Origin of the sequence: uncultured Bradyrhizobium sp., assembly GCF_936928535.1 — a bacterium.
Taxonomy (GTDB): Bacteria; Pseudomonadota; Alphaproteobacteria; order Rhizobiales; family Xanthobacteraceae; genus Bradyrhizobium.
Map to the genome: position 1 here is coordinate 1 of NZ_CAKZHY010000166.1, position 103,755 is coordinate 103,755.

A 103,755-nucleotide genomic window follows, 5' to 3' on the forward strand; every position below is an offset into this window, starting at 1 on the left:
GATGTCCATGCAGAGCTCGACGCACTCGTCGCAGATGAAGACCGTGGGACCCGCGGTCAGTTTGCGGAGTGTAGTCTCGGCGACTGACTGAATTGCCATGGCGGCCTCAAACCACATCGACGCGGTGGCAAGTGGGAAAATGATCATCTGCGGCCCCTCGCGGATTGTCGTGGGTCAGATAACAGGCAGGTTCAGCCGCCGCATTTCGGCGCTGCGAGATTATTGAAAATATTCATCACGGAATCGAGCGTAGCTAACACCCGCGCGCCATCGACACCATCAGCAACGGCTTGCCGCAGCATTATGGACTCATAGAATGAGGTCACGCGAACGCGGCACGTTTTCTCTGTCTCCGCCGTATTAGCGGCTTTGCTGTGGACAGACGTGACCGTAGGAGCAGCGTGGATATCCCTGTCTAAGGTGGACCCCACCGCGAGCCCCGAATTAGCAAACGAACTGATTAGAGCAGAGGCGACGAGAACTGTGGTTCTTCGCATGATCAGACTCCAGAATGGCAGGGCTCGTGAGAGAAATAGTTTCTGGCAGACGATGAGGCATTCAAGTCTCCTTTGATCGGTGTGAATTTCTAGTGCGTCAAAACTAATGGGATTGTCCCGAGCGTCTCAATTGAGCACGGGTTGAGCTGGGGCACCCAAAAGGGAGCAGGACGGTGATCCGAAAGCTTAGGGCACTCGAAAAAAGGCTAGCGTTCGTCCGCTGCGACCATACGATTGCACCCGTCTCGCAGCGCCACACGAAGCGGGGGAGACGGTTAGTTGCAGATCCTCGCTCAGTGCGGTTGATGGACCCGTCGCATATCGCCTTGCAGTTGCCGGTGGTCGTCAGCCGGAGCGGTTGGCATGCCTTCCGAGCCGCTAGAGTGCGGCCCGCGTTCAGCAACATTGGCTTTACGGAACTCTCGGTTCCAAATAGCCTCCTTCTCCGTTTTGGCGCCTGACTCTGCGTTATGCGGCCGCCGCAGTGGCGTCAAAGGCCGGACAAATCCCTCTTTGTTGCTAAAATGAACAAGGACCGGCGTTCCCTCTACTTGGCAAGACCAACGGCGGATGGCATTTCACGGCCGACGGAGTACGATTTCTCTATTTCTGAGAGACGCCCCGCGTGTGGAGCGCGAAAAGCTTGATCAGTGAACTCAAGCCGATGCCCCACGCTGGGGTCTGAAGATGGTGAGGCAGTGAACGTCACCCGCTTGGACGGTAGCTCTCAGGTGTTGTGGGAGGACGGCGAGCGCGTGTTCAGCCGAGGCTGGCGACTGGACGAGAATGGCAACCGGACCGCCGTCCTGCTTGTTACCTCTGCCGCAGACCACCCGTCCCCCTCGACACTCGATCGCCTGGCACACGAATACGAATTGAAAGATGAACTCGAGGGGGCATGGGCGGCGCAGCCGCTCGCCCTGATGCGCGGCGCCGGTCGGACCGTGCTGGTGCTCGATGATGTGGGTGGCGAGCCGCTCGGCCATTTGCTGGGTGAGCCCTTAGAGGTAGAACGGTTCTTGCGCTTGGCAATCGCCGTTACGTCTGCTCTGGGGAAGCTTCATCAGCGCGGGCTCGTTCACAAAGACATCAAGCCGGCCAACCTGCTGCTCAACGAAGCGACCCGCGAGGTGCGGCTCACCGGGTTCGGCATCGCTTCCCGGTTTGCGCGGGAACGTCAGTCGCCTTCTCCTCCCGAGACGATCGCGGGTACGCTCGCCTACATGGCGCCGGAGCAGACCGGACGGATGAATCGATCGATTGACTCTCGCAGCGATCTCTACGCCCTCGGCGTCACCCTTTACCAGATGGTCACGGGGGTTCTGCCCTTAACAGCCACCGATCCGATGGAGTGGGTGCACTGCCATATCGCCAGAAAGCCGGTTCCACCAAGGGAGCGGTTAAAGAGTGTCCCGATTCCTGTCTCGGCGATCATCATGAAGCTTCTCGCCAAGACACCCGAGGATCGTTACCAGACTGCCGGCGGGGCCGAACGAGATCTGCGACGCTGTTTGGCGGAATGGGAAGCGCACCACCGCTGCGATGAATTCCCGCTCGGCCTGCAGGATGCGCCGAACCAGCTGCTGATACCCGAGAAGCTGTATGGACGAGATCGTGATATCTCGGTGTTACTTTCCTGCTTCAGTCGGATCATAAAGACTGGCATGCCGGAGTTGGTGCTGGTCTCCGGATACTCGGGCATAGGCAAATCCTCAGTCGTTGATGAACTCCACAAGGTGCTGGTGCCGCCGCGCGGCCTTTTCGCATCTGGCAAGTTCGAGCAGTACAAGCGAGACGTCCCCTACGCGACACTGGTGCAGGCTTTTCAAGGTCTCGTCCGGCCTCTCCTCAGCAAAAGCGATACCGAGTTGGCGAGCTGGCGTCAGGACCTCCTAGAGGCGCTGGGTTCGAACGGGCGCCTCATGATCGACCTCATACCCGAGCTCAAATTAGTCGTAGGAGACCAACCGGCGGTTCCTGAGTTACCGCCAAAACAGTCACAAAGTCGTTTTCAGCTCGTGTTTCGGCGCTTCATTGGCGTATTTGCGCGCCCCGACCATCTATTGACGCTCTTCCTCGACGACCTGCAGTGGCTCGATGAGGCAACCCTGGATCTTCTTGAGGACTTACTGACGCGTTCAGATTTGCGGCACCTCATGCTGATTGGTGCCTATCGCGATAACGAAGTTGCCGCGACCCACCCGCTAATGAGAAAGCTCCGCGACATCAAGGCGGCCGGCGGAAACGTCGTGGAGATCAAGCTGGCGCCGCTCAGCCTAGAGGATGTCGAGGAGTTGGTTGCGGACGCTCTTCGCTGCGAATTCGAGCGCGCTGCGCCGATTGCGAAGCTGGTGCACTTGAAGACGGGTGGCAATCCGTTTTTCACCATCCAATTCCTGATTTCGCTCGTCGAGGAAGGATTACTCACATTCGACCACGACGGCGCGCGCTGGTCCTGGGATATCGACCGCATATACGCCAAGGGCTATACCGATAACGTCGTCGATCTTATGGTTGGGAAGCTCACGCGCCTGCCGACTGAGACGCAGAATTCATTGAAGCAGCTCGCTTGTCTTGGAAGCACTGCCGAAAGCCAAACACTTTCGATCGTCCTCGGGATGTCGGAGGAGCGGATCGATACGTGTCTGTGGCCGGCCCGCCAGCAGGAACTGGTCGAGCTTGTGGCAGGCACTTACAGGTTCGTCCACGATCGCGTCCAGGAGGCTGCTTATGAGCTGATCCCCAAGGGACTGCGCGGCGAGGAGCACCTTCGAATCGGAAGACTGCTTGCGGCAAACATGCCCTCCGAAACGCCCGAAGCAATCTTTGATATCGTCAACCAGCTCAATCGCGGGTCAAGCTTAATGACCTCGATGCAGGAGCGCGAGCGGCTCGCCGCACTCAATCTGCTCGCGGGCGAGCGCGCCAAAGCCTCTACTGCGTACGTCTCGGCGCTCAACTATCTGCTCTCCGGCGCTGCACTGCTGCCGGGGGACGCTTGGGAGCGCAAGCGCGACCTGATCTTTGAGCTGGAACTGCATCGGGCCGAATGTGAGTTCCTCACTGGCGCGCTAGTGGAAGCTGAGCGGCGATTGGCGGTGCTGTCGGCCCGTGCCGAAACGACGCTCGAACGAGCCCGGGTCACTTGCCTGCAGGTTGATCTTTACACGACCCTGGATCAGGGCAGCCGCGCGATCACAGTTGGTCTCGACTATCTTCGCCACCTAGGCATCGACTGGTCGCCGCACCCGACGGAGAACGAAGCCCTGCAGGAGTACGAGCGGATCTGGTCCCAACTTGGCTCACGCACGATAGAAGCCCTCGTCGATCTACCATTGATGAGCAATGCTACATCACTCGCGACCCTCGATGTCCTGACGAAGCTGGGACCGCCCGCACACTATACGGATGCGAAACTACGTTCGATGGTGATCTGTCGAGCGGTCAATCTCAGCCTCGAGGGCGGCAATTGTGACGGCTCGTGCTATGCCTATGCAGTGCTTGGCAGGCTTGCCGGACCGGAATTTGGCGATTACGAGACGGGACTTCGATTCGGCCGTCTCGGTTATGAACTGGTCGAACAGCGCGGGCTAAAGCGCTTTCAAGCGAGGACCTATCTGAATTTTGGATATTTGCTCATGTTCTGGACGAAACATGTCCAGGAAGGCCATAATGTGCTCAAGCGTGCGTTTGAGACCGCAAACCAAATTGGTGACCTCACTTTTGCGGCCTACTACTACACCCACCTGAACACGTACCTTCTCAAATCGGGCGATCCTCTCGATAAGGTGCAAGTCGACGTCGAGCATGGACTTGCTTTCGCTCAGAACATACAGTTCGGCTTTGCGGTCGACTCCATCGCCGGCCAGCTTGGGTTAATTCGGACCCTTCGCGGCTTAACGCCGACCTTCGGTTGTTTCGACGATGGACAGTTTGACGAACTGCTACTGGAGTCGCGCTTCTGCAGAAACCGAGACTTGGCATTGGCCGCAGGCTCGTATTGGACCCGCAAGCTGCAGGCACGCTTCTTTGCTGGCGACTATTCAAGTGCCCTCGAGGCGTCATTGCACGCGCGACAGCTGCAGCCGACATCGGCGTCTTTCTTCGAATGCGCGGAATATCACTTTTACAGCGCGCTCTCCAGAGCTGCATCCTGCGCGTCCGCGGCGGCTAGCCAATGGCGAGAGCATGTCAGCGCACTGGCGGCGCACCACCGACAGCTCGAGGTCTGGGCGACGGCCTGCCCGGAAAACTTCGAGGACCGCGCTGCGTTGGTTGGTGCGGAGATTGCCCGGATTGATGGCCGTCAGTTCGATGCCATGAACCTTTACGAAAAAGCGATCCGTTCTGCGCAGACAAACACCTTTGTTCATAACGAAGCGCTCGCAAACGAGTTGGCGGCGCGCTTTTACACCGCCTGCGGCTTTGAGAAAATCGCGCACCTATACCTGCGAAACGCCAGGGATTGCTACCAGCGTTGGGGCGCGAATGGCAAGGTGCGCCAACTCGATGCGATGTATCCACGCCCCAGAATGGAAGAGCCCGCCCCGGCTCCGACGAGCACAATCGCGGCGTCTGTCGAGCAACTCGACCTCGCAACAGTGATCAAGGTATCGCAAGCCATATCGGGCGAGATAGTGCTGGAGAAATTGCTCGAAATGCTTATGCGCACGGCGCTTGAACAGGCTGGCGCCGAACGAGGCTTGTTGACTTTTTTGCGCGGGACCGAGCAGCGGATCGCCGCCAAAGCTATGACCGACGCCAATTTTGTAACCGTGCATCTGTGCGACGAGGGCGTGGCTTCGACAGTGCTGCCGCAGTCGGTGCTCCAATATGTTCTGCGAACGCGGCAAAGCGCTATTGTAGACGATGCGTCATCTCACCATTTATTTTCTGCTGATCCCTACATCGTTGAAAGTCATCTCCGCTCCATTCTCTGTTTGCCGCTGATTAACCAGGGAAAGCTGGTTGGTATTCTCTACCTGGAGAATAATCTGACTACCGGTGCGTTTACGCCCGATCGAGTCGCTTTGTTGACCGTGCTCGCGTCGCAGGCGGCGATCTCGCTCGAAAATTCGCGACTCTATTACGACCTGGCAGATCGGGAAGAGAAGATTCGACGTTTGGTCGACGCAAACATCATCGGCATCTTCATCGCCGACCGCGAGGGTCGGATACTCGAGGCCAATGACGCGTTTCTACGTCTTATAAGATACAGCCGTGACGACTTGATTTCAGGTCGGGTACGCTGGACCGAGTTGACTCCGCCTGAATGGCGCGAGCGGGACGCACTCACTCAAGCTGAACTAAACTCGACGGGCATCGCGCAGCCATTCGAGAAGGAGTATGTTCGGAAAGACGGCAGCCGCATTCCCGTGCTTGTTGGCGCCGCGCTCTTTAAGGACGGCGGCGATCGCCTTGCGTTCGTTCTGGATCTGACAGAGCGGAAGCGCGTCGAGGAAGCGCTTAGCCAAGCACAAAGACTAAGCCGAACCGGCAATTGGATCTACGACGCGACAACGACGCGATACCTCTATTGGTCAGACGAGAGCTACAGGATCTGGGGGTTTGATCCCACACAGGGGCTCCCAAGTCGACAAAGTATGTGGGAACGCATTCACCCAGAGGACCGCGATAGAGTGTGGGCAGCGGTTCAGGAGGCTGTGCTGCAGAAGAGAGATTTTATTTCCGAGTTCAGGCTTCTTCTACCTGATGATACAATCAAATGGGTTGAAGGAACCAGTTATCATGTGTTTTCTCCGAGCGGTACGCTGGCTGAGGTTATTACGACAACAGTCGACGTGACGGAACGAAGGCGAGCGCAGGACGAGCGTGAAAAGCTACGCCAGCTCGAGTTGGATTTCGCCCACATGAATCGCGTGAGCCTGATGGGAGAATTGGCGGCCTCGCTCTCTCACGAAATTCTTCATCCGATTGCAACCGCTCGCAACAACGCTCGTGCCGGAATGCGCTTTTTGGAAATGAACCCGCCAAATCTAGGTGAAGTCAGGGAAGCGCTAAGTTGCGTTGTCCGGGACGCGGACCGCGCCAGAGACATCGTCGGACGCATGCGTGATCATATCAAAAAGGCCCCCCCACGAAAAGAACGCTTTGACCTGAATGCTGCGATCAACGAAGTGCTCCTATTGGCACAAAGCGTGACTCAAAGGAACGAAGTTTCAGTTCAAACGCATCTTACTCGCGGATCTCTCCCGATTCGAGGGGATCGCATTCAGCTGCAACAAGTCCTGCTGAATTTGATTGTCAACGCGACTGAAGCAATGAGCTCTGTCGAAGATGAAGCAAGAGAGCTGTTCATCAGCACTCAGAAACATGAAATAGGCATCGTGGTAGCCGTACGCGATGTTGGCCCTGGTATTGATACGCAGCATCTTGATCGAGTTTTCGACGCCTTTTTCACTACTAAGTCCACCGGAACAGGAATGGGATTGTCGATCTGCCGCTCGATTATCCATGCTCATGGGGGCAAGTTGTGGGCGGAAGCTAACAAACCTCACGGCGCGGTGTTTCAGTTCACACTGCCTGCGGACAATGGGTCATGAATTGTCTCCAGTCGACGTCCCCGGCTGTAGCGCCCAATGCAGGCATTGCTCAAGGTGGTGGTCGTCCACCGGCTTAGCGAGGTAGCAAGCAACGCCGTCCTTTAGAGCCCGGTCCCTAATGACCTCGTCGGGGTAAGCGGTAACAAGGATTGTTGGGATCGCGTAGCCGCTATCGACCAAATGTTTGTGCAGCTGCACTCCACTCATTCCCGGCATGTGAACGTCCGCGATCAAGCAGCCTGTTAGCGGCAAAATGCCTGACGCCAGGAAATCCGCTGCTGACGGAAACGACTCAACAGTGTAGCCCATTGAAGTCACGAGCTTTTGCATCGACTCACGATAGAGCTGATCGTCGTCGACGACTGCTATCAGCGTTTCGTTCAACATTGCCGGTTCCAGGCACTTTCCGCGCTCCAACCACACTGGCGGCATACTCGCGCCTGCATGCAATTGTAGTGTCGGAGACATTTCCCGACAATGCAATAACCCCGTCCCTAAGCCATGGCTTAGGTTTCTGGCTATCCGTTTAGACAAAAGATGCCTGTTCAGGCCGCCTACTTGAGCTTAGAATGATACCACAACCAGAAAGACTTCGGGCCCGCACAGGAAGCCGAGAATGGGTGAGGCAAATCCCAGCGTCTTGGTTATTGATGACGATCTCGAGTTTCGCGACTCTGTCGTGCGGCTGTTGCGGACGGTCGGCTTACCGGCCCTACAATTTTCATCTGTTCCCGACTTTCTCAAAGCCGATCCGCCGGATGGCCCGACTTGCCTAGTGCTTGACGTGAGAATGCCGGGGCGAAGCGGTCTTGAGCTTCAGCGCGACCTCGCCGCCGCGAACAGGCAAGTGCCGATCATCTTCATCACAGCGCACGCTGACGTGCCGATGACCGTCCAAGCGATGAAGGGCGGCGCAATAGAGTTCCTTACAAAGCCATTCCGTGATCAAGACCTGCTTGACGCGGTTGAGGCTGGCCTCTCTCGCGATCGTGCTCGTCGGGAGAGTGAGAGGACATTGGCTGCGCTCAGGGAGCGGTTCGACACGCTCAGCTCCCGCGAGCGTGACATCATGCTATATGTCGTAGCCGGTCGCCTTAACAAGCAGATCGCGAGCGAGATCGGAATCGCTGAATCCACGGTGAAGGTGCATCGTACCAATCTGATGCGGAAGATGAAGGCGCGTTCGCTTCCGGAGCTCAGCCGGATGGCCGATACCCTTAATGTGAGCCGACCGCAGCAGTAGAGCCGCTCAACTCAAGCCATGTTCTCGAGGTTACGCCACACCGCGCGGACTCGATCTGGCTATTTCCCTACACCGGCAATCCGTTCTCTACGGTGTCCCTCGGCTGCGGAGGGCGTGCTTCGCCGGTTTGCATCTAAGCGATGGTTCAGCAAAGCCAACTCCAAGCCGGCTGCCCAATACCTCCTGCGGAGTCGACCGCCTCGTCTCAAGCAGCCAAGTTGCACGTTATAACCGCTCTTTTCGAGATACCGCAATGTACCGAGCACGCGAGGTTATGAATGAGCGCATTCATCAGACGCTTGCCGCATACCGAACAGGAACTCGGCGCAAAGCATTGCGCCCGACATTTGGATTCGTACAAGTCGTACTTCCCGCTAACGAAGATCTCTTTTGTACCGTTTCGCTTTGTACTGGTTCAGCTTCCGCCGGAAGGAGGGCCCTTGTCTGCCCTGTCGCTTCCGACGAGCGCGAGGTGCTCGGGACCGTCACCGTCAGCGCTTCGGAATCGGTGGCTGCCGCCCCCTCAGACCTCAATCACCACTCGGTGATCATGGGTCCGGCGCACTCATCGTCGACTGTCTGCTTGCGCGAAGACGGCCGTGTCACCTCAGTGCGCGTTGCAAGTCAGCACGCGATCACGATCAGCGAAGGAGCCACAGCAAGCGCCGTCGCTGGGGGATTGCGGCGTCGAGCGAGAGCAGTGTGCAGGCAGAGCTCGCGGCCGGGCGGCTCGTGCCGGGTCCTGCCTGAGTGGGATTTCGCCTCGATGGAAGTCAATGCCCGCTTTATCGGCGGAGAGACCACGAAGCCTGCCGCACGGGCATTTGCCGATTTCCTGGCCAGGGAGCTGCCCACCTCGCGGATCATCAGTTCGACCCTCAGGGCTCCAGAAAGCGTGTCCGTGCGTCCAAACCAATAGACCAGGCTGTTCTAACGTGTGCATGCAGATGGCATCTGTATGCCGTGATTTTGGCGGCCCGTGACGTCGTCAAGTGCATAGACAGGAGAAACTCATCGGAGAATCCATGGAGCTTCATCAAGTTCGCTATTTCCTCGCGGTTGCATCCACGCTCAACTTCACGCGCGCGGCCGAGCAATGCAATGTTACGCAGCCCGCTTTGACTAAGGGGATTCAGAAGCTGGAGCAGGAACTCGGGGGCCAGTTGATTTACCGTGAGCGCCAGCTGACGCAACTCACCGACCTCGGGAAGGAAGTTCTTCCGATGCTGGCGCGAACGCTGGCCTCGGCAGAGACGGCGCGTCGCAGAGCTAAGGAATTCCAACGCAAGGAGATCGCACCACTCAAGATCGGTCTCGCCCCTTCCATCTCGGCTTCGCTCTTCCTTGACCTGATAGCTGAGATCGCAAAGATCGTGCCAGGGCTTACTGTTGAGCTGCGCGAAGGAGCGGCGGAAAAGCTGATCGACCTGCTGCTCGGGGGAGAGATCAACGCCGCAATCGTCGGGGACGTTCAGGACATCCCCCCTCGCATCGACGACTGGTTGCTCTTTGAAGAGCGCTACGTCGCGGTTCTAGCGCAGACACACCAACTCGCAAATCGCCACTCGATCGGGATTGACGATCTCCGCGAGACAGTCTTGCTGGAGCGCGTAGGATGCGATGTCGCTCCGAAGATCCAACGGTCGTACTTCCCCAAGGAACCTCCCCATCTGGGCCACTGTAGCGGTCACGACTTGCACCTTCAGTACATGGCCGCAGCCGGCTTCGGCGTGATACTCGCGCCCGAGCACATGCCACGCCTTCCGACGCTAAAGACCATTCCCCTCGAGGGAGACCCGATTTCGCGCGAGGTGCGGCTGCTGGCTGTGCAGGGGCGCCGCTACTCGCCGGCACAGGACGCTTTCATCAAGGTCGCGCGGCTTCGAGACTGGTCGATCGAAGTCCGCCAGAGAGACGTCCCCCCCGGAAGGCTCCCGGAGATGGCAACCTCTTCCGCGCTGACACGCACGTCGACAACGAACCGATCCCCGCGCATCGATCCCATCGCTTGAGGCCTCACCCGTTCCAAACAGGCCCTATGAGATGCGGCCCTTCGCCGCTCGGAAGGCGCGAGCGGAAGCGATGGATGGTGAGCCGGGATTGTTCGCTAATAGACTGATCCAATCGCTCCGCTCTATTCCGCAGCAACGGCGTGGTTGGCCCGCACTTCCGCGGTCAGCCACATCAGCGATTTGGTTGTCACGATAACGGCAAGATAGACCATCAGCTCCATCTGCGTCGGCTGATCGGTATAGCCGATCAGCGTGTGCAAGGCGCGTCCGAGAATGCTGCTCTCTGGCAAAAGCCAGCTTGAATCCCACACGACTGTGTCGAGCGATGTTAGCCAGTTGGCGCGCTCCAGAAAAGCAACGGCCTGTGCAGCCATACCCGCCGTAAGGAGGGTGATGAGAACTGTCGTTGTTGCAAACAGCGGGCGCGGCGGAATCCGCACCAGGCCCAAATAGGTCACAAGGCAAACTGCTGCGCCGAGCAAGAGGCCAAGGCAGCCGCCAACGATCAAATCCAAGCCCGAACCGCCGTCGGAGGCCACGACGCCATAGAGAAACAGCGCGACCTCGCTGCCTTCGCGCAGCACGGCAACGCCGACCACGACCGCCAGAGCCAATAGAGGCTTGCTGCCTTCGGCCACCGCCTGGCTAATCGCGCGCATCTCGACGGCAATGTCCCGCCCGTGGCGCGCCATCCAGACATTGTGCCAGGTCAGCATTACAACCGCAATCCCGAGAATAGCGGCGTTGAACAGCTCCTGTCCCATGCCTTCGAACAGCTGCGACAGGCCACTGGCAGATGCCGCGACGAAACACGCCCCGGCCACTCCTGCCAGCATGCCGCCCGCAACCCAGCGATTGCGGCGCGCGACCCCGCGCGTAACTGCGAGCACAATTCCGACGATCAGGCCTGCCTCGAAGACCTCGCGGAACACGATGATGAGCGCGGCGAGCACGGGACAGACGCCCTATTCGACCACGAGGGTGCCGCGCGCTTTTTCATTGAAATCATCATAGAACTCATAACGCCCGGCCTTGAGAGCGCGGACGTTGATCACACCCTGGCTCTTTGCGGTCACGACCTTTTCCACCCTGAGCGAAGTGCTTTCGAACTCCATCGCCTTCCCGTCGAGATTCCTGATCCGGAAGACAACCGGCTTGTCCGCCGGCGCACGTACCTCGTGCGGCTGAAACTGCCCGTTGGAGTAGCTGATCTGAATTTCCGTTGCTTGCTGCGCCGACGCGGTCGACAGCGGCAGAGTCGCCGTACAGAGCGCTGCGAGAGCGAGCTTTCTGGGCGTGGTCCAAACGTACATCTGTAGGCCTTCGTCTTTGAGGGATGTCAGAACTCGACGGCGAATTTGACTTTGGCGCGGTTGCGCTGGAACTCAGCAAGATTGAGCGAAAACGGGGCTCCAACCTCGCGACCCCATATCTGAGTGTTCCAGGCCGCTGTCATAAACATCTTCGGCGTGAACCGGACATAGAGTGTCGGACCGAGCATCACAGTGTCGCCGGTAAAGGCCGAGAGTGCGAAGTCGTCATAATGGCGCAGATACCAAACTTCGCCTCCGATCACGACATTGGGCATGATGCGGAGCGACAGCGCGGCGGAGGCGCCGAGTTTAGTTTCCCGGATGGTCTCATCCAACAATGTGTGGGTATATTCGGGCTCATATAGTAGGTTGAAGCCTGCAAACAGCCGGTTTCGAACGAGTTCGAGGTCGGCATTGAGTGTCGTCTCGAATTCATAGTTGTGAACCCGCTCGCCGCTTGTCTCATCGGTGAGCCGCACCGTGGGCTCGAAAGCCAGCGTGACAGACAGTGGATTGTTCGACGTCCGTTCGAGAGCGAGGTAGCGGAATTCACCAAACCCGCCGCTGAACGCCACCTGGCGACGGTCGTCGAGGTCGGCTACGTTCCGGATGTCGTGGGTTGACCCGAGCGCCCCAAACTCGATTTGCACAAATTGAGACGGGGTGAATTCGAACTCATACTTGGTCTCGGTCGCGGTGTAGTGTCCATCTCGTTTGCCAAATCGGCCGATCGTGTCGGTCGTGAATTCCTTTTCGCCTTCGATGCCGATACCCGAACCGGTCGTGAAGCCGAAAATGTATTTCGTTTCGATATCTCGCCAAGTATTCGAGTCGTCGGCGCGGGCCAGGCCGCCAAGGCAGAGAAATGCGGATACACCGAAGACGACGGCGTAACGCCACCCAAAGGCATTTCCCGCTGGCATCGCTTGCCTCTCCGTCATTGATGGAGCTTGACGCCTGTAATCGATGATCGCCCGACCTGCAAAAAGACTCCCTCTAAACTAGAGCGATTCTAAATTGTAAGTCCGAAGGCGCATGCGCCGCCGCTTCGATGTCGCGCCCGCCGCGGCCTGCACCATGAAACAATGCAATCAATTTGAGGGAGCTGTCTCCGGGCTCGTTGCTTCCGCCTGTGGGCCTTTAGCGATGTCGCAAGGCATCCGCCTTATCGCCGTTTAGGGTTGAGCGGACATCAGGCGGCCGGCCGCTCAATGAGCACCTAGCCTAGTCCGACAGCATCCGCGTGTTTTCGCAATCGCCACGCCCGGCACGCGGACCTTACCGCGCGGGAAAGCTAAGCCAGCGGTCTGGCATGCCCTTTGCGGCCTTGCCCGCCAGACCACTGCTCGGGCCTTGTATCTTCCTACACGGCCCCGCACCTCCTGGGTTGTCGCCAGACGTCAGGACGCCGCTTAGCTCACGCCGGATCCCGGGAGGAAACTGAGCAGATCGAGCTCAGATGTCACCGCCAGGGGAACTTATATCGCCGGCAGCCGTGCCAACGCGCTTGCAGAACGGACGAGGGCGAACGCCCCTTCGGCGTTCGCCCGCCCGATACGCACAGCGCTCTCACGCGGCGTCGGATTGCTCGATCGCATCTTCGGCCGGAGCGGCCCTTGATAACCGTTCGCTCTGCGCATTGGAGCGGTATTCTGACGGGTCGCTCCCGTAGTATCTACGAAAGATGCGCGTAAAGCTGCTCCGACTCTGGTAGCCGACATTTAGGGCGACTTGGTCGATCGATAGCGCGTTGGCCGCGAGCAGATCAGCAGCGTGGCGCATCCTAAGGCGGCGCAGCAGTGACATGGGTGCCTCTCCGAAGGCAGCGGAGAATCGGGCCATGAAAGCTGAGCGGCTCAGACCGACGGCATGCGACAGACTTTGCACGGTGTGCGGAAGGGAGGGACGCGAGGCCATTTCAGCGAAAGCTCGTGCGATTGGGGGGTCACTTAACATCGCGAAGCGCTCCACCCAGGCTTTCGTCGAGACCAGGCAACGTCGAAGCAGGGCGAGCAATACGACCTTCAGTAGCGCTGCCGACATTGGCCCCGCACCGACATCCTGGGCCGCGAGCTCGGCTAATGCGCAAGCGATCACCTGGTCGAGCTGGTCATGTACGTCGAATGTCTCAACAATCGGCGCTGCGAGGGATGCGAACAAGTCAAGCGCTGGGCCGTAGGTCGCTCGAAAAGTGCCGCACGCAAGTACGAGTGTCGGTTGGTCATCTCCGACAATGTGCCGGTACGACGAGCCGGGCACGAAAAGGCCTACGCTGCCCTTGCCGACATTTCGTAGTGCGGTCGGGCGATCCGTGGCGACAATCCTCATTGCGCGTCCGGGTGGAACGATTACCAATGTATGCGGCGTCAGACGGATGGGGCTTTCCCCGTCCATCAGGATGAAACCGACGCCTCGAAGGCAGTAGTGGATGGTGCACGCGTCCACGCGCGCAACGGCCAAGGGGGCACCCGCCGCAAGCAAGCATTGCGACAGCCTAACAAAGGTAATGTCCAATGTGGTCATCAACTTGTCGAGGTCTTTTCGCGATATACGCCAGAACGGCTCGCCCGCCACGTCCAAAAACCTTTTGTTGCTTAGATTCATATGAACTCAGCTCCGGACGGCTAGACAACGCCATCTCACGCGAGCAGCCAGCCTCAAAATCGAGCGAGCGGTCCTTCCGCGCTCTGACTTGATCTAGGATTTTGATTGGTTCGGTCTCGTTGCGTTCGACTGAACACGCGGAGGAAATAGCCAGTTGCGGCTCACGGAGTAGTGGTTGCAGCCGAATTAGATATATTCAGCTACGACATGAATAATCCGGCTGAGCGTCGGAGCTATCATTCGCGCGAACGCGCACCAACGCGCGTCAACCCGGACCAATTGCAGCGGCTCGAGACCAACCAACCTCGGATGTACAGCGTCGAGCAAGCAGGTAGTCCTGTCACTCTCGACTGCTTGTTCTGCGCCGCGATACTTATGCGAGCAACCGTAAGACCCCAAACTTCCCTTTTCATCTCCTGATATGGCGACCGACACCTCGACGACCGCACAGTCTTTAACCGCTAATCGCAACAAGGCCAGAGGCTGACGCGCACAGCGCAATGACGATACCCCTACCTATCGAATGCATATCTAAAAGGAATTTTCAATTTCCCCCGCTGTATCCGATCTTAGGCCTCGATGGCCCGGCCACCGGATGCCAACGACCTAAAGCGACTGCAGGAATCGCGTCAATTCGCGCAGCGCGCGAGCGAAGGAGTCCCGATGAAATTACCAGCTATCGGCCCGCGGTTCCCCGTATCAAGTCAGCTAGCACTTCTCATGCTTTAACTCGACGACGATTCAACTTCGGTTGCGCGGCTGCGCTAACTTTGAGCTAGGTAAAAAAGGATGTTCGCAATGAACAACGCAGGAACGGTTGGAGCGTTTTTCGCGACGCTCCTGTTTGCGGTAGCAGCTGCCGATCCGAGCTACGCGCAGAACGCTGAGCACGGAAAACTCGTCTTCCAAGCCTGCGCTACGTGCCACACTACGGATCAGACCAACCGTGTTGGACCCGGCTTGGGAGGACTCATTGGCAGGAAGGCAGGTACGGCCCCGGGATTTCACTACAGTGACGCGATGAAGAAGTCCGACATTGTTTGGGATACCAAAATTCTCGATGCGTATCTTGAAGCGCCCCAGAAAGTTGTTCCCGGAAACAAGATGCCCTACGCGGGGATGACGAACCCAGCCGATCGGGCCGACCTCGTCGGTTATCTTGCAACACTGAAATAAGGGCTCGTTAGGCGAGACCTCAGCAAGGTACCGCCCAATTTGACGTGAAACGTCCTTACTGCCGAGCGCATGTGCAGGCCTCCGAATTGCGGTCTTATATAGATCCGGTGATGACGAAGGGACCCGACACGTGGAAAGCCAACTCCGGGGGATGAGCCGATTTGAAATGTGCCTCGGCGACGGCTTTCTCGCAGTCGCGTACTACAACGCGGAGGACGGGCGCATCGTCCTGCTTCAATACACCCCAGCAATCGCCTGCGGGGTGGCGATTAGTCGTGGTTCGGCACACAGACAAGCGAATTAAGACGATCTCTACCGACCAGCACACATTGCTAGGAGGCTCATGTCCCCGCCGAGGCCAACGAATTTACGTGAGCGGACCTCCTGTCGTCATACGCGCTCTCTTCTTGCTGGTGCTTTACGCTGGGCAATATCGGCGCCAAAACACAGATGAAGCCATTATGGCCACTCGTTTCGATCATCGATCTACGGGTTCCGCACTTACGTTCAGGGTGAAAAGGAGCGTTAAGAGGTCAGAATGTCATTCTCGGTCTATGAAATCACAGTTCCTGTCATGATACATGGACTGAACGTGATGGATAAATATCTCGACGACGCTGAGGCGCTCGAACGCTTCAAAGGATTTGAGGCTGGGGCGATTCTTGGCGAAAGGCTCGCGCCAGACATGCTCACCTTCGGAGAACAATTCTCCGTGATTTGCAATAAGGTCGAGGCACACATGGCAAAATTAATGCAAGAGGCCCCGCCGGAACCACACGGCCTTGCGATATCGTACCCGGCGTTGAACAACAGACTTATCGAAACTCGCAGCTTTCTGAAAAATGTGCAGCCAGACGAGATTGCCGGTGCGCAGTCTCACACATACGAACTTACGCCGCCTATCGTTCGTGGGTGGTTCGGCGGCAACGACTACATCCGACACCTAGTACTACCGGATTTCTTTTTCCATATCTCAGTTGCTCACGCGATCCTCCGACAGCTCGGGGCTAAACTCGGAAAGCGCGACTACCTCGGCAATCTTGCTCAGCAGAGTGGTGGTGACTACTCGTGAGAGGCGGCGATGCGCACTATCCGGGCCTAACAAGTAAGGCAAGCTTGGCGGATGCCGTAGTTAGCTCCGAGACGACATCCGTACGGCATGGTTTGGCGGTGACACAACTAACTTCCTCGCCTCGAGGACGAGCAGCAGGTTCGATCACTTGAGACCGTGCTCGCGGCCGCCGTTTTCCGGCAGCAACTGTCTTTGGCAGCCACGGGGTTGGCCGCCGCACAGCTGACGGAGTAGTTCTGGTGGGCAGTCAGGCTTGTTTCTGAGCATTCTGCGTTTCAGGCGCTCTCTTTTAGCGGTTAGATCCTGCAAGGTGTGCGCTGACACTCAGTGTACCTCGCGACCACTCGGTCTCGGTTTCATTATCGTTGCGCACATGAGGCACTCGGGATTACTGGCAGGCGCTAAGATGACGATTTCAGCGACTCCGTATCTATCGGCAATCTGCGCACTCGCTTACCGGTCGCGTCGAAGATCGCATTGGTCACTGCAGCGCTAACGATGGCTGTCGGCGCTTCGCCAACGCCACCGGGCGACTCCGCATTTTTAATCAAGTGCGTCTCCACAAGCGGCACCGCGTCGATACGCATCGGTAGATAGTTGTCGAAATTACTCTGTTCGACGCGTCCATCCTTAAAAGTGATCGAGCCATTGAGTGCAGCGGTCAGCCCAAAGAGCGTTCCACCCTCAACCTGTGCTTCGACCGTATCAGGGTTGATGTACATGCCGCAATCAATCGCACAGACGATCCTCTTAACTTTAACGGAGCCGTTGGCCCCCACCTCGACCTCAGCAACCTGCGATATGTAACTCCCGTATGCGTATTGTACTGAAATTCCGCGGCCATGCCGCGCGGCAAGGGGGGATCCCCACCCAGCTTTTTCCGCCGCAAGCGACAGAACAGCGAGCGCTCGCGGATTGTGGCCAAGCAATCCCTTGCGATAAACTACGGGATCCTGCTTCGCGGCGTGAGCGAGCTCGTCTATGAAGCTTTCGACTACAAAAACATTGTGAGTCGGTCCAACGCCGCGCCACCAAGACGTCCGAACACCAGGAGGCTCGACCCGGACAAAGTCAACGTGGATATTGGGCAGCGCATATGGCGGCACGGCCGCCGCTTCTACGGCATCGGGGTCCAATCCATCCTTAAAGTAGGGAGGATAATAGCGAGCCATGACTGAGGAGCCGGCGATCCGATGCGTCCAGGCAACAGGCTTGCCGGCCGCGTCAAGTCCCGCCGACAGCCGATCGAAATAGTACGGCCGATACATATCGTGCTGGATGTCTTCCTCCCGGCTCCAGATCACCTTCACCGGACCATCGATGTGCTTGGCGATCTTGACGGCGAGCACCGTACCATCAGCCTCCAGCCTTCGGCCGAAGCCGCCGCCAATCAGATGATTGTGAATTTTGACAGCATCCTTTGACAAGCCGGTGAGTTCGATCACCAGAGACTGGGTGATCGTAGGCGCTTGGGTCCCGACCCAAATGTCGCAACGATCCTTCTGCAGATGAACAGTGCAGTTCATCGGCTCCATCGCTGCATGGGCAAGGAAAGGTACCTGATAGATGGCGTCAAGCCGTTGCGCCGCCTTCGCAAGAGCCTTTCCTGCATCGCCATCATTGCGGGCTACCGCGCCCGTTTTTTGGGATTCCTCCTCCAATTGCTTGACGATGTCGGCGATTCTGACTTTGCCGTTCGGACCGTCATCCCAGGTGATGGCGGCCGCCTCGAGCCCCTTCTTCGCTGCACCCGTGTGATCCGCTACCACGGCAACAGCCTCATCGATATTGACCACCTGCCGGACGCCCTTCACCGCCAGCGCGGCCTTCTCATCGACCGTTTTCGCTTTGCCACCGAGCACGGGCGAAATAGCAACCACAGCAATCTTCATACCCGGCAGTCGGGTATCGATCCCGTAGAGGGCGCGCCCATCGACCTTTATCGCTGAATCCACGCGCTTAGCAGGCGTGCCGATCAGAGTAAAATCCTTCGGATCCTTCAATTTTACGTTTGCCGCTGGCGGCACAGGCAATCTCGCCGCAGCGTTCGCAAGTTCGCCGTAGCTCAGCTGCTTCGAACCTGATGCATCGAACACGACGCCATCCTTGGCGCGGCAGGTCGCTGAATCGACATTCCAGTCCTTTGCGGCCGCCGCGATCAGCAGATTGCGACCAACTGCCCCTGCCTGACGCAGCGGTGTCCAGAAGGCACGGACAGATGCGGAGCCTCCTGTATTTTGAATGCCTATGATTGAATTGACATAAAGCGCATCATTTGGCGGTGCATGCTGAACCTGAATCTGATCAAGCCTCACTTCAAGTTCTTCAGCGAGAAGCATGGAGAGCGACGTGTAGACACCCTGCCCCATCTCGATCATCGGAACGACCAGGGTCACGGCGCCGGTTGTATCGATCCGTACAAATCCGTTCGGCGCGAAAGTGCCCGTAATCTCGCTTTCGATCACCTGCGAGGCTGGTGCCGCGAAGACGGACTCCGTGCTTCCACTTGTCAGCGCAAAACCGAGCAGCAAACCTGCGCCCTGAAGGAAGGCGCGCCGCGAGATCGCTGTTTCATCGACAATCTGCTCGTTCAAAACAAGCTCATCCATGGTCTTAAACTCCTGCAGCACGCTTGATCGCGGCGCGGATGCGCTGATAGGTGCCGCATCGGCAGACGTTGCCCGACATGTTCGCGTCAATGTCACCATCCGTCGGCTTCGGCCTGTCTTTCAGCAGTGCCGCCGCCGACATGATCTGGCCGGACTGGCAGTAGCCGCACTGAACCACTTCAAGCTCCAGCCATGCCTTCTGCAACGCCGCGCCCTCTGGCGCCCGGCCGATAGCCTCGATGGTCGTGATCGAGCTATCGACGACGCTATCGACTGGGGTCTGGCAGGAGCGGATCGGCTGACTGCCGACATGGACCGTGCAGGCGCCGCACAGGCCTTGCCCGCACCCGAACTTGGTCCCCGTCATACCGAGCACATCGCGGAGCACCCACAGCAGTGGGGTGTCGCCGTCGACATCGACATCATGGAGCGTGCCATTGATCTTTAACTTGAAAGCCATGGTTGCCTCGTTGTGGCTAGGCTGATAAGGGCGCAGGCAGTCGATCCGGACCGCGGCGGCCGACTGCTTGCATCAATGTGCACGGATCCCTACGGACAAACGCGGATGATTGTCTTCCCGTTGCGCCGTTCGGGCCGGTTGAAAGTGGCGACGGCATCCTTGAGGGTCGAGATGGTGCCGACGTTCGCCCGCAATCGTCCGTCCCGCACCCGCTGGACGATCTCACGCAGTTGGGCACGATCGGACTCGACGACGAAATCCACCGCCAAGCCGTCAGCGGGCCGTGCCTCGGTCGGTCCGGCGATGGTCACCAACGTTCCTCCAGTTCGGATCAGGGCCGCGGACCGCTTCCCGATGTCGCCGCCGAAGACATCGAAGACCAGATCGACTGGGCCGACGTCTTCCAAAATATCGTTCTCGAGATCGACGAACTCTTGCGCGCCGAACTCGAGGGCCTTCTGACGGTCGACAGCGCGTCCGGTGCCGATGACGTAGCTGCCGGCCTCACGTGCGAGCTGGACTACCATCGAACCGACTACGCCAGCCGCGCCGTGCGCGAGGACGCTCTGCCCCGCCTTAAGGCGACCGTGCTGGAACAATCCCTGCCATGCGGTCAAGCCTGGCATTGGAAGGCTTGCGCCCACCGCAAAATCGACATCGCCCGGCAGCGGCGCGAGGTTGCGGGCCTCGACAGCCACATACTCAGCTAGGGTGCCGTCGCGATACCAGTCGGTGAGACCAAACACTCGTTGCCCGACCGACAACCCCGTCGTGCCGTAGCCGAGCGCCGTAACTACTCCAGCCAGCTCGTGCCCTGGGATCGAAGGTGTTCGGTCGCGATCGAGGCGATCGGTGCAACTCGGGGGCCAGGTCAGCTCATCCCAGGTAAACCCTGACGCATGAACCTTAACTACGACGTCGTTTATTGCTGCCTCTGGCCGCTGCCGCTCCACGAGCTTCATCCCGGCCGTTCCGACAGCCTGATTGGTCACAATGATCGCCTTCATGGGAATTACCTCTTCGCTAGCTCTCGTCCGTTTAGGCGTCGTGTTCCTAAACTCATCGCGCAACCTCACTCCGCCGCGGCTGCTATCGGCTGGTTCGGCATGCCCTCGTTCTTGCCTTCCGCGAGGTTGCGCACCACCATGTAGAAGATCGGCGTGAAAATCAGGCCGAACAGCGTGACGCCGAGCATGCCAAAGAACACGGCGACGCCGACCGCCTCGCGCATTTCCGATCCCGACCCGGTGGAGAAGACGAGCGGCACCACGCCAAGGACGAAAGCGAACGAGGTCATCAGGATTGGTCGCAGTCTCAACCGGCAAGCCTCGATAACGGCCTCCAGGCGCGGTTTGCCTCTAAGCTCGATGTCCCGCGCAAACTCGACGATCAGGATAGCGTTCTTGGCCGCAAGTCCCACCAGCACCACGAAGCCGATCTGCGTCAGGATGTTAATATCCTGGCCCATAAGGCGCACGCCGATCGTGGCCGCGAACAGGCACATAGGCACGATCAGGATCACCGAGAGTGGCAGGGTCCAGCTCCCGTACTGTGCCGCGAGGACCAGATAGACGAACAGCACGCAGATCGGAAACACGTACAGTCCGGCATTGCCGCCCGTCACCTGTTGATAGGATAGATCGGTCCATTCAAAAGAAAAGCCGCTCGGTAATGTTTTGACGGCGAGTTGCTTGATGGTGTTAAGCGCCGTCTTCGAGCTCACGCCCGGTGCCGGCTCGCCCTGCAGCTCGGATGCTGAGTAGAGATTGTAGCGCGCGACACGATCGGGCCCGGACACATCCTTGAAGTCCACTACGCTGCCGAGCATGACCATGTCACCGGCCGCGTTTCGGGTGCGCAGCCGCGCCAAATCGGAGGCCTCTCTTCGGAATGGCAGATCGGCCTGCGCAGTGACGTGATAGGTACGCCCAAACAGGTTGAAATCATTGACGTAGGTCGAGCCGAAATAGGTTTGAATCGCATCGTTAATGCTGGCAATAGGTACACCGAGTTTCTGCGCCTTCACGCGATCAATCTCGACGAATTGTTGCGGCGTATTCGCCGTAAACGGCGAGAACACCGACGTTAAGTTTGGCGACTTTCGTGCGGCGGCCACGAGCTCGTCCGTGGCAGCTCCCAGCAGCTCGGGACCGCGCCCTTGTCGATCCTGGATGCGGATGGCGAAGCCGCCGCCGGTGCCGATGCCTGGCACGGCAGGCGGTGGAATAACGACAATGAAGGCGCCCTCGATCGCCGACAGTCGCTTTCTCAGATTCGCGGTGATCACGCTGGCAGTCAGACCCCTCCTAACCCGCGCCTCGGGATCGTCGAAGACCGGAAACAGAGCTGCGGCGTTGCCCGCCTGCGTGCGCGTCGCGCCCGAGAACCCGGCAAACGCTGCCACACGGATGATCCCTGGCGTATCCAGCGCAATTCGCTCGATTTCCCGAACCACCGCGGTGGTTCGTACCAGCGACGCGGCGCCCGGCAATTGCACCGAGATGATCAGGTAACCACGATCCTGTGCTGGGATGAAGCCCTGAGGTGAGGTCACGAGTAGCCAGCCGGCGCCGCCGATAAGCGCGAGGTAGATTGCAAGCATAATTGCCGTATGCCGGATCACGAAGGTGGCCGCGGCCGCGTAGCCATCCGCCAGGTGATCGAAGATACAATTGAAAACCGCGGAGAATCCGTCCCAGCCACGCGCAACGATGTTCCATCGCGCCGCCGGCCGTTTCTGCTCATGCGGAGTAAGAATCTGGGAGGCCAAGGCTGGCGACAGCGTTAGCGAACAGAAGCAAGAGATCGCGGTCGCGACCGCGATCGTGACGGCGAATTGCTGGAAGAACCGCCCGGAGATGCCGCCGAGGAATGCAGTCGGCACGAACACCGCGCAGAGAACGAGTGCAATCGAAACAAGCGCACCGCCGACCTCCTCCATCGTCTTGAGAGCCGCCTCGCGCCGGCTCATACCGACCTGGAGATGGCGCTCGACATTCTCCACAACAACGATGGCGTCGTCGACTACAATGCCGACCGCAAGCACGAGGCCGAACAGCGTGAGGTTATTGATGCCAAAGCCAAGCGCCGCCATCGCCGCAAATGTGCCGACCAGCGACACCGGGATCGCGACAATTGGGATGATCGCGGGCCGCCAGCCTTGAAGGAATGCCAGCACCACGATGATCACGAGCGCCATCGCCTCGTAGATCGTCTTGATCAACTCATGAACCGACTGAGCGATGAATTCGGTCGGATTGTAGCCGATGTTGTAATCGAGTCCATTTGGGAAGCTCTGCTTCAGCGTCACCATGGTCTCGGAAATATGCTTCGCGGTTGCCAACGCATTCGATCCGGGCCGTTGCGTCACCACCATCGCAACGGCTGACTTTCGTAGTATGAAGCTGTTGGTGGTGTAGGCCAGCGCGCCAAGCTCGATCCGCGCAACGTCGCGTAGCCGTACGGTACGCCCCTCGAAACCAGCCTTCACGACGATGTCCCCGAATTGTCTGATATCCTTGAGGCGGCCGGTGAAGACGAGGTTCGGCTGAAAAGCGCGATCTGCAATCGGCGGCTCCGCGATCTGGCCGCCGGCGATCTGCAGATTCTGAGCGCGGACGGCAGCAATGACGTCGCCCGATGTCATGCCAAGACTGGCGATCTTGTCGGGGTCGAGCCATAGTCGCATCGAGTAGTCGCGCGCACCAAACATCTGGATGTCGCCGACGCCGTCGATCCGCAGCAGCTGGTCACGCACCTGCAAGAGTGTATAATTTGAGATATAGAGCTGGTCGAAGCTATCGTCGGGCGACAGCATGAATACGACCATCAGGATATCGGGCGAGTTTTTTCGGGTGACTACTCCGTTTCGCTGAACCTCCTCCGGCAGCCGCGGCTGCGCGATCGCGACGCGATTCTGTACTAGGACTTGGGCCTTGTCGAGATCGGTGCCAAGCTTGAAGGTGACGGTTATGGTGAGCTGGCCATTGGAGGTCGCCTGGCTGTACAAGTACAACATGTCCTCGACACCATTGATCTCCTGCTCGATGGGAGCTGCGACCGTGTCGGACACAGTCTGTGCTGAGGCGCCGGGATATTGCGTGGTGACCGTAACCGTAGGCGGCACTACCTGCGGATATTCAGAGACGGGCAGCGTCTGGTACGCGATCGCGCCTACAATCAAGAGCACGATCGACAGCACCATCGCCAGAATGGGCTGATTGACGGAAAGACGTCCGAGATTCATGATTTACGGCCGCTGATCTCGACGCCGCGCGGGCTCACCTTAGCGCCAAGGCGGGCGCGCTGGAGGCCGTCGATTATGACGCGATCCTCCGGTTGCAGGCCTGTACGAACCACGCGCAATCCTTGATCCAACGGACCGAGTTCGACCGCACGGGCTTCCACAGTGCTGTCATCTTTGACTACGAACACGATTTTACGCGACTGATCGGTCGCGATGGCTGCATCTGGCAAAAGAAGCGCCTCATAGGGCGAAGATCCAATCAGCCCGACGCGGCCGAACTGGCCAGGCAGGATGGACAAATCGTGGTTCGGGATGATCGCGCGGCTCCGCAGCGTGCCGGTGGAGACATCGAGGCGGTTGTCGATGAAATCCATATGGCCTTCGTGCGATGGCTTGGCCTCGCCGGTCAGCGCCACCTGCACTGGATTAGGCGTATCGCGTGAGCTCGGCCGCTTACCCTCGAACCACAGCTTGTTGTTCTTGAGATAAGTCGCCTCGTCTACGTCAAAATATATGTAAATTGGGTCCATTGACACGATGGTGGTAAGTAGCGTCGAGCCGCCATTGTCGTTCCCCTGCACGAGGTTACCGACGCTCACGAAATGACGGCTGACGCGGCCGGTGATCGGCGCCACCACATGCGTGAACTCGACATTGAGCTGGGCGGCCTTCAGCGCGCCTTCGGCGATAGTTTCGGCGGCGTGAGCGGCCTCCAAGGCCTCGCGACGCTGATCGACGACTTGCTCGGAAACAGCACTGGTCTTTACGAGGGTGAGCCCGCGCTCAAGCTCGCGCTTGGCCAGCTCGGTCTTGGCGCGCGCATCCGCGAGCTGACCGTCGGCCTGGGTCGCCACCGCCTCGAACGGGCGAGGATCGATGATGTAGAGCAGATCGCCGGCGTGCACCATGTCGCCGTCTTTGAACTCGACACTGGTTACAAAGCCGCCGACGCGGGCGCGGACTTGCACCTCCTGGATCGCCTCGAACCGGCCGGTGAACTCGTCCCAGTCGGTGACGGTCCGTTTGACCGGTCGTGCCACCGTCACCGACGGCGGAGGCGCGGCCGCTTGCGACTGTGCCTTCTCGTTGCACCCCGTCAATACAAGCGAAAGCAGCAAACAGATCGATGCGTCGACGCATCGGCGAGAGCGACGGAACCGAGGTCGGATGAATCGGATCGACACGAACATTCCTTTAGCCGCACTCACTTCTGGCTCTCCCAAATAGGCTAGAACGCTCGACTGACTGAGACGGGTCGACAGTGTCATTTTGCGGCAACGTGACGTTTGCTGTCATTTCTGATCGATCCAAAGGCAAACACTGCAGGAAAAGGCGCAATATTCTGGAGGCAGATACTTTGACTGATGGCACCACCATGAGACGCGACAGCCTCAATTGCGCCGCTGCGCTGCACGTCGAGTCTCCGATAGCAACCTGCACCGCGTGTCAGTTCAGCATTGACAGTTGCGGTACGACAAAGTGACCTTGCAGCGCGGCGATGGGAAATTACAATTCGCCATGGAGTTGATGAATTATTGTTATTGGTGTTTTCCGAGATGATCTTGTAGTCGGAAATGCACGACCACCACATCGCACATCGAGCCCGGCGTATCCTGTAAGCAGAGAGCTCCGAGTTACGCTGAGTCACCGACTTCGCAATGAGCGCCGTCATGACACCCCACAATGTCGACGCTACTTAGGTCGCGAGCCCGGAGAGACGCTCATTCGGACTCTGCGCGAGCAAACGCACTAAGAACTCTAAAGTCAGCCATTCATGATGCGCATGAATATCTCAAATACATCTCGACCGGCTAGCGTGTTTGGCGTCTTGCGTGGTAACTGCGCCGTTCTATCTCGGCAATACTTGCCTTCTGCGGGAAACTATGAACTACCTGCCTGCCTCGGAAATCGTCTGGCACTCGGTTCCTCAGCCGTGACTCTGTAGGGTTGATGATGGACGCAAGTGTTGGCGAGCAAAATCGCAGGACGCATCTCGAGAAGCGATACAGCTATCTCACTCTTGCACCGGCGGCGGCGGCGATTTGTTATCCATTTCTGCTCGATGCTTTCCATGCTATCGTCGGCACGCAAGTCGTAAGCCTGCCACCCTTCGCAGTTGCCCGCGCGACCTTTGTTTTGGTCCTTGCGTTCGTGGTGCCGTTTCTCGGAATCGCCCTGGCTTGTCGACCGACTTCCGGTCCCGGTCCAAGACGCCTCGCCTATGCGAGCGTAATGTCGCCGACGCTCTATGTGTTTCTCGGGGTTGTGCAAGCTCTAATCAAGAGCCCTATTCCCGATGAGGTCATTTGGTGCGCGATCTGGTTCACAATCGCGAAATGGTCGCAATCTGCGCGAGATCCAGTTAGATCAGCTGACCCTGCGGTCGGCGGTTGGCGGAGTGTTCACGGAGTATCGGCCCTGGTCCTCAGCCTATATGTGGTGTTTCATCTCGCCAACCATCTGTTCGGCTTGATAGGTCCTGACGCGCACGCCGCAGTAATGAAAATCGGACGCATAGTTTATCGCTCTACGGTGGGTGAGCCGTTGTTAGTTGCAACGATGCTTTTCCAGATCAGCACCGGCCTCCTTCTGGCGTGGCGCTGGAGCGCTTCGGCACATAACTTCCAGAGGACCTATCAGGTCGCTTCGGGAGCCTATCTTTCAGTCTTTGTTCTCGGCCACATGAATTCAGTCTTCGTCTACGCTCGACGTTTTCTCGGCATACCCACGGATTGGAATTTCGCAATCGGAGCTCCGACTGGACTCATTCATGACGCTTGGAACATCCGTCTACTGCCTCACTACGCGCTCGGCGTCTTCTTTGTCCTGAGCCATCTCGCTTCAGGATTAAGGGTTGTGCTGATCGCACACGGTGTCGATGAACGTGTTGCGGGTCGTCTTTGGGGAACCTGCCTCGCTATGAGCGCGGTCGTAGCGTCAGGAATCATCGCGGGAATGTCCGGAATAAGAATCGGTGCGTTCGCCTCGTGAGTTTTGGCGGATCTGGCATACGCCCTTTGGACAAGGCATTGCTCTCCTGCCGATGCTTCCAAGCGATCCATTCTAATGTGGTGCCAAGCGATGACTACGATCCGCCGACCTCTGATGGGGTTTAGACCTGCAGCCTTCCCGAAGCAGCAAAGATCACTTGCGATACCTGACGCGTGTGCAATCCGACGGTCTCACCTCAGAGACCCCTCGGCAAAGAGCCCATATGGCTCAGGTATCTGGCCCTTAGCGAGCCATATAGGTGGATTGGCCACACGGGGCTGTGAGGTCTCGGCACCATCGCGCAATGACTTGGTCGAGGCGTCGTTTTGTCCGATCGTCTTGCCAAGACCGTCGCAAGCTGTTTCGAATAAGGACACGAATGTCGCGGAGAATTTCGGTATATTGTGCGCAGTTTGGGGCAAAACAACTGATCGACATCAAGTTTCGATCCAAGGAGTCCGCTGCTGAGAGTGCGCGCAAAGCCGGCTGTCCAAACGTCTTGCAGGAGATTGCTTCCTGATGGGCGGAGCGGAGGTTTTAACACTATCAAAACGACGCAGGACAATGTTCTGCATCTTGCTTGGACTTGGTCTAAGCTCCCTCGGAAGCGCAATCGTGAATATTGCCCTTCCGAATATCTCACGTTCATTTGCAGGTAACGACGCAGCGGCCGTTTGGGTCGTAAATGCCTATCAGCTTTCGGCAACAGTCTGCTTGCTGCCTGTCTCAAGTATAGTCGAGTCGCTCGGCCTAAAACGAACCTATGCCGGCGGTCTTACCATTTTTGCCCTCGCGTCTTTGGCCTGCGCGTTCGCTCCAACATTGCCTGTGCTGGTCGGTGCCCGCTTGATTCAGGGCGCCGGCGCGGCTGGGCTTTCTGTCGCTGGCGTTGCCCTCGTACGCGTGGTCTATCCACGCGGCATGGTCAGTAAAGGCCTTGCACTGGTCGCGTTGGCGGTGGCGATACCAGGTGCATTGGGGCCCACCATCGCCGCTGCAATACTCGCCGTTGCAAAATGGCCGTGGTTGTTTCTGGTGAATTTGCCATTCGGCCTCGCCGTGCCGCTCTTCATCAACGCCGCACCACCAGACGTTCGATTCCCTCGCGCCCTCGATCTGACCGGGACCGCTCTAAACGCGTTTGGATTCGGCCTTTTCGTCATCGGTGTTGGCACGCTAGGTAGCAGCGACGCGCGCATTGGGGTCGGAGAGATCGTCGCAGGCATTTTCTGTTTTGGTCTCTTCATCCGACAACAACAGAAGCATCCCATGCCAATGCTGCCGTTCGATCTTTATCGCATACCGCTATTTAGCTTATCGGTGTTGACATCTGTCTGCTCATATGCGGCACAAATCCTGGCCTACGTCTCTTTACCTTTTCTACTTGAAACGCGGATGCATCTTTCTGCCGTAGAAACAGGTTTGCTCTTGACGCCTTGGCCGTTTATGACCGCCGTCACGGCCCCTATCGCCGGTCGCCTGACAAGCCGCTTCCCAACGTCATTGATATGCGGCCTCGGTCTGACCTTGTTGGCGGCCGGCTTGCTTCTGATGGTCTTCTTGCCAACAAATCCGGCAAAGTCGGATATCGCGTGGCGATTAGCCCTTTGTGGTATCGGTTTCGGTCTTTTCCAGACCCCGAACAACACTGCGATGATGACGGCTGGACCGATCGGACGTAGCGGGGCCGCAAGTGGGATGAATGCTGCGGCTCGCTACGTCGGATGGTCACTGGGTTCCGCCTTGATTTCGCTGATCTTCGGCGTAAGCGGAGATCATAGCGCGATCTTTTGTTTGGTTGCGGGGATGACGTTCGCTCTGATGGGAGCTGCTACCAGCAGCGTTCGCCAACTCAGATAGTCAAACGCGGAATGTCGCACTTCCTCGAAAGTTGTGTTGCGGTTATCTAGGTTAGGTGAGCCGCCCTAGCCTGCGTGGTGGAACCCTAGCCGAACACGCAGAAGACCCGCGACTCATGCCCTTGGCCGGGCATCATCCGGACACCTGCGTGATTCATTTATCTCCCAGCTAAACCTCGCCTTTCAATTCTTTGCTAGAGATTTGAGGTGGTGGACAAAACCGAGCACATCGTCGGGCATCAGACGGCCGATCGCGCGGGTCGAATAGACGGCCGTCACTACCCGACCTTCGGGGTTCAGGATGAAACCGGTTGCCTGGAGACACACAGGATCGTCATTGACGAAGGCGCCCGTCACAGCAGAAACCGCTCGCGCGTCAGCACCGTACGCGACCGGGAAACCAATTTCGTGCTTTTCGACGAGCATCTCCGACTTTTCCCGGTCGTCTACCGATACTGAGACAACCTTGATACCTTCACCGGCGAATCTGTCCGCCGCTCGCGCGAAAGCGGCGAGTTGAGCGTTGCAGTAGGGGCACCAGGAGCCACGGTGGAATATAACCACGCCGAACCAACCTGCCAGATCGGCAGGCAAGTTGATTTTGCCGCCCCCGACGCGAGCAAAGGTAAGAGAGGGAAAAACGTCGCCGTTCTGTAGCATCACTATTGTCCCACTGTTTGAACCGCATGGCGCTCGAACGACCCGCAGCTTCGTCAAGAACGGCCCGCGCATCCAAGGACCAAAACGCTTTGATGAAGTCGTTGTCTGGCATATCGAGCCGCCTTCTAGATTCTTAGGGCCCACACTGCCTGTCGGCCGTAGGATCGGTTTCTACGACGTTGGCTTGGAGAGTGATCCCAGAACGCAGGCGGCACCAAATCGCTTATTGCCATAAAGTCAATAAACGATTGTTATTGCCGCTGGCCGCGCGACCCGAGCTTGATGCGATCGGTCCCGTCTGCAGAAACTCACCGCCTCGGCAGTCGATCACCTTCCCAGCCTGCAAGAAAAGCAGCCCATCCATTCCAGAACTGACATCACAGCACGTCGATGATGTCATGAGCGGCGTCGACGGGATAGACCTCATCGACAGGTGCGTGCGGCACGTGGTCTCTCCCGCCGAACGATCATAAAGGAGCCGCCTCTCCGAACGCCGCCGACCTCGTAAGCACCAGTTGCGCGTCGGAATAGAAACTATAACAGTCAGACATTTTCCTGTGAGAAGCCCTCAGCTTAGCATCGCCCGAGCCAAACGAGCCATCTCGAGGCGCGCAAATCAAGGATTAACCTCATGAAGATCCACACCATCATCCTCATCAGCGCCGCCCTGGCCTTCTCGATGACTGGTCCTATTTGCGCCCATGATAGTCGGGCGGAGACTGTCACGAAGAACTTCGAGGCGCTTATTCCCAATATTTCCGGTAAGTCGCTGATCGCTGTGGAAGTCAATTACGCGCCGGGTGCAGCCTCTCCGCCCCATACCCATGCAAAATCGGCTTTTATTTATGCCTATGTGATCTCAGGCGCGATCGAGTCGAAGGTGAATGATAGCGAGACGCGCATCTATCGGGCCGGCGAGAGCTGGTCTGAATCTCCGGGTGCACTCCACTCGATCAGCCGCAATGCAAGCAAGACCGAACCCGCGAAGCTGCTCGCTGTGTTCGTCCTTGACACCAATGACAGCCCGCTCACCACCCCTAGCAACTGAGCTTCAGACGCAGTAGAGAACAACGGACCGCAAGGGACAAACCATAGAGAGTGCAAGAGCCCACTCGGTTCACCCGCCTGCATCGCTCGCTTGTACAATCGCGATAGGCCAACTGCCCGCGCCGCCGAGGCTCTTTGCGGAAATATTGATAACCCCAACGCCGATCTCCATGAGTGGCGGTTGCTCATCGTACGTCGCCACATCAAAACCTGGCCCGTTTCGACTCGAGACCATGACCGAGCTGACCTGTGACGACGGCGGTGCGGGATAAATTGAAGAACGCGCCTTCGGGCGGTACGCCAGTCGATGCCTTGCCGGAACGAAATGAACTGGCGCAACACGTTCGGCGAGCAGATCAGGGGCATTCGAGAGCGGTTCTTCAACCGGATCAAATAATGTCATGGGGTGACGACGCGCTACGGCAGGCTGTCTGCCAACCACCTTGGCTTCGTTCAATTCGCGCTAATCAGGTTGTGGCTGCGTCTTTATGAGTACGCGTCCTTATCATTCATGCGCCCGGAATCATCGACTGAAGCACTTCATCACGCAGATAAAAGTAGTGGAAGAGAGCCGCGGCTGAATGCACGCAAGCGACCCAGAGTATGGCATAACCCAGCGCGGTATGTATCTCCATGATCAGATGACCCAAAATACGCGCCTGCGTAATCTGGGGAGCGATGTCAAATCCGGGAAGGGTGACGGGAATCCCCTCAAGCCACGTACCAAGCACGGCCGTCGTAGGAATCGCAATGAGCAACACATAAAGCGCGAAGTGGACGAGCTGCGCGGTTAGGGTCATCAATCGCGGCATCGCTTGCTTCGCTGGCGCGCCGCCGACCAGGCGCCAAATCAACCGCAATACGACGACACCGAAGACAAGAACCCCGATCGCCTCATGAATCCTTCGGAGCCCGTCCGCGGAGGCCGAATAGAGCGAGTAGCCATCGCCACTGCTCAGCGAATAAGCCACAAGAACTAGCATGACCGTCAGCCAATGGAACAACCGGACGGGGGCGCCGTAGCGAGAAGAACTGCTGCACAAAGCGATTACCTAACTTTAAGGGCGCTGCGGCATCTGATGAACTGTTGCGGCGCGTTGCGAGAGATGTGAACGCAGATTAACTTTGGTTCAGCATGCGGGCAAACAACACCTCGGTTAGCCCATTCTTTTCCCACTCCGTTCAATGGACTACCGCGGCTTCGCTCTCTCGCTCCGAGCAATGTCTCCTTGCAGGTGACTTTTAAGAGCTGTTCAGGAAAGGCCGTCTCGCCATTCCAATTGGCTTGCTGGCACATCGAGGCGTGCGGCAGGGCTTTGTGCACCTCGATAAACAGACGCCATCACGAAGCCATTTTTGCGCCGCCTGACCCGGCCAGAGACACGGGATCGCACCATCGACCTCAAACTTCCGCCTTCCATAGCGACCCTCGCTGCCTTCCGCCTGGTCGCGTACCGTTGGCAGCATTTAGCATTTGAACGACGTTGGTTGAAGAATGACCCAGCAACTGGGGCGCAGTAAAATCACCTTTAGCCATAGATTCGATAGGCGATCGTTATTGTCGCCTCTCCGACGTGGCGACGCCATAACGTGGAATGCCTGCAGGCCAAGAGACCAGCGCTCGCACTTTCGGACAACTCGACTTGGCTGGTTCCATGGCGCCGCTCGCTTACCCATGTCGCCAACAAGGCGATCGACATTGGGGAAACCTGGATCTCTGGAGATTCAACGGATGGCATTCCTCGCCGCAACGCCGTCAGCTGGGCAATAACGGACGTCTATCGACTCTATGTCGAAAGGTGATTTCCCTCGGAGGTCTTGCAAGGTCAAGCTTCAACGCATCGTCGTACCGCAGCTTTCAAAGAGCGTCAGCAAGACGCGATCAGATTCGAGAAGCCTGGAGGCCCGACATGCAAAGCGACGGCCTAACACCGATCTCAGTAGGTAGTCAGGTCGCCTGTTTCAGTAGGTCCGTGGAAATATTACTGCCGGTGCCTAATGGCGATCAGGATTGGCGTGACGCTCCATGTCTTCGCCCAGCTCAGCCACAAACAAAAGTGTACAAGTTGAACACGCTGGATCCTCTAGATAAAGCAGGCTCGGTTGCGGCGCCCGCGGGCGTCGCGCTTTTGATGCCCCTCAGGACAACGCTGAACAACGTCGTGGAGGAGACGGATGATGTCAGATAGCGCTGCAGCAATTCCACTTCGCGCGCTCCCTTCAGATGACCACGTTTTGGCGCGGGTGCTCGCGGCGTACGTGGCATCGGCCACAATCTGGCTTTTATTCGCCACGGCCGTGGGACTTCTCGTCAGCTTTAAATTCGCCTACCCTGATTTCGCGACCACGCCGGCGCTGTCGTTCGGTCGGCTGCGCGCGATACACACCAGCGGAACATTTTATGCCTGGGCGAGTCAGGCACTGATTGGGCTTGCGCTGTTCGTCGCGGCTCGCAGCTCTGGCACAAGACTCTACAGCGAGCGCCTCGCATGGATCAGTCTTGCGCTCCTCAATCTTGCCGCGGTACTGGGCACTGTCACGCTCGATTTGGGGTTCACCTACGGCCAGGAGTATCGCGAATGGCTATGGTGGATTCGCGTAATCCTTGGACTCGGCTTGATCACCGCGGCCTGGAATTTGATCGCCACCGTCGAGCGCCGCGATGGCGAGCATATCTATATTTCTAACTGGTATACTATCGGGGGTACGCTGTGGACGATCGTTATGGTCCTGGTGTCAATGTTGCCCTGGTATCAGTACGGCCTGGGTCAAGTCGCGGTCCAGGGATTCTTCATGCATAACGCTGTCGGACTATGGTTCACGCCTCTATCGCTCGGTGTGTCATACTATGCGCTGCCGAAGCTCCTAAACCGGCCGATCTATTCATATTCTCTCGGTGTCTTCGCATTCTGGACCAATCTCATCTTTTATCCGATCATCGGCGCTCATCATTTTGAATTCAGTCCACTACCATGGTGGCTGCAGACTACGGCCATTGTCTTCAGTGTGGCCATGCTCGTTCCAGTGTTGAGCGGCTCGGCAAACTTCCTTCTCACCTTCCGGGGGACTCACGAATGGGTATATCGTTCGCCCGCGGTTTTCATCCTCGTTGGCGTCTACGGCTATTTACTGGGATCCGCGCAAGGCACATTCGAGGCGTTTCGCTCGCTGCAGCAGCTTTGGCATCTGACGAATTACACGGTAGGGCACTCGCACCTCACGATGTATGGCTTCGTCACCTTCGCGATCTGGGGCGGCATCTATGCACTGTTGCCGCGCGCAACCGGAAAGTGTCCCTATAATCTAGCGATGGGCATTCATTTTTGGCTGTCTGCCGTCGGTGTAGTCATCTATGTTGCGGCGCTGTCGGCCGCCGGCACCATTCAGGGGCTCGACTGGTTCCGAGGTCTCACCTTCATCCAGTCGGTCGAAGATGCCGCGCCATACTGGATGTGGCGCTCCGTCGGCGGCTCCTTGATGTTTGCCGGCCATCTAGTCTTCGCTTTCAACGTCTGGACGATGACCTACGGTAGGTCCCGCGCCGAGATTGCCACAGCCAAGACAGTGCCAGCATGAACAAGACATTTGTTATTTCTGGCGGATCAACGCTGATCTACACTGGATTAGCGGTTCTTATGGGCGTGCTGCCGGGGATCTGGCTGTCGAAGGTGCCGCCAACGCCTGGCCTTAAGCCACTAAGCCCGATTGAGGCGCGGGGGCGAGATGTTTATGTCTCAGAGGGCTGCTTCTATTGCCATACCCAGCAAGTACGCCCGCTCTCCGGAGATAAGCCGTTTGGCCGCCCGTCTGCGCCCGGCGATTACGCCTACCAGACTACGGAATTGCTAGGTTCGGAGCGCACTGGTCCAGACTTGAGCAATATCGGCGCGCGGCAATCGAGTAACATATGGCAGTACATCCATCTCTATCAACCACGTGCAGTTGTACCACAATCAATCATGCCGGCCTTCCCCTGGCTGTTTAGGACCGTGCGCAAACTGCCACCAGGAGAGAAAGCGGTGCCATTGCCGCCCCAGTTCGCGCCAGGCGATATCGTCATCCCCAACGACGACGGCAAGGCGCTAGTTGCCTATCTGCTATCACTGAAACAGCCCCCACTCGCTCCGGCACAGACCCCCGCCGCGACTAAGAGCCCTTCGACCGGGTCCCTAAGGTTTGACGCCACCAAGGGCGCTGCATTGTTTGCCGACAACTGTGCATCCTGCCACGGCGCGGAAGGAATGGGTGTGCCGGGAACGTTTCCGCCGCTTGCTGGAGATGCGGTGGTGAACGACGCCAATCCCACTGCACACATTGGCACCGTGCTGCACGGACTTAGCGGGCGCGTAATCAACGGTCAGAGCTATGAAGCGCAAATGCCCGGGTTTTCCGATCAACTGTCTGATCAGCAGATTGCTGACATCATCGATCACGAGCGATCCTCGTGGGGCAACCGCGGTGCCCTAATCAGTGCGGCTGATGTCGTCGCGGCCCGTGCCAATGAACCATTGCAGAAGCAAGCAGCGACCCCGAAAGAGGCGTCCCCAGTAACGGCCCCAGCATCGACGTTCGATGCTGCGGAAGGATCGAAGCTCTTCGCCGACAACTGCGGCGTCTGTCACGGTGCAGAGGGAAAAGGCGTTCCTGGCACATTTCCGCCACTTGCGGGCGATCCGGTCGTTAATGCCACTGATCCTGCCGAACACATCGCCACCATGCTGCGCGGCCTCAGTGGCAAGGTAATCGACGGCCAGAAGTACGAAGTGGAGATGCCGCCGTTCGCTGACCGACTCTCTAATCAGCAGATCGCCGATATCATTAATCACGAGCGCACGTCCTGGGGTAACCACGGGGCGTTGGTCACGCCTGCCGAGATCACGAAGCTCCGCAGCAAAAAATAGGAGGTGACGATGATCGATACGATTAACGCCTGGATTCTCTCAGCGCTTGGCTACCTCTGCACCTCGTCTGCGACAGCTGGTGGTGCTGGCGGTCCTAACCTTTCCGGACCACTGCTCGGCAACGTGCTAGTGGCGGGGGGAGCCGGGCTCGTGACAGTCAGTTGCATCGTGGCAGCGGTGTGGATGCTTATCGCCCCGGGCGAACGAGACCCCGATCATCCAAAATATCGCGTCCTGCATGTCGACCGTTAAAGGAATGCAGCACGTGCCCGATCCGCGCATCCGAATCTATCTCGACGAAGCGACCGATCCAGTGACCGATCAGAGGCCGCCGGCGCAGATAGCGCTCGACACAAAGAGCCTCGCCGACGGCGAACACGCCCTGCGCATCGAAGCCCAGGACGCCACCGGCCAGGTCGGCATCCGACGCCTCCAATTCCAAGTTCGCAACGGCCCTGGGATCACAGTTAGCGGGCTTGGTGATGGGGCCCTCGTTCACGGTACGCTCCGCTTCATAGTCAACGCGTTTGGAGCCGAAGAGCCATTTGAGCCGCACCGGGCGGAATCGCCCTCGCCGATCCCTGTTTGGGTGTGGGTGCTGAGCCTCCTCATCGTTGCTTGGACCGCCTGGTATATTGCAACGCTTTGGGACGTTCCGACGGACTACGCCAAAACCCCAACCTACTCCACGTCAATGAATCCCTTCAAATAGCGAGCTCGAGGCAACTGGCGATGAGGGCCTCAGCCGGGATCAAATTCACATGCCACGCATCATAGTCAACAAACACGGCTTCCCCGGCGTCAGGAAGCGCTCGGACCATGCTAGGCGGCGAAAGCCCTACTATGCCCGCATCAGCACTGGTTGCGAAACCTTCATTTATAGCAAGAATTTCGCGACAGCCGAAGAAGCCGCTTCGGAATATCAACGAATGAAAGCTGAAAAATCATCGCCATATCGTCCAGGGACCACCGGTCAGCATCCTGCGACGAGCTACCCAACAAGTAAGAGGTTTGATCATGGAGATTCGCCTCGGCACCAGGCGAAGTGACCTGGCCCGCTGGCAAGCCAGTCACGTCGCCAATCTTATTCGCGGCGTCGAGCCGGCCGCTGAGGTAAGGATTGTTTTCACAAGTTCGGTTGGCGATAGAGATCGAAGGTCGTCTTTTCATCAGTTTGGGGGCGTCGGAGCATTCACGAAGGAGGGCGAAGACACGCTTATGCGAAAGGAAGTTGACCTGGTCGTTCATTCTCTCAAGGATCTTCCGACTAGATTGCGGCAAGGCTTGGTATTAGCGGCTGTTCCCAAGAGAGAGGATGCTCGTGACGCCATTTGTGGCGTTACACTAGATCAGCTACGACCGGGGCTACGCGTCGGCACCGGATCAATTCGCCGCAAAGCGCAACTTCTCGCTCTATGCAGTGGTCTCGATGTTCGACCCATCCGCGGGAACGTTTCTCCAAGGCTTCGTAAGGCAAAGATCCGGGACGGAATAGACGCTACTCTATTGGCCGCGGCAGGACTGTCCCGGCTAGGGTTGCTACATGAGGCCTCACAGGTTCTAGACGCGAATGTCTTTCCGTATGCAGCCGGCCAAGGCGCTCTCGCGGCCGAAGCTCGCGAAGAAGATACGGAACTCATAGCATTGCTTCAAAAGATAGAAGATCGGAAATCGCGCACTGAAGTAGATGCAGAGCGCGCCCTGATGAGAAGTCTCGATGCGGGTTGCAGCCTACCCATCGGCGTTTCCGCCACGTGGGTCGCCGGGACACTAACGCTTCGAGGACAGGTGACTCATCCAGATGGTAAATCGAAGATTGCTGATGAATGCGTTGGTCCGGCCGACCAGGCCGAGGCAATCGGTAGACGTCTCGGGCACAAGCTTCTTCAGCAAGGTGCAGGCGAGATACTGGAGGCCGTGCATCGTATGATGGAAGTACAGGGAGTGCTTCCATAGTGGTTTACGAGCCAAGAAAGTTGCTTCTGCGTGCGCTTGCCGGCGAGCGTACGGAACGACCGCCAATCTGGCTTATGAGACAAGCTGGCCGGTACCTGCCGGAGTATCTTGTAACGCGGGCCGCAGCCGGCGGAATGCTGGAGCTGTGCAACTCGCCGGACCACGCGGTAGAAGTCACGCTTCAGCCGATCCGGCGATTTGGATTCGATGCGGCCATTCTATTCGCGGACCTTCCGCAGATTGCCGCAGCGCTTGGCCAAGTGCTCGAATACAAGGACGGCGATGGGCCGGTTCTGTCGCCCCCGATCCGTACGGCTGCGGATGTGGCGCGCCTTAAACGTACTTGGTTGCACAAGAAATTGGCGCCGATCTATGAGACGGTGCGACGACTCACCGTCGCCCTCCCTCCAAACGTGGCCTTGATTGGCTACGCGGGGGCGCCCTGGACAGTGGCTACTTACATGGTTGAGGGTCGCGGCGGCGGTGCCACCGACCATGCTACTATCAAGCGATGGGCGTTGAGCGACCCAGAGGAGTTTCAGCCGCTGATAGACCTGTTGACCGAAACCATCACTCAGTTCCTAGGACGACAGATCGAGTCGGGCGCAGAAGCCATCCAGCTATTTGAGAGCTCGGCGGGTATCCTCCCTGAACCTTTCTTCCAGCGCTGGTGCGTGCAGCCCGTAGCCGCGATCGTCAGCGCCCTTCGCGCCAAATATCCCAATACCCCGATCATAGCCTTTCCGCGCGGCGCCGGTCTGCTTTACGTTGGCTACGCCGAAGCGACCGGGGTCAATTGTGTAGGCCTGGACAGCACCGTCCCGCTCGCTTGGGCTGCCGACAGAATACAGCGCGCCCTTGGGTGCTGCGTGCAGGGCGGCCTGGACAACCAACTACTGGTGGCGGGAGGCGCAGCGATGTACGCAGAAACCGACCGCATCCTGGCGGCCTTGGGCCGGGGACCGTTCATTTTCAATCTCGGTCATGGCATTCTGAAGACCACACGCCCCGAGCATGTCCAATCCTTGGTGCGTCACATAAAGTCGCAAAAGCTCGATGGCAGAGGTCGAGCTACCTGAATCCTAATCGAAATCAAATCAGCGCCGTATCCGTATCGCTGCAACAATGCAAGCGCAAGCACATCGTACTTGGCCCTTAATGTCCGCATGTATCAGCAGCACCACCGCTCGGCATCTATCAAGCGCGACGAGCAAACAACTGAACGCGATTCCCGGCGTCGGGCCACGCTGGCAACAGCTTGTGGTCGCCGGCATTGCTGATGCCAAGGCCTTCGCAGCTTTCGTCGCATCACGTCGCTGAGTGGGTACGCCGCCTAAACCTCAAAGCCGTCGACCGCGTTTGTTGCCCAGCGCGCGCGAGAACTCCTCATTTTGTGTCGGCGGTTAAATCAAATCTTGATCTAGCTGCGCTGACGCTGAAGTTAACCTTGTCAGGTTCCAGCTGCTTGCATTGTAAGTGGCCCGGAACACGGGGACCTTAATTCGGCTCGCCGAGCACGAACGTGAAGGGCACAACGAAGAGTTCATCGCCCTGATCATCACTGACATGCAAAATCCAATCACGCCAATCCTCGAGGCTGCGCTCTCTAGTGAGAGATTGTACGATACGGTTCGCATGATCCCGCGCATCAGCAATATCTTCCACCACTGCGCCGCGGCGATCGACGAAAACCTTCTTGGTGTTCGAACAGTGGAAATATACGTGCGTCATTTCGGCTCCTTCAAACGCAACAGTTTGCCAACTTCAGCATTGCTGGTTTCCTTGATGATGGGATGCCAGGAGATTTCGGTTAGGTGCACCCCAGGATTTCACGCGTGGTTGTGCATCGGGGGACTGCCTCGCGCCACTGGTGGGCAGGAAGACCCATATCCTTTCCATTGTCCGGCTTGCTATTATGATTTCATGCCGAGGCTCCGCGACGCGTCTCCGATAAGCTCCCGGTGCGAAGTTCCCCAGAGCAGGACAGTCCCAAGGGCGGCAGAGAGAATCGAGGCGGCGAACACAGCTATTTTTGCGGCCGAGAAGTCAGTGGCGTTTGGAAATGCCTGACCGGCGATGAAGAGAGACATCGTGAAGCCAATCCCAGCGAGGGCTCCTGCCCCGCCCAACTGCCGCCACGAGTACTCGTCCGGCTTGACGGCTAGGCCTGTGCGTACAGCCGCGGCGGCCGCGAGGAAGACGCCGAGCGGCTTTCCTAAAGCGAGACCAGCGACGATCGCGGCCATGAGCCTGCCATGGCCGACGAAGACGCCTGGGTTGATCATCATTCCCGCATTCGCCAATGCGAAGATTGGGAGGATAGCGTAGCTCGATCGCGCGCCGGCATGTCGCAGCAGCCGATCGGCGGGCGACTCAAGTCTCTCGTAGATTGCCTCGAGCGCGTGCAGAGCCGAAGTAGAGGGGCCGTTCCTAAGAACTTCACCCTCGCGCCGAGCCTCGGACGCGATGATGGTGCTCGCCTGCGTCATCAGGGCTTCTAAGTTGGCGGGCGGTCGCGTCGGAATAAACAACGCAAGTACCACCCCGGCCAACGTAGGGTGCAGGCCGCCAGCGTATACGGACGCCCAAAGCGCAACGCCCAACAGGATGTAGGGCGACAGAAAGTAGACTCCAGATCGGCTCAGAAGCACCAGCGCAACTACAACTGTGGCGGCCGCAGCAAGGTAAGCCAGATGGATCTCACCAGAGTAAAACAGAGCGACGACGACGATCGCGCCGATGTCGTCAACGATGGCCGCCGCAGTGAGGAAGATACGCAGCTCCACAGGGACGCGGGAGCCCATCACCGCGATCAAAGCAACCGCGAACGCGGTGTCGGTCGCCATCGGGACACCCCATCCGCGCGACCACGGCCCCGCTGGGATGATCAGCGCATACAGAAGCGCCGGTCCGACCATGCCGCCGAGCGCGGCCACGATCGGAAGCGCGGCCGAACGACGGCTTGCGAGATGGCCCACCGTCATCTCGCGCTTGACTTCCAATCCAACGACCAGGAAGAACACTGTTAACAGCCCGTCATTGACCCAATCGAAGATAGGCTTCCGAAAGGCTATGTTGCCCAAGCTCACGCCGAACTCGCGGCGCCAGAGCGCCTCGAAGTGCGGCCCGATGGGCGAGTTCGTCAAGATGATCGCCGCCACGGCCGCGAGGACGAGCAGAATGCCGGCTGACGGCCCCCAGCTCGCAAAGTCCAAGGCAGCCGTACGAACGCGGTGACCGAGTGTGCCAAGCATCGCATCGACGAAAGAACTCTCGTCCCACGGCCCGTCGTAGCGCCGACGGTTGATGTAGAAACTTGGCGTGAATCTCACTCCGCTCGCGCGCGCGCTTGCGATGTCCGACTCCACTCTCGACCTCGCCCGCCGTACGGCTTCGCTCTCGCCAAGCGAGAGGTCCGCGTTCACACCGAGGTCTGCGGCCACCGCGAAGAGATCGTCTTCCGTGAGCTGCGCCGATCTCGTCATAAGCTTGATGTGCGCGGACCAGAACGCTTCGGGCGTCCGAGCGAGCTCAACGATCTGTGCAGCCCAGAATGAAAGACTGTTGTTCGCGAGCGGCTTGTGACGGAACGCATAGCAGATGCGGTCGCCGAGTTGATCGCGCGCCTGCGCGATGCGATCGTTGGCAGCCCTGCAGTGCGGACACGCGTAGCTGCCGTACTCGACCAGCGAGATCTCGGCGTCGGGAGGGCCGAGCACATGTTCCGTATCGTGATCGACCGGTCGATCAAGTCGGCCTGACGGAAATATGAGCTTCATCGCTGCGCGGTTCCGAGTGTTCGCGCCTGGCTACGACCTTGGCGCGGTCGTCGCGGTGTTGAAGATTTGGAATACGCCACCACCGGTTGTCGGCGTGTATGAAGTCCTTGTTTCGACGACGCTGCAGGAGAGCCCAGTAGGCTGCACGCGCGGCAGGAAGAGGCGCACCACCGTTCCGGCACCGGGCTCGCTCTCTATCCAGACCGCGCCACCTTGTCTCTCAGCGAAGTGCCGGACCTGGGGGAGTCCGAGTCCGGTCCCGCTACCTTTGAGCTTTGTCGTGAAGTATGGGTTGAAGGCCTGCGAAAGGACATTCTCGGGCATGCCCTCTCCACGGTCGGCGACGACAATCTCGACAAACTCTCCCGCAGTTACGGTGGAAGCCTCGATGTTCCGCGCCACGATAGTAATCACGCCGCCGGTTGGCATTGCATCGGCCGAGTTTCGGCAGAGATTGAGCAAGGCGAAGTACAGCTCTTCCGCGTCGGCATTGAAGGTCCATAAGGCAGGGACGATTTCCGTGCGGACGGAAACGTCTGGACGCAGCACCCCGTCAAGCGTTCCCGCTATCAATGCGAGCTGACTGCCTGTTATACCATTGGACTTGGGGCGCGGCCTCGCTGCGTCAAGGAGCTGCCGGCTAAGCGACGCGCTTCGTGTGATCGCATGCTGCATTTTATCAACGATGGCCCTCCGGTACGCAGCATCGCTCTGACGCTCGATTTCCCGCAAACCGCTCCCGATGACGGTGAGAAGGTTATTGATGTCGTGAACGAACTGCCTCACGTCCGCTATCGTCTCCGCCATTGTCCCCCCGACCGCGTCTCGCGCCTCGCACTGCGGACCGGTATGGCGCAAAATCCCCGAAACCTCGCCGTCGGACCCGACGACTTGGATCTCCACACATTTAAACGAGCGGCCGCCACCATCATCGTGCACGCAGCTCATCCTTCTCACCGCACGCTCCACTCCAACCGCAGCACCGTTCCCGTCCACGAGCACGACCACGTCCTCCAACGGCGGGCCCTCGACGCGGCCGGGGATTGTCTCGCCGATATGCATTTCGGGATCTCCTGGCATCGGATCGTTCGAGGTAACGTCGGCAACTCCAGCCGCCGCCGCGGACGGGCGACGATGCATCTACATTGGGCCAACCATGGTCGAAACCAAAATCACCTCTCGCCATAAAGTCGATAGCCGACTGTTATCGGAATAGCTCAGAAGTGTGCGGCGTGCTGCGGGCGCCAGTTACACCTAGTCGCCTCGGTCCAGTAGAACCCTTCGCGACTAAGAACGGGTGTTCACGCGACGATCCTCTGCCCTGGTTCCAAGCCTCAGCAATAGCAATGGTGCCGTGGGCGTCCCGTTAGCCAAAAAGCGCCCGCCCGTTCCGCTGCGGTCGGAAGCGCGATTGCCAGTGCGGCAGAGCATTTGCGGCGAGCTGCCCTTACTTTGCGGCTCCCCACTCGCACGGATATCCGGACGCCGATGACATCGGGCGAAGCAGCAGTCTGACCGCGTTCAGGCACCAATGCCAATGCGCGCGACAATTTTCCTCAACTAGCGGCACCATCGCGCTGCGCTCCCTTGGGCCCTAGCGGTCCGCCAATAATGGTCGTCTATCGACTTCATGGCGAGAGGTGATTTCACTGGCCACCGCTGCAATGTCATTATCTCGCAGAGTTCCACTCTTATAGGATCTGCCATGAACGCTCGACTTCGCATTTGCGCGTCTGCGCTCGCACTTGTGATTCCGATCGCAATTGCCGCGTCGTCCAAATCATCAGCCGCCCCAATTGTTAGTACGTCCATCAAGGCGGCCATACCACCGTTGACGACAGATGTCCGCTCAAGGGTGCGGCCTGGTCATCCTCTTGAACCGGCAGCATACGGTCGTTCGGCCTACGATGGCTCTTGGGACCTCGTCTTCGTGACGCAACGAGGAACCTGCGATTCCAGCTACAGTTTTACTGTCGATGTAACCAACGGCATTGTTACGCATCCAAATCTCGTGAAGTTTCGGGGTTACGTCGCAAGGTCGGGCGCAGTTCGCGCCTCCGTGGAGGTCCACGACAAATATGCCGCGGGTACTGGCAAACTGTTCGCGACCACCGGTCGAGGGACCTGGAGCGGCCACTCAGGATCAGCGCGCTGCTCAGGCTACTGGTCTGCACAACGTAATTGAAGACGCAATGTCGCCACGCACCCTACTAGACTCTGGCCGGAACGCTATTGCCGATATGCCATCTTACCGGAGGGTAGTGAGCCGGAAACCATAATGGAATGAGATCTCCCAAACTAGCTAGCGTTGCCGTCCTGCTTAGCTTGCTCTCAGCTGCTTCCGACGGGGCAATGCGGCCGCAGACGCCTCGTTCCATGAGCGAGTCCATCCAGCCGGACGACGTCGCGCCCCTTGATGCTGGTCGACTGGCGTTGGTGATTGGCAATTCAGCCTATCCCGATGCGGACTTTCCTCTTCCTCAAATAACACGCGATACGGAAGCCTTGACAAATGCTCTTCGCGAGGACGGCTTTTTCGTCGATGCACTTGAGAATACGACGCGTCTCGGAATGACCCGTGCAATCGATCATCTAAAAGAACGACTGCGTTCGAACTCAACTGTGTTGGTTTATTTCGGAGGTTACGGCATCCAATCTGACGGACAGAATTACCTAATCCCCATCGATGCGACGATTTGGAGTGAAGAGGACGTTCGTCGACAAGGTGTAAGCATCGACCACCTCCTTTCGCAACTACGCAATTCCGGAGCACGCGTTAGGCTCGCAGTGATTGAGGCCTCACGCCGCAATCCGTACGAGCGACGCTTTAGGACTTATTCACATGGGTTGGCCCCCATTCTACCGGCCGAGAACGCACTTGTCCTGAGCTCAGCCGGGCCTGGTGAAGTAGTCGAAGATCCTGAAGGACTGCATAGTCAGCTGATTAGCGCTCTGCTTGCGCAGATGGAACCCTCAAGGGAGATCAAGGAAGTCTTCAATAATACTCGAAACGCGGTGGTGGCTGCTACTCGGGGCCAACAGATTCCAATTGTGTTATCTACGCTGACGGAGAGTTTCCATCTTTCGCCGGCGCAGATCGACGCTCCCGCCTACTCCGTCGGCTCTGCGGTTAGTGGTCATCGGTGACGGCGCCTCTTCGAGAACCTGACGATGGACGAGGAGAACCTTATCGCTTCCCTCGAGACGCAGCTTGATTTGATCAAGCGCGTTGGTCTCGCACTTTACACCCAAGCTCCGGACCGGGGAGTACTAAGCTTTGGCATCATACCGCAAGTGCTCGTACACGCTCTCGCCGAGAGACGTCGTCGAGAGCGCCGTTCCAAACTCAGCTATATTCCAGCAATGTGGGACCGCTCTCCTGAAGCAGGAGCCTCAGCTCGGCAGACTGCCTCCCCAGCGCCAATCCTACAGGCATAGTCTCGATAGCCTAAGGTGATTGGACGGTCCGGGACCGGGCGTCTAGCTTTCTACAACAAAATTGTACTGCCAATTGCCTGCGCTGCTGAGCACCTGCGTCGTGCTCCCCGCGAGGGCCGGCGCTGGCGCTGCATTTGCGGCTATCGATGCAGCGTCACGGAGAACGTTACCAGCTACATCGAGCGACAGCGGGTGGAGATACTGAATTGACTCCGCCTTCTTTCGCTCCATCCGCCGCAGCTAAGTGGACGCGACCGCAACAGCCAAAGCTCTTTGCAAAGGAGGAGACCCTACCATGGCAGGGACTACAGAACGCACAATACTGGCGGGGGGTTGCTTCTGGGGAATGCAGCAACTGCTAAGACGATTGCCTGGTGTCATCTCAACGCGGGCGGGCTACTCGGGCGGCGCCGTCAAGAACGCCACGTACCGCGATCACGGCACGCACGCCGAAGCGCTTGAGATCGTGTTCGACCCGCGTCAGGCGACCTTCCGAGAGTTGCTCGAGTTCTTCTTCCAGATCCACGACCCAACGACCATGGACCGGCAAGGAAACGACCGAGGTACAAGCTACAGGTCGGCGATTTTCTACACGAGCGACGAACAGCTTCGCGTAGCCCAAGAAACCATCTCCGACGTTGAAGTCTCGGGGCTGTGGCCAGGCAAGGTCGTAACGGAGCTTTCGCCCGCTGGCGAGTTTTGGGAGGCCGAGCCTGAGCACCAAGATTACCTGGAACGCCATCCGAACGGCTACACCTGCCATTTCGTCCGGCCCCAGTGGAAGTTGCCACGCAAGACCACTGCCTGAGCAATCGCGCTTTCGGCGGCTGACGAAACGCACGTGCGTGGCGAAGGCGCGTTCCGAACTCATCTCGTGATGACTAGCGATGGCCTGGGGGGCCTGGTCGCCAGGCGGCGCTCGCGCGAGCTTGAGTGGTTGTACGGCGAGGTCCGAAAAACGAGCAAGAGGCTGGACCACCCTCTTTCCCCGGCGCGAACGTGCATGCAGCCGATGTGAGAAATGCGAGCCCTCGCGGACCCCGCTTACTGAGCGATCCTGAAGGGCTACAGCTTTTCGATGAGCCGTACACCTTCCTATCCGGTCCTTCTTTTAGACATTCTCGGGCGCGGTCCATAGCGCGATCGGCATCACGAGGCGAGATACAGTCGGAACAAGGTCGACACGATCGACAGGTCGCATTGGGGCCTGCGGCGCGATAAGGATCACGCTTGCGGCATGTGGCGGTAAAACTGCTCTTAATCATCACCCCGCGGTCTTTCGTTACAGAGAGGAGGCCAGAGCGGCTGCGCTAGCCGCGTCGCCCCCCGACTGCCGACCGACCCGCTACGTCCGTTGGTATCCAGCAGCTAACGCTTATGCCCAGCTATGCCCGGACTGCGGTCGACAGCCCCCGTCTTTCTGTCGAGCCACAAGGCACGAGGCGCGCCAGAGCATCGACCCTGCGGTATGGCGTGGGGCCTTAGCCTGAAGTAAAGCCCCAGTCCACGAATAGACGTTGCGCTCCCCGGCTCCGCAGCCCGCAATTATGCAGTCGGGGGCTATTCATTGGTAAAGCCCACAACCGGACAATTGACTAGATTGCCCGTCGTCTTCACCGGCCCTCCCGCAGGGCTCACCAGTAAGCCCGCCGCGCTTTTGGCTTCAAGATCGTCGCCGTCAGTGATGAGTTTCCTTTGATCCTTCACGATAGCTTCTTTGGTCCACTCGGCTATCCGCACGTCCCACATTGGAGAGTATCCGGCACTAATCTCCGTGAAGTGTGCGAGGATGTCGAGCGAAGGCCCCTCTCCCTTGATAGCACTGTTGAGTCCCTGGCGATTTGGATCCTCCACACCCATGCTGCCATTCAAAATCGTGTAGATCACCTCAATCGCGCCGCTCTGTAGAATGTCGCTTTCCGCAGGTGCAAAGGTAGACGACTCAAGGGTCGCCGATTCCTCGGAATTTGCGTCAAAACTAAGATAACGCAGGTGTTTTCCGTTCGCGAATCCAAAACGAAGTTTCAAGTCGACAGTGCCCTTATCAGGACAAATACTTGATACGGAGTCCGTCACGAGGGAGTAATCGGGGCTGCCGTTGCAAAATGCAATTTTGTCCGGCCCGACATCGAACGCGATGATCGGCGCATTGAAAACAATATTCATACGATTAGCTACCCGCACCAGTGGACTGTAGTGCGCATCCCCAATAGAACCGGCTCGGGCTGTCTTAGGAGGAAAAAACTTGGGCGCGTCCCCACCGACCAACTTCTGCGAAGGCGAGAAATCGACCCGCCCCGATTCAAACGTGAAGTTACCCGTGTCGTCCATTTCAGCAACCCGTGTGCTCTTCAGGTCCTTGGCATCAGCGAGACTCGGCGCCCACGTAAGCCCCATCTCTTTTGAAGTAGCGTAATCGCTTACGTCGGTGAGCACGAACCAAACGGTCTCTCCCGACGCAAGACGGCCGCGATGGAGCGGTAGCGTCACCACCTCTCGTACTAGGTCCACCTGGCCCGACGTAAGAAATTGTTTTGTGAGCTTTTTGCCAGCGATTGGGTCGGCCGCGAGACTTACATGAGGTATCGAAAACGACACCACAAGCATCACCATCGACCCGCAAACGCATCTGACGAGCTTCCCGCTAGGCTTCATGACGCTACTTTCCTTGCATCACGTCTGGTTTTGCACAGGTGATATTGCAGCTAGTTCGCCGACGGCCTGTCACTTTTTGAGTCCAGGATAGCCTTGAACATAGATCCAGTCGGTCGCTTTCGCAGGGATGTGGCAACCTAGACAATCTGAGCGGAAGTTCGTTGAGGTCGTTTTCATCGGATCACCCGCATCAAACCAGGACCAGCCCCAACCATTGCCCCACAACTTGTTACCGGGGTGGCTGTCCTTGCCGTCCTTCACCATCATGAACCATCCTTTTAGGCTTTGCTGATGGCTAACGGTCCCAGTCGTCATTTCCGAAGTGGCCGCGGCGTACACCTCTTTCACCAAGATCGAACCCTCCGGAAATTTGCCAGTCGCCCGATAGGCCGCCGCAGTGCCGGGCGACGCGTAGACCACGTGCATCTCCTTAGCGCCTTTGTCACCTGCAACAGACCAGCTCCCAAGGAATTCGTAAGCCGTTCGGTAGTCCTTCGGGATATGCATGTTGCCTGCCCCGTCGACGAGTTGCTCCTGCGCAGGCGCGGCCTGGCTCGGTCCGAGCTGCGATACGAGGCACCCGACGGTCACGGCAATGAATGAAGCGGACACAACGGCCGCACTTCCGAGAAATTTCATCACGGTTCTCCCTACTTCTTGATAGACGGATTCTCGTTGGGCGGCATTTTCTTGGAGTGATTCTGGCCGGGCGGTAGCGGCACTTCGTCAAGCAACGCGTAGAACTGCGTCCATACGTCGTCCCGCTTCGCGTTTGCGATGTGACAATAGCCGCATTCCTCGACAGGCCGGACTTTCGCAGAGGCGGCCTTTGGTTCAAAATGGTTGAAGTTGAAATAGCCCCAGCCGTGACTTGCCTTATATCTTTCGGAGTCCTTGACAGTCACATCCGCACCGTTGAAGGGACCCGGGAAGAACCCTTTACCCGATGGCTCAGTTCTCGAACCGTCCGGATTGGTGGCGGGCTGCAAGAGCTGCAGTTCCTTCACAAAAATCGTTCCTTCAGGAAAGACTCCCGTTTTTTTGTAGATCTCGTAAGAGCCAGGCTCGATATATACGTTGTGAAATTCCGGGAAATTAGCCTGGGGCGGGTTTAAGAAATTGGGTGTTGTTGGGGATCCAACGTAAACCCATTCGTGAAAATTCTTCGGCAGAATGAGGTCGCCGTCTTTCGTGTATTCAGGAAGATAGCGGCCGGTCGCGTGCCAATCGTCGGGTGGTGGTAGTTGCGGTTGCTGCGCGAAAACTGCGGTTGCTAGAGCGCCAACGCCAAGGACGGTGGAAAGTGCCAATACGGTGCGTCTCATAGTCTCTCTCCTTTGACAGCTCGATATTGCCGATGAGGCAATGACTGCATCTTTGCGAGGGTGGTCTCATCAACAACTCGCAAATCAAACTAGGCATGGTTGCCACAGGGCGAAAGCAACAAAGGGGCATGAAATCAATGCCCGATGGAAATGACGCGCTTTCGAACTATCGAAGGTTGATCGTCGACTCCTCTGTTTCCTAGCAACGCGACGCACCGAGTTGCCGACTAATCGCCATGTCCCGGCCTCGCTGATGAGCTCGACACTTTGCTCATCTGCAGATTTGACCATTGAGCGTCCAATCTTGTCGGTCCACATATCGCACGCAATTCCGCGGAAGGGGCCAGTGCAGTCTGCCGGCCAATAGCAAGCCCTGCTCGGTCAACCTAATTTGCATCTCGTCCATTCGCTCGCGATTTGCCCCCCTTCCGAGCGATTGTCGTGTCAGCGCAGCTTACGAGCTAATGTTCATCGTGTTTGATGAAGTCACTTCTCTTTCAGAAGGCATAGTCTGTCGAACGTCGACACCTGCACCGCGCCAGCGTTGAAGAGGTCTCCTACGTCACACTTTGGGTGCATGACACTACGATCGAGAGGCGAGCCTCGGCTCGGCTTTGTTCACTTCGACCCCTGCCGGTCCGGATCACCCAGCTCTTCACTGGTGAACAGCCATCGAGCATCTTGGACTATGATCTGGGCGGCAACTTCGGGTCCGGTGAGCGACGAACTATCTCGCCGATCTGACTGATCCCGTCGTACAGTTGACTTAGCTTCCGGAACTAAGCCGCGACCGGCGCAATTTTGCATCAGAGCGGCGTACGCACGATGCAAAAAAGGACGGCGGCTTGGGTTAGGTCTGAGCTGCCTCAGGTGGCGTCGCTCGATCATAACCGGAGGGTTTTAAAACCATAACTGAGACGAGTGCGAAGTGCGCTGCGTGATAGGCTATGGTCGACCTATGCTCGAGCGACGGATAGGGAAAGTTGACATGGACGATCTGGACGTATCGGCTGAGCCTCAAGCGAAGCATTCAGCGCACGGAAGCTCCGATAATGGACATTCGTGTACGGACACACACTCGTGCTCGGACATATCGTGCATGAAACGCGCGTTGACGACGCCTCCAGCGAGCTTCGTCTGGGGTTCCGTCAATTGTGCGAACGAAATATACGAGCGCTATTTCAACGACTCTCTTGAGCGCCTGCGTGGGGAACAACGCTATCGCGTCTTCGCTAACATCGAACGCGTCTGCGGCCGCTTCCCAACCGCCAAATGGCGCAGTCCTGACGGGGCCGTTACTGATATCACGGTTTGGTGCTCGAATGATTACCTGGGCATGGGACAACATCCGGAGGTCGTGAGCGCGCTGACGGCCGCGGCGCACCGCTGCGGTGCAGGAGCAGGTGGAACTCGCAACATCGCAGGGAATAGTTCGCCCTTAGTTGATTTAGAGGAAGAACTTGCTGATCTGCATGGCAAGGAGGCAAGTCTCGTCTTCACCTCCGGCTATGTATCGAATCAGGCCAGCATATCCACAATCGGTAAGCTGATCCCAGGGTGCGTAATCTTTTCTGATGCATTCAACCACAATTCGATTATCGAAGGCATTCGTCAATCAGGTTGCGAAAAGCGGATTTTCCGCCACAACGACCTTGGTCACCTTGAGGGCTTGCTGCGCGAGGCAGGAAGCGGCCCCAAGCTCGTCGTGTTCGAATCCGTCTACTCAATGGACGGCGATGTGGCGCCGATTGGCGCAATCTGCGACCTTGCCGAGCGGTATGGGGCAATGACCTACCTTGATGAGGTTCACGCCGTCGGCCTCTATGGCGCTCGGGGCGGCGGAATCAGCGAGCGCGAAGGCGTGATGCACCGCTTGACGGTGATCGAGGGTACTCTCGCTAAGGGATTTGGCTGCATTGGCGGCTATATCTCGGCATCGCGATCTATTTGCGATGCGGTGCGCAGCTTCGCGCCCGGATTCATCTTCACGACCGCCCTCCCTCCACCGATTGCCGCCGCAGCGCGTGCGTCTGTTCGCCACTTGAAACACTCGTCTGCCGAGCGCGAAGCACAACAACGACAGGCAGCCGCAACGAAAGAGGCACTCAAAGCCGCCGGGCTTCCGGTTCTACCGACCGAAACCCACATCGTGCCTGTGATTGTCGGCGATGCGGAGTTGTGCAAGGCGGCAGCCGATCGCCTTCTACAGCGCCACGCCATCTATATCCAGCCGATCAACTATCCGACGGTCCCGCGCGGGACGGAGCGGCTGCGGATCACGCCGTCGCCTTATCACGCAGATACCCACATAGCGGAACTCGCAGCTGCGCTGGCTGAGACCTGGGGCGCCCTTTCTCTTTCCTGAGAGACGTAATCGGTAGCGCTCCTTTCGCGACCGCTTACCCGGCTTCATCACCGGGCCGTCGGCTTACCGGCGGCGCAGAGTACACTCTGAGGGCGTCGGGAGTCCCGGTGGTGCAGCCGAGGCAGCAAGTTGGGGCAATGGAACATCCCTTTCAAGTTTGTATGGGCGCTCCCGTGGCACATCTTGCCGTCGGCGTTCACAATCGGGCTCGCATCCGTTTAATGGGCGGCCCCGAAGAGCGAACCTCCTCGGCCTCTGGACCGTTCTTCCCCCGAAACCGCTCGAACACGTTTGTCCAAAATCGCCAGTCATTTCGATAAGCCTCCACACGACCGTTCGTTGAAAACGAACTCAGAGAAGCATCGGATAACGAGAACTGAAAATGGATAAAATACAGCGCTCCCATCTGCTGATCGAAGATCTGTCTGTGGCGCGCGGCGAGCGCATCCTGCTCGGCGGGATATCTTTGCAACTAAGCTCGGGCCAAATCGCCGAAGTGACGGGTCCCAACGGAGTGGGCAAATCTACACTCTTGCGCGCGATCGCCGGTTTTTTTCCACTGAGATCCGGCCGCATGTCGTGGGTGGAATCCGAAGCTGCGGATTCTGTGCCCCTGGCAGAACGCCTCCACTACGTGGGCCATCTCGACGGGCTGAAATCGGCGTTGACCGCCCGCGAAAACCTCGAGGTCGGCCTGGGATTTTTGGGGCGGGACCGGCGAACCGCCTTACAGGCGCTGGACTGCATGGAATTGGCTCATGTTCTCGATCTGCCAGTCGGTTATCTCTCCGCGGGGCAGCGTCGCCGCGTCGCATTGGCCCGGCTCTTGATCGTCGATCGACCTCTATGGCTGCTCGACGAACCGCTGACTGCACTCGACCGGCACGCGCGCGCCTTACTGAAGGCTATCGTCGCGGGCCATCTCGGAAGCGGAGGATTGACGCTGACCGCGACCCACGAACCTCTTGGTCTGGCAGGGACAATCCAAGTCAGGCTTGGAACCAGGTAATGGCCATTTCGCTGAAGGGCGGTCGCAGCCCAGGTAGCTGTCTGTCTCGAGGTCGGGCAAGAAGAGATCACGCTGCTCTTCCGATTTCAGTGGAGCGGTGTCAACCCAATAGCGATACCGGACGGGAATCATGACCCGTATTCTCCTCGTCGTTTTTGTTCGCGACCTCATGCTGGCCCGCCGCATCGGGGGCGGCGGGATTCTCGGTCTGGTCTTTTTCCTCAGTCTCGTAACGGTCGTACCATTCGCAATCGGGCCTGACCTGCGTTTGCTGTCGCGGATCGGCCCGGCAATTCTATGGATAGCGGCACTTCTCGCGAGTCTATTGGGCCTCGACCGTCTGTTTCAGGCGGATCAAGAGGACGGTTCGCTCGACCAAATGTTGCTGTCGCCGGCGCCCTTAGAACTCATTGTTCTTGTGAAGTGCATGGCTCACTGGTTTATGACAGGGCTGCCGCTCGTTATGCTCTCGCCCCTCTTTGGCCTGATGTTTAATTTGGATGGCCCGGCCCTCCGATCGGTAGCAGCAACGTTGTTGGTTGGTACGCCGACGTTCACCTTTCTAGGGGCGATCGGGGCGGCCCTTACTGTCACCCTGCGGCGCGGCGGTCTGTTGCTATCGATCCTCGTCGTGCCACTAGCCGTACCGGTGCTGATCTTCGGTGTCTCCGCGGCGCAAAGTGCCACAATTCCCTTTTTGACACCGTTCCTGGTCCTCTGCGCGCTCGGGCTCGCGTCCATCGCGCTCGCTCCGATAGCTGCGGCCTCAGCTCTTCGTAGCGCAGGAGAATAATGAGGCATGCAACGATTGAGTTTTCTTTCGGGGCACTGTTGTGGAACGATTTCGGCATTGCCCGAACTTGACCTCAGGAGGAGCCTAAAGCGGGCTATCGGAGTCAAACAAAACGGCAAGCTGATCCCGCTCGGCTTGGCTCAATGGTGCCGCTGGCGTGGACTGCTGGCGGCGCAATCCGAACAGGAGAGCGATGGCGCCCGCTCCGAGCACCAAAGCCGGCATTCCCCAAAGGAGAGCGGTTTCCAAGTCGATTGGCGGTTTCAGCAGGATAAAGTTTCCGTAGCGCTTTACCAGAAAAGCGCGGACCTGCTCATCACTCTCTCCTAGCTTAAGGCGCTCGCGCACTAGCAGGCGAAGGTCCCGCGCGAGTTCTGCCTTGGAATCGTCGATAGACTCATTTTGACAGACCAGACAACGCAGTCCGGCGGAAATAGCGCGCGCGCGTACCTCGAGTTTCGGGTTGGTCAGGACTTCATCCGGCTGAACCGCCCTCGCCAAGCTAGGAGCGACGCTTGCGAGTACGATCGAAAGCAGAAGAATGCGACGAAGCCGCGTCATTCGGCGGGCTCCGGCGCTGCAGGGCCGTCGGCGACGCGAAGGCGAGCCGCGCGGCGCGCGAAGCCAATTCGGAGGCGTCTGTCGGACAAGGATACCATCCCTCCGAACGCCATAATGACCGCACCGATCCAGATGCTCGTCACGAGCGGCTTCCAGAACAGGCGCGCATCAACCGAACCATCCGCGTGGCGGTCCCCAAGCGAAATGTAGATCTGCCCAAAACTCAGCGTTACGATGCCTGCCTCGGTGACGGTTGTCTGTCGTGTGGGAAAGCTGCGCTTGGCTGGCTCGACGGCTGTCACGTATGCACCGCCCTTGCTGATAATCGTATGGCCGACGAGCTCTGTGTAGTTCGGGCCCTGCCGCGATTGAAATTTCTCTATGGTCGCTTGATAAGGGCCAAGATCGATCCTCTGACCTAACTTGACGGTCGCGATCCGCTCCACACCCCAACCCGTCGCCGCCAAGCCCATGAGTGTAAGGCCCAGGCCCGCGTGAGCGATCGCCCCACCCCACGCGGAGCGCGGCAGCCCGATCGCGCGGGCTAGCATAACCCGGCCGCCTTGCCCTCGTGCCCAGATACGCGACGCCACATCGGTGAACGAACCGACGATGAGGTAGACGGCGAGACCGAGACCGGCTGCGGAGAAGACGGAGCCGCCCCGGATGACGGCAACAAGCACAATTGAGACTACAAGACCACCCAAGGCTGCGAACGTTACCCGTTGCGCTGCGCCGAGCAGGTCGCCGCGTTTCCAGGCGATCGACTGACCGAGCGGCATCAGCAGAACGATAGGCGCTACGAGCGGGCCGAGCGCTAAATTAAAAAACGGCGCGCCGACCGAGATCTTGTCTCCGGTCAGCGCCTCAAGCGCGAGCGGATAGAGCGTGCCGGTCAGAACCGTGACGCAGCAGGTAGTCAGCAGCAGGTTGTTGACTGCCAGCGCACTCTCGCGTGAAACGGGTGCGAACACGCTACGCTCGCTCAGGGGGGGCGCACGCCACGCGTAGAGCGCGAGTGGTCCGCCGATGAATACGGTCAGTATGACCAAGATGAAGACCCCGCGAGCTGGGTCACTGGCGAACGAATGGACGGAGGTAAGTACTCCGGAGCGCACGAGGAACGTACCCAGCAGCGACAGCGAGAACGTAAGTATCGCCAGGAACAGTGTCCAAATCTTGAGGGCTTCACGCTTTTCCATGACAGCAGCCGAATGGAGGAGCGCGGTGCCCGCAAGCCAGGGCATTAGTGACGCGTTTTCGACCGGATCCCAGAACCAGAATCCGCCCCAGCCTAGGGTGTAATAGGCCCAGTACGACCCCATGGCGATGCCAAGCGTCAAAAATATCCAGGCAATCAGTATCCAGGGCCGCACGTAGCGGGCCCAAGCAGCGTCTAGCCGGCCGCTGATCAGCGCGGCTACCGCGAAGGAGAACACGATCGAAGAACCGACATAGCCGACGTAAAGCAGCGGCGGGTGTATGGCGAGGCCCGGGTCTTGAAGCAGCGGATTAAGGTCCTGGCCCTCAAACGGCGCCGGAAATCGTCGCAAGAAGGGATCGGAGGTGAACAGAATGAAACTGAGGAAGGCAAGCGAGATCCAGCCTTGCACGGCCAGCGTATTCGCGCGTAGCTCGTTTGCCATGGCGTGTTCGAAAATCGCTACAGCCGCTCCAAAAGCCGCGAGAATCAGAACCCAAAGCAGCATGGATCCTTCGTGATTGCCCCAGACGCCCGCGATTTTGTATATAAGTGGTTTGGTGGTGAGTGAGTTCTCGGCGACTGTCACGAGACTGAAGTCAGACGCCACATGGGCGTAAGTCAGTGCTGCGAAGGCATAACCTAGGAGCAGGAACTGGGTGATTGCGGCAGGGACCGCGATTGAAGTAAGTGCCGTATCTCCAGTACGGGTTCCCCAGAGTGGCAGAATTGATTGAAGCAGCGCGACGGCGAGAGCCAAAGCGAGCGCGTAATGTCCGGTTTCGATGATCATCTGGTGGTCCCATCAGCTGGGATGTTTCGTGGGAGCGGCGCTAATTGCGCTCGCGCAGATCTTTCGTTGCGCCAAGTACCTTCTTGCTTGAGCTTGTCAGCTACCTCCTTGGGCATATATCGCTCGTCGTGTTTTGCTAGCACGGTGTCCGCATGAAAACGGCTCGGTCCTTCCACGGTGCCCTCGGCGACGACGCCCTGTCCTTCCCGGAAGAGATCCGGCAACAATCCGGTGTAGCTGACTTCGACGTCGTGTTTTAAGTCTGTCACCGCGAAGATGACAGTCGACGAACCCTCGTGAGTAAGAGAGCCACTTTTAACTAGGCCGCCGATGCGCAGCCGGGTGCCAGGCGGCGGCGCCTTTGCGGCCAGTTCGCTTGGCCCATAAAAAAATACAATACTGTCCCGCAACGCGAACAGGATGAGCCCTATCGCGATCGTCAAAGTGACGCCAGCTGCGCTGATGATAGCAAGGCGCCTGCTCTTTCGCGTCAAGATCTACTCCTCTAAACGAAGCTGTCTGACGAGTTCATCGACGCGAGCCGACGCTTGCGCGTCGTCTGCTAGCTGAGCACGTGCGCTTGCGACGGCCGCCTCAGCTTTCTTGTGCTCACCCAATGCCGCGTAAGACCTAATAAGTTGTAGCCATCCTTGAAGGTGATGTCCGTCCTTCGATAGCTTCTCGGCGAGCTCCGCTACCATTCCTCGGATCGCGTTGCTCCGTTGCTCTGGACGGAGCCTTTCAATGTCAGCTCCCGCTTGGCCGGCGTGGATGTCAGGAACTGCGGCAGCGAGGTTAAAATCTGCATTGGACTGCCTCGATGCGATCGGCATGTCAGGTTGGCTGGGAGCGCCGACTTTGAGGTACGACGCGAATGCGACGAGCGGCAGGACTAAGACGATCGCCAAAGCTGCGGCGCGTCGCTGACCTCCGCGGCGCGACGTATGCGACCAGCCCTCGGGCGCCGAGTTGAGTGAAGCGAGCAGCCGGCGCTCGATTTCGGCGCGAGTCGTCACAGAGTCCTCAGGTGCTAGCATTCCGCTGCGCACGTCCTCATCCGTTTCGGTCAGAAGATCGCGATAGAACGTCACATCGGAATCGCGAGCGTGAAAAGCTTCGCGCCGCTCAGAGAGCGACCGGGCCAGCGCCAGCACGACTGACGACGTCATCATTCCAAAAATGGCCCACACCACGTTTTCAAAGACCTCCGTTCGTCCTCGCCACCGCACCATCCGCCGGCATGCGCCGCCAGTAAGGGTCGGTCCACCTCACTGTTCCGCTTTCATTGCCAACTCGGAATTCCCGAACAATGCAGCGGACGGGGCACTACAACGCTGGGGCAAGAAACGATCCTTCTTGCATTCAATTCCAGAGGGATGGAGAGCGTGCAATGCAACCGTCATGGGCCCTCAGCCTCGGCAATGGCGTCCATCAAACCAGGCAGGCTTACATCCGAGATGCCACCAACCAGCTTGTATACAATTGTGCCATCGCCCTTGATCACATATGTCTCGGGAACGCCATAGACGCCGAAATCAATCCCCGTTCGGCCCGATGGATCAGTGCCGACCTGTGCGAACGGGTTGCCGTGAGCGGCAAGATAGGCCAGCGCAGTTTTGGGATCGTCTTTGTAGACAATCCCGGAGAGTTTCACGCCATGTCGCTGCAGCGTGGGGTCCCTTGCCAATGCCATCAGGGCCCCTTCTTCTTGCCTACATTCAACGCACCATGACGCGAACACGTTTAAGATCGTCACGTGCCCTCTCCGCAAATCTGCGCTCGACAAGCCAGGTGGAGCGGATGTTGAAAGCCCTTCGAGCGGCATCAGCGCAAATTGCGGTACTGACCTGCCGATCAGAGCTGAGGGCACGAGTGAGGGGTCACCGGCCCCGAGCCGCACCAGAAGCAATGTTGCAATTCCGCAGAAGACCAATAATGGGATCACCACCCCCAAGCGGGCCAGTGCGCGTCGGCGCGTCGAGGCGCGCAATGAAACGTGAGTTGAGGCCTGGATGTTACTCATGCGCGACCGCGCCGTTCCGAGTGCTCAAGAAGGCGCGCCAACGTACGGTGCTGAAGGCCATAGTCGATAAACACCGCCACGATCATTCCCGCCAGGACGGTCCCCGTCACCAGAAATGCCGCCATTATGAATCCGTCATGTCGCAACATATGCTCAGGAACCTCTTTCGGCAGTCAGCATGCGAGCCATCGCCGCTTCGCCATTAGCGGCCCGCGTGATCGCGAGGCGTCGGGCTCGGCGTCGCATGATCTCGTTACGAACTGACATGACGTGGAGCGTCACGAACAAGAGCGAGTATGCAAAGGCCATAACGATCAGCGGCCATAGCATCGAGCCAGCAATCGCCGAGCCCTCCATTCGGAACACCGACGCGGGTTGGTGAAGCGTGTTCCACCAATCAACCGAGAACTTCACAATCGGAATATCGATAAGACCTACCAGGGTCATAATCGAAACTGCCCGTCCCGCCCTACTCGGGTCCTCGATTGTCTGCCAGAGCGCGATGAGACCGAGATAAATGAGAAGCAGAACCAGCATGGAGGTCAGCCGTGCATCCCAGACCCAATAAGTGCCCCACATTGGTTTGCCCCATAGCGAACCCGTGACGAGGCAAATGAAAGTGAAAGCTGCGCCGAGGGGCGCTGCCGCCTTTTGAGCCGCATCGGCGAGTGGATGACGCCATACCAAGGATCCGAACGCAGACACCGCCATGAATGCATAGGCAAGCATTGCGGTCCAGGCGGCGGGGACGTGGATGTACATAATTCGCGCAGTTTCACCTTGCTGGTAGTCGGGGGGCGCGTCGAACGTTCCAAATAGACCAATCGCGAAGGCGACTGCTGTCGACCCCCAAAGCAAAGGCAGCAGCTTTGCGGCGACGCGCACGAAATTGCCTGGGTTGCTGTAGGCACTAAAGCTCAGCTTCAACTTTCGATCTCCTCGAAGCCAACCAGCAGGCGGAGACTCGCTCCCTTCCTAACGCGGCTCGCGTAGGGACTCTGCTCTCATTTCGCCTGCAAAGCCGATGAGTATTGCATCACACGAGGCGCGGGTTCGCAAATTACCCTCGGTTATCATTTCGATGCCCGAAGATCGGAGATTAGACATTTCTATCGGGAGATCCACTTAGTCCATCACGCGGATTTCGCACGAAATTTATTTAGCCACGCTCTGAGCCTCGGTGTTATGTGGTCACTTAGCTGCCAAGGAGGAGGTGGACAGCCGGTGGGATGCGCGATCACCTGGAGAAACTGCCTCGCGTCTGACGCATGCTTATCGTGATAACGATTGAAGCATGCAATAGCTATCCGCACTCCTCGCTCGCGGCAGTCGACCCTGAGGGGCAGTTATCGCCAGGCGGATAGTCGAGTGCGGTAAAGCCTCGCGCTTATGTCTGCAGAAGCGGTTCGTCGTGTGCAGCGAGCGCCTTAAGCTTTCGTATAGGACCATTGCTCCATTTGGATGACTGGTCTGTACTGGCGTTCAATTGAGCCGCCGATCGCGATCATCGTATGTATCAAGCCGCGATGGTCCTCCCCCCCCCCGCCATCGCTGCCCATCTTGGGCTCCTCCCTAGACTTGGGCCGCTTGTGGCAACGCAGGCGGCCTTCCTTTTGCGTACGCCATTCCGATTAGACCGGCGTTTTATTTAACCAATACCTCTGTACTGTTACTTGATACCTGCGCCCAATGGTCTCAATCACGCGCTCCGTGCTAGCCGTTGATACGGAATGAAACGCAACGGAACCGGCCCGCGAGCAGGCAGTTGCAGGATAAGGTCGGCGGCGTAGCGCCCGACCGACCTTTCCCCTGACCGAAACGTGCGTCGCCGATCCCGCAAGCCCTTAGTTCGACGGTTCGCTGCGGAGAGCCGGCCATGAAAAACATCGTGCATCTCCTAATCTGGTTTTGGCGAGGGAGCTCGCCGACGCCCAACACACAACTTGGGCCTGTGGCGGAAAATCGGGATCAATCCAGCATGGCCGACTTTGTCCGCATCCTGCAGGCCTACGATCATGACCAGTACGGCGGGAGTTAGGGATATCGCAATTGGCTGACCAAAGTCTCATGGGCCCAGTAGAAAATACGCGGTCACGGGGTCGGCATCATCGGTACCTTTCCAAATGGCCATCGCGGTCAAGTGCACCGGTAAACAATCGGCCACGCGTCTTCGAAGCCTGACTCCCTGATCGAACTCGTGAGAGCGATCTCGCGCCAGCAATAAGTGGTCGATATTGTTCTGACCGCGAGAAGATTAGGCGCGCAACTTGGTTGCACTCGACAGAAGGTCGCAGGCCAACGCGCCGCGATGCTACCACCTTAGACTTGACTTGTTTCAGGTCGGACTAATCGGCACGGCTAAGTAGAGCTGCACCAAAATTGGGGCCACGGCTACAATAGGCACTGGAACAACAGCCGTTGCCAGGCAAGGACCCGCCGCCCTGCCTCTCTGGTATTGTGTTTCTTCGTAGCATGCGCCCCGACCTTGAGAGACATCTAGCAGAATCGGGGGCGCGCACGATGGTTCAGAATTCCGCCTTGGTGATTCAGGCCCCGCACAAGTCGAAGCTTGGATATGCCAAAGTCGCAGTCCGGCTCCGAAAAGGTTTATCCCGGTTTCGCCCTTCCTATCAGACGGGCAAATGCGAGTGCAATTGAGGACCGGGCTGCCGCACGGCAAGCTCACCTCGAGCCATTCGCCGGGCATTTCGGGCGAAGAAAGCCGGCGCTCGAACCGCTGCCCGCACGGTCACCGCCACCATGACAAACGAGCGGATGAACAAGGTCTGAATGGGAACCCGGAGGTAGAACCCATGCGTTTAGCCGAAAGAAGGCAGCTGACAGCACGAAGCCAACTTAAGCGAACAGGAGAAGCGATGTCAGACGGCCACCTACGTCTTCCGACGTCCACATTGGGAGTCAAACTGCACCAGGTTCGTTTACGCGGCACCTCGGAGACGCTTCGCGATTCCTCGCGGGACCGTGATGATCGGCAACAGGTACCAAGTTCGCAAGTATTGCTCCCGATAACCCGGTCCCGAAACATTGAAGACGACCACGCCTCCTCCGTTTTTGATACAGCTCGCCGATTGGACAGTCACCTCGCAACGGGCGCGGCCCATCCTGTCGTCGAAATCTCCCCCTCCCAAGCCGTGGCACGCGTCAAGATAAATGGGCACGGAATGGCGGCCGAATCTGTGCGATTTACCGGACGAGGCAAAATCCAAAACCATTTCCGGGCTCCAATGCATATGCTCGTTATGTACGAGACGGGAGAGCGCCGGGACGGAGAGTCATTCGTGGAGGGTCTGCCGCGATCTGCGCTCCGAAAACTCGAGCGGAAACTGGCATTCGTACCGGCGGGCCTCGAATTTTCTGACTGGCACGAGCTGCGCGGGTCGCAGATGCGGCTCATGTACTTCTACTTCGAGCCGGACAAGCTTTCGGGCCTTTCTAATCCAGGTCTCGCTGGATCCTCGATAGCTCCACGTCTGTTATTCGAGGACGACACACTCTGCCACACCGCAATCAAGCTGAAGACGCTTGTGGATGGCCCTGCAGCAGACCCACTCTACTTCAACAGTCTCGGCACTCTGCTCATACACGAACTCGTACGCTTCACTTCCGGGCTGCCCAGCATTAAACCTCAGCTCCAAGGCGGCCTGGCCCCGTGGCAACAACGGCTTGTCACCGCCTACATTCGCGAGCATGTCAATGAGCGGATTCCTATCCGCATACTAGCACAGCTGGTGCGTCTCAGTCCGCATCATTTCTGCCGCGTCTTCAAGCAATCTCTCGGAGTGCCGCCACATCGCTACCAGACCAACCAGCGTGTTGAGCAGGCGAAGTTACTGCTGGCGGGCCGGCCGTGTTCGATGACGGAGATCGGGCGGGCGTTAGGCTTCAATAGTCGTAACGCGTTCGCGACGGCGTTCCGGAAGGCGACAGGAATTGCACCTGCCGATTACCGCCGAAGCCTGGATTCTCGTATGACAGAAGAATAACCGAAGACTTCGCGACCACCTTCACTAATCGAGAGGTGAAGGCACCTCGCGCAACATTGCGATGAGAACGATCGAGCTTTCGCGGCCCGTTAGCAGTTCGCACCCCCGGATGAGGAGATGCCTCCAGGAGGGACAGCCGAGGACGTTGCCGCAACGGCAGCTTCGAGCGCTTAAATCCCACTAAATCCTCAGACCGCAATATCCGTCAACACACGCCGAGTCGGAGATCTGGGCCTGCGATGCCCCCATAGTCGCCAGTAGCTGTGAGGTCGATTTTATCATCCTGGGGCTACACGCAGGAAGAAAGGAAGCACAAAGCACGGATGCCGTCGTTCCGGCCCTACGGGCGCTCCGCAATTCTCGGGCGCTGGCGACGATTGACCAGGCGAACTTCCTGCGGCCAATAATTCGGCGTTCCGCCATGGAACTCGCGTGGCATCGTGCATTGAATGACCATCGCGAAGGTGATATTTTTCATAGTGCGTGTCAGGAGAAAAGCACCAGTGGCGCAGCATTCTATTCGAACGCTTGCGGTAGCGGAGGAGCCAATTATTGTCGTTGTGGACGACGACAAGGACTTCCGCGACTCACTCGGAGCTCTCTTCAGCTCGGTCGGGTTCAAGGTCAAGCTGTTTGGGTCGGCCGCGGAATTGCTCCAAACCGGCTTGTTCCCCGACGTGGTGAGCTGCCTAGTACTTGATGTCAGATTGCCGGGTTTGGGCGGCCTCGATTTGCAAACGGAGCTGTCGAAAAAGAGCGCCTCGATTCCTATCATCTTCATGACTGGCCACGGCGACATCCCGATGTCAGTCAAGGCGATGAAGGCCGGGGCTGTGGACTTTCTGACCAAGCCGTTCCGAGAGCAAGACATGCTGGATGCAGTGTCGATCGCGCTAGATCGGGATCGAACGCGGCGGAAGACTGAGCAGCGGCTCACAGACCTTAGGTCGCGTTACGAGCGATTGAGCCCGCGCGAGCGAGAAGTATTGGCTCTCGTGACCACTGGTTTAAAAAACAAGCAGATCGCTTTCGAACTAGATGTCGCTGAGATTACCGTAAAGGCGCACCGTGCCCATGTGATGCAAAAGATGGGTACTCAATCGCTGGCCGAGCTTGTCAAAATGGCGGAGACGCTCGGTATAAAGTCCCCCGGGTCCTGATCGCTTTCAGGCTTCAGGCGAGCCAGAAACTGGCTTGGACTATTCAGAAGCTCTGCAGCAATTATTCCAAAATATAGCACCCATTGTCCCGAAGTGTGGTGTTCCCCGTCCACCGTATAATCGCCAATCCAGAGCCCTGTCGTTATGTTATGCTGAGTGCATAGTCACCGTGCGCTCCTGGAAATGGACACAGACGAGAGATGCGGCGCACCGCATCCCCCAACAATCAGGGTGGGGACATGTCTAACGAGATTCGCATTTCGATCATCGATGATGATGACCAATCTCGCGCGGCATTGACGGGCCTCATGCAGGCAATGGGATTTGATGTTGCGTCCTTCCCCTCCGCAGCGGATTTTTTGGCGACTCCTAACTTCTGCCATGCGTCCTGTTTGATCGTTGATGTCCATATGCCGCAAATGACAGGGGTGGAGCTGCATAGCTTCTTGACCGGATCTGGCTACGACCTTCCAACGATTCTGATCACAGCCTACCCGGATGACAGCGCGCGAGTTCAGGCTCTGCGTCAGGGCGTCGTTTGCTACCTGGCCAAACCCATCTACGACGAGGATTTGCTCGGATGCGTCCAATCTGCTCTGCAGCGCTCGAAACCGGTAAACATTTGAATGACCGCTCAATGGGCTGCCGTCGTTCAACGAGAAGTTCGGTTATTGCGCCGTTAACGTTCGGCCTGACTATCGTGAAGTATGGACTAAGAAATCGCTGCCCTTACTCGTCCGTCCGGAGGTCCGAATTTCCACTACACCGCGCGCGCGGAGCCGCTGCTCAACACCTCGAATGATTTCTCCGGCTCGGACGAAGGCCTAGCCACACGCGGCCACAATTTAGAAGGAGACGTGATGACTCGCGCCTCTTCAGCCCCTGAGCGCGATCTTCCCAAAAATTAGTGGAAGCTTTCCCTGATCGACTGGCTCGGGTCCGCGGTGGTCTATCGACGTAAATCTCCTGTCGTTAGACCAAGTTCACGCCCCCAGGTGAGGGGCTAACATCGGGTTCGGATGCTCAGCTCGAAGATCGTTGCTCTTTGAACGGGTCACCGTAAAGGTGATAGCCATTAAATTCCCATAGACCCGGCGACTCGCGATCCAAGAACTGGATCGCGCGCACCCACTTCACGCTCTTATACGCATAGAGGTTTGGCACCACGAGCCGCAGCGGGTGGCCGTGCTCGGCCGCAAGGGGTTCGCCGTCATGCCGCAGGGCTAATATTGTAGTCGGGCGCAGAAAATCCGCGATTGGTAGGTTTGCCGTGTATTTGTTCTCGCCATGGACCATTACATGCCGCGCTTCTGGCCGCAACTTCACGCGCTTCATCAATTCTGTGACGAGCAATCCTCCCCAATTGTTATCGAAGCGGCTCCAGCCATTGACGCAGTGCATGTCCGCAGATAGCTCTGTCTGCGGCAGATTAGAAAACTCTTCCCACGAAAGCCGCAGCTGCATTTCTACTAGCCCGAATACACGGAAATCCCACGACCCCGGACGAAAGATCGGCACCGAACCCACATGTATCACCGGCGACTTCAGCGTCAGCGACTGTCCGGGGGGAAGCCGCCCGGCGGCACACATCTCGCGCTCCCATTCGCCTCGACGCTTTGATCCCACATTTACCTCCACCTCGAGCGATAAAGCGTCTAGTCAGCGCACTTCATTTGGGCACCGGCGAGCCGGGCTGCGGCAGACAAGCCAAACATCGGATTTCCAAGCAGCAACCCGTCAAGATCCAGGCCCGCCTCTAGACAGCGAAGGGGATCTTCACTGCTCCTCTCCATCGGCCTTGGAATCAGAACCACTTCCGGATTCGGAGACAAGGCCAGGAACAGTCTTGCTGGTGTTGTGACGGAAAATATTGACTGCTCCGATCACTTCGTCCTCGTTGTCTCGAATAGGGAAGACATTCACGAGAGCTAGAAGACGATTACCATTCGGTTGCTCGCAAATTACGTCCGCGTTTCGAACAGTGCCGCCGTTATTGATCACCACGGAAGGTGGCGCATGTTCGTGCGGCATCACTTCGCCCGAGGGGTAACGAAGAAGGTGTGACCCACAAAACTTCTCCGAAGTTCCAAGAGACGGCGTGCGCCCCCAACCTGCAATCGCAGCTTTGTTGCACTTGACGACGGTCGCATCCTTTTCGAGAACGTATATTCCTACTGGGATGGAATCCATTGCCGCCTGATCTGCGAGAATGCCTTTTGCGACGAGGTGCCCGTCCACGATTTCTCCTCTGAAGTCGATTCTATCGAAGTCACCTTCTACAATCATCGTGTTCGTTGCGTTGGTTGTCATTTTCAACCTCCTTTGCATACCCATACTCTTCATAGATCTATTCGGCCTTACACTCGAATTTGAGCAAGCATAGCCTCCCAGGTCGTTACCGTCGTCTCACCGTGCGCCGCACGACGTCTCATTTTGCGCCGATCGCCATGCGGTCCTTGTTCCGTTAAGGCCGCGGAGAGGCGGGTGCAGCGATCAGTTCGCGCGCTGGAATCGAGACGCAAAGGAACTCTCCACGTCCTCAAAAAGTGGCAGCCCCCGAACCTGGCGCCCTCGCTTTGCCCATGTGACCGGTCTAAGATTAGGTTCCAAGGCATTTGGTCGGCCCAAGGGATGGTCATGCAAGTCCATTTTTCCACGGACCACATTGCACCGCACGACCGCGTGAGGTTCTGGTGCGACTATTTCGCGAAGCTGGCCCATAGCATCACGCCGGGCGAGATTCCGGATCCCGCTGCCTTTCGCGCGGAAGCGAGCGGATCGATCGCAGGTGAATTTGCGCTGCTGGAGATAAGTTCGGGACTTAAGAGGGTCCAACGGACGGCGGCCGACGTTGCCAAGGACAAGACCGAAGCGTTCTTCGTCCGCCGATTTCGCGCGCCGGTCATCTGGAGGGCCGCGGCACGCAGCACGCCAGTCGACCTGATTCATGAGCCCGGTGATTTCTGCATAAGCTCGACCGAATGGCAATTCGACGCAGAATGGAAAGGCCCAGCGTCGTTCGATCTGCTAATCATCCCGCGGGCTGCACTCTCGCCGATTATAACCGGGGGCCGACTGGAACGCCCGTATCGGTTGGCCGGTGCCTCGCCGCTCGGCTCGCTGCTCGGCGCAGCTTTTGATGCGGCGAAGGCGCAGGCCCCGCTGCTCCCCAACGAACATGGTGAAGCCGTGCTGCGCAATCTTTGCGGTCTCGTGGCACTGAACTGTAACATCTCCGCTGAAGGCATCAATCGGGGGCGGGATTCGCTACATTCGGCGCGGCTCGCGGCCGTCAAGCGTTACGTCGACCTGCATCTCGCCGATCCTTCCCTGACCCCCGCCAGCGCCGCGGCCGCACTCGACATCTCGGCGCGCCAGCTGCATCGGTTGTTCGAGGCTAACAATATCAGTTTCGCCCGATACGTTTCGCGCGAGAGACTGCTTCGGTGCCGCGACGCCGTCGCCGACGCGGCGGGAGCCGACCGATCGGTGATCGATATAGCTCTTGGCTGGGGGTTCAACAGTATGGCGACGTTTTATCGCGCGTTCGCAAGCGAGTTCGGTAGCCCGCCCACGATGCTGCGTGCGACATCGCAAGAACGAATAAATAGCCAGCGCACGACAGGGAACGACACATCGTGAATGTTCGGGGCGATCTCCCGCTTGGCGCTAAGTGAGACGTTGCTCGGCGCTAAATGAGACGACTTCGCAACTGCTTCCGTGCGAATGATTTAGTGACCCACGAAAATTGAGTGCTAATCAGATGCGTCAGATTGCACGACGTTTCTATGCGCCTGAGGGGTCGCATCCGATTGCTATATGTGTCGCACGCAGCCCCTTGAGCCGCGCCCGCACGCAAAGGAAATGACATCGTGGATGCTGTGCAGCAGGAGCTTGTCCAGACTACCTTCGCCAAGCTGGCAGTGATGCCAGAGGTCACCGCGGCGTTGTTCTACGAGCGGCTATTCGCCACCAATCCGAATCTTCGGTCGCTGTTCAGAAACGACTTGCGTATTCAGGGCGTCAAGCTAATGACCATGCTCGCTATGGTCGTCTACAATCTACCGGCGCCGGATCAACTTTCGCCCGCGATCCATGACCTTGCCGTCCGCCATGTCGAGTACGGGGTTAAGCTCGCCGACTACGATGCGCTGCGGGGAGCGCTGCTCTGGACCCTCGAACAGGCGCTTGGAGAGGATCTCACGCCCGCCGTTCGTGAGGCGTGGATGGTCTGCTACGATGAACTCGCGGGTGAAATGAAGGCGGCCGCCGGCGTCTGATTTACAATCTCCCGCCTGGTACTAAGCGCCTTTTTTCTTCTCTGGAAGCAGTGATCCCGATATGTCCGTTCAGGGTCTTGGTTGCGTGCAAACGGATGGAATCGGGGCGGCCGTTGTCGGCCGACGTTTATGACCTCGTGCGTAACAATCAGATGGTTTCGCGGTGCCCACCGCGCCCAGGATATTATAGCCGACGACGCCCAATCCGCGTCCGCTGGTGGCCATCTAACGGGCATCCGGATCGTCAGCGATATCTATTGATCCGGGCGTGTTGCGCATCGTACGCATGCGACGAAGACCGCCTGATTGACACATGCGCGCGAGAGCCGGGCAGCGCTATGATGGCGCTGCGTGAAGGTTAGGCAGCTTGCTGATCGGTCGTCGGCTTGGCGCGGGCGTCGAGCCCGAGCCGACGACGAGGTTGAACACGCCGGCCGGAACGCTGGAGCGGGTGATGATTTCAAGCAGTTCGGCTGCGGAAGCCAACGCTTTAACCTTTTCCGAGCCGACCGAACGGAACAAGCTGCTGAGTGACCCGCGAGTGAAGGGATCATCATCGATCACAAAAACGATCGGGGCCTTCTGAGTCTGGAATGCTAAGCCCGCGAAATGATGGTAGGTAAATTATGGTGCGATAGGCTGGCTCAGGTTTACTTGCATTACGTCGAGGAATATCTTTGCGGCGCCGCGATCGCCACTCGGAGAATGCGCATGACCACGCCACGCGCGTCATGCGCACGCCCTTTTGTGGCGAATTACCAAAGGGATTTGCGCGGCGGCGCGCCTGCAGGGAGATGTTGTCTGCGTCGAGACCTTGTCGCGGCGCTCCAATGCCGTCAAGAGAACAATGATCCCAAGAAGACAACTCCCAGAGCACTGGGGGCCGTCGCCATCCTCGTTGGCTCTCCCTGGAAAGTCTCACTTCGTTAGAACGATCGAACCAAGTCTGCGCTCGGCCATTGATACTTCGTTCCTGTGAGCATCCTATCCAAATGAATACTCTGAAGTGGTGATGCTGTGGCGACAAGAATGTCACCTATCCCAGGGCTCTCGGGATACGTCCTCCTGCCCCTGCGCGAGAGCGCGGACTTCACGCTCTACCGCGGCCGAAAGCACGACGACTCCTCGCCGGTCCTAGCTATTGCACTTGTTGAGCCCCCACCGCCTCAGAGCATGAGGCGGCTCATGCACGAATACTCGCTGGCAGCCGAACTCGATCCCGCTTGGGCTGCCAAGCCTCTGGCCATTACTCGTCACGACGGTCGGACGATCCTTTTGCTCAAGGACCCTGGCGGGCAGCCGCTCGATCTGATTCTCAAGCGTGACCAAGGGCGACCGCTCGACCTGACTTGCTTCCTCAGTACCGCCATCGGGTTGGCACGAACACTTGGTCAAGTCCATCAGCAGGGCCTCATACATAAGGATATCAAGCCTGCGAACGCTTTCGTCGACAACGCCTACAACGCCTGGCTAACCGGATTCGGAATCGCGTCCCAGATTCCGCGCGAGCGCCAGTCGCCCGAAGCTCCTGAGCTTATCGCGGGAACTCTCGCATACATGGCGCCCGAGCAGACGGGACGAATGAATCGATCGATCGATTCTCGGAGCGATCTCTACTCGCTTGGAGTGACGTTCTACGAAATGCTTACCGGGAGCCTTCCATTCCTGGCCTCGGACCCGATGGAATGGGTGCACTGCCACATCGCCCAACAACCCCCCGCGCCCAGCGAGCGCGTTGGCACCGTGCCGGTCTCAGTATCTGCGATCACGATGAAGTTGCTCTCCAAGACGGCGGAGGAACGGTATCAGACAGCGGCCGGAGTCGAGAGCGATCTTCGGCACTGCCTGACACAATGGCAGTCCCAGCGACGGATCGATGACTTCACTCCTGGCGCTCGAGACGTCCCGGATCGCCTTAGGGTTCCGGAAAAGCTGTATGGGAGAGACCGGGAGGTTGACCGCCTGCTTAACGCCTTCGACCGCATCGTGGGCGGTGGCCGGGCGGAACTGGTGCTGGTCTCTGGACATTCTGGCATCGGCAAATCCGCGGTCGTCAACGAGCTCCACAAATCGCTCGTACCGCCGCGCGGCTTGTTTGCATCGGGCAAATCCGAACGTGACAAGCGCGACATTCCGCATGCCCCGTTAGCCCAGGCGCTTCAGGGCCTGGTCCAGGGGCTCCTCTGCCAAAGTGAGGAAGACCTTCGCAAATGGCGGAACATACTCCGCGAGGCGCTGGATGCGAACGGACTTCTCCTTGTCGATCTCGTTCCTGAATTGACGCATGTCATTGGCGAGCAGCCGCCAGTGCCTGAATTGCCGCCGCAGGAGGCGCAAAAACGTTTTCAAACTGTACTTCGACGCTTCATCAGCGTGTTCGCGCGGACTGAGCATCCCCTCGCCCTGTTCCTAGATGACATGCAATGGCTCGATGTCGCAACACTTGACCTCCTCCAAGATCTGTTGACGCACATCGATTTGCGGCACTTGCTGGTTATTGGTGCGTATCGCGACAACGAGGTCAATGCCACCCATCCTTTGGTACGGAAGCTAGACGCGATCCGTCAGGCCGGAGCGGCGGTGCAGGACGTCGTTCTCACGCCACTCAGTCGCGGCGATCTAGGTAGACTGCTAGCAGACACGCTTCAATGCCAACTGGAGCGTGCCGCGCCGCTGGCGGATTTGATTCACGAGAAGACCACTGGGAATCCGTACTTCGCGATCCAGTTCATTTCTACTCTGGTGGATGAACGGCTCCTGACGTTTGATTACAGCGCGCGGCGTTGGGTATGGGATTTGCGTCGCATCCGTGCCAAAGGCTTCACGGATAATGTCGCAGAGCTGATGATTGAGAAGTTGAAGCGCCTTCAGCCCGCAACGCAGAAGGTACTCCAGGAGCTCGCCTGCCTGGGCAACACCGCGGATTTCGAGATGCTCCGGATAGGCTATCAAGGCTCGCTCGAGAGCATGCACGACCGTCTCTTGGAGGCCGTGCGATTAGGCCTCATTTTTCGTGCGGATAATTCCTATGGATTCACGCACGATCGCGTCCAGGAAGCAGCCTATTCGCTTATACCGACGGATCTGCGTGGCGAGGCTCATCTTCGGATGGGAATGCTCCTCGCCAAGCACACGCCCACTGAAAAACGTGAAGAAGCGATTTTTGAGATCGTCAACCAACTCAATCGGGGCTCTCATCTCATCACCTCTTTAGATGACCGGGAACGCATCGCAGAACTCAATTTGATCGCCGGCCGGCGTGCGAAGCTCTCGACGGCCTACGACTCAGCACTCAAATATCTGAGAGCCGGCAGATCCCTTCTTTCAGATGAGACTTGGGAACGAAATCACCGGCTGATTTACTCAATCGAGTATCTTACAGCCGAGTGCGAGCTGCTGGCCGTCACCGTTGGCCTCGCAGCTGGGGATCCGCTCGAGGAAGTGCAAAAGGAGTGCGAGAACGGCTTGGCATTTGCCAGGCGGGTGCGTTTTGGCCTGGTCGTAGAACGCTGCGGAGCTCAACTCGGTCTGATCCTCACCTTGCGCGGGTTGACTGCACAGTTCGGACGTCTGGATCATGAGGGATACAGCGAAGTGGATACTGAGCACCGCTTGGCTAGCAGCCCCGATCTACTGCTCGCTGAGTTCCATTATTGGACGCGAAAGCTGCAGGCACATTTTTTTTCCGGAGACCTTGCAGCGGCGGTCGACGCCTCGCTGCACGCGGAGCCTCTCCTTTGGACGTCGGCGGCGACTTTCGAGTTAGCGGAGTATCGATTCTATGGTGCGTTGGTGCACGCGGCGGTCTGCGGTCACGCTACACTGGAGCAGAGATCGTTGCATTTCGATTCTGTTCTGGACCATCACCGACAGCTCCAAGCGTGGGCGGAGGTCGACCCCGACACTTTTGAAGACCGCGCTGCCTTGGTCGCCGCCGAAATCGCCCGCATCGAAGGCCGGTTGCTGAACGCTCAGGAGCTGTACGACCAGGCCATCCGCGAGGCTCAAAAATACGGGTTCGTACACAACCAGGCAATTACCAACGAGATTGCTGCGCGCTTCTACGCAGAGCGCGGCCAAGAGGAGATTGCGACCACCTATCTGCGGGCGGCGCGGGCCTGCTATCTCCGCTGGGGCGCCGACGGAAAAGTTCGCCAACTCGAGGAGCTTCATCCACATCTCAAAGTGGACAAGTCAATCTCGGGTTTCACGGCGACGATGGTAACACCCAACGAGCAGCTTGATTTAGCTACCGTTATCAGAGTCTCGGAAGCGGTGTCCGGGGAGATTGTTTTCGAAAAACTAATCGACACGCTCTTAAGTCTGGCAATCGAACATGCGGGAGCCGATCGAGGTGTCTTAATTCTGCCGCGAGCCGGCAACTTTGAAATTGAAGCAGAGGCTACAACGAGCAACGGCACCGTAAACGTTACCCTGAAACGGGCACGCGTCACGGCCGCGGATCTGCCGACGTCTGTGTTTCACTACGTCCTTCGGACTAAAGAAAGTGTTCTCCTGCACGATGCTTCAGGTCAGAGCTCGTTTTCGACTGATGTTTATGTTCGCGACCGCTGCTCACGTTCGGTGCTCTGTCTTCCGATACTGAAGCAGACCAGGTTAGTCGGCATACTGTATCTGGAGAACAACCTCGCGACTGGCGCGTTTACTCCTGCCCGAATGGTGGTCCTCACACTACTTGCTTCCCAAGCCGCTATCTCAATTGAGAACGCAGGCCTCTACCGCGAGCTAGCAGAGCGGGAAGCCAGGATTCGACGACTGGTGGACGCCAATATCATCGGTATTTTCGTTTGGGATCTTGAGGGCAGAATCATCGATGCAAATGACGCCTTTCTCCGCATTGTCGGATATGACCGCAACGATCTCATCTCCGGTCGACTGCGCTGGCGGGATATGACGCCCACCGAATGGCGTGATGCCGACGACCGACGAGTGGCGGAGCTGGAAGCGACCGGAACCGCCCCCCCCTATGAGAAGGAGTACCTCCAGAAGAGTGGCGGTCGGGTGCCAGTACTGGTCGGGGCAGCGACGCTCGGTGAGCCACATGATCAGGGCGTTGCCTTCGTGATCGACTTAACCGAGCGCAAGCGCGCAGAGGAGGAAATGCGCGAGAGCGAGCGACGTTACACTGAGATGCAGATGGAGCTTGTGCACGCGAATCGTGTCGCAACAATGGGCCACCTGTCCGCCTCGATTGCCCATGAAGTTAACCAGCCAATCGGGGCGACACTAAACAATGCTTCCGCCGCGTTGCGCTGGTTGAGTAAAGAACCAGCGGACCTGGAGAACGCTCGGCAGGCCCTCAACCGGATCTTTGAAAATGGCAACCGTCTCGGCGAAGTTGTCGGCCGCATGCGCGCTCTCTTCAAGAAAGCGCCTCTCCGGTGCGAAGCCGTGGACATCAACGCGGCAATCTTGGAGGTCATCGCTCTGACCCATGGTGAAGCCAAGAAGAATGGCATTTCAGTGCAGTCACACCTGGCGAACGGCTTGCCGCTCGTTCAAGGGGATCGGGTGCAGGTGCAACAGGTGATCATGAACCTGATCATCAACGCGATCGAAGCCATGAGCTCGGTCTGTGAGGAGATGCGAGGACTGGTGATCACCACTAGTAAAAGTGAACCGGATGGCGTGCTTGTCGAGGTCCAGGACTCGGGTCCGGGTCTGAGTTCTGTGGACCTTGAGCGCGTCTTCGAGGCGTTCAATTCGACCAAGCCCAGTGGCTTAGGGATGGGACTATCGATCTGCCGCACCATCGTCGAAGCGCACGGGGGACGACTGTGGGCCGCCGCCGCCGATCCTCGGGGAGCAGTTTTTCGATTTACGCTGCCCTCAAAGTCAGATCGAGCGGCGTGAACCGGCAACAAGAGGCCTGTCTCGTTGATGTGATCTCGTTTCGAGCGCTCTCCGTCGCCCCGGCGACAGAGTCGCACCAACTATCAACCTCGCCCGCTCAGCAAGCTTGGTGCAATAGCGGATTTTGCCTTTACAAGCCTGCCTTGCACTAAAGCTCAAAATCGCTCCGCCCTCGACTACCGACCTGACTTCCAAAAGACCGCGGATTGTTTGAGCAATTGGATGAGCCCTGGTTGGTGACGCTATTGCGGGAGTGGGTACGCCAGGACGCGAGCACCATGGAATAGAAACTCGACAAACCCGCAAGAATGATAACGCTGTAGCAAGAACTGCGCTTAACGCCGCGACCAAGCCGCTCTATCTATTGCTAGCAAGAACACCCAACACCGCGATGGTACGGACAACCTCGATGTGCACCATGTTAACATCTCAAACTCGTCTGCGGTCGCCGTTGTGACCGTCCAGAACGCCAAGTGCTATGACCACCCCACTAGCCTGCTGCGCTTTAAATCAGCAGGAACGACGCTCGGGCCGCCACACTAAAGCTAGAGAAATGAAATGCGCGACTGCGGAGTTTCCAGGCGAAAATGACGTTTGATCCTGCCCTATCCAGTGTTGCCGAACGACCCCGCTGCTTGGCATCGCTCAAAGAGTCCGCCGGGAAGCGTACTATAGAAATCACAAACGTCCCCGGCCACTGGCGCGTCGCGGATTCCACGCGACGCACTGACGTCAACTAACCAAGCATTCGATGGGTTTAAAGAGGCGCGATCTAAGGTCGCCATCGACACATCTAGATTGGATCGAGGCATGCACAGTCTGTACGATCGAACGCGTTTTTCGGACTCGCGGATTAGGCTGATGTCAACGTCCGCGACGTTGGCCGAAAGCAACGTCAGCGAGAACACTTTTGCCAATACTCAGGTCGAGACTTCCAGGCCGGCGCACATCATCTGCTTTGTAGGAAGCTCCACGACAGCCCCTTTGACCGTCTCCCCTCCCAACCATGGCAACGAACTAGAATGGTTCGGACCATGGCAACTCCTTCTGGTGTGAGCATGCATCTGCAATTTCATCAGGTGCGATATTTCTTGGCCCTCGCGAGGACGCTCAATTTTACGCAGGCTGCTAAGCAATGTAATGTAACCCAGCCGGCACTGACAAAGGCGGTCCACAAGCTTGAAGAGGAACTCGGCGGTGCGTTGATTCACCGTGAGCGTCGCTTCACTCAGCTCACCGAGTTGGGCAAGATAATTCTACCCACGCTAGAGGAGGTATTTGTCGCCGCAGAGGCCGTGAGCCTTCAGGCGCGAAGCTATCAAAAGAAGGCAATTGCCCGACTCAAGATTGGGCTAGCGCCCTCAATTTCCGCCGCGCTGATCACGGAATTGCTCCTCGAACTCGCCAGGATCATCCCTGAACTGAGATTCGATTTACGCGAAGCCGGTGGCGACGAACTCGTTGCGTTGCTTTTAGATGGCGAAATTCATGCGGCCCTCGTCGGCGAGGCTGTGGAGCTACCTGAGAGAATCGACCATTGGCCGCTCTTCCAAGAACGTTACGTACTTGTCCTGTCTCGAGAACATGCGATGACGAGGAGAACCGCTATCTCCATCCAAGACTTGCGCGACGTGGTATTTCTCGAAAGGCTCGGATGTGACGTCGTGGGCCGTTTCATGCGGGAGTGTTTTGTCGACCATCCTGGCCCTAAGGTCGTACACACCAGTGATCAGGAAAGGCATCTTCAGCAAATGGCATCCGCAGGGTTCGGAGCCATCTTGGCCCCAGAGCATGCTCCTAGGCTGCCGTCGCTCGCTGCAATTCCGATTGAGGGCGACCCAGTTCGGCGTGAGGTGCGGCTCTTGGCCGTGGCGGGGAGGCAATATTCGCCGGCACTTGACGCGTTTATTAAGATTGTGCGTACTCGCGACTGGACGAGTGCACTGGAAAACCTCCGAAACGCATCTGCCGCTGCCTCAAACAACGACAACATCCGTAACGCTGGTCCGCAACATGGAGACTCCTTATTTGAGCCACGAATCCGGGGCGATCGCCCAAACGATTGTGAAGCAACTCGGAGCGAAGCTCTGGAAGCGCGGCCATCCCGCCAACCGCACTCAATAGAGCGGCGGTGACTGCTCGTGAGATGCGCAGTATGGCCTTGGCAGTCGCGATCACGATCTTCGGTCAGCGGCTAAGAAGTCGTCCGTTAAGAAACCGATTTGAGCGGTGAGCGGTCGCTGGCGGCCGCGATGAAGGTGGTCAGGATCAGGCACCAAAGAGCCCTCAGCCAGGCGAGGACCCGGCGGAAGTTGTGACCGACGGCGGAGAGGATGACGTTAGCCGCATCGCCGGGGCGGCCTTTGAGGTAGCATCGGCCGAGGTGACCATCGGTCTTCAGGTGTCCGATGATGGGCTCGATGGCGGAGCGGCGGCGCAACTCGCGCTTGATGACACCGAAGACGCCGCGCTTCTGGCCGGAGATGAAGACGCGACGAGGATTTTGCGCGTCGTGGCCGCGGTATCCCTTGTCGACATAGGCCCGCTCGATCGCACAGCCGGTGAGTGTCTCGGTGCGGTCGATGACGTCCCGCAAGGTGTGACCATCGTACGGGTTATCGGGTAGCGCCCTGGCGTGCAGCACGAACAGGCCGCCTGGAGCACGGCGGTTGTTGGTGACGATGGAGGCTTTGACACCGAACTCGTAGGGTGCGGCGGCCTTGCCCTTGCCGATGCACTCGACCTCTGGAGCATGGAAGGAATACAGCTTCCAGCCGCGCTGGCGCTGCTGCTGCGAGCGGATCTGGGAGGCCCGGCTGAGCGGCAGGGCGAAGGCGTTCTCGAGCACGTCCTGACCTTCGATCTTGCGGCGGATATCGCGGATGATCCGGCCCAACCGGCTGCGCAGGACGCGCAACTGCCGCTGATGCCGCTTGAATTGCTTGGCGTGGGCGTAGCGTCCCGCCATCATCGCCGCGGTCTTGGCAATGCGAAGATAGGACTGCCGCAGCTTGACCCCGTGCTTCCTCGCCAGGCGGTTGAGCCCCTTGATTGCCGCGTGCAGCAGCTTGGCATCGGTCGGGAAGGTGATGGCCTTCGGCTGCACGGTGGTATCGACCGTGACCCGCTTGAGGTCCTGGCTGCGCAACGCGCCGGCCTCGTGCGCCACCCGCAGGCTCTCGGCCAGCAACAGCTCCAGCTTGTCGCCAAGCCGCTTGCGCCAGTGGCTCAGGTCGGAGCGCTCATGCGGGAACGCGTGCTGAAAGAACTCTTCGCCGGTGAAGTACTGGAAATACGGGTCGTGGGCCCAGCGCTCGCACACCCCCTCATCGGACAGGCCGTAAATGTGCTTGAGCAGCAAGAGCCCGATCATGAAGCGGGTCGCGATGCCCGGCCGACCGTTCTCGCTGTAGAGCGGCGCGATCTCGCCGTCGATCCAGTCCCAGTCGACCTTGCCGGCGAGCTGAACCAGTTCGTGCTTCATGTTGATGATCTGGTCCAGCCTGGCCCGGAACAGATCGCCCGATCCCGTCGCTTTGGGCTTCTTCGGTCGCATCGCCACCTCCGATGCGAGGACGGAATCATGACTGGCGATTCGATGGAATCCTTAAAACGAAATTCGAAGCATCAAAACCCTGCAATCCCAAAACAGGCAACAACGAATAATGCGATCCCAGCTCAATCGCTTAGCCGCTCTTCACGGACGACTAAGAATGAAGCCGCTTCTAATAGTCCGATCCTCGGGCCAACCCTCTCAATAGCAGACACATCCCGACTCCATTTATTTCATGCTTCTAGCTCGAGCAAATCCGCAGCACGTAATGAGGATTAAGTGGCGCCGCTTTCCTCGAACGGCGCTCTAGCCGCTCAGGGCTACATGAAGGCGCTCCCCAACCAAGCTCGCTTGCACACCGGTCGCATTAAGTCGATGCGGCCTGCGGTGCGACGTGGCGAAGCTAGCGTCGTTCGACGATGCTTTCTTTTTGGTGGATGCATTTCTAACTATCTGCTGCAATATCATGCACAGACCACTGCTTCGTACATCTCTAGCTCATAGACGATCGCCTAGCTGCGCCCCAGTCGCATTTCAGACGATGTGGCATTTCTCACATGGGCTCTGATGCATGGCCGCGAATTTGCTCGCCTTTTTGAAAGAGAGGTTCTTCCGACCTCGGGCCAGTCGCACTCTAGTCGGTGTTTGCGTAACCCTCAACAGCAGCACAAAGCGCTAGAACACCAGAACTCTCCGCCGATGCAGATGATGGCAGCCCGACTTTGGGCATTGCGCAGCCTGGCAATAATGATTGTCTATCGACTTGATTGCGAGAGGTGATTTTCCTCGCCGAGGTTGCAAGGCTAAATTCGTTGGGTGTTCCAAAACGAAAAGGACTTACCATGAAGACTCAAATCCGCAGCCTCGCGGTTGCGCTTGCAGTTGCCGTTCCTATCGCAGTCGTCGCCACGGCTGACTCGTCGGCAGCGCCGATCAATGGCACGTCGATCAAGGCGGGTGTACCTACCGGGACGACGGCGGTGCGCTACCGGGTACGGCGGAGCCACCCCTACCCTCAGCATTGGACCTACCCCGCTTATTATTCGGGCTGGGGCTATCCCGCCTATGGTTCGTATTGGGGCTATCCGACTGATGAGTCATACGATGCGGCCTACGATTCCGGAAATTACGGGTCAGGTTGCTTGCCCGGACCTCGTGTCGGCGCATTTGCAACAGCACCCTGGACTGACACCCCGACGTGTGCGCCGTATTAATGAGATCTCCTCACCTTCCGGGCGCTGGACTAAATGCAGGGAGAATAATGCGGCCTCCAGGCACCCCGCGATCGGGTCACCGCGTTCGAAATCCAATGTATTGATTTTTACATTGGAGCCTTCAGAACACTCTTACTGTCCCAACTCCTCTGGGACCATCGGCGCCCAGGGCGAACGGTGACAGCAAAGCTTGGCAGCGTGCGGCCCTCAGGCCGCCGCTAGCCGCGATGTTTTTGAGGTGTTAGCGTTCTTCAGCTATCCGCGCCTCGCCCGCTGGGACGTCAGCAGTAAAGCTCCGAGGGGCCGGATTATTTCCGGTTAACTCTCAGAGATCCATATCGCTTCTATGGTGGAGGCGGACACCGCCGCCTGAGCCCGCCGATTTGCGAGGATGGAGTTGCTGAGCGTCCGCATGTTGCTGGTGTTTGTTCGTTGCCGCGTCCACGGGCAGCTTGCGCAGGCATCAGGTGATCGAAGGAGCAGCACGCCCTTTTTCGCGAATAACAGCGCAAACCTTCTCTACTGGCGAATCGACGAATTGCTTCCTGAAGGTGGGTCATAGCAAAAGTGACTGGAGGCGCCTGGACCAACTCCTCGATCGCCGCCACACGTGCTGAACATTCTCGCGAGGGTAATTCTCCGCCAGCCGCCGGTTCAGTTTTCCGGGAGATGGTCGCGATAAGCCCATTTTGCGCACTGCATGCTCTGCCATGTGCTGAGGCATTGATTATCCATCTCTTGCATCACGCAAAGCATCAGATTGCGTGGTTCGCCGCCAGCAGGCTGAGCTGATCCCGATGCCATCGTCATTTTGTTAGCAGGAGTTGGACGGCTCTAGCCCGCGGCGATGTCTGCCTCGGGTCATGACCGCCATTCGGACGGAAGGCCGGTTGCTTCCAGTCTACCCCGATAACCTGACCTAAACTTCAGCATCGCAATCGGCTGGAATGGGGCCAGAATAAGCCCCGTCCCTCACGAGTTGTGTCTCTATCCGTCGATCGCATGGGTCATCGTCATGCACCACGTCCCCGCGGAATTTGAGAGCAATGAAGAGAACTGGGATTGAAGATACGGCGAAGTGGCCAGGGCGACCGCAGCAGGCAACGCCGCGCGACGCAATCGCCGCCATGAATTAAGGTCCATGATAAATGGTTATCGGATAGATAGTCACACGGCATTTCCCTTTTTCGGGTGGCGGCGGCATCCTCCACCCAATTCGCAGCATGCAAGTAAGGCCGCTGTGCTCTGGCACGCAGCATCGGCCAGTTCGGTCGGGCTGGGCCATCAGGCAAACGCGACAATCGACAGTCGACAACAGGAGCTTAGAAATGCCAGTCCAGAAGCCAGTTCTCACGGCGCCCAAGGGCGGTCAGACGATGACCTTGAGCAAAGGCTCAACCATTGAGTTGAAAGTGGAGAGCGGCCAATCCGGAGGCGACTATGGCGCAGTCCTGTGGAACGTGCGAGCCGGCGAGGAGCCGCCGCTGCACACTCACTCGCGCGAGGACGAGTTAGTCTTCGTGGTTCAGGGGCAGCTCATCGCGCGGGTCGGCGATACCCGCGTCGAGGTCGGGCCGGGCGCCTACGCGGCCCTTCCCCGCGGTGTGCCGCATACGATCGAGGTGGTAGGCGACCAAGCGACCCTGCTCGTCAGCTTTGTGCCGGGTGGGTTGGAGCGCTTCTTGGTCCCAAAGGACGGCAAGGAGCCAAACCCAGCGGATTTCGGCATAGCGCTCGCCTAGAAAAGCGTGCAGGGGTCTTGATGCGGCTGGTGCCCTTCCTCGCGACGGCATCATGCGAAACGGCGACAATAACGATCGTCTCTCGCCTCTATGGCGAGAGGTGATTTCCCTCGCCTCGCGGGGCGTTGCAAGGTCACGCTCCGTTGCAAGATCACGCTCCAAAGCATCGTCGCACCGACATTCAGTGTCGCCACCGAGACCCGAGGCGAGACTGAGACGCCAGGAGATTAGGTATGCAAAGCAAGGACGTAAAAGCGGCCTTGAATGGCAAAGAAGCCACCTACTTCGGTGTGCCATGGGAAGATGCCTACGGATACGCGCAGGCGATCAAGGTTGGCGACACCATTTATGTCTCCGGGCAGCTCAGCCATGACGAGACGGGAAACCTGATCGCGCCTGCTTCTCTCAATCAATCCGGCGAGCCGGCAGACTTCTCAATGATGGAACAGCAGATGTGCGTGACCTACGCCAATGCGGTGAAGCTTTTGGCGCGCTTCGGGGCAACGCTAGACAACGTCGTCGAGGAGACGCTCTATGTCCTCGATGTCGACGCAGCATTCGCCGTCGCGGGCAAGGTACGCAAGGAGGCCTACGGCACAGCACGACCTCAGTGCGCCAGCAACCTGATCGGTGTAGCGAGGCTGGCCTTTCCTCAACAGCTCATCGAAATCACCTTCAAGGCTATACTGCCAGGAGTAGAAGCGAAGCCGCGGTAATGAGTCCTCGATTTGGAGCTAATGAAATCGTGACCCAAGGACCTAAAACCGAGAGGACAATGTCCGATATCCTGATCGAGCCGAAGGATTGCGCCTTGGTGCTGGCCGATCAGCAAGCCGGACTTGCTTTCGGCGTGGGATCAATCGATCGCCAAATGCTTCTGAACAACGTGATCGCTCTAGCACGCACGGCCACTGTTTTCGGCATACCGATCGTGGTGTCCACGTCCGCCACCAAGGTCTACAGCGGCCCCCTGATGCCCGCAATTCGGGCCGCGATTCCCGAAGTAGTCGCGATCGATCGACGCAACATGAACATGTGGGAGGACGACGCTGCGCGCGGCGCGATCGTGGCGACCGGACGACAGAAGCTGATCTTCTCGGGATTGTTGACGGAGGCGTGCGTGACCTTTCCTGTGATCTCCGCTCTCGCCGCTGGGTATGAGGTATATGTCGTCGGCGACGCTTGCGGCGGGCTTACTCCGGTCAGTCACGATCTGGCGCTGCGACGCATGGAAGTTGCGGGAGCGAGGCCTACGTCATGGATCCAGGTGCTTCTGAAGCTTCAACGCGACTGGACCCGGCGTGCGACCTACGATGGAGCCCGAGCTATCATCGAGGCTCATGGCGGCGGCTACGGTATCGGCCTGGCCTACGCACGGGATATGATCAAGCCTACGTAAGAAACCCGCCGACCACGTGCTCGGGGCGCAGGTCGAACTGGACGTCGTAAGTCTACTCAGGGAGAGCACCAACAATTCGTCGCCATCAGGAATTGTCCCATATCCAATTCGTCGGACACTCTCAAAACTTACTTGCCTCCGCTCGCACGCTTACGAGCCTTTTCATCTAAAGATGGCGTCAATCAGCTGCTCAGTCCAAGCCGTTTCGAGCAGTATTTCACGAGCCTGCACGTGCCATAGCCGCGGGCTACGGAGTTTTGCCCCCCTGATTTGGTTATGATGGGTGGGTTCCTACGTGATAGCCCTTCGGCGCTGGTGCCGTCAGCAACAAGGCCGGGTGGTGTGTTCACGCTCTTTCGCCGTCATGTCGGAGACTGGTCAGACGCGGCGCGTTACGGATTGGCGCGGCAGCTCTACCCCGAGAATCCGACCTGGCGTTGAGGTAGCATCGGCGGAATGGGCAATACGCAACATTGGCTGCAAGAAATCACGCAAGCACGGGTTGCTGTCCTGGATCTAGCGGGAAACAGATCGAAGGTGGCCAAGGCAAGAGCTATACATTCCACATGGCGCGGTTCATCGGTTAATAATAACACGGATCGAGACGTGAAGGCGCTCTGTGCGATCGCGCCGGCAGCAATAGGTCCGCCATATTTCCACGAACGTGCCGAGGTGATCCAAGACGGCCAGTGGTGGGCCAGGCAGCGGAGATCATGCGTGGCCATGGTCTCGCGCCGGCTTCCTCGGACTCGCAACGGCACCTACGGAGCCCCATTGGACCGACAACGAGGTGTCCGGCCGGCGGCCGCAGCCAGTGCATTGAATGCATCGACAATAGTCGATCAAATCGTCGAGTTGCCAAGCATCTTCAGCGACGCCAACTCATCTATGAGCGTCCAACATCGATCAGGATTGCGATCAGACCGTGCGATCGGAAAGCGCGTGCTTCAGGTATCAGTTGCGTGCCATCGGGCGTTGAGCGATCGCTCGCCACTGATAGTGGCGGCAAGATTTTATGTGCTGCTCGTTGGCATCTTCCTTTCGACGAAAATCTAGATCGAAGAGCACGCCTCCAAGTGATTCGGCCACGACGAGAAAGATAGCGCATTCACGTTGCTTCGGCGCGCTTTTGAATGCGAGGTAAGAACAAGATTTGCTCAGACTCGAGCGGGGTGGAAGACTCGCTGCCGCCGTGCGCGGCTGGCACCGATCCTGAGGTACAAATCAGGAGCATTCAAATGAAAGAGATTTCTGCGCTAACCACTTTCTAAGCTCTCGTATCGGCCGCTTGAATTAAGTGCAGACGCGGCCGCTCCAGAGAATGAAAACGATAACGATCCTGCATTTCTAACGGCGCACAGACAAGAATATCGTTCCCCAGCACCTCATCGATACTTAGCAGCACGAGTGCCTATCAATCACGGCGCGGTTGATCTCATGCGTCGCCCTACTCTCGATGTCCCAAGAACTCAAATGAGCAGCCCAGCATGCAGGAGTTGCGCTATGCCCTTTCGCCGCGTCACAAGTTCTATCCACACCTACCTCGTCGACTTTCCTGCAGCCAGCGTCTTGATGATCGCTCCTTTCCGGTTGAAGTTTAGCAAGAACAGTCCTGTCGGACTCTGGCTTTGGGCGTTGACCCGCATTACGGCGCTTCTGCCGCCCACTCTCGCGGATCACGCGACGGGGCTCGTCCGAGCCATCCATTACCGGCTGCATCCGTGGATGGATGGCGCATTTGGCGCGATTCCCATTACTCCCCCGGCCGCCCTCCATTTTGGTGGGATCGACATCTGTTGCTACCCGGTTCTCGCCGCTGCTGTCTTGCTAACGGCGCCAGCCCTCAGTGCGATTGAAACGAGCACTGACCTGGTAGCCAACCTCGGCACCCGGGCTATCGTGTCGCGGTCGCTTCAATTTTAACCAGCACTCTGTCGCAGGACAACGATAAGTAGCGCCTACCCTGAATCAATCAAGACAAGGCCGCGTAGTACGCGCTGTATCGTCGCTAGCTTCGCCATCAGCAATGAGCAGCGCGCAATCCGCGGGACACTCTATGAGCCAGAGCCAATGAGCTTCTGGCTAGATCGGTCGGCCGAGCCGATATAGCTGATCCGCTAAAATGCGATGAATGGCTTACTTGCTTCCCTACAGGCGGCGGATGAATCTAGGCAACGAACACCGCATGCATCCGCGCGCGCGTGTCGCTCACGGACAAACGCGGATGACCTTCTTTCCGCTAACACGCTCAACCTGGTTGAAGGTGGCAACAGCGTCATTGAGCGGCGAGACCATACCGATGTTCGGCCGCAGTCGTCCGTCTCGCACCCGCTGAACGATCTCACCCAGTTGGGCGCGGTCGGCTTCGACGACAAAGTCGATCGCCAAGAAATTGGCGGGCTGTATCTCGACCGGCCCGACGATCGAGACCAGCGTTCCTCCGGCTCTCGTCAGACGTGCGGACTGTTTCCCAATATCGCCACCAATGAGGTCGAACACCAAATCGACGTCGCCGACGTCTTCCAGGGAGTCGTTCTCCAGGTCGATAAACTCCTGTGCGCCGAAGTCGAGCGCTTTCTGACGGTCTGCGGCCCGACCTGTGCCGATGACGTAAGCGCCGGCCTCACGTGCGAGCTGGGTCACCATCGATCCGACTGCGCCGGCAGCCCCATGCGCGAGGATGCTCTGGCCCGCCCGTAGACGTCCGTGGTCAAACAATCCCTGCCATGCGGTAAGGCCTGAGATGGGTAAGCTCGCACCCACTGTGAATTCGACGTCGCCCGGCAGCGGCGCGAGATTGCGTGCCTCGACCGCCACGTACTCCGCCAGAGTGCCGTCGCGATACCAATCCGCGAGGCCGAACACCCGCTGTCCGACCGACAGCCCTGTCGTGCCATAGCCGAGGCCGACGACCACTCCGGCCAACTCGTGCCCAGGAACCGACGGTGTCCGATCGCGATCGAGGCGATCGGTCCAGGTCGAGGGCCACGCAAGCTCGGTACCGATGAATCCTGCCGCGTGAACCTGAACGATAACATCGTTTATCGCCGCCTCCGGCTTGGGCCGCTCGACTAGCTTCATTCCGACTGTTCCCGCAGCCTGGCTGGTCACTGCAATAGCTTTCATCGTCCACCTTTTGAGCGTGGTTTCGTGATGTTCGTATTCCGAGGGCTACCAAAATACGATCCAAGATTCGTTCGTCTAATGACCTGTAGCTATGGAATCGATGCCATTGACGCGGCGCTCAAAGATGCAGAGGTGTGGTACAGATATAGATATCTGTTTCTCATGACGAAACCAAATCGTGAGTGGGCGGAACATGATCATTTCTAAGCAGCAGTGCCGTCGCTCAGGCGCGCTCCCGCTCACTCGCGGCGGGTCGTTGGAGTCTGCAATAGATCGGCTGGAAGGCGCACGGCGTCGATTGTTTCGAGCGCCACACCGGAGCAGCGCCTCCTGCTCAAGAAGTCGCCCGCGCGGAACTCTCCACAACTGGGATGAGATGTTCACGAGCCCATCCTGCGGGCCGCCTGTAACCCACGCCATCATCGAAATGATCGCCTTACGGGTCGGCTCTCGTCAACAGGGCGACCAGGATGGGCGCCGTCATAAGGCTATGGTCGAGGCGCACAGTTCACGTCGACAACAATTGCAGACACACTCGATCGACTAGGTGGCGCCACTCAAGAGCGAGATACTATATGTTTTCAGTGATCTTTGAGACCCTCCCAAATCGAGAGAAATGGGATGACTACCTCGACAAGGTCCGGGTACTTCGCCCTGAGTTGGAGCGGGTTGATGGCTTCGTCGACAATACGCGCTACGAAAGCCTGACCCGCGACGGATGGATCCTTTCGCTTTCGAGCTGGCGGGACGAGAAGTCACTCGTACGCTGGCGTACCAGCTTGCCTCATCATGAGGCCCAGCAGGAGGGCCGCGACGAAATCCTCGCTGACTACCACCTGCGCGTCGGCCAGATCACCGCTGACAATCGACTGCCGCCGGGTTGCGCCCTCACGGACCAGAGGCTCGAGGAGACCGAGTTTGGCGAGGGGACGACGGTCACGTTGATTAATGCGACTCGTCCGACGGAGTGGAAGCAGACGGATAACCCGTACGACTGCGCCGAGTGGCTCGGCCTAAATCCGTGGGCCGCCGACTGCACGTCCTGGGACATCTTCGAGGCCTTGCTCACGCCTGGCGCCCTGATTTTGCTCATATCTTGGAAGGACGCGGCTGCAGCGCTGGCTTACGAGGACACTTCCGTGCTGGATGACAAGGCCAGGCTCCGGAGAGTGCGGATTGTGCGAGACTACGGGAAGTACGACAGGCGTGAGGCGCCTCAGTATTTCGTAGATGCCGAAGGCGGCGAAACCATCCACGCCTGACAACTGCGAGCCCGAGCGGACTGAACCGCGACGAAGTATCTTCCGCGACGAACGATCTTCCTCGACTAAATATCAGCGCGCCAAAGTGGGGATTTGACGTCATGGCGATTGACAATCACCTCTGTAAAGGAGATTTGTCTCAAACTACTGCCCCCTTGTAAGCTCGCTTTTTTTTGCAAGATCCCCTTGGGCCCTTCCCACGCCACCCGCAGCCTCTCAAAATAGCCGATTGCGACCGGATAGAGCTCAGACGGAGTCGGCCAGCGGAACAACGGGAAAGTCCTTCTCGGGATCAAACACGTAATTTAAAAAGTTCGTCAAAGAGTACATGGCCACCAGGGCGATGATCTTCATGACGTTCGCGTCCGTATAGCCGGCATCGCGGACGACTTGCAAATCGGCTTCACTGACTCTGCCCCGGCTCTCGATGACTTTGCGCGCAAACTGGACGGCGGCGTCCCGCTTCGGCTCGATGGCATGCCCCTTCCGAGCGAGAATAATTTCATTCGCCGGCAGCTTGGCCATATGCTCGGCGGTAAAACAATGAACGTTCAGACAATAGTTGCAGCCATTCACTTCGGACACAGCGAGGCCGATGCTGTCACGGGTCTTCATGCCGAGAGCCTTGCTCAACGACGCGAGCAGAGCGGCCCAGGCGTTGAACGCAATCGGGCTCTGCGCGAAGGTCGACATCATGTTTGGCGTGAAGCCGATCGCCCTAGTGAACGCATCGGGGGTCAGTTTGCAATCCGCAGGCACGTCTTCTGGCTTTAAGGCTGCAGCTCTTGACATCGCAGCTGCTGTAATAGAGTTCTAAACAAGTTCCAGCACATCGGCCACCGGACGACGCGGCTTCTGCGGCCAATTTCCCGGGCGCTCGGCCCCTACGGACAAGAGCATGACTGGTACTTCCTCCTTGTTCAGTCCGAACTCGCGGTGCACCGCGTCAGCATCGAAACCGATCATCGGCGTCGAGCCCAGCCCCCACGAACGGGCCGCATAGATCATCGCAGCGGCGCCGAAGGTGCCGGTGCGTATTGCCTCGTCGCGTTGGCGCTGCGGGTACTCCATGTACAAATCGCGCGCAGGAATTTCCCATTCCGGCACCATCTCTTCAGGCATAATGCCTGCTTTCACCAGAGGCGCTAGACGCTCTGGTATTACGCTCGAGTCGGCCAGCTGGCCGCAGACGATAAAGGTAACGGCCGCTTCGGTGATTGCAGGCTGACTCCAAGCGATCGGACTCAGTCGCGCCTTGGCTTCCGCCGTGCGCACCGCGATGAATCGCCAGTTCTGCAGGTGAAACGATGTCGGTGCGGTGGTGCCGATCCGCACCAGTTCGCGGATTTGGTCGTCGTTTATCGTGGCCGCTGGGTCATAGTACTTGGCCGCGCTTCGGCTCAGGATACATTCGATCACGGCGTTGCTCATGGCGGCTCCATTAGTCATGGTATTTTCGGTCATGGTGGTTGCTATACGTGCTGGTATTATTGCGGTGACGAGCAGATTCGAACTCATACCGGAGGCGATGGGCCACCGGCCCCCCTCGCCTGGTCCGTCTCAACTACCGTCTTTATTGTCCCCAAGCCGGCGCGCCGTGGGCCATCATCTTCCGCATTCATTTGCATACGAAGGAAACTATTCTGGCAGCCCTAGCTCGGCCAATGACCTCTAGTTATGAAATCGATGTCATCGACGGAGCGCGCAACAGTCCATCGGATCGTGCAAACATGCTCTTCTTGCGACGAAGCGAATCTCTTATTTGACCGAAAGTTCTTGAGAGCGGGCGAGCAGAGACGCCTAATAGTTGCGCGGAAGGGGTAGGCAACACATTAGGACGGAGGCGGTGATAACGATCGTCTATCAATTTCATGTCGAGAGATCATTTCCCTCGCTCGCGACGCGAAGTCACTGTTTGACCCGCATGGTGCGATCACTCTCAGGATCATTCAATGGCGCTCCGCGGTAATCGACGCCTCGATCCTGCCGAACATTCCTAGCGGTAATACCAATGCTCCAACACAAGCACTCGCCCGCCACGCCACCGCGATGCTGGTCGAAGATCTCAAGCAGAGATAAGGCACTCGGGGCAAGCCGACATAAGCAGACGTCGATGGTCTATGAGACGAAGCTACCCAGCCGTATCAACATCAAAGGGCTGACCCTGCAAACGGGCAGTCTCTATTCGCGAAGCATTCTTATTCAGAGCCACCAACGGTGAAGAGCAACACAGCAGCCGCCTGGAAGGAGAGACTAAAATGAGTTTAGAAGACGCGAGAAAGCGCCGTGAGGCACCACTCGATACTCCGACTACCCTCGGCTCAAATGCTATCAAAGATATTTCGGCTGCACTGACGGTACTCTTGGCAGATGTGTTTGCGCTTTACGTCAAGACTAAAAACTTTCATTGGCACATTTCAGGTCCGCACTTCAGGGACTATCACCTTCTTCTCGATGAGCAAGCTGCGGAGATTTTCGCGATGACTGACGATATAGCGGAAAGAGCCCGCAAGATCGGGGGCACAGCGATCCGTTCGATCGGCCACATTGCCAGGGCGAAACATATCGCGGACAATGACGCTGATTTCGTTACACCCGACGACATGCTAGCCGAGCTGAAGGAAGACAACCTCGCTCTCACCCAGCGCTTGCGGCAGACACGTAACATCTCCGACGAACATGGCGATGTCGCCTCGGCCAGCCTGATCGAAAATTGGATCGACCAGGCGGAACGTCGCATATGGTTCCTGTTCGAGGCGACCAGGAGGGCTTGAACGCAAGGCCATTCGCACAATTGGGGCGACCCGATGCGCTCCCCAAAGAAGGAGGGCCCCTGGCTCCTCCGCCGGTCCGAAGTAACAGCATGCCCGGCAGAGCTCAGGGCGGTTCAAATCCAGAGTAGGCACCCGTCTAAAGCGACATTTGCCAACGCGCGTGCATAGACGATGCGATCGGCGCACGCGGCTAGACCGTCCGCACAGAGTGAATTGGATACCTGACTTGAGCGACACAAATGGATTGCAGGGCCTCAGAGGCGTGTCGAGACCGGCGGCCGACGCTTCAGAGTCGCCTCCCCGCGATCCGGAATTCGACGTCGACCTGTTCGTCATTGGCGGCGGTTCGGGCGGCGTTCGAGCCGCGCGCGTTTCGGCGGGATACGGCGCGAGGGTGATGCTCGCTGAGGAGTACCGACTGGGAGGAACGTGCGTTATTCGCGGTTGCGTGCCGAAGAAGCTGTTTGTCTACGCGAGCCGCTTCTGCAGCGCGTTCGACGACGCTACGGCGTTCGGCTGGCACTTGCAAGTCCCGCGTTTCGACTGGCCATCGCTCGTGGCGGCGAAGGACCGCGAGATTGCACGCCTGGAAAGGCTCTACGGCGAAGGCCAAGAACGTGCGGGCGTCGAGGTCGTGAGGTCTCGCGCTGTGCTCGAAGACGACCATACGGTGCGCCTCCTCGAGGACGGCCGCCGCGTTCGCGCGCGCACGATACTCATCGCGACAGGCGCACGGCCCGAGTTGCCTCCCTTCGACGGCATTGAGCTTGGCATCACCTCGGATGACGTCTTCGACATGAAGACGTTCCCCAGGAAGCTTGTCATTGGCGGCGCCGGGTACATTGCGATGGAATTCGCTGGTCTGTTCGCAGCGTTGGGAAGCGACGTCAGCGTCGTGTGTCGCGGAAGCAATGTCTTGCGCGGCTTTGACGAGGATGTGCGCCAAGCGATGACGGGGTCTTACACGAACCGTGGCATCAAGCTGATGTTTTGCGACAGCATCTGTCGCCTCAAGAGACGGACCGGAGCCGTCGGCGGTGGCGACAACGCAGGAAGGATTGACGTTACGACCGAACAGGGCGCGAGGCTTGTGGCCGACCAGGTACTGCTCGCCTTCGGGCGCGTTCCGAACACGGGCTCCCTCGGACTTGATCGCGCCGGCGTCAAGACTGCGGCAGACGGCGCAATCATCGTAGACGCTAACTCGCGCACGAACATCGGGAATATCTACGCTGTGGGCGATGTGTCGAATCAATTCAACTTAACGCCCGTCGCGATTCGCGAAGGCCACGCATTCGCCGACACGGTGTTCGGCAAAAATGCTTGGCAGGTAGACTACTCCAATATCCCAACCGCCGTCTTCTCCAGCCCCGAGATCGGCACTGTTGGTTTGACGGAGCTGGAAGCGAGAGCGCAATACGCTGAAGTCGACATCTACAAGGTCCGCTTCCGCCCGCTGAAGGCGGCCGTAACAGGGGATTGCGAGGCCTCTCTTCTGAAAGTCGTCGTGGAGAGCAACTCTGACCGGATCCTTGGGATCCATATCTTCGCCCACGAGGCCAGCGAGTTGATCCAGATGCTTGCGGTCGCGGTCGGCAGTGGCGCAACCATGAAAGACTTAATGTCAGTCATGGCTGTGCATCCAACAGTTGGGGAGGAAATCGTCGCGATGCGTACGCCCACCGTGCGTTACGATCGGCGCGACGCCTCTGCAGCACTCGTCTCAAGCGCCGCTGATTGACCCAGCCGCGGCCGGCCTCGGAAAGACCAACCTCGAAGCTGCGTGGGGCCCTGAGCTCCCCAACATGCAAAGGTCTGGAGCAACCGCGAGACAATCGATAACGCCGCACCGCCTTTATAGTATTGAGAACTCTGCGGGTTTGTGTTGGTTGCCTGAACCGGCCACTCGTCGCGGCAGCGCCTGCGCTTACGTGCGAACACTTCGAACTTTTAGATCTGGAGGCGATCATTCCCATCTATTGAACCCGACACTCAAGGCGGCCAGGTCATCCTGTTCTTGAAGACCGGAGAAGCGCATTTCCGTTACCGCTCGACACAAGCAAGGGCGAGGAACACCAGCGGCCTTTCACTAGCCTACTCCGGCGCGCGAGTGGAATGGAAACAATAACGATCCGGCATTTTTAATGTTTGGCGTTCCCGCATAGCTTTCGGTGCCTATAACCAGGTTCCCGACGTTTGTGTGCAGAGTGCCCGCCGCCGCTATAGAGCGGCCCATCGTCCTTTTGGATTCAGGCAATCTCCGCGGCGCAAGCGCCACCGCCAACAATCGCAAAGGAGTCGCCGATGTCGTTCCGCTTTATCACCAAGTCTTTCCACGCCTATCTGATAGATTATCCCATCGCCTTCCTCCTAATCGTGGCGCCGTTCATGCTGAAACTTGGCCAGAGCGGACCGCTCGCAATATGGCTTTCGGTTATTGTCGGTGTCGCCGCGCTGCTCTTGGCTGCCATGACCGACCATCCCACCGGGCTGGTCCGCATTATTCCCTACCGGATGCACCTCTTGGTTGATCGCGCAGTCGCTATTCTATTTGCGATCGTGCCGCTTGCCCTTAAATTCTCTCAGCTAGATGCCCAGTACTACTGGCTTCTTGCCGCGGCCATCCTGCTCGCGACGTCAGTTTTCAATGCGCCTGAGGAGCCGGTTGCGACGCCTTCAAGATTGTATGGACGCCGCGGCGGTTGAACTCCATCAAAGTCGCTGCGTCATAGCGGCATCTCCGTCGCAATGGGTCAAAAACCTGGAAACCCTTGCTCCTCTACTTGAGAGCCGCACCCTCGACAGGTCCGGGATGCGGCTTTCAGTGTCTTCACGCCGACTCTGGTAAGGCCTTCCCAGACCTTGCTAGCAGGCCGAAGTACGCTTTTTAGAGGAGACCCGATGCAGTCCGACGTGCGCGAGACGTCAAACGATGGCTCATGCAGCCTTCTACGGAAGCTTAGTGAACGACACTCGCATTCGTCTCTGCGATCCCCATTCACTTCATATTAGGAGACGGTTCTGCTCTATTCGCAGCATTCTGCGACCGGCTCATTTAGATGCAGACTTCGCGGGCACGACTGCAAAATACTTTCAACGCTGCCCTGATTAGACCCATTAGATCGATTCACTTTTGGCTTCGCGTTACACCTACTGCTGCCATCGCGGCGACAAGTCCGGCTTGGGTAATCCGAAATTTTCCCCACCCACTCAAGACTATCCATCTGTGGTCGCCAGCAAACCCGATTCCGCGCTCATATTCGTAATCGTGGAGACCTGCCTCTGTGAACCAAGACTGCGCCATAGCATCCGCGATATCGATATCCGGTACGCAACCGTGATCGAAGAGAATCTGAATAACTTGCAAGGCTTCTTGTTCTTCCATTCCCGTTCTCCTAATTCTCGACAGCCAGGTACCACCGGGGTCGTGCGCCTGCCTTGCCACTTGCCTAGCCGCATCTCGTAGCCGCATGAGTGAATGACATCACCGAGGCCAGATTGAGTGGGTTCGCTTGAAAGAAGTAGATCGATGAGTCGGGGAGCCACCTGCAACAACCTGGCAACCAGTCACTGTTGGTTGGGCATCGCAATGCTATCGGCTCCCATGCACCAACGGTTCGCCGTTCGGAGTGCCAATATTCAGCAGTTGTCGTTCGTACTCGCGCTCGATAAAGCTCCAACAATGGCAGGAGATCTGTGCCAGCCGAGACGCGTCACGCACGACGAGGCAGCCACGCATCATTTCGATAAGCCCATCCTTCCTGAGTTGAAGAAGGCAGTCCGTAACGCCGGCGCGACGCACTCCGAGAAGCTGAGCAAGCACTTGGTGCGTGAGAGGGATCTCGTTAGAGCCAAGCGCATTGCGAGCGAGCAGGAGCCATCGCGCAAGGCGCTGCTGTAGTTGATGGGTTGTATTACATGCTCCTGATTGGGCGGTTTGAATAAGGACGGAAGCAATATAGGCGTGCACCACGCTACGGAACGTCGGCAGACGGGCAATCGCCTCCTGAAAGCGATCCACCGTCAGTCGATTAGCCGCGCCGGCCACTTGCACTATTCGACGGTGCATCGGCTGCGCTTTTGCCGTCAACGCGAGATGTATGCCCGCAAGTCCTTCCGAGCCGATCAGCCACACCTCAACGAACTCCTGCGGCCCCACCTTGGCACCGACCGACACAAGACCACTCTCGACGAAGTACACGTGTTGCATGCGAACGCCGTAGCGATGAAGAACTTGCCGCTTCGTAAGCGGCACCTCCTCCGAGAGCAACAGAACGTTCTTGAGTTCTTCAGGTGGGAGCAGACGTAGTAATCTGTTGCGAACTTCATACATCAGATTCAACGTCCTAATACTTTCTGAGCAATCGAGCTATCCAACTGTACGTTTTCGTACCAAGAAACTGCGCCGGAGAGCGACGTAACGCTCGTTGGTCAGCTCGTATTTAGTAACGTCCGGGACTTGGCACGTGCCGCTACAAGACCTGCGTCTGCGAGGGTGCGCACGACAAGTCGACGTGAGCAGCTGCGTCATGAACTGGATGGTGAAGGTCGATGCATTGGCGCGCGCGACAACAATTGGTCCACAGCGGCAACGGAGTCTCTGCCGTTGGCGCCAGTTGAGTTCCTGGCTATGGCACCTGCGGATGGGGACGGCAATAACGATCGTTTATCGATTCTATGTCGGGACGTGATTTCCCTCGGCAGCGCTAGAAGGCCATTCTCGTCGGCGGTGAACGGACACTATGAACACGAATCGGTGCCACCATGAACGTTCAAGGCGGACGCGTGGCAATCGCTATTCCACTCGGACTGCCGCCAGCTGCCGCTAGATCGTCTGCTGCACCGATTGATGCCAGATGGATCACTTGGCGGTACCGGCCGTGACAACGGACGTGCGCTATTGAGCGCAGCGAGGTCATCCCGATGCTTCGTACTGAGTTTATCGACCTCGGCGCTTTTGCGACGGGCGCCACGGACCGACACGCCGACTGTCCGCCGTATTGATAAATTTCTCCTGCGTTCTCCTGGAGAGAGATGCTGAAATGAACAAGACTGCAGAGCCCCAGCCGGCCGATCCACGGGATGTCGCATGGGCAGTTTAGCGAACTGGCTTTATCTGATCGGATCACTGTGCTTTGTTCTTGGGACAGTGATCAACATGCTTCCGGTTTGAGGAAGGGGAACGTCTGTTTCAATCGGTCTAGAGTTCCGCGGTCATGCGCACCATTCTTGAGTCATTTCGACGAAGCCAAGCGGTCCTGCCAACCAATGGTATCCACTTTATCCTGAAGCGACTTGACCCTTGCGCGTACGTGAAACGACGCGAAGGTCCAAACTTAACATTGGCTCCAGCGCAAAACCGATAGAGGCCCTCAGTGCCCTCATTGGTCACCTTGCTCGACCCCGCGATCTCCTATGTGCGCCCGATGAAGAGCAGAGTCATCCTGCGAACGGACCGATAGGGGGCCTCCGGGCAAAGGTGCGGTGTTCTCATCACCAGGACCGGCCCAGGTGGTTAATTGTAATCCTTTGGTATGGTCGCCTCAGACAAATGCAGTGCAGAGATCGACCTCAGTGCAATGGTCCGGGCCGTCTTTTCTGACTAGGCTTGGATAAGAACGGAACAGTCGTCTGGGACTGCCATACGGGACCGGCAAAAAGCAAGGAAAGAGTTGTGATGGGCTGGATGTTCGACAACGTCGAACGTTTGATCGACCGGCTGAGGAAGCCCGCCCATCAGTGTGAGCCCCTCACCACGGACGATCCAACGACCGCCCTACGCCGCACTCTTCAACCCGCTGACGTCCTGCTGGTCGAGGGCAAAGGTCGTCTCTCCAGCAGCATTAAATATATCACTCAGTCGTCATGGTCGCATTCGGCCTTGTACGTCGGACCGATATGGGGCGCCACAAATGGTGGCGAGCCGCACGTCCTGATTGAAGCCAATATCGACGAAGGCGTCGTGTCGGCCCCTCTATCGAAGTATTTGCATTGCCACACCCGCATCTGCCGGCCAGTGGGGCTAAGCGATGCGGACCGCGAACAGGTCTGCCGCTACGCATTCGAACGCATAGGTCTCAGCTACGATTTCAAGAACGTCATCGACCTCGTGCGCTATCTATTCCCTTGTCCCTTCACGCAACGTTGGCGTCGACGAACCGTCGCGCTCGGCTCCGGCGATGCGCGTCGGATCATCTGCTCGACTCTGATTGCGCAGGCATTCAACGCCGTGCGTTACCCAATCTTGCCCAAGGTCACGCACATGAAGAATAAATCCGGGCGATGCGACGTCGCCGAGATCCGTCATTCGTCTCTTTATGCACCGCGCGATTTCGATCTATCGCCCTACTTCCTGGTGGTGAAGCCCACGCTATCCGCCGGCTTCAACTATAAAACCATGTGCTGGGCCGATCTCGAAGTTGACGCCGCACAAGCCACACTTGCACCTGAGATAGAACGCGCGATAGCGGCAGTGGTATAGCCAGACATTCCGTGAGGTAAGGCCAGACTATTAAGTGCGAAATCGGTTGTGCTGTTGTCATTAATCACCATCGCGCTCATTCAACAGGCTCAAACTCCGACCACAACTCCTCGGCACACTCTTCGTCTGCTCTCAAAGCGTCAAAGCCAGCAGTGGCGTTTCGGAATAGAGCGCGCCACGACCAGCGGCTGCCGACGCTGCCAGTTGCTCTTGACCCTCGCGCCCGATTAATCGGTGGGTGTGGTATCGTCAGCCCAAACCGTCCCGACCGGCGTTTTTCGCGATGCGGATATGCATGCCATTCGACGCGCGTGCTGTAGGCAAGTGCAATCAAGATAGCTACGGCACGCTAAGCTAGAGCATTTTACCGCGATAGAACGCAGGCAAGCCGCTCCTTGAAGGATACGGATTGCTTGAACCGATGACACATGGCGCGCGATGGGTCTGAACCTTCATCTCTCACAGACGGAAAGGCCCGCCCGCGCTCGCTTTGGCGGCGCGATGGTGCACTCTATTCGACTGCCTCTCCATCTTAACCGTTCATGCGCCGGCGATAATCAGAAGTGCGGCTGAGGTGGCTGTCAAACGATCCAGAGTGCGCCCGATTGGCAGCTGGTTTCGAACGCAACGACGGTTCATGTTCTCATATATTGTACATGTGGCCCTTCGGTCGTCGGTCCCGGCACTTTTCTCTGTGCGCAAAAGACCTCGAAAAGCGAAGATGCGCGAATGCCGCGGGCGTCCCAAACGTTCGCTGTCGAAAAAAACGTATCGACTGATAATCCGTTCGTGCTTCACCGTGATCACCTCCCGGCCCTTGACGACGGGGTTGCCGTCTCTCCCTGCAAGAGCCCACGGGTACGTAGACATGTCCCCCGTTGTCTGAATTGGGCCGGTGACCGCGAGGTCCATTCCCGGCATCTGCGCCTGTACCGCCTTAATCGCAAGTTCAACGCCCGCATAACCCGAAAACCACGCTGCCTGCTCGCCGATGACCACGTCCTCTGCATAGGTTGAAGGGATGCAGGCGATGCGCTCAGCGGCGTCTCGCGTATTCCAGATTTTCAGGTGACGATCGATGATCTTTGCGATGAAATTGGGCATGGCTCACTCACGCTTGCAAGACCTGATCGCCCTGCGCTTGCGATCAGGCCATGATGGCATGACACATCTGACGCCAACTAAAGCGCCGTTCAGATTGGAGGCCCAGCACCATCGTGCGACCAGCGCGGTTCGGTCCATCCACGACAGCGTCGTTCCGATCATCAACCCACTCGCTATCAATGCGCACCCAGTAGCGACAATCTTTATCCTCCCAATCGGTGTCATCAATGCAGCAAGCATTGCAGGCCAAAAGTGACTGTTCATCTCGCGACCAATGTCGTTCGCTATTCGTCCATGATCCCGTTTTACTGTTGCATTCGCGATGCCTATGCACCCTTCCAGCGCGTCAAGCCTAAGCTGATCGCCATAGCGGCGCAATTGAACGATCGGTAACCGTTGGGCATCTAAAGGGGTCACCGATACGATACGAAGGTTTTATGGTGCTCGAGCTCTAACGCCTACTACCTGCGCCTAGGGACCGAAGATCGCGCAGCGCTCGAGCTATCCGCAGTTTCGTCGTGGGTACGACGACTCCTCGATGGACTCAGAAAATCTGGCGTTCGCGGCCAATTTTCCACCTGGTCGCGTGACCACTTCTGCCGCAGCACGATGGCAGCGCGGTGATCCTGCCGCACGACCTGGACCTGCCCGCAGGGCGAAGCTGGCAAGGGGCAACGGCAAGCCGACGACTACGAACGAACAGGGCAGCGACGCCGAGATCACCGGGAGAAGAACAAGGCCGACAAGACAGTGGGGAAGGTTTGCAAACGTTGCTGAAGTCCTTCATTGATATGATAATCTTCTTTGCAGCAATCGCTGCCGTCCAGTCCGCCCAGGGGACAGCAAGCGACACAACCATCGCCTAACCGCGCCAGCAGTGAGCAACCAACCGCGGTTAGCTAGCCGGCGAGCAGCGGCGCGATCCCGCCCAATAGGTTAGAAAAGAAGACCAAGACATATGCCGAGGCTGTTCGTGTTGCTCGACAGCCAGGGGGCAAAGTTGTCCGGCGAGAGCCGTAATTTGCGCCGCTCAAATTGTGAGTCTCCTTACAGAGGCAGCCAAGACGCCTTCGACCACGGCGCCAGAACGCCGCTTGTGACCCTCAACCAACATTCAATCGGGCATCTGAACGGGAAAGGTTTGGAGGTTTCCCCATCCGTTTGCGAGCTCGATTCCGTATCTAGCGCTTGGTTCGGATAGGTCCTGGCCGGTTCGGCTGATGTCAAAAGCGTGTATTCAACACACTCCCCGGTGTCGACAGCTGCTGCTCTAACAATGGGGCGACGAACAATCAGGGCCGCCGTCGTCTGGTAGCGATGAACGGCGGCAATCCGACAGACGAGGTGCACGCATTCATATTGCGAGCACAGCCAATCGGCACCCAAACGCCGGCTTCAGGCGTCGAGCCCACGCCGCGGGGGGTCTGGCGGCGCTGTTGGTGGCCCATCGGACCGGTGCCGCCGACGTCCATGCAGATGGCGCGCCTCACTTGAGACAGTCTCGCTGCCGAACTTTCGTCGCCCTTGAGGGAAGCGAGTCCTTGCCCCATCGTACTGACGATATCCCTCGCGTGGCGCAGTCGTAGGAGCCGGCATCCGGAGAAAGTCGGTTGGGATGCCTCGGATGGTGCCGCGCTCGTCTTTGCTCCGAAATGGGGACGATCCCGATGGTAATTACCCCGACATACGATCCGTCTCTCGTTGCCCTGTCCATCCTGGTCGCTGGCTTCGCGTCTTACACGGCGCTGGATCTCGGCGGACGCGTGGCGCTGGCCCAAGGACCCACGCTGGCCCAAGGACCCACGCACCGCATCTGGCTGGCGGCGGCCGCGCTCACCATGGGAGGCGGCATATGGTCGATGCACTTCGTCGCCATGCTCGCCTTCGAGCTGCCGATGCCGGTGTCCTACGATGTCGGCTTAACTGTCCTTTCCCTCGTGCTGGCGATCCTGGGCACGAGCGGCAGCTTCTACGTCATCAGTAGCCCGGGCGCATGGCGCCCCCGCCTCGTCCTCAGCGGCGTCTTCATGGGGCTCGGCATCCTCGCCATGCACTACACCGGCATGGCCGCCATGCGGGGGCCCGTCGAATTGAGCTACGACCCCTTGTGGTTCGCGCTCTCCGTGATCATCGCGATCGGCGCGGCGACGGCGGCGCTGTGGCTCGCGTTCGGAACCACGGACCCTGGGCAGAAGCTCGCCGCCGCCATCATCATGGGCATCGCCATTTCCGGCATGCACTACACCGGGATGCGGGCGGCCATCTGTACCGCTCCCGCCACGACCGAGGTCACCCGCGAGGACGCGACCCTCGATCGGACCCCCTTGGCAGTGGGGATCGCCGGTTTCGTGCTCGTCGATCTGGCCGCCCTGCTCGCCTCCGTGGCCAAGCGCAAGCGCGCCGCGGAGGCCCTGCGTCAGACGCAGGCGGATCTTGCCCATATCCAACGGGTCACCGCCATGGGGGAGATGGCGGCCTCGATTACACATGAAGTCATGCAGCCGCTCGGGGCGGGAATGAACAATGCCGGGGCGGCCTTGCGCTGGCTGGATCGCCAGCCGCCAAATCTGGACAAGGCCCGGGAAGCGCTTGGTCGTACCGTCGAAAACGGACAGCGTGCGGCCGAGATCATCGGCCGCATCCGTGCCCTCGTCAAGAAGGAGCCCCCGCGGAAGGATGCCTTGGACGTCAACGAAGCGGTCGTCGAAGTCATTGCCCTGACCCGTGGCGAAGTGATGAAAAACAATGTCTCGGTGCAGACACAACTCGCGGAGGGCTTGCCACTCATTCAAGGAGATCGAGTCCAACTGCAGCAAGTGATCCTTAACTTGATCATCAACGCCGTCCAAGCGATGAGCGGTGTCAGCGAAGGCTCGCGCGCGTTGCTGATCGGCACTGGGAAAGATGCATCGGGCGGAGTGCTCGTCGCCGTGCAGGATTCTGGCCCGGGAGTGAAACCGGAGAGTTTCGAACACCTATTCGACTCATTCTACACCACCAAGCCCGGCGGCATGGGCATGGGACTATCGATCTGCCGTTCGATTGTCGAAGCTCACGAGGGACGCATATGGGCCACGCGGAACGCCGGGCCAGGGATCACCGTGCAATTCACTTTGCCGATCAACGATCAAGCCACGGCATCCGCGCGTTCGGCGGCGTGATCTTCACTGCTATTCAAAAATTCTTCCCTGCCGCCAACAAAAGATGATGAAGGTCCTGCAGAATGCGGACAAAATCCGCCTTGCTGGATCGATCACGATTTTCGGGCATGGCCGCAATCTGATTATTGGACGCGGGCGGGCCCTCTTGCCAAGACCGCATCGGGGGATCGACGATGTTTTTCTAAGCGGGCGCCCCGCAGCCAACTGTGGCAGTAGACATTAATTACTGGAGCGGCAACCCGCGGCTCGATCAAGGGAAACACGGGGGGCGCTACGCCGCCCGCCTTGTTTGCAATTGCCTGCGCGGGTCGGTCCAGGCGCACGGAGTGCGTCGCGACGCAAAAGGCCGCCTGCGTTGCCGCAGGCGGCCCACGCCTCAGGAGGAACGTCCAAGGCGGGCAGCGATAGCGAGGTGGGCTGGGGGGAGGTCTCTCGCTACCGCGTACGGTATCTAAGATGATCGCGATCACCGGCTCAATTGTACGTCGGTAGACGTCGGGCATCACAAGGGATCACAGGAACGACACAAAGGTTTATGGCCGGCCACTTCTGGGAGGCCGCCGTCACTGCCTGCGCATACGTCGAGCATTTACAGCATCACTATGAATTTGACAGCGTGACGAATGATGGTGGCCGCCGCCATCTGTCTCTTCGACCTGTAATGTCTGCAGAGATTGCTTGAACGCGCCCCTAGTAAGCCGCCCGACGATGGCCAAGGCGTTCAGAGCAAGAGTGCACTCGCGCCGACGCGCTGGCACTCGCGGGCTTTCTGGGACCGCGACCGAGAGCGGCGGTCGTGCGATCATTGGTGCAGCCTCAGTCATCGTTCGCTCCTGCTGCATCGCGGAGAATCACTCACTTCCGCTTTCGGTGACACAGCGAGCGACAGGATTTGCCGTCGGCTCAGCCGGTCGCGAATGACCGTCGTGAAGTTGGTCGCCTTTAAGGGGGAGCGCCATAGACCTTCGCATCGTTCCATGACCACTTTGGATAGCCGACGATTACCTACGTTCAATTGAACCGCTGATCGCGATCGCCATAGGCTGCATGCCTGCGAAAAACAGAATTTCTAGGAGCAGCCTTGAATATTGTTCTACTATCTCAGTTGTCAGCGGCCGCCATCAGCACGTTGTTTGTGGCATACAACTTGTTCCATTACGTACTTTTTCTTTTGGTGACCCGACCGAAGGACGCGAGCAAGATCGGACACAAGCTGAATGAATTCGAGCAGCGCCAGTTGATTGAATGGGTACCAAAGCCAAACGACTTTCTCAAACACGACGACGAAAAGCGCACATATGATGACGTGTTCGGCACCTATCGCGACGAGCAAGCGAACTACAGCACGTGTGTATTTCCACGATTGGCATTTTCGCACCCTTACGAGGCCGAATGTGCACTTTTGAAGCCGAAAGACGGGATGCGATTTCTCGATCTCGGATGCGGCTCTGGCGCGGCAGCCGAATACCTGGCCAGGCGGAGCAATATCGAGATTGTGGGCGTGACTAATTCATCTGTGCAGGCCGAGATCTGCCGGCGGAAATTTGCGAGCCTTGGCGGGCGTGGACACGTAATAGTCGTCGATTTCGACAGCCTAGATCTCCCAAATGAACACTTTGATGCCATCTATGCGCTCGAATCGATTGGCTACACCAAAGACTTGGACGCTTGGCTAGCTAGATGCTGGCGGATGCTCAAGCCGGGAGGACGGTTGCTGATCCATTCGCCGGGGTCGCTGGATCATTGTCGCCGCACCAAAGACTACCTGAGTGTCACCGCCTTCTTCGAGAATTGGCGCTACAATTTTGTCGGGGCCAACCTTCTCGTCTACAAGATGCGCCGACTTGGCTTCAGTCCAATCCGCTATCGGCGACTACCATTCTTGGCCTGGGGAGTAACCTGGAACTTCATTCAACACATGCTGTTGTGGAAGTACCGGCTAAAGATGCGCACATTCGTGGAACTAGAGCGAATCATTTGGCGTACGTCGAAGGTGTTTGTGTTTGGCAACCCGTACAACACGGTGCTGGCCACCAAACCAACGGCTCCATCTTGCTCCCACACTCACACGTCGGAAGCAGTGGTTGACGTTACCGAAATTGACCGCGAGGTTCGCGCATCAATACCGGCCTCATTATAATCGCGCTGTTCTGCGTGTATCTGCGTTCCTCCTGGCCGGCCATGACGTCGGCTTGTCGCCTTCGATCCGCCCTTGAAGAGGGCGGTCTTTCATTTGGCCAGTTGCGAAGGCGCGACTTCCGTTGTTGGCTCTTTGCCGCCCTTCGACGGTTGCGGCTCGATCAACGTCGCTGAGTGATCGCTGCATCAGCGGCCTCTCGACGCGCCCGCCTGGCAGTTCAAAAATAAAGGTGACCGAGCGGCGGAGAGAATGGGAACAGCATCCATCAGCGTTGCCGGCTGAAACGCCACTTCCGCCGCGAGGGCACTTCCAAATTGGTAACTGATAAGGATTTTGTCATTTCCTTATCAGTCAGGACATCTCGTTTCAACGCTCCTAACGTGCCGTGCGCGCCTCTACGCATGGCAGCTCGTGTACAGGGATCGCACTGAACGATTGGCCCACCCGCAGTCCGGCAGGCGAAAGATGAGGTCTTGCATTGACCCGCCCCTGATCGGGGACGCATGGCTTGCAGCCCGATAGCATGCGTGACGCTTCGAATATAAGGCGATGACTCCGCCACATAGACAATATCGCTATTGGAGATGCCATCGCGGTTTGCTGGATGCAGAGCTCGGCTACGCCTTCTCCGAGACTGTGCCGAAAGTCCAAATTTCGTATCCACGAATCCGCAGCCCCTATTTCTTCTTTGACGAACGATCCGTCCGGGCGTCAATAAGGGGCTGAGGGGCGGAAGAAATATCTCGCGTAACCTCGATTAAAAACGCAAGAATTTGCGCAAAAATCCTTGACCGAGATCGAGGTGCAGCCCGCCAATTCTTCCGAACCTTTCGAGATGTAATGAAGGAAAGCGGCATGGAGCAGTCTCCCCAGATCGGCGACAGGATCACGGAAAAATCGGAACCGCCCGATGACAACACTGTCCGCGACTGGCTCGGGCCGAAGGCGTCCGTGCATTGGGCCGAGCTGCGGAATTGGATCGGAGCATACTACCCCGGTGTTTTCGCGCCGGATTGGCTATATGGCGGCAAGAAGCGCGGTTGGTCGCTGCGCTACAAGAAGTCCAAGGCATTCTGCACCTTCGTACCAGAATACAGGCGGTTTACTGTCCTTGTGGTCTTAGGGGGCGCAGAGCGAGAAAAGTTTGAGGAACGGCGTTATGGTTGGCGCTCGCACCTGGTCAACCTCTACGATCAAGCCAAGACATACCCTGATGGGAAATGGCTGGCAGTTGCTATATCGTCCGCAGCTGCTCGACATGATGTGACGGAGCTTTTGACTATGAAGCGCCCTCCACCGACACGCGGTTGAACGTCAACAACAACAAATCGCCAGGTCGGCAACAAACAGGGTCTTCATACAACGTGTTTTAACCGCGATTGGCATCCGGTGACTCTTAGCGTTGCAATACTTCAAGGCTATTCATGGAGGCCGATGCGCTTCATTTGGTGCAGACGACATTCCCTCGTTTGGCTTCCCGGAAGGCTCGTCGAACTACTTATCGGCGCCCCACTCTTGTGTGCAGACAGTGCCTTGCTTCGGAGCAACGCGGAAATCGGAATCGAGAACGTCCGCAAGTGGCGGCGATCGAGACCGGAACCCAGCGCGCGTCCGTCCAGACGGGCTGACGGCCGCAGGCCTGGCTTTACCTACAATGTGATCTCTTTAGTGCCTTTGAACCTACGCTTGTCGGGAATGGATTTTTCTTTGATCTCCCGGTGTACACAGAGCGTACACGTCACCCTCTAGCTGACCGAAAAACGTGTACTCTCGCTCCAACGATCATTGGAACGACCGTCCTTGTGAGCACCGTTCCCGATCGAATGCATGAATTGAGCGCGTCGACGCTCAGTTCGTAACGAGAGACCGAGGCTGACCGCTCACCTCTGCCATTCGCACACCTCCGGAACTGATAGGATTTCGCCACTTTCCTTGTCAGTGCGCGAACGGACTCCATCTGCGACCAACCTCGTCAACGCGCCGCGTAGGCGTCATTTTACATTAGGGTCGTCCCAAGCGAGACTTTTCGCGCCCCACATCCTATTTCTATGAGCTGGGGTCAATTGCGCTCGAAGGATTTGGGCGGCTTTAGCCGCTTCGCCCACCGTGCGCCGTACGTTTCGGCAGCCGTGGCCCGGATCGTCTTCGTCGGGCTATACACCAGGTGCCGTGAAGATCACCGCCTTGCGACGCTGGCCACTCCTTCAGATTTCGAATAAGTTGATCCAGGACGAAGCTCGACGATAACCGAACTCTGCGCAAAGACGAGATGACTGATCGGCTCCTTGCTCTAACACTATTCGTCCGTGTCGCACATACCGGTAGCTTCTCGCAGGCCGGCAAGGACCTCGGACTTTCGCAACCTTCGGCGTCCCGACTCATCGCGTCTCTCGAACGCGAGGTCGGCGCTGCTCTCTTTGCGCGATCGACAAGGGCCGTTGTGCTCACCGAAACCGGGGCCGACTACCTCGCGAAGGTAGAGCCCGCGCTTAACAGTCTGGAAGAAGCGACCCAAGCCATTCACGGCAAGGGCGTGCTTCGCGGCGTGCTCCGGATAGGCTTGTCGCCCAGCATGGCGATTCGGGAGGTCATACCACGCCTTCCCGCCTTCATTTCGAAGCACCCTGCGCTGCGGATCGATTTGGCCATGGACGACGGTCGCCAAGACCTCATTAGGAGCGCGATCGACGTCGCAATCCGGTCCGGAAAGTTGGACGATTCGTCCGCGACTTTAAGACGGGTAGGATCAAATCCTCTGCTCATCGCCGCTTCGCCGGCCTACCTGAAGCGGGCTGGGTGCCCGAAAACGCCCAACGATCTGCTCGGACATCCCGTCTTGATTGGTGTCCCCGGTACTAATGGCGTCTGTTTCTTCGAGAAGAACGGAAAAACCGTTTCCATAAAGGTGGAAGCTCCTCTGTCCGGGAACATCCACGAAGCGGCCGTCGCTGGCGGCGTCGCCGGGATCGGGATCGTGGCTTGCAGTCTCTGGGGCTGTCGCGCCGAGCTCAAGTCGGGCGCGTTAGTGCAGATCCTGAGGGATTGGAACATGGGCGCCGCCGACGTCAACGCCATATTCCCCGCCGGCCGCGGAGCGAAGCTCGCAGCCCGCGCGTTCGTTGAACATTTCACGAAGAACCTCAAGACGAATCCGTGAACCCTGCCAGCTCGGCTGCTCACCGTTCCATGGCGTGAAATCGTTGAATGTGTCCAGCATCCGACGAGAGCATGTGGCGCATGCGTTCACTTCGACTTCTTCAAAGCCACCTAAATGCGTAAGCGCTTAGCCGCGACCCTATTGAAGCTGGCTTGACGTTTTGCGGAACCGCC

At 58.1% G+C, this 103,755-nt stretch carries 76 protein-coding genes and 2 pseudogenes; 43 read left to right on the forward strand and 35 right to left on the reverse strand.

Annotation, left to right across the window (positions count from 1 at the left end; translation table 11 throughout):
* Positions 1-117 (reverse strand): ClpX C4-type zinc finger protein (locus Q0687_RS30915; protein WP_298885469.1); only part of this gene is annotated, 117 nt, incomplete at its 3' end.
* Positions 118-1,195: 1,078 nt separating this feature from the next.
* Between Q0687_RS30915 and Q0687_RS30920 the strand changes: the two genes are divergently transcribed.
* Positions 1,196-7,060: an AAA family ATPase gene (locus tag Q0687_RS30920; RefSeq protein ID WP_298885322.1), complete on the forward strand. Its 5,865-nt coding sequence runs from the start codon at positions 1,196-1,198 to the stop codon at positions 7,058-7,060.
* Here Q0687_RS30920 and Q0687_RS30925 read toward each other — a convergent pair.
* A complete protein-coding gene (locus Q0687_RS30925; RefSeq protein ID WP_298885324.1) occupies positions 7,055-7,447 on the reverse strand; it encodes a response regulator in 393 nt (130 codons plus the stop codon). The two genes, Q0687_RS30920 and Q0687_RS30925, sit on opposite strands and share 6 nt — an antisense overlap.
* Before the next feature lie 229 nt (positions 7,448-7,676).
* On the opposite strand from Q0687_RS30925, the gene Q0687_RS30930 reads away from it, so the two are divergent.
* Together Q0687_RS30930 and Q0687_RS30935 are read left to right on the forward strand one after the other, a co-directional pair.
* Positions 7,677-8,303: a response regulator transcription factor gene (locus tag Q0687_RS30930; RefSeq protein ID WP_298885325.1), complete on the forward strand. Its 627-nt coding sequence runs from the start codon at positions 7,677-7,679 to the stop codon at positions 8,301-8,303.
* 1,025 nt (positions 8,304-9,328) lie between these two features.
* Complete coding sequence (locus tag Q0687_RS30935; protein ID WP_298885327.1) at positions 9,329-10,315, forward strand: LysR family transcriptional regulator; 987 nt, start codon at positions 9,329-9,331, stop codon at positions 10,313-10,315.
* Between the two features lie 122 nt (positions 10,316-10,437).
* On the opposite strand, the gene Q0687_RS30940 is transcribed toward Q0687_RS30935, so the two are convergent.
* The 4 genes from Q0687_RS30940 to Q0687_RS30955 form a co-directional block, all read right to left on the reverse strand.
* The gene (locus Q0687_RS30940; protein ID WP_298885329.1) at positions 10,438-11,268 is read right to left on the reverse strand and encodes an FTR1 family protein; all 831 of its coding nucleotides are present in this window, start codon (positions 11,266-11,268) and stop codon (positions 10,438-10,440) included.
* A gap of 12 nt (positions 11,269-11,280) precedes the next feature.
* Positions 11,281-11,628 (reverse strand): cupredoxin domain-containing protein, encoded by a 348-nt coding sequence (locus Q0687_RS30945; protein ID WP_298885331.1) that lies wholly within the window; start codon positions 11,626-11,628, stop codon positions 11,281-11,283.
* A 26-nt stretch (positions 11,629-11,654) separates the two neighbouring features.
* The gene (locus Q0687_RS30950; protein WP_298885333.1) at positions 11,655-12,551 is read right to left on the reverse strand and encodes a hypothetical protein; all 897 of its coding nucleotides are present in this window, start codon (positions 12,549-12,551) and stop codon (positions 11,655-11,657) included.
* Between the two features lie 646 nt (positions 12,552-13,197).
* Positions 13,198-14,232, reverse strand: coding sequence for an AraC family transcriptional regulator (locus tag Q0687_RS30955; protein ID WP_298885335.1), 1,035 nt, complete (start codon positions 14,230-14,232; stop codon positions 13,198-13,200).
* 798 nt (positions 14,233-15,030) lie between these two features.
* Between Q0687_RS30955 and Q0687_RS30960 the strand changes: the two genes are divergently transcribed.
* Both Q0687_RS30960 and Q0687_RS30965 read left to right on the forward strand, forming a co-directional pair.
* The gene (locus Q0687_RS30960) at positions 15,031-15,408 is read left to right on the forward strand and encodes a cytochrome c family protein (protein WP_298885337.1); all 378 of its coding nucleotides are present in this window, start codon (positions 15,031-15,033) and stop codon (positions 15,406-15,408) included.
* A 538-nt stretch (positions 15,409-15,946) separates the two neighbouring features.
* Positions 15,947-16,480 carry a DUF1993 family protein gene (locus Q0687_RS30965; protein WP_298885339.1) on the forward strand — a complete coding sequence of 178 codons (534 nt, stop codon included), beginning with the start codon at positions 15,947-15,949 and terminating at the stop codon, positions 16,478-16,480.
* 401 nt (positions 16,481-16,881) lie between these two features.
* On the opposite strand, the gene Q0687_RS30970 is transcribed toward Q0687_RS30965, so the two are convergent.
* The 6 genes from Q0687_RS30970 to Q0687_RS30995 form a co-directional block, all read right to left on the reverse strand.
* A complete protein-coding gene (locus Q0687_RS30970) occupies positions 16,882-19,089 on the reverse strand; it encodes a xanthine dehydrogenase family protein molybdopterin-binding subunit (RefSeq protein WP_298885341.1) in 2,208 nt (735 codons plus the stop codon).
* 4 nt (positions 19,090-19,093) lie between these two features.
* Positions 19,094-19,549 (reverse strand): (2Fe-2S)-binding protein, encoded by a 456-nt coding sequence (locus Q0687_RS30975; RefSeq protein WP_298885343.1) that lies wholly within the window; start codon positions 19,547-19,549, stop codon positions 19,094-19,096.
* A gap of 89 nt (positions 19,550-19,638) precedes the next feature.
* Positions 19,639-20,556 (reverse strand): NADP-dependent oxidoreductase, encoded by a 918-nt coding sequence (locus Q0687_RS30980; protein ID WP_298885345.1) that lies wholly within the window; start codon positions 20,554-20,556, stop codon positions 19,639-19,641.
* A 65-nt stretch (positions 20,557-20,621) separates the two neighbouring features.
* Complete coding sequence (locus Q0687_RS30985; RefSeq protein ID WP_298885347.1) at positions 20,622-23,795, reverse strand: multidrug efflux RND transporter permease subunit; 3,174 nt, start codon at positions 23,793-23,795, stop codon at positions 20,622-20,624.
* Positions 23,792-24,985, reverse strand: coding sequence for an efflux RND transporter periplasmic adaptor subunit (locus Q0687_RS30990; protein ID WP_298885349.1), 1,194 nt, complete (start codon positions 24,983-24,985; stop codon positions 23,792-23,794). The genes Q0687_RS30985 and Q0687_RS30990 overlap by 4 nt, the downstream gene beginning before the upstream one ends.
* Positions 24,986-25,059: 74 nt before the next feature.
* Positions 25,060-25,467 (reverse strand): hypothetical protein, encoded by a 408-nt coding sequence (locus tag Q0687_RS30995; RefSeq protein ID WP_298885351.1) that lies wholly within the window; start codon positions 25,465-25,467, stop codon positions 25,060-25,062.
* Positions 25,468-25,745: 278 nt separating this feature from the next.
* Here Q0687_RS30995 and Q0687_RS31000 point away from each other — a divergent pair, with 278 nt between their 5' ends.
* Positions 25,746-26,786, forward strand: a complete 1,041-nt coding sequence (locus Q0687_RS31000) for a hypothetical protein (RefSeq protein WP_298885353.1) — start codon at positions 25,746-25,748, stop codon at positions 26,784-26,786.
* A gap of 564 nt (positions 26,787-27,350) precedes the next feature.
* Positions 27,351-28,646 carry an MFS transporter gene (locus Q0687_RS31005; protein WP_298885356.1) on the forward strand — a complete coding sequence of 432 codons (1,296 nt, stop codon included), beginning with the start codon at positions 27,351-27,353 and terminating at the stop codon, positions 28,644-28,646.
* Positions 28,647-28,828: 182 nt separating this feature from the next.
* On the opposite strand, the gene Q0687_RS31010 is transcribed toward Q0687_RS31005, so the two are convergent.
* A complete protein-coding gene (locus Q0687_RS31010) occupies positions 28,829-29,305 on the reverse strand; it encodes a redoxin domain-containing protein (RefSeq protein ID WP_298885358.1) in 477 nt (158 codons plus the stop codon).
* A 631-nt stretch (positions 29,306-29,936) separates the two neighbouring features.
* Here Q0687_RS31010 and Q0687_RS31015 point away from each other — a divergent pair.
* Positions 29,937-30,353, forward strand: a complete 417-nt coding sequence (locus Q0687_RS31015) for a cupin domain-containing protein (RefSeq protein ID WP_298885359.1) — start codon at positions 29,937-29,939, stop codon at positions 30,351-30,353.
* Positions 30,354-30,722: 369 nt separating this feature from the next.
* A pseudogene (locus Q0687_RS31020) lies at positions 30,723-30,833 on the forward strand (IS5/IS1182 family transposase); the annotation flags it as partial.
* A 28-nt stretch (positions 30,834-30,861) separates the two neighbouring features.
* On the opposite strand, the gene Q0687_RS31025 reads toward Q0687_RS31020, so the two are convergent.
* Positions 30,862-31,335, reverse strand: a complete 474-nt coding sequence (locus tag Q0687_RS31025) for a cytochrome b/b6 domain-containing protein (protein WP_298885361.1) — start codon at positions 31,333-31,335, stop codon at positions 30,862-30,864.
* Positions 31,336-32,527: 1,192 nt separating this feature from the next.
* Between Q0687_RS31025 and Q0687_RS31030 the strand changes: the two genes are divergently transcribed.
* From Q0687_RS31030 to hemE, 6 genes are all read left to right on the forward strand, one after another.
* The gene (locus tag Q0687_RS31030; RefSeq protein ID WP_298885364.1) at positions 32,528-33,928 is read left to right on the forward strand and encodes a cbb3-type cytochrome c oxidase subunit I; all 1,401 of its coding nucleotides are present in this window, start codon (positions 32,528-32,530) and stop codon (positions 33,926-33,928) included.
* Positions 33,925-35,253: a c-type cytochrome gene (locus tag Q0687_RS31035; protein WP_298885366.1), complete on the forward strand. Its 1,329-nt coding sequence runs from the start codon at positions 33,925-33,927 to the stop codon at positions 35,251-35,253. The genes Q0687_RS31030 and Q0687_RS31035 overlap by 4 nt, the downstream gene beginning before the upstream one ends.
* 9 nt (positions 35,254-35,262) lie before the next feature.
* Positions 35,263-35,505, forward strand: a complete 243-nt coding sequence (locus Q0687_RS31040) for a hypothetical protein (protein WP_298885369.1) — start codon at positions 35,263-35,265, stop codon at positions 35,503-35,505.
* Complete coding sequence (locus Q0687_RS31045; RefSeq protein ID WP_298885370.1) at positions 35,492-35,965, forward strand: cytochrome C; 474 nt, start codon at positions 35,492-35,494, stop codon at positions 35,963-35,965. The genes Q0687_RS31040 and Q0687_RS31045 overlap by 14 nt, the downstream gene beginning before the upstream one ends.
* A gap of 305 nt (positions 35,966-36,270) precedes the next feature.
* Positions 36,271-37,209 carry a hydroxymethylbilane synthase gene (hemC, locus tag Q0687_RS31050; protein WP_298885371.1) on the forward strand — a complete coding sequence of 313 codons (939 nt, stop codon included), beginning with the start codon at positions 36,271-36,273 and terminating at the stop codon, positions 37,207-37,209.
* Complete coding sequence (hemE, locus tag Q0687_RS31055; protein WP_363324023.1) at positions 37,209-38,288, forward strand: uroporphyrinogen decarboxylase; 1,080 nt, start codon at positions 37,209-37,211, stop codon at positions 38,286-38,288. Before hemC ends, hemE begins: the two co-directional genes overlap by 1 nt.
* A gap of 418 nt (positions 38,289-38,706) precedes the next feature.
* Here the strand turns inward: hemE and Q0687_RS31060 are convergent, their stop codons facing one another.
* From Q0687_RS31060 to Q0687_RS31070, 3 genes are all read right to left on the reverse strand, one after another.
* Entirely contained in the window at positions 38,707-38,940 is a 234-nt protein-coding gene (locus tag Q0687_RS31060; protein WP_265442191.1) for a hypothetical protein, read from the reverse strand.
* 182 nt (positions 38,941-39,122) lie between these two features.
* Positions 39,123-40,988, reverse strand: a complete 1,866-nt coding sequence (gene nhaA / locus Q0687_RS31065) for a Na+/H+ antiporter NhaA (RefSeq protein ID WP_298885376.1) — start codon at positions 40,986-40,988, stop codon at positions 39,123-39,125.
* 30 nt (positions 40,989-41,018) lie between these two features.
* Complete coding sequence (locus Q0687_RS31070) at positions 41,019-42,050, reverse strand: ATP-binding protein (protein ID WP_298885379.1); 1,032 nt, start codon at positions 42,048-42,050, stop codon at positions 41,019-41,021.
* Positions 42,051-43,364: 1,314 nt separating this feature from the next.
* On the opposite strand from Q0687_RS31070, the gene Q0687_RS31075 reads away from it, so the two are divergent.
* From Q0687_RS31075 to msrA, 3 genes and pseudogenes are all read left to right on the forward strand, one after another.
* Positions 43,365-44,135 (forward strand): caspase family protein, encoded by a 771-nt coding sequence (locus Q0687_RS31075; protein WP_298885381.1) that lies wholly within the window; start codon positions 43,365-43,367, stop codon positions 44,133-44,135.
* Positions 44,136-44,240, forward strand: a pseudogene (locus Q0687_RS31080) (bacterioferritin); the annotation flags it as partial.
* Between the two features lie 481 nt (positions 44,241-44,721).
* A complete protein-coding gene (gene msrA / locus Q0687_RS31085; protein WP_298885383.1) occupies positions 44,722-45,234 on the forward strand; it encodes a peptide-methionine (S)-S-oxide reductase MsrA in 513 nt (170 codons plus the stop codon).
* A gap of 752 nt (positions 45,235-45,986) precedes the next feature.
* On the opposite strand, the gene Q0687_RS31090 is transcribed toward msrA, so the two are convergent.
* From Q0687_RS31090 to Q0687_RS31100, 3 genes are all read right to left on the reverse strand, one after another.
* Positions 45,987-47,039, reverse strand: a complete 1,053-nt coding sequence (locus Q0687_RS31090; RefSeq protein ID WP_298885385.1) for a hypothetical protein — start codon at positions 47,037-47,039, stop codon at positions 45,987-45,989.
* Positions 47,040-47,150: 111 nt separating this feature from the next.
* Positions 47,151-47,720: a cytochrome P460 family protein gene (locus Q0687_RS31095; RefSeq protein ID WP_298885387.1), complete on the reverse strand. Its 570-nt coding sequence runs from the start codon at positions 47,718-47,720 to the stop codon at positions 47,151-47,153.
* 11 nt (positions 47,721-47,731) lie between these two features.
* Positions 47,732-48,406 (reverse strand): cytochrome P460 family protein, encoded by a 675-nt coding sequence (locus tag Q0687_RS31100; protein WP_298885389.1) that lies wholly within the window; start codon positions 48,404-48,406, stop codon positions 47,732-47,734.
* A gap of 1,099 nt (positions 48,407-49,505) precedes the next feature.
* Here Q0687_RS31100 and hemA point away from each other — a divergent pair.
* The 3 genes from hemA to ccmB all read left to right on the forward strand — a co-directional run bounded on the left by hemA (position 49,506) and on the right by ccmB (position 52,573).
* On the forward strand, positions 49,506-50,771 hold the full coding sequence (gene hemA / locus Q0687_RS31105) for a 5-aminolevulinate synthase (protein WP_298885390.1): 1,266 nt from the start codon (positions 49,506-49,508) through the stop codon (positions 50,769-50,771).
* 382 nt (positions 50,772-51,153) lie between these two features.
* Positions 51,154-51,780: a heme ABC exporter ATP-binding protein CcmA gene (ccmA, locus tag Q0687_RS31110; RefSeq protein WP_298885391.1), complete on the forward strand. Its 627-nt coding sequence runs from the start codon at positions 51,154-51,156 to the stop codon at positions 51,778-51,780.
* A 130-nt stretch (positions 51,781-51,910) separates the two neighbouring features.
* On the forward strand, positions 51,911-52,573 hold the full coding sequence (ccmB, locus tag Q0687_RS31115) for a heme exporter protein CcmB (protein ID WP_298885393.1): 663 nt from the start codon (positions 51,911-51,913) through the stop codon (positions 52,571-52,573).
* Positions 52,574-52,657: 84 nt separating this feature from the next.
* On the opposite strand, the gene Q0687_RS31120 is transcribed toward ccmB, so the two are convergent.
* The 6 genes from Q0687_RS31120 to Q0687_RS31145 all read right to left on the reverse strand — a co-directional run bounded on the left by Q0687_RS31120 (position 52,658) and on the right by Q0687_RS31145 (position 58,078).
* A complete protein-coding gene (locus Q0687_RS31120) occupies positions 52,658-53,134 on the reverse strand; it encodes a cytochrome c-type biogenesis protein (protein ID WP_298885395.1) in 477 nt (158 codons plus the stop codon).
* Complete coding sequence (locus Q0687_RS31125; protein ID WP_298885397.1) at positions 53,131-55,128, reverse strand: heme lyase CcmF/NrfE family subunit; 1,998 nt, start codon at positions 55,126-55,128, stop codon at positions 53,131-53,133. The genes Q0687_RS31120 and Q0687_RS31125 overlap by 4 nt, the downstream gene beginning before the upstream one ends.
* Positions 55,125-55,622: a cytochrome c maturation protein CcmE gene (gene ccmE / locus Q0687_RS31130; RefSeq protein ID WP_298885399.1), complete on the reverse strand. Its 498-nt coding sequence runs from the start codon at positions 55,620-55,622 to the stop codon at positions 55,125-55,127. Before ccmE ends, Q0687_RS31125 begins: the two co-directional genes overlap by 4 nt.
* 3 nt (positions 55,623-55,625) lie before the next feature.
* The gene (gene ccmI / locus Q0687_RS31135; protein WP_298885401.1) at positions 55,626-56,321 is read right to left on the reverse strand and encodes a c-type cytochrome biogenesis protein CcmI; all 696 of its coding nucleotides are present in this window, start codon (positions 56,319-56,321) and stop codon (positions 55,626-55,628) included.
* Positions 56,322-56,527: 206 nt separating this feature from the next.
* Complete coding sequence (locus Q0687_RS31140) at positions 56,528-57,151, reverse strand: DsbE family thiol:disulfide interchange protein (protein WP_298885403.1); 624 nt, start codon at positions 57,149-57,151, stop codon at positions 56,528-56,530.
* Positions 57,152-57,304: 153 nt separating this feature from the next.
* On the reverse strand, positions 57,305-58,078 hold the full coding sequence (locus Q0687_RS31145; RefSeq protein ID WP_298885405.1) for a heme ABC transporter permease: 774 nt from the start codon (positions 58,076-58,078) through the stop codon (positions 57,305-57,307).
* Between the two features lie 2,372 nt (positions 58,079-60,450).
* Here Q0687_RS31145 and Q0687_RS31150 point away from each other — a divergent pair.
* From Q0687_RS31150 to Q0687_RS31160, 3 genes are all read left to right on the forward strand, one after another.
* A complete protein-coding gene (locus Q0687_RS31150; RefSeq protein WP_298885407.1) occupies positions 60,451-61,155 on the forward strand; it encodes an AraC family transcriptional regulator in 705 nt (234 codons plus the stop codon).
* A 449-nt stretch (positions 61,156-61,604) separates the two neighbouring features.
* The gene (locus tag Q0687_RS31155) at positions 61,605-62,315 is read left to right on the forward strand and encodes a response regulator transcription factor (protein WP_298885410.1); all 711 of its coding nucleotides are present in this window, start codon (positions 61,605-61,607) and stop codon (positions 62,313-62,315) included.
* Positions 62,316-62,554: 239 nt separating this feature from the next.
* The gene (locus Q0687_RS31160; protein WP_298885412.1) at positions 62,555-62,941 is read left to right on the forward strand and encodes a response regulator; all 387 of its coding nucleotides are present in this window, start codon (positions 62,555-62,557) and stop codon (positions 62,939-62,941) included.
* A gap of 397 nt (positions 62,942-63,338) precedes the next feature.
* Here Q0687_RS31160 and Q0687_RS31165 read toward each other — a convergent pair whose 3' ends face one another.
* Entirely contained in the window at positions 63,339-63,941 is a 603-nt protein-coding gene (locus Q0687_RS31165; RefSeq protein ID WP_298885414.1) for a sulfite oxidase-like oxidoreductase, read from the reverse strand.
* Positions 63,942-64,091: 150 nt separating this feature from the next.
* A complete protein-coding gene (locus Q0687_RS31170) occupies positions 64,092-64,625 on the reverse strand; it encodes a PAS domain-containing protein (RefSeq protein ID WP_298885416.1) in 534 nt (177 codons plus the stop codon).
* A gap of 327 nt (positions 64,626-64,952) precedes the next feature.
* Here Q0687_RS31170 and Q0687_RS31175 point away from each other — a divergent pair, with 327 nt between their 5' ends.
* The 5 genes from Q0687_RS31175 to Q0687_RS31195 all read left to right on the forward strand — a co-directional run bounded on the left by Q0687_RS31175 (position 64,953) and on the right by Q0687_RS31195 (position 74,604).
* Positions 64,953-65,957: a helix-turn-helix domain-containing protein gene (locus Q0687_RS31175; RefSeq protein ID WP_298885418.1), complete on the forward strand. Its 1,005-nt coding sequence runs from the start codon at positions 64,953-64,955 to the stop codon at positions 65,955-65,957.
* A gap of 230 nt (positions 65,958-66,187) precedes the next feature.
* Complete coding sequence (locus Q0687_RS31180) at positions 66,188-66,595, forward strand: globin domain-containing protein (RefSeq protein WP_298885420.1); 408 nt, start codon at positions 66,188-66,190, stop codon at positions 66,593-66,595.
* A 367-nt stretch (positions 66,596-66,962) separates the two neighbouring features.
* Complete coding sequence (locus Q0687_RS31185) at positions 66,963-67,181, forward strand: hypothetical protein (RefSeq protein WP_298885422.1); 219 nt, start codon at positions 66,963-66,965, stop codon at positions 67,179-67,181.
* Positions 67,182-67,780: 599 nt separating this feature from the next.
* Positions 67,781-72,469 (forward strand): AAA family ATPase, encoded by a 4,689-nt coding sequence (locus Q0687_RS31190; protein WP_298885423.1) that lies wholly within the window; start codon positions 67,781-67,783, stop codon positions 72,467-72,469.
* Positions 72,470-73,503: 1,034 nt separating this feature from the next.
* A complete protein-coding gene (locus Q0687_RS31195) occupies positions 73,504-74,604 on the forward strand; it encodes a LysR family transcriptional regulator (RefSeq protein WP_298885425.1) in 1,101 nt (366 codons plus the stop codon).
* 74 nt (positions 74,605-74,678) lie between these two features.
* Here the strand turns inward: Q0687_RS31195 and Q0687_RS31200 are convergent, their stop codons facing one another.
* Positions 74,679-76,025 (reverse strand): IS5 family transposase, encoded by a 1,347-nt coding sequence (locus Q0687_RS31200; RefSeq protein WP_298885427.1) that lies wholly within the window; start codon positions 76,023-76,025, stop codon positions 74,679-74,681.
* Between the two features lie 2,539 nt (positions 76,026-78,564).
* Here Q0687_RS31200 and Q0687_RS31205 point away from each other — a divergent pair.
* From Q0687_RS31205 to Q0687_RS31220, 4 genes are all read left to right on the forward strand, one after another.
* Positions 78,565-78,978: a cupin domain-containing protein gene (locus tag Q0687_RS31205; protein WP_298885429.1), complete on the forward strand. Its 414-nt coding sequence runs from the start codon at positions 78,565-78,567 to the stop codon at positions 78,976-78,978.
* Positions 78,979-79,211: 233 nt separating this feature from the next.
* Entirely contained in the window at positions 79,212-79,694 is a 483-nt protein-coding gene (locus tag Q0687_RS31210; protein ID WP_298885431.1) for a Rid family hydrolase, read from the forward strand.
* Between the two features lie 59 nt (positions 79,695-79,753).
* The gene (locus tag Q0687_RS31215; RefSeq protein ID WP_298885433.1) at positions 79,754-80,377 is read left to right on the forward strand and encodes a hydrolase; all 624 of its coding nucleotides are present in this window, start codon (positions 79,754-79,756) and stop codon (positions 80,375-80,377) included.
* Between the two features lie 1,503 nt (positions 80,378-81,880).
* Complete coding sequence (locus Q0687_RS31220; protein ID WP_298885435.1) at positions 81,881-82,300, forward strand: hypothetical protein; 420 nt, start codon at positions 81,881-81,883, stop codon at positions 82,298-82,300.
* Between the two features lie 285 nt (positions 82,301-82,585).
* Here the strand turns inward: Q0687_RS31220 and Q0687_RS31225 are convergent, their stop codons facing one another.
* Positions 82,586-83,503 carry an NADP-dependent oxidoreductase gene (locus Q0687_RS31225; RefSeq protein WP_298885437.1) on the reverse strand — a complete coding sequence of 306 codons (918 nt, stop codon included), beginning with the start codon at positions 83,501-83,503 and terminating at the stop codon, positions 82,586-82,588.
* 575 nt (positions 83,504-84,078) lie between these two features.
* On the opposite strand from Q0687_RS31225, the gene Q0687_RS31230 reads away from it, so the two are divergent.
* Positions 84,079-84,765, forward strand: a complete 687-nt coding sequence (locus Q0687_RS31230; protein ID WP_298885439.1) for an antibiotic biosynthesis monooxygenase — start codon at positions 84,079-84,081, stop codon at positions 84,763-84,765.
* Positions 84,766-85,011: 246 nt separating this feature from the next.
* Here the strand turns inward: Q0687_RS31230 and Q0687_RS31235 are convergent, their stop codons facing one another.
* On the reverse strand, positions 85,012-85,557 hold the full coding sequence (locus Q0687_RS31235; protein WP_298885441.1) for a carboxymuconolactone decarboxylase family protein: 546 nt from the start codon (positions 85,555-85,557) through the stop codon (positions 85,012-85,014).
* Between the two features lie 21 nt (positions 85,558-85,578).
* Positions 85,579-86,196 carry a nitroreductase family protein gene (locus Q0687_RS31240; RefSeq protein ID WP_298885443.1) on the reverse strand — a complete coding sequence of 206 codons (618 nt, stop codon included), beginning with the start codon at positions 86,194-86,196 and terminating at the stop codon, positions 85,579-85,581.
* An 827-nt stretch (positions 86,197-87,023) separates the two neighbouring features.
* On the opposite strand from Q0687_RS31240, the gene Q0687_RS31250 reads away from it, so the two are divergent.
* The 3 genes from Q0687_RS31250 to Q0687_RS31260 all read left to right on the forward strand — a co-directional run bounded on the left by Q0687_RS31250 (position 87,024) and on the right by Q0687_RS31260 (position 90,245).
* On the forward strand, positions 87,024-87,539 hold the full coding sequence (locus Q0687_RS31250) for a DNA starvation/stationary phase protection protein (protein WP_298885445.1): 516 nt from the start codon (positions 87,024-87,026) through the stop codon (positions 87,537-87,539).
* A gap of 262 nt (positions 87,540-87,801) precedes the next feature.
* Positions 87,802-89,280, forward strand: a complete 1,479-nt coding sequence (gene gorA / locus Q0687_RS31255; protein ID WP_298885474.1) for a glutathione-disulfide reductase — start codon at positions 87,802-87,804, stop codon at positions 89,278-89,280.
* A gap of 563 nt (positions 89,281-89,843) precedes the next feature.
* Positions 89,844-90,245: a hypothetical protein gene (locus Q0687_RS31260; RefSeq protein ID WP_298885447.1), complete on the forward strand. Its 402-nt coding sequence runs from the start codon at positions 89,844-89,846 to the stop codon at positions 90,243-90,245.
* Between the two features lie 421 nt (positions 90,246-90,666).
* Here Q0687_RS31260 and Q0687_RS31265 read toward each other — a convergent pair whose 3' ends face one another.
* Together Q0687_RS31265 and Q0687_RS31270 are read right to left on the reverse strand one after the other, a co-directional pair.
* A complete protein-coding gene (locus Q0687_RS31265) occupies positions 90,667-90,924 on the reverse strand; it encodes a hypothetical protein (protein ID WP_298885450.1) in 258 nt (85 codons plus the stop codon).
* A 207-nt stretch (positions 90,925-91,131) separates the two neighbouring features.
* Entirely contained in the window at positions 91,132-91,872 is a 741-nt protein-coding gene (locus Q0687_RS31270) for a Crp/Fnr family transcriptional regulator (protein WP_298885452.1), read from the reverse strand.
* 1,344 nt (positions 91,873-93,216) lie between these two features.
* Between Q0687_RS31270 and Q0687_RS31275 the strand changes: the two genes are divergently transcribed.
* On the forward strand, positions 93,217-94,020 hold the full coding sequence (locus Q0687_RS31275) for a YiiX/YebB-like N1pC/P60 family cysteine hydrolase (protein WP_298885454.1): 804 nt from the start codon (positions 93,217-93,219) through the stop codon (positions 94,018-94,020).
* A 540-nt stretch (positions 94,021-94,560) separates the two neighbouring features.
* Here the strand turns inward: Q0687_RS31275 and Q0687_RS31280 are convergent.
* Entirely contained in the window at positions 94,561-95,124 is a 564-nt protein-coding gene (locus tag Q0687_RS31280; protein WP_298885456.1) for a hypothetical protein, read from the reverse strand.
* On the opposite strand from Q0687_RS31280, the gene Q0687_RS31285 reads away from it, so the two are divergent.
* The 5 genes from Q0687_RS31285 (at position 95,099) to Q0687_RS31305 (ending at position 103,582) form a co-directional block, all read left to right on the forward strand.
* Complete coding sequence (locus tag Q0687_RS31285; protein ID WP_298885458.1) at positions 95,099-95,380, forward strand: hypothetical protein; 282 nt, start codon at positions 95,099-95,101, stop codon at positions 95,378-95,380. The two genes, Q0687_RS31280 and Q0687_RS31285, sit on opposite strands and share 26 nt — an antisense overlap.
* 1,411 nt (positions 95,381-96,791) lie before the next feature.
* Positions 96,792-98,285, forward strand: a complete 1,494-nt coding sequence (locus Q0687_RS31290) for an MHYT domain-containing protein (protein ID WP_298885460.1) — start codon at positions 96,792-96,794, stop codon at positions 98,283-98,285.
* Positions 98,286-99,366: 1,081 nt separating this feature from the next.
* Complete coding sequence (locus tag Q0687_RS31295) at positions 99,367-100,425, forward strand: class I SAM-dependent methyltransferase (protein WP_298885462.1); 1,059 nt, start codon at positions 99,367-99,369, stop codon at positions 100,423-100,425.
* An 840-nt stretch (positions 100,426-101,265) separates the two neighbouring features.
* Positions 101,266-101,736 carry a DUF3788 domain-containing protein gene (locus tag Q0687_RS31300; protein WP_298885464.1) on the forward strand — a complete coding sequence of 157 codons (471 nt, stop codon included), beginning with the start codon at positions 101,266-101,268 and terminating at the stop codon, positions 101,734-101,736.
* 958 nt (positions 101,737-102,694) lie between these two features.
* Complete coding sequence (locus tag Q0687_RS31305; RefSeq protein WP_298885466.1) at positions 102,695-103,582, forward strand: LysR family transcriptional regulator; 888 nt, start codon at positions 102,695-102,697, stop codon at positions 103,580-103,582.
* Positions 103,583-103,755: the final 173 nt, after the last annotated feature.

Bases quoted from the DNA above. Each gene is read 5' to 3' on its own strand.
- Q0687_RS31160 (WP_298885412.1), top strand. From the start codon at position 62,555: ATGTCTAACGAGATTCGCATTTCGATCATCGATGATGATGACCAATCT.
- Q0687_RS31265 (WP_298885450.1), bottom strand. From the start codon at position 90,924: ATGGAAGAACAAGAAGCCTTGCAAGTTATTCAGATTCTCTTCGATCAC.
- Q0687_RS31210 (WP_298885431.1), top strand. From the start codon at position 79,212: ATGCAAAGCAAGGACGTAAAAGCGGCCTTGAATGGCAAAGAAGCCACC.
- Q0687_RS31010 (WP_298885358.1), bottom strand. From the start codon at position 29,305: ATGCTACAGAACGGCGACGTTTTTCCCTCTCTTACCTTTGCTCGCGTC.
- Q0687_RS31045 (WP_298885370.1), top strand. From the start codon at position 35,492: ATGTCGACCGTTAAAGGAATGCAGCACGTGCCCGATCCGCGCATCCGA.
- Q0687_RS31070 (WP_298885379.1), bottom strand. From the start codon at position 42,050: ATGCATATCGGCGAGACAATCCCCGGCCGCGTCGAGGGCCCGCCGTTG.
- Q0687_RS31175 (WP_298885418.1), top strand. From the start codon at position 64,953: ATGCAAGTCCATTTTTCCACGGACCACATTGCACCGCACGACCGCGTG.
- nhaA (WP_298885376.1), bottom strand. From the start codon at position 40,988: ATGAAGCTCATATTTCCGTCAGGCCGACTTGATCGACCGGTCGATCAC.
- Q0687_RS31215 (WP_298885433.1), top strand. From the start codon at position 79,754: ATGTCCGATATCCTGATCGAGCCGAAGGATTGCGCCTTGGTGCTGGCC.
- msrA (WP_298885383.1), top strand. From the start codon at position 44,722: ATGGCAGGGACTACAGAACGCACAATACTGGCGGGGGGTTGCTTCTGG.
- Q0687_RS31170 (WP_298885416.1), bottom strand. From the start codon at position 64,625: ATGACAACCAACGCAACGAACACGATGATTGTAGAAGGTGACTTCGAT.
- Q0687_RS31220 (WP_298885435.1), top strand. From the start codon at position 81,881: ATGCCCTTTCGCCGCGTCACAAGTTCTATCCACACCTACCTCGTCGAC.
- Q0687_RS30960 (WP_298885337.1), top strand. From the start codon at position 15,031: ATGAACAACGCAGGAACGGTTGGAGCGTTTTTCGCGACGCTCCTGTTT.
- Q0687_RS31015 (WP_298885359.1), top strand. From the start codon at position 29,937: ATGAAGATCCACACCATCATCCTCATCAGCGCCGCCCTGGCCTTCTCG.
- Q0687_RS30955 (WP_298885335.1), bottom strand. From the start codon at position 14,232: ATGAATCTAAGCAACAAAAGGTTTTTGGACGTGGCGGGCGAGCCGTTC.
- Q0687_RS31300 (WP_298885464.1), top strand. From the start codon at position 101,266: ATGAAGGAAAGCGGCATGGAGCAGTCTCCCCAGATCGGCGACAGGATC.
- Q0687_RS31155 (WP_298885410.1), top strand. From the start codon at position 61,605: ATGACCATCGCGAAGGTGATATTTTTCATAGTGCGTGTCAGGAGAAAA.
- Q0687_RS31285 (WP_298885458.1), top strand. From the start codon at position 95,099: ATGATCTTTGCGATGAAATTGGGCATGGCTCACTCACGCTTGCAAGAC.
- Q0687_RS31060 (WP_265442191.1), bottom strand. From the start codon at position 38,940: ATGACGCACGTATATTTCCACTGTTCGAACACCAAGAAGGTTTTCGTC.
- Q0687_RS31005 (WP_298885356.1), top strand. From the start codon at position 27,351: ATGTTCTGCATCTTGCTTGGACTTGGTCTAAGCTCCCTCGGAAGCGCA.
- hemC (WP_298885371.1), top strand. From the start codon at position 36,271: ATGGAGATTCGCCTCGGCACCAGGCGAAGTGACCTGGCCCGCTGGCAA.
- Q0687_RS31225 (WP_298885437.1), bottom strand. From the start codon at position 83,503: ATGAAAGCTATTGCAGTGACCAGCCAGGCTGCGGGAACAGTCGGAATG.
- ccmA (WP_298885391.1), top strand. From the start codon at position 51,154: ATGGATAAAATACAGCGCTCCCATCTGCTGATCGAAGATCTGTCTGTG.
- Q0687_RS31250 (WP_298885445.1), top strand. From the start codon at position 87,024: ATGAGTTTAGAAGACGCGAGAAAGCGCCGTGAGGCACCACTCGATACT.
- Q0687_RS31200 (WP_298885427.1), bottom strand. From the start codon at position 76,025: ATGCGACCGAAGAAGCCCAAAGCGACGGGATCGGGCGATCTGTTCCGG.
- Q0687_RS31240 (WP_298885443.1), bottom strand. From the start codon at position 86,196: ATGAGCAACGCCGTGATCGAATGTATCCTGAGCCGAAGCGCGGCCAAG.
- Q0687_RS30985 (WP_298885347.1), bottom strand. From the start codon at position 23,795: ATGAATCTCGGACGTCTTTCCGTCAATCAGCCCATTCTGGCGATGGTG.
- Q0687_RS30970 (WP_298885341.1), bottom strand. From the start codon at position 19,089: ATGGATGAGCTTGTTTTGAACGAGCAGATTGTCGATGAAACAGCGATC.
- Q0687_RS31095 (WP_298885387.1), bottom strand. From the start codon at position 47,720: ATGAAATTTCTCGGAAGTGCGGCCGTTGTGTCCGCTTCATTCATTGCC.
- Q0687_RS31025 (WP_298885361.1), bottom strand. From the start codon at position 31,335: ATGCTAGTTCTTGTGGCTTATTCGCTGAGCAGTGGCGATGGCTACTCG.
- Q0687_RS31230 (WP_298885439.1), top strand. From the start codon at position 84,079: ATGTTTTCAGTGATCTTTGAGACCCTCCCAAATCGAGAGAAATGGGAT.
- Q0687_RS30990 (WP_298885349.1), bottom strand. From the start codon at position 24,985: ATGTTCGTGTCGATCCGATTCATCCGACCTCGGTTCCGTCGCTCTCGC.
- Q0687_RS31235 (WP_298885441.1), bottom strand. From the start codon at position 85,557: ATGTCAAGAGCTGCAGCCTTAAAGCCAGAAGACGTGCCTGCGGATTGC.
- Q0687_RS31270 (WP_298885452.1), bottom strand. From the start codon at position 91,872: ATGTATGAAGTTCGCAACAGATTACTACGTCTGCTCCCACCTGAAGAA.
- Q0687_RS30950 (WP_298885333.1), bottom strand. From the start codon at position 12,551: ATGCCAGCGGGAAATGCCTTTGGGTGGCGTTACGCCGTCGTCTTCGGT.
- Q0687_RS31280 (WP_298885456.1), bottom strand. From the start codon at position 95,124: ATGCCCAATTTCATCGCAAAGATCATCGATCGTCACCTGAAAATCTGG.
- Q0687_RS31120 (WP_298885395.1), bottom strand. From the start codon at position 53,134: ATGACGCGGCTTCGTCGCATTCTTCTGCTTTCGATCGTACTCGCAAGC.
- Q0687_RS30925 (WP_298885324.1), bottom strand. From the start codon at position 7,447: ATGTTGAACGAAACGCTGATAGCAGTCGTCGACGACGATCAGCTCTAT.
- Q0687_RS30935 (WP_298885327.1), top strand. From the start codon at position 9,329: ATGGAGCTTCATCAAGTTCGCTATTTCCTCGCGGTTGCATCCACGCTC.
- Q0687_RS31030 (WP_298885364.1), top strand. From the start codon at position 32,528: ATGATGTCAGATAGCGCTGCAGCAATTCCACTTCGCGCGCTCCCTTCA.
- Q0687_RS30930 (WP_298885325.1), top strand. From the start codon at position 7,677: ATGGGTGAGGCAAATCCCAGCGTCTTGGTTATTGATGACGATCTCGAG.
- Q0687_RS31000 (WP_298885353.1), top strand. From the start codon at position 25,746: ATGATGGACGCAAGTGTTGGCGAGCAAAATCGCAGGACGCATCTCGAG.
- Q0687_RS30975 (WP_298885343.1), bottom strand. From the start codon at position 19,549: ATGGCTTTCAAGTTAAAGATCAATGGCACGCTCCATGATGTCGATGTC.
- Q0687_RS31125 (WP_298885397.1), bottom strand. From the start codon at position 55,128: ATGATCATCGAAACCGGACATTACGCGCTCGCTTTGGCTCTCGCCGTC.
- Q0687_RS31100 (WP_298885389.1), bottom strand. From the start codon at position 48,406: ATGAGACGCACCGTATTGGCACTTTCCACCGTCCTTGGCGTTGGCGCT.
- Q0687_RS31040 (WP_298885369.1), top strand. From the start codon at position 35,263: ATGATCGATACGATTAACGCCTGGATTCTCTCAGCGCTTGGCTACCTC.
- Q0687_RS31290 (WP_298885460.1), top strand. From the start codon at position 96,792: ATGGTAATTACCCCGACATACGATCCGTCTCTCGTTGCCCTGTCCATC.
- Q0687_RS31140 (WP_298885403.1), bottom strand. From the start codon at position 57,151: ATGAGTAACATCCAGGCCTCAACTCACGTTTCATTGCGCGCCTCGACG.
- ccmB (WP_298885393.1), top strand. From the start codon at position 51,911: ATGACCCGTATTCTCCTCGTCGTTTTTGTTCGCGACCTCATGCTGGCC.
- Q0687_RS31035 (WP_298885366.1), top strand. From the start codon at position 33,925: ATGAACAAGACATTTGTTATTTCTGGCGGATCAACGCTGATCTACACT.
- hemA (WP_298885390.1), top strand. From the start codon at position 49,506: ATGAAACGCGCGTTGACGACGCCTCCAGCGAGCTTCGTCTGGGGTTCC.
- Q0687_RS30980 (WP_298885345.1), bottom strand. From the start codon at position 20,556: ATGAAGGCGATCATTGTGACCAATCAGGCTGTCGGAACGGCCGGGATG.
- Q0687_RS31075 (WP_298885381.1), top strand. From the start codon at position 43,365: ATGAGCGAGTCCATCCAGCCGGACGACGTCGCGCCCCTTGATGCTGGT.
- Q0687_RS31090 (WP_298885385.1), bottom strand. From the start codon at position 47,039: ATGGTGATGCTTGTGGTGTCGTTTTCGATACCTCATGTAAGTCTCGCG.
- Q0687_RS30995 (WP_298885351.1), bottom strand. From the start codon at position 25,467: ATGACGGCGCTCATTGCGAAGTCGGTGACTCAGCGTAACTCGGAGCTC.
- Q0687_RS31275 (WP_298885454.1), top strand. From the start codon at position 93,217: ATGGGCTGGATGTTCGACAACGTCGAACGTTTGATCGACCGGCTGAGG.
- Q0687_RS31195 (WP_298885425.1), top strand. From the start codon at position 73,504: ATGGCAACTCCTTCTGGTGTGAGCATGCATCTGCAATTTCATCAGGTG.
- Q0687_RS31305 (WP_298885466.1), top strand. From the start codon at position 102,695: ATGACTGATCGGCTCCTTGCTCTAACACTATTCGTCCGTGTCGCACAT.
- Q0687_RS30945 (WP_298885331.1), bottom strand. From the start codon at position 11,628: ATGTACGTTTGGACCACGCCCAGAAAGCTCGCTCTCGCAGCGCTCTGT.
- Q0687_RS30965 (WP_298885339.1), top strand. From the start codon at position 15,947: ATGTCATTCTCGGTCTATGAAATCACAGTTCCTGTCATGATACATGGA.
- Q0687_RS31205 (WP_298885429.1), top strand. From the start codon at position 78,565: ATGCCAGTCCAGAAGCCAGTTCTCACGGCGCCCAAGGGCGGTCAGACG.
- Q0687_RS31260 (WP_298885447.1), top strand. From the start codon at position 89,844: ATGTCGTTCCGCTTTATCACCAAGTCTTTCCACGCCTATCTGATAGAT.
- Q0687_RS31190 (WP_298885423.1), top strand. From the start codon at position 67,781: ATGCACGAATACTCGCTGGCAGCCGAACTCGATCCCGCTTGGGCTGCC.